Annotated in this window: 98 protein-coding genes and 1 pseudogene (2 of these 99 cut by a window edge); 59 read left to right on the plus strand and 40 right to left on the minus strand. The window is 73.0% G+C overall.

The genetic code is table 11. The features are described 5' to 3' along the window. The 6 genes from ACH01S_RS04940 to ACH01S_RS04965 form a co-directional block, all read left to right on the plus strand. Positions 1-704 carry the 3' portion of an XRE family transcriptional regulator gene (locus tag ACH01S_RS04940; RefSeq protein WP_067885835.1) on the plus strand. The gene continues 733 nt to the left of window position 1, outside the view, so 704 of the gene's 1,437 nt are visible here — the last part of the coding sequence; its start codon lies off the left edge, out of view; its stop codon occupies positions 702-704. Between the two features lie 150 nt (positions 705-854). Next, entirely contained in the window at positions 855-1,838 is a 984-nt protein-coding gene (locus ACH01S_RS04945) for a glucosyl-3-phosphoglycerate synthase (protein ID WP_067885837.1), read from the plus strand. Between the two features lie 78 nt (positions 1,839-1,916). Next, positions 1,917-3,149 (plus strand): acyl-CoA dehydrogenase family protein, encoded by a 1,233-nt coding sequence (locus ACH01S_RS04950; RefSeq protein WP_067885839.1) that lies wholly within the window; start codon positions 1,917-1,919, stop codon positions 3,147-3,149. A 315-nt stretch (positions 3,150-3,464) separates the two neighbouring features. Beyond that, positions 3,465-4,148 (plus strand): hypothetical protein, encoded by a 684-nt coding sequence (locus ACH01S_RS04955; RefSeq protein WP_148344682.1) that lies wholly within the window; start codon positions 3,465-3,467, stop codon positions 4,146-4,148. A 341-nt stretch (positions 4,149-4,489) separates the two neighbouring features. After that, a complete protein-coding gene (locus ACH01S_RS04960; protein ID WP_067885841.1) occupies positions 4,490-5,287 on the plus strand; it encodes a COG4280 domain-containing protein in 798 nt (265 codons plus the stop codon). Continuing rightward, a complete protein-coding gene (locus tag ACH01S_RS04965; RefSeq protein ID WP_067885842.1) occupies positions 5,284-5,505 on the plus strand; it encodes a hypothetical protein in 222 nt (73 codons plus the stop codon). The genes ACH01S_RS04960 and ACH01S_RS04965 overlap by 4 nt, the downstream gene beginning before the upstream one ends. 21 nt (positions 5,506-5,526) lie before the next feature. Here the strand turns inward: ACH01S_RS04965 and ACH01S_RS04970 are convergent, their stop codons facing one another. Continuing rightward, the gene (locus ACH01S_RS04970) at positions 5,527-6,111 is read right to left on the minus strand and encodes a Chromate resistance protein ChrB (protein WP_067885843.1); all 585 of its coding nucleotides are present in this window, start codon (positions 6,109-6,111) and stop codon (positions 5,527-5,529) included. 297 nt (positions 6,112-6,408) lie between these two features. On the opposite strand from ACH01S_RS04970, the gene ACH01S_RS04975 reads away from it, so the two are divergent. Continuing rightward, on the plus strand, positions 6,409-7,131 hold the full coding sequence (locus ACH01S_RS04975) for a VIT1/CCC1 transporter family protein (RefSeq protein ID WP_067885844.1): 723 nt from the start codon (positions 6,409-6,411) through the stop codon (positions 7,129-7,131). A gap of 71 nt (positions 7,132-7,202) precedes the next feature. Here ACH01S_RS04975 and ACH01S_RS04980 read toward each other — a convergent pair whose 3' ends face one another. From ACH01S_RS04980 to ACH01S_RS05010, 7 genes are read right to left on the minus strand one after another with little or no spacing between them, the layout of a single operon-like run. Next, the gene (locus ACH01S_RS04980) at positions 7,203-7,889 is read right to left on the minus strand and encodes an IucA/IucC family C-terminal-domain containing protein (RefSeq protein ID WP_067885849.1); all 687 of its coding nucleotides are present in this window, start codon (positions 7,887-7,889) and stop codon (positions 7,203-7,205) included. Continuing rightward, positions 7,886-9,907, minus strand: a complete 2,022-nt coding sequence (locus ACH01S_RS04985) for an iron ABC transporter permease (RefSeq protein ID WP_169809207.1) — start codon at positions 9,905-9,907, stop codon at positions 7,886-7,888. The genes ACH01S_RS04980 and ACH01S_RS04985 overlap by 4 nt, the downstream gene beginning before the upstream one ends. Beyond that, positions 9,904-10,899 carry an ABC transporter substrate-binding protein gene (locus ACH01S_RS04990; RefSeq protein ID WP_067885853.1) on the minus strand — a complete coding sequence of 332 codons (996 nt, stop codon included), beginning with the start codon at positions 10,897-10,899 and terminating at the stop codon, positions 9,904-9,906. The genes ACH01S_RS04985 and ACH01S_RS04990 overlap by 4 nt, the downstream gene beginning before the upstream one ends. Beyond that, a complete protein-coding gene (locus ACH01S_RS04995; protein ID WP_067885855.1) occupies positions 10,896-11,729 on the minus strand; it encodes an ABC transporter ATP-binding protein in 834 nt (277 codons plus the stop codon). The genes ACH01S_RS04990 and ACH01S_RS04995 overlap by 4 nt, the downstream gene beginning before the upstream one ends. Further along, positions 11,714-12,610: an alpha/beta hydrolase family protein gene (locus ACH01S_RS05000; RefSeq protein WP_067885857.1), complete on the minus strand. Its 897-nt coding sequence runs from the start codon at positions 12,608-12,610 to the stop codon at positions 11,714-11,716. Before ACH01S_RS05000 ends, ACH01S_RS04995 begins: the two co-directional genes overlap by 16 nt. Before the next feature lie 25 nt (positions 12,611-12,635). Further along, a complete protein-coding gene (locus tag ACH01S_RS05005) occupies positions 12,636-13,727 on the minus strand; it encodes a C45 family autoproteolytic acyltransferase/hydrolase (RefSeq protein WP_067885860.1) in 1,092 nt (363 codons plus the stop codon). Beyond that, the gene (locus ACH01S_RS05010; protein WP_067885861.1) at positions 13,702-14,628 is read right to left on the minus strand and encodes a carbon-nitrogen hydrolase family protein; all 927 of its coding nucleotides are present in this window, start codon (positions 14,626-14,628) and stop codon (positions 13,702-13,704) included. The genes ACH01S_RS05005 and ACH01S_RS05010 overlap by 26 nt, the downstream gene beginning before the upstream one ends. Before the next feature lie 163 nt (positions 14,629-14,791). Between ACH01S_RS05010 and ACH01S_RS05015 the strand changes: the two genes are divergently transcribed. Beyond that, entirely contained in the window at positions 14,792-15,403 is a 612-nt protein-coding gene (locus ACH01S_RS05015; protein ID WP_067885862.1) for a TetR/AcrR family transcriptional regulator, read from the plus strand. A gap of 4 nt (positions 15,404-15,407) precedes the next feature. Further along, positions 15,408-15,785, plus strand: a complete 378-nt coding sequence (locus ACH01S_RS05020) for a hypothetical protein (RefSeq protein ID WP_067885867.1) — start codon at positions 15,408-15,410, stop codon at positions 15,783-15,785. A 53-nt stretch (positions 15,786-15,838) separates the two neighbouring features. Here the strand turns inward: ACH01S_RS05020 and ACH01S_RS05025 are convergent, their stop codons facing one another. Further along, positions 15,839-16,756, minus strand: a complete 918-nt coding sequence (locus ACH01S_RS05025) for an NADP-dependent oxidoreductase (protein ID WP_067886499.1) — start codon at positions 16,754-16,756, stop codon at positions 15,839-15,841. Between the two features lie 222 nt (positions 16,757-16,978). Then, positions 16,979-17,599 (minus strand): hypothetical protein, encoded by a 621-nt coding sequence (locus ACH01S_RS05030; RefSeq protein ID WP_067885869.1) that lies wholly within the window; start codon positions 17,597-17,599, stop codon positions 16,979-16,981. Between the two features lie 318 nt (positions 17,600-17,917). Between ACH01S_RS05030 and ACH01S_RS05035 the strand changes: the two genes are divergently transcribed. From ACH01S_RS05035 to ACH01S_RS05045, 3 genes are all read left to right on the plus strand, one after another. Next, positions 17,918-20,728: an AfsR/SARP family transcriptional regulator gene (locus tag ACH01S_RS05035; protein WP_083980333.1), complete on the plus strand. Its 2,811-nt coding sequence runs from the start codon at positions 17,918-17,920 to the stop codon at positions 20,726-20,728. Between the two features lie 332 nt (positions 20,729-21,060). After that, a complete protein-coding gene (locus tag ACH01S_RS05040) occupies positions 21,061-22,785 on the plus strand; it encodes a sensor histidine kinase (protein WP_218010144.1) in 1,725 nt (574 codons plus the stop codon). Positions 22,786-22,878: 93 nt separating this feature from the next. After that, positions 22,879-23,259, plus strand: a complete 381-nt coding sequence (locus tag ACH01S_RS05045; RefSeq protein ID WP_083980335.1) for a response regulator — start codon at positions 22,879-22,881, stop codon at positions 23,257-23,259. On the opposite strand, the gene ACH01S_RS05050 is transcribed toward ACH01S_RS05045, so the two are convergent. Continuing rightward, positions 23,237-23,890 (minus strand): response regulator, encoded by a 654-nt coding sequence (locus ACH01S_RS05050; RefSeq protein ID WP_067885875.1) that lies wholly within the window; start codon positions 23,888-23,890, stop codon positions 23,237-23,239. The two genes, ACH01S_RS05045 and ACH01S_RS05050, sit on opposite strands and share 23 nt — an antisense overlap. 278 nt (positions 23,891-24,168) lie before the next feature. Here ACH01S_RS05050 and ACH01S_RS05055 point away from each other — a divergent pair, with 278 nt between their 5' ends. The 4 genes from ACH01S_RS05055 (at position 24,169) to ACH01S_RS05070 (ending at position 28,777) form a co-directional block, all read left to right on the plus strand. Further along, positions 24,169-25,200: an SGNH/GDSL hydrolase family protein gene (locus ACH01S_RS05055; RefSeq protein WP_067885877.1), complete on the plus strand. Its 1,032-nt coding sequence runs from the start codon at positions 24,169-24,171 to the stop codon at positions 25,198-25,200. Positions 25,201-25,388: 188 nt separating this feature from the next. After that, positions 25,389-27,221 (plus strand): carbamoyltransferase family protein, encoded by a 1,833-nt coding sequence (locus ACH01S_RS05060; protein WP_246237112.1) that lies wholly within the window; start codon positions 25,389-25,391, stop codon positions 27,219-27,221. Between the two features lie 30 nt (positions 27,222-27,251). Next, positions 27,252-27,446 (plus strand): hypothetical protein, encoded by a 195-nt coding sequence (locus ACH01S_RS05065; RefSeq protein WP_067885880.1) that lies wholly within the window; start codon positions 27,252-27,254, stop codon positions 27,444-27,446. A gap of 89 nt (positions 27,447-27,535) precedes the next feature. Continuing rightward, complete coding sequence (locus ACH01S_RS05070) at positions 27,536-28,777, plus strand: cytochrome P450 family protein (protein WP_067885881.1); 1,242 nt, start codon at positions 27,536-27,538, stop codon at positions 28,775-28,777. Positions 28,778-28,867: 90 nt separating this feature from the next. On the opposite strand, the gene ACH01S_RS05075 is transcribed toward ACH01S_RS05070, so the two are convergent. The 5 genes from ACH01S_RS05075 to ACH01S_RS05095 form a co-directional block, all read right to left on the minus strand. Further along, positions 28,868-30,196 (minus strand): FAD-dependent oxidoreductase, encoded by a 1,329-nt coding sequence (locus tag ACH01S_RS05075; RefSeq protein ID WP_067885882.1) that lies wholly within the window; start codon positions 30,194-30,196, stop codon positions 28,868-28,870. Further along, positions 30,193-31,236 carry a spirocyclase AveC family protein gene (locus tag ACH01S_RS05080; protein WP_067885883.1) on the minus strand — a complete coding sequence of 348 codons (1,044 nt, stop codon included), beginning with the start codon at positions 31,234-31,236 and terminating at the stop codon, positions 30,193-30,195. Before ACH01S_RS05080 ends, ACH01S_RS05075 begins: the two co-directional genes overlap by 4 nt. Then, a complete protein-coding gene (locus tag ACH01S_RS05085; protein ID WP_083980337.1) occupies positions 31,208-36,559 on the minus strand; it encodes a type I polyketide synthase in 5,352 nt (1,783 codons plus the stop codon). The genes ACH01S_RS05080 and ACH01S_RS05085 overlap by 29 nt, the downstream gene beginning before the upstream one ends. A 31-nt stretch (positions 36,560-36,590) precedes the next feature. Further along, positions 36,591-36,815 (minus strand): DUF5988 family protein, encoded by a 225-nt coding sequence (locus ACH01S_RS05090; protein WP_067885886.1) that lies wholly within the window; start codon positions 36,813-36,815, stop codon positions 36,591-36,593. 220 nt (positions 36,816-37,035) lie between these two features. Continuing rightward, on the minus strand, positions 37,036-38,361 hold the full coding sequence (locus tag ACH01S_RS05095) for an NsdA family TPR-like regulatory protein (RefSeq protein WP_083980338.1): 1,326 nt from the start codon (positions 38,359-38,361) through the stop codon (positions 37,036-37,038). Between the two features lie 273 nt (positions 38,362-38,634). On the opposite strand from ACH01S_RS05095, the gene ACH01S_RS05100 reads away from it, so the two are divergent. The 4 genes from ACH01S_RS05100 (at position 38,635) to ACH01S_RS05115 (ending at position 40,966) form a co-directional block, all read left to right on the plus strand. Then, complete coding sequence (locus tag ACH01S_RS05100) at positions 38,635-38,901, plus strand: hypothetical protein (RefSeq protein WP_067885890.1); 267 nt, start codon at positions 38,635-38,637, stop codon at positions 38,899-38,901. Between the two features lie 105 nt (positions 38,902-39,006). After that, on the plus strand, positions 39,007-39,579 hold the full coding sequence (locus ACH01S_RS05105) for a TerD family protein (protein WP_067885899.1): 573 nt from the start codon (positions 39,007-39,009) through the stop codon (positions 39,577-39,579). 137 nt (positions 39,580-39,716) lie between these two features. Beyond that, the gene (locus ACH01S_RS05110; protein WP_067885901.1) at positions 39,717-40,079 is read left to right on the plus strand and encodes a BlaI/MecI/CopY family transcriptional regulator; all 363 of its coding nucleotides are present in this window, start codon (positions 39,717-39,719) and stop codon (positions 40,077-40,079) included. Next, positions 40,076-40,966: a M56 family metallopeptidase gene (locus ACH01S_RS05115; protein WP_067885904.1), complete on the plus strand. Its 891-nt coding sequence runs from the start codon at positions 40,076-40,078 to the stop codon at positions 40,964-40,966. Before ACH01S_RS05110 ends, ACH01S_RS05115 begins: the two co-directional genes overlap by 4 nt. Positions 40,967-40,984: 18 nt before the next feature. Here the strand turns inward: ACH01S_RS05115 and ACH01S_RS05120 are convergent, their stop codons facing one another. Beyond that, a complete protein-coding gene (locus ACH01S_RS05120) occupies positions 40,985-41,440 on the minus strand; it encodes a tellurite resistance TerB family protein (RefSeq protein WP_067885906.1) in 456 nt (151 codons plus the stop codon). 221 nt (positions 41,441-41,661) lie between these two features. Between ACH01S_RS05120 and ACH01S_RS05125 the strand changes: the two genes are divergently transcribed. Beyond that, a complete protein-coding gene (locus ACH01S_RS05125) occupies positions 41,662-42,237 on the plus strand; it encodes a TerD family protein (RefSeq protein ID WP_067885908.1) in 576 nt (191 codons plus the stop codon). Positions 42,238-42,487: 250 nt separating this feature from the next. Beyond that, on the plus strand, positions 42,488-43,714 hold the full coding sequence (locus ACH01S_RS45720; protein ID WP_255220075.1) for an FAD-dependent oxidoreductase: 1,227 nt from the start codon (positions 42,488-42,490) through the stop codon (positions 43,712-43,714). Between the two features lie 164 nt (positions 43,715-43,878). Here ACH01S_RS45720 and ACH01S_RS46720 read toward each other — a convergent pair. Continuing rightward, positions 43,879-46,785: pseudogene (locus tag ACH01S_RS46720) on the minus strand (protein kinase domain-containing protein); the annotation flags it as partial. A 736-nt stretch (positions 46,786-47,521) separates the two neighbouring features. On the opposite strand from ACH01S_RS46720, the gene ACH01S_RS05140 reads away from it, so the two are divergent. Next, the gene (locus tag ACH01S_RS05140; protein WP_067885914.1) at positions 47,522-48,118 is read left to right on the plus strand and encodes a fascin domain-containing protein; all 597 of its coding nucleotides are present in this window, start codon (positions 47,522-47,524) and stop codon (positions 48,116-48,118) included. A gap of 130 nt (positions 48,119-48,248) precedes the next feature. On the opposite strand, the gene ACH01S_RS05145 is transcribed toward ACH01S_RS05140, so the two are convergent. The 4 genes from ACH01S_RS05145 to ACH01S_RS05160 form a co-directional block, all read right to left on the minus strand. Next, on the minus strand, positions 48,249-48,845 hold the full coding sequence (locus ACH01S_RS05145) for a TetR/AcrR family transcriptional regulator (protein ID WP_067885916.1): 597 nt from the start codon (positions 48,843-48,845) through the stop codon (positions 48,249-48,251). Between the two features lie 34 nt (positions 48,846-48,879). Further along, positions 48,880-49,989, minus strand: coding sequence for an aromatic ring-hydroxylating oxygenase subunit alpha (locus tag ACH01S_RS05150; RefSeq protein ID WP_067885917.1), 1,110 nt, complete (start codon positions 49,987-49,989; stop codon positions 48,880-48,882). 109 nt (positions 49,990-50,098) lie between these two features. Then, positions 50,099-50,902 (minus strand): SDR family NAD(P)-dependent oxidoreductase, encoded by an 804-nt coding sequence (locus ACH01S_RS05155; RefSeq protein WP_067885919.1) that lies wholly within the window; start codon positions 50,900-50,902, stop codon positions 50,099-50,101. A gap of 32 nt (positions 50,903-50,934) precedes the next feature. Beyond that, positions 50,935-51,987, minus strand: coding sequence for an RNA polymerase subunit sigma-70 (locus ACH01S_RS05160; protein ID WP_067885921.1), 1,053 nt, complete (start codon positions 51,985-51,987; stop codon positions 50,935-50,937). Positions 51,988-52,064: 77 nt separating this feature from the next. Between ACH01S_RS05160 and ACH01S_RS46725 the strand changes: the two genes are divergently transcribed. The 3 genes from ACH01S_RS46725 (at position 52,065) to ACH01S_RS05170 (ending at position 54,771) form a co-directional block, all read left to right on the plus strand. Next, complete coding sequence (locus ACH01S_RS46725; protein WP_218010145.1) at positions 52,065-52,226, plus strand: FAD-dependent oxidoreductase; 162 nt, start codon at positions 52,065-52,067, stop codon at positions 52,224-52,226. 185 nt (positions 52,227-52,411) lie between these two features. Next, positions 52,412-53,923: a DUF5990 family protein gene (locus ACH01S_RS41860; protein ID WP_083980341.1), complete on the plus strand. Its 1,512-nt coding sequence runs from the start codon at positions 52,412-52,414 to the stop codon at positions 53,921-53,923. Positions 53,924-54,087: 164 nt separating this feature from the next. After that, on the plus strand, positions 54,088-54,771 hold the full coding sequence (locus ACH01S_RS05170; RefSeq protein WP_218010146.1) for an agmatine deiminase family protein: 684 nt from the start codon (positions 54,088-54,090) through the stop codon (positions 54,769-54,771). Here the strand turns inward: ACH01S_RS05170 and ACH01S_RS05175 are convergent. The 6 genes from ACH01S_RS05175 to ACH01S_RS44295 are packed head-to-tail and all read right to left on the minus strand — an operon-like array spanning position 54,742 to position 60,404. Next, on the minus strand, positions 54,742-56,523 hold the full coding sequence (locus ACH01S_RS05175; RefSeq protein ID WP_067885925.1) for a CocE/NonD family hydrolase: 1,782 nt from the start codon (positions 56,521-56,523) through the stop codon (positions 54,742-54,744). The two genes, ACH01S_RS05170 and ACH01S_RS05175, sit on opposite strands and share 30 nt — an antisense overlap. Next, the gene (locus ACH01S_RS05180) at positions 56,520-57,044 is read right to left on the minus strand and encodes a RidA family protein (protein WP_067885927.1); all 525 of its coding nucleotides are present in this window, start codon (positions 57,042-57,044) and stop codon (positions 56,520-56,522) included. Before ACH01S_RS05180 ends, ACH01S_RS05175 begins: the two co-directional genes overlap by 4 nt. Before the next feature lie 32 nt (positions 57,045-57,076). Then, positions 57,077-58,045 (minus strand): cyclase family protein, encoded by a 969-nt coding sequence (locus ACH01S_RS05185; RefSeq protein ID WP_067885929.1) that lies wholly within the window; start codon positions 58,043-58,045, stop codon positions 57,077-57,079. 54 nt (positions 58,046-58,099) lie between these two features. After that, positions 58,100-58,744 carry a bifunctional 4-hydroxy-2-oxoglutarate aldolase/2-dehydro-3-deoxy-phosphogluconate aldolase gene (locus ACH01S_RS05190; protein WP_067885931.1) on the minus strand — a complete coding sequence of 215 codons (645 nt, stop codon included), beginning with the start codon at positions 58,742-58,744 and terminating at the stop codon, positions 58,100-58,102. A gap of 26 nt (positions 58,745-58,770) precedes the next feature. Beyond that, positions 58,771-59,718, minus strand: a complete 948-nt coding sequence (locus ACH01S_RS05195) for an NAD-dependent epimerase/dehydratase family protein (protein WP_067885933.1) — start codon at positions 59,716-59,718, stop codon at positions 58,771-58,773. Beyond that, positions 59,715-60,404 carry a GntR family transcriptional regulator gene (locus tag ACH01S_RS44295; RefSeq protein WP_169809209.1) on the minus strand — a complete coding sequence of 230 codons (690 nt, stop codon included), beginning with the start codon at positions 60,402-60,404 and terminating at the stop codon, positions 59,715-59,717. The genes ACH01S_RS05195 and ACH01S_RS44295 overlap by 4 nt, the downstream gene beginning before the upstream one ends. Positions 60,405-60,617: 213 nt before the next feature. On the opposite strand from ACH01S_RS44295, the gene ACH01S_RS05205 reads away from it, so the two are divergent. The 6 genes from ACH01S_RS05205 (at position 60,618) to ACH01S_RS05230 (ending at position 67,347) form a co-directional block, all read left to right on the plus strand. Then, positions 60,618-61,646, plus strand: a complete 1,029-nt coding sequence (locus ACH01S_RS05205) for an ABC transporter substrate-binding protein (protein WP_067885935.1) — start codon at positions 60,618-60,620, stop codon at positions 61,644-61,646. 9 nt (positions 61,647-61,655) lie between these two features. Continuing rightward, positions 61,656-62,432 (plus strand): ABC transporter permease, encoded by a 777-nt coding sequence (locus ACH01S_RS05210; protein ID WP_067886506.1) that lies wholly within the window; start codon positions 61,656-61,658, stop codon positions 62,430-62,432. A gap of 3 nt (positions 62,433-62,435) precedes the next feature. Next, on the plus strand, positions 62,436-63,200 hold the full coding sequence (locus ACH01S_RS05215) for an ABC transporter ATP-binding protein (protein WP_067885937.1): 765 nt from the start codon (positions 62,436-62,438) through the stop codon (positions 63,198-63,200). Positions 63,201-63,303: 103 nt separating this feature from the next. Further along, a complete protein-coding gene (locus tag ACH01S_RS05220; protein WP_169809210.1) occupies positions 63,304-64,455 on the plus strand; it encodes a mandelate racemase/muconate lactonizing enzyme family protein in 1,152 nt (383 codons plus the stop codon). Beyond that, positions 64,445-65,884 (plus strand): aldehyde dehydrogenase family protein, encoded by a 1,440-nt coding sequence (locus ACH01S_RS05225; protein WP_067885941.1) that lies wholly within the window; start codon positions 64,445-64,447, stop codon positions 65,882-65,884. The genes ACH01S_RS05220 and ACH01S_RS05225 overlap by 11 nt, the downstream gene beginning before the upstream one ends. 74 nt (positions 65,885-65,958) lie before the next feature. Beyond that, entirely contained in the window at positions 65,959-67,347 is a 1,389-nt protein-coding gene (locus tag ACH01S_RS05230) for a sensor histidine kinase (protein ID WP_067885943.1), read from the plus strand. Between the two features lie 10 nt (positions 67,348-67,357). On the opposite strand, the gene ACH01S_RS05235 is transcribed toward ACH01S_RS05230, so the two are convergent. Together ACH01S_RS05235 and ACH01S_RS05240 are read right to left on the minus strand one after the other, a co-directional pair. Next, positions 67,358-69,052 (minus strand): sialidase family protein, encoded by a 1,695-nt coding sequence (locus ACH01S_RS05235; RefSeq protein WP_067885945.1) that lies wholly within the window; start codon positions 69,050-69,052, stop codon positions 67,358-67,360. Between the two features lie 78 nt (positions 69,053-69,130). After that, positions 69,131-69,910: a FadR/GntR family transcriptional regulator gene (locus tag ACH01S_RS05240; protein ID WP_067885946.1), complete on the minus strand. Its 780-nt coding sequence runs from the start codon at positions 69,908-69,910 to the stop codon at positions 69,131-69,133. Between the two features lie 176 nt (positions 69,911-70,086). On the opposite strand from ACH01S_RS05240, the gene ACH01S_RS05245 reads away from it, so the two are divergent. From ACH01S_RS05245 to ACH01S_RS05305, 13 genes are all read left to right on the plus strand, one after another. Then, positions 70,087-71,682, plus strand: coding sequence for an ABC transporter substrate-binding protein (locus tag ACH01S_RS05245; protein ID WP_067885948.1), 1,596 nt, complete (start codon positions 70,087-70,089; stop codon positions 71,680-71,682). Positions 71,683-71,707: 25 nt separating this feature from the next. Beyond that, on the plus strand, positions 71,708-72,667 hold the full coding sequence (locus ACH01S_RS05250; protein ID WP_067885950.1) for an ABC transporter permease: 960 nt from the start codon (positions 71,708-71,710) through the stop codon (positions 72,665-72,667). Continuing rightward, the gene (locus ACH01S_RS05255) at positions 72,664-74,628 is read left to right on the plus strand and encodes a dipeptide/oligopeptide/nickel ABC transporter permease/ATP-binding protein (protein WP_067885952.1); all 1,965 of its coding nucleotides are present in this window, start codon (positions 72,664-72,666) and stop codon (positions 74,626-74,628) included. Before ACH01S_RS05250 ends, ACH01S_RS05255 begins: the two co-directional genes overlap by 4 nt. Continuing rightward, positions 74,625-75,641 (plus strand): oligopeptide/dipeptide ABC transporter ATP-binding protein, encoded by a 1,017-nt coding sequence (locus tag ACH01S_RS05260; protein ID WP_246237114.1) that lies wholly within the window; start codon positions 74,625-74,627, stop codon positions 75,639-75,641. The genes ACH01S_RS05255 and ACH01S_RS05260 overlap by 4 nt, the downstream gene beginning before the upstream one ends. After that, positions 75,638-76,576 (plus strand): dihydrodipicolinate synthase family protein, encoded by a 939-nt coding sequence (locus tag ACH01S_RS05265; protein WP_067885954.1) that lies wholly within the window; start codon positions 75,638-75,640, stop codon positions 76,574-76,576. Before ACH01S_RS05260 ends, ACH01S_RS05265 begins: the two co-directional genes overlap by 4 nt. After that, positions 76,573-77,424 (plus strand): ROK family protein, encoded by an 852-nt coding sequence (locus ACH01S_RS05270; protein ID WP_067885956.1) that lies wholly within the window; start codon positions 76,573-76,575, stop codon positions 77,422-77,424. The genes ACH01S_RS05265 and ACH01S_RS05270 overlap by 4 nt, the downstream gene beginning before the upstream one ends. Next, positions 77,421-78,149, plus strand: coding sequence for a putative N-acetylmannosamine-6-phosphate 2-epimerase (locus tag ACH01S_RS05275; RefSeq protein ID WP_067885958.1), 729 nt, complete (start codon positions 77,421-77,423; stop codon positions 78,147-78,149). The genes ACH01S_RS05270 and ACH01S_RS05275 overlap by 4 nt, the downstream gene beginning before the upstream one ends. 218 nt (positions 78,150-78,367) lie before the next feature. Further along, positions 78,368-79,546, plus strand: coding sequence for a Gfo/Idh/MocA family protein (locus ACH01S_RS05280; RefSeq protein WP_067885960.1), 1,179 nt, complete (start codon positions 78,368-78,370; stop codon positions 79,544-79,546). A 6-nt stretch (positions 79,547-79,552) separates the two neighbouring features. Continuing rightward, a complete protein-coding gene (locus ACH01S_RS05285) occupies positions 79,553-80,698 on the plus strand; it encodes a dihydrodipicolinate synthase family protein (RefSeq protein WP_067885962.1) in 1,146 nt (381 codons plus the stop codon). Further along, complete coding sequence (locus ACH01S_RS05290; RefSeq protein WP_067885964.1) at positions 80,698-81,519, plus strand: sugar phosphate isomerase/epimerase family protein; 822 nt, start codon at positions 80,698-80,700, stop codon at positions 81,517-81,519. The genes ACH01S_RS05285 and ACH01S_RS05290 overlap by 1 nt, the downstream gene beginning before the upstream one ends. A 22-nt stretch (positions 81,520-81,541) precedes the next feature. Further along, positions 81,542-82,456, plus strand: coding sequence for an ROK family protein (locus ACH01S_RS05295; protein WP_067885966.1), 915 nt, complete (start codon positions 81,542-81,544; stop codon positions 82,454-82,456). Positions 82,457-82,610: 154 nt separating this feature from the next. Continuing rightward, positions 82,611-85,787 carry a chondroitinase family polysaccharide lyase gene (locus tag ACH01S_RS05300; protein ID WP_083980347.1) on the plus strand — a complete coding sequence of 1,059 codons (3,177 nt, stop codon included), beginning with the start codon at positions 82,611-82,613 and terminating at the stop codon, positions 85,785-85,787. Positions 85,788-85,858: 71 nt separating this feature from the next. Next, positions 85,859-87,286 (plus strand): glycosyl hydrolase family 28-related protein, encoded by a 1,428-nt coding sequence (locus tag ACH01S_RS05305; RefSeq protein ID WP_067885970.1) that lies wholly within the window; start codon positions 85,859-85,861, stop codon positions 87,284-87,286. A 13-nt stretch (positions 87,287-87,299) separates the two neighbouring features. On the opposite strand, the gene ACH01S_RS05310 is transcribed toward ACH01S_RS05305, so the two are convergent. Then, positions 87,300-88,109, minus strand: coding sequence for a sugar phosphate isomerase/epimerase family protein (locus tag ACH01S_RS05310; RefSeq protein WP_067885971.1), 810 nt, complete (start codon positions 88,107-88,109; stop codon positions 87,300-87,302). Between the two features lie 141 nt (positions 88,110-88,250). On the opposite strand from ACH01S_RS05310, the gene ACH01S_RS05315 reads away from it, so the two are divergent. The 6 genes from ACH01S_RS05315 to ACH01S_RS05340 are packed head-to-tail and all read left to right on the plus strand — an operon-like array spanning position 88,251 to position 94,951. Continuing rightward, a complete protein-coding gene (locus ACH01S_RS05315; protein ID WP_067885973.1) occupies positions 88,251-89,567 on the plus strand; it encodes an ABC transporter substrate-binding protein in 1,317 nt (438 codons plus the stop codon). Next, a complete protein-coding gene (locus tag ACH01S_RS05320; protein WP_067885975.1) occupies positions 89,567-90,505 on the plus strand; it encodes a carbohydrate ABC transporter permease in 939 nt (312 codons plus the stop codon). Before ACH01S_RS05315 ends, ACH01S_RS05320 begins: the two co-directional genes overlap by 1 nt. Before the next feature lie 11 nt (positions 90,506-90,516). Beyond that, positions 90,517-91,362, plus strand: coding sequence for a carbohydrate ABC transporter permease (locus ACH01S_RS05325; RefSeq protein ID WP_083980349.1), 846 nt, complete (start codon positions 90,517-90,519; stop codon positions 91,360-91,362). Positions 91,363-91,410: 48 nt separating this feature from the next. Then, on the plus strand, positions 91,411-92,517 hold the full coding sequence (locus ACH01S_RS05330; RefSeq protein ID WP_067885977.1) for a GntR family transcriptional regulator: 1,107 nt from the start codon (positions 91,411-91,413) through the stop codon (positions 92,515-92,517). Continuing rightward, positions 92,514-93,551 (plus strand): Gfo/Idh/MocA family protein, encoded by a 1,038-nt coding sequence (locus ACH01S_RS05335; RefSeq protein WP_067885978.1) that lies wholly within the window; start codon positions 92,514-92,516, stop codon positions 93,549-93,551. The genes ACH01S_RS05330 and ACH01S_RS05335 overlap by 4 nt, the downstream gene beginning before the upstream one ends. Then, positions 93,506-94,951 carry a sulfatase family protein gene (locus ACH01S_RS05340; RefSeq protein WP_067885979.1) on the plus strand — a complete coding sequence of 482 codons (1,446 nt, stop codon included), beginning with the start codon at positions 93,506-93,508 and terminating at the stop codon, positions 94,949-94,951. The genes ACH01S_RS05335 and ACH01S_RS05340 overlap by 46 nt, the downstream gene beginning before the upstream one ends. A 49-nt stretch (positions 94,952-95,000) precedes the next feature. On the opposite strand, the gene ACH01S_RS05345 is transcribed toward ACH01S_RS05340, so the two are convergent. The 8 genes from ACH01S_RS05345 to ACH01S_RS05380 form a co-directional block, all read right to left on the minus strand. Further along, complete coding sequence (locus ACH01S_RS05345) at positions 95,001-96,470, minus strand: sulfatase family protein (RefSeq protein ID WP_067885980.1); 1,470 nt, start codon at positions 96,468-96,470, stop codon at positions 95,001-95,003. A 76-nt stretch (positions 96,471-96,546) separates the two neighbouring features. Then, positions 96,547-97,698 (minus strand): ROK family protein, encoded by a 1,152-nt coding sequence (locus ACH01S_RS05350; RefSeq protein WP_067885981.1) that lies wholly within the window; start codon positions 97,696-97,698, stop codon positions 96,547-96,549. Between the two features lie 32 nt (positions 97,699-97,730). Next, a complete protein-coding gene (locus tag ACH01S_RS05355) occupies positions 97,731-98,447 on the minus strand; it encodes a hypothetical protein (protein WP_148344686.1) in 717 nt (238 codons plus the stop codon). A 231-nt stretch (positions 98,448-98,678) separates the two neighbouring features. Next, complete coding sequence (locus ACH01S_RS05360) at positions 98,679-100,811, minus strand: MGH1-like glycoside hydrolase domain-containing protein (protein WP_067885983.1); 2,133 nt, start codon at positions 100,809-100,811, stop codon at positions 98,679-98,681. Between the two features lie 2 nt (positions 100,812-100,813). Continuing rightward, a complete protein-coding gene (locus ACH01S_RS05365) occupies positions 100,814-102,829 on the minus strand; it encodes a beta-galactosidase (protein WP_067885984.1) in 2,016 nt (671 codons plus the stop codon). Then, a complete protein-coding gene (locus ACH01S_RS05370; RefSeq protein ID WP_218010148.1) occupies positions 102,826-103,671 on the minus strand; it encodes a carbohydrate ABC transporter permease in 846 nt (281 codons plus the stop codon). The genes ACH01S_RS05365 and ACH01S_RS05370 overlap by 4 nt, the downstream gene beginning before the upstream one ends. After that, a complete protein-coding gene (locus ACH01S_RS05375; protein ID WP_218010149.1) occupies positions 103,668-104,603 on the minus strand; it encodes a carbohydrate ABC transporter permease in 936 nt (311 codons plus the stop codon). The genes ACH01S_RS05370 and ACH01S_RS05375 overlap by 4 nt, the downstream gene beginning before the upstream one ends. Positions 104,604-104,619: 16 nt before the next feature. Continuing rightward, the gene (locus ACH01S_RS05380) at positions 104,620-105,984 is read right to left on the minus strand and encodes an ABC transporter substrate-binding protein (protein WP_067885985.1); all 1,365 of its coding nucleotides are present in this window, start codon (positions 105,982-105,984) and stop codon (positions 104,620-104,622) included. 102 nt (positions 105,985-106,086) lie between these two features. Between ACH01S_RS05380 and gcvPA the strand changes: the two genes are divergently transcribed. The 7 genes from gcvPA (at position 106,087) to ACH01S_RS05415 (ending at position 112,547) form a co-directional block, all read left to right on the plus strand. Beyond that, complete coding sequence (gene gcvPA, locus ACH01S_RS05385; protein WP_067885986.1) at positions 106,087-107,451, plus strand: aminomethyl-transferring glycine dehydrogenase subunit GcvPA; 1,365 nt, start codon at positions 106,087-106,089, stop codon at positions 107,449-107,451. Further along, complete coding sequence (gcvPB, locus tag ACH01S_RS05390; protein WP_174564857.1) at positions 107,448-109,022, plus strand: aminomethyl-transferring glycine dehydrogenase subunit GcvPB; 1,575 nt, start codon at positions 107,448-107,450, stop codon at positions 109,020-109,022. Before gcvPA ends, gcvPB begins: the two co-directional genes overlap by 4 nt. Before the next feature lie 7 nt (positions 109,023-109,029). Continuing rightward, complete coding sequence (locus tag ACH01S_RS05395) at positions 109,030-110,133, plus strand: ATP-NAD kinase family protein (RefSeq protein ID WP_067885987.1); 1,104 nt, start codon at positions 109,030-109,032, stop codon at positions 110,131-110,133. Between the two features lie 24 nt (positions 110,134-110,157). Next, a complete protein-coding gene (locus ACH01S_RS05400) occupies positions 110,158-110,922 on the plus strand; it encodes an SDR family NAD(P)-dependent oxidoreductase (protein ID WP_067885988.1) in 765 nt (254 codons plus the stop codon). Between the two features lie 40 nt (positions 110,923-110,962). Continuing rightward, a complete protein-coding gene (locus tag ACH01S_RS05405; protein WP_083980351.1) occupies positions 110,963-111,604 on the plus strand; it encodes a GntR family transcriptional regulator in 642 nt (213 codons plus the stop codon). 74 nt (positions 111,605-111,678) lie between these two features. Beyond that, positions 111,679-112,008 (plus strand): TraR/DksA family transcriptional regulator, encoded by a 330-nt coding sequence (locus ACH01S_RS05410; protein WP_067885989.1) that lies wholly within the window; start codon positions 111,679-111,681, stop codon positions 112,006-112,008. A 68-nt stretch (positions 112,009-112,076) separates the two neighbouring features. Then, positions 112,077-112,547 (plus strand): YfbM family protein, encoded by a 471-nt coding sequence (locus tag ACH01S_RS05415; RefSeq protein ID WP_067885990.1) that lies wholly within the window; start codon positions 112,077-112,079, stop codon positions 112,545-112,547. A gap of 31 nt (positions 112,548-112,578) precedes the next feature. Here the strand turns inward: ACH01S_RS05415 and ACH01S_RS05420 are convergent, their stop codons facing one another. Then, on the minus strand, positions 112,579-113,811 hold the full coding sequence (locus ACH01S_RS05420) for an acetyl-CoA hydrolase/transferase family protein (protein ID WP_067885992.1): 1,233 nt from the start codon (positions 113,809-113,811) through the stop codon (positions 112,579-112,581). 173 nt (positions 113,812-113,984) lie between these two features. Here ACH01S_RS05420 and ACH01S_RS05425 point away from each other — a divergent pair, with 173 nt between their 5' ends. Then, a protein-coding gene (locus tag ACH01S_RS05425) for a phosphoketolase family protein (RefSeq protein WP_067885994.1) crosses the window boundary here: on the plus strand, positions 113,985-114,512 show its 5' portion. 1,836 nt of this gene lie beyond the right edge of the window; only the first 528 of its 2,364 coding nucleotides appear in the window; its start codon is at positions 113,985-113,987; its stop codon lies beyond the right edge, outside the window.

Genomic DNA, 114,512 nt, shown 5'->3' on the forward strand with positions numbered 1-114,512 from the left:
TCGCCGACTTCCTGCGGCAGCGCGTCGAGGCGAACTACTTCGGCGCCGCGATCCTGCTGCCGGAGCGGAGCGTCGTCCCTTACCTGGAGGAGGCCAAGGCCGCGCGCGAGCTGTCGGTCGAGGACCTCGCCGACGTCTTCTCCGTCTCCTACGAGATGGCCGCGCACCGCTTCACCAACATGGCGACGCACCACCTCGGCCTGCAGCTCCACTTCACGAAGAACGACGAGAACGGCACCATCTACAAGGCGTACGCCAACGACGGCCTGAACTTCCCGCAGGACGAGGACGGCGCGATCGAGGGCCAGCGGATGTGCCGCGAATGGGCCGGGCGCCACGTCTTCGGCGCCGCCGACCGCTTCTCGGTCTACTACCAGTACACCGACACCCCGCAGGGGACGTACTGGTGCCTGTCCCACATCGACCCCAGCCACGAGCGCGACTTCGCGATCACGCTCGGCGTCCGGTTCGAGGACTCGCGCTGGTTCCGCGGCCGGGAGACGACCCGGCGGCGCCGGTCGTCCTGCCCGGACGGCGACTGCTGCCAGCGCCCCCCGAAGGAGCTGTCGGACCGCTGGGAGGGCATGGCCTGGCCGTCCGCCCGCGCGCACTCGCACGTGCTGTCCGTCCTGCCGCCGGGGGCGTTCCCGGGCGTGGACGAGTCGGACGTCTACGAGTTCCTCGACCGGCACGCCGCCGAGTGACCTGACCCGCCGGGCCGCCGCGCGGGATTCCCGGCCGGGGGTGAATGATCTGGGAGGGCCCGGCGTTCCATTACGTGAGGGCCCGCCGGGACATCCGGCCCGGACGCCCGCCCCGAAGCTCGCAGGGAAGCTCGCACGGAGGGAGAGCGCGTGCTGCCTGAGGTCGCCGCATGGTCGGCCCGCCGCACCAGCACGGCGGAGGACTGGCCGCCGCGCCTGCTGCTCGCCGCCAAGGGCGGCGCCCGGATCAGCGTCGTCCTGCCCGCGCGGGACGAGGAGGCCACGGTCGGCGCGATCGTCGCCGCGATCCGGACCGACCTGGTCGAGCGGATCCCGCTGGTGGACGAGATCGTCGTGGTCGACTCCCGCTCCGCCGACCGGACCGCCGCCGTGGCCGCCGCCGCGGGCGCCGACGTGGTCGCCCAGGACGCCGTCCTGCCGGGGCGGGGCCGCATGTCCGGCAAGGGCGAGGCGCTGTGGAAGTCGCTCGCCGCGACGTCCGGCGACCTGATCGTCTTCATCGACGCCGACCTGCGCGAGTTCAGCTCGTCCTACGTGACGGGGCTGCTCGGGCCGCTGCTGACCGACCCGGCCGTCGGGTACGTCAAGGGCTGCTACGACCGTCCGCTCGTGGACGGCGAGCGGCGCGTCGAGGGCGGCGGCGGGCGCGTCACCGAGCTCGTCGCCCGCCCCCTGATCAACCTGCACTGGCCGCGGCTCGCCGGGGTGATGCAGCCGCTCGGCGGCGAGTACGCCGGGCGCCGCGCCCTGCTGGAGCGGCTCCCGTTCGTCACCGGCTACGGCGTCGAGCTCGGCCTGCTGCTGGACGTCTACCAGGACTCCGGCCTCGACGCGATCGCGCAGGTCGACCTCGGCCGCCGCGTCCACGCGCACCAGTCGACCGAGGCGCTCGGCGCGATGTCCGGGCAGATCATGCTGACCGCCTGGTCGCGGCTGGAGCGGCACGGCCGGATGATGCCGCTCGAAGCCCCCGCCACGGCGCTCACCCGCTTCCGCCGGGGCCCGGACGGATACGACGCCGCGACGACCGACGTCGCCGTGGGGGAGCGCCCCCCGATGATCGAGGTGCCGGAGTACGCCGCCGCGCGCTCGATCTCGCCCGGCCGCCGCTAGCGCCGCTGTGTCACCACCGGTAACCGCGATCGGTGCTACCGTTGGTAACACAGATATTGGAGGAAGGGTCGAATAGCCATGACGAGCGCCGCGCCGACGCCGCCGTTCTCGCTGGAGCCGAGCGAGGACGTCCGCGAGGTCAGGGACTGGGTCCACGAGTTCGCCAGGGACGTCATCCGCCCCGCCGCGCAGGAGTGGGACGAACGCGAGGAGACCCCCTGGCCGCTGATCCAGGAGGCGTCCAAGGTCGGCGTCTACTCCCTCGACTTCTTCGCCACCCAGTGGCTGGAGCCGACCGGGCTCGGCATCCCCGTGGCGTTCGAGGAGCTGTTCTGGGGCGACGCGGGGATCGGGCTGTCCATCGTCGGGACCGGGCTCGCCGCCGCGTCCGTCGCCGCCGTCGGGACCGACGAGCAGATCGCCGAGTGGGTGCCGCAGATGTTCGGCACCCCGGACGACGTCCGCCTCGGCGCGTTCTGCGCCTCCGAGCCCGACGCGGGCAGCGACGTCGGCGCCATCCGCACCCGCGCCGTCTACGACGAGGCCAAGGACGAGTGGGTCCTGAACGGCACCAAGACGTGGGCGACGAACGGCGGGATCGCGTCCGTCCACATCGTCGTCGCGTCCGTCCACCCCGACCTCGGGAGCAGGGGGCAGGCGAGCTTCATCGTCCCGCCGAACACCCCCGGCCTGCGGCAGGGCCAGAAGTTCAAGAAGCACGGGATCCGCGCGTCCCACACCGCCGAGGTCATCCTGGACGACGTGCGCGTCCCCGGCGGCAACATCGTCGGCGGCAAGGACAGGTTCGACGAGCGGATCGCGCGGGCCCGGGAGGGCAAGAGCTCCAAGGGCCAGGCCGCCCTGAAGACGTTCGAGACGACCCGCCCGTCCGTCGGTGCGATGGCCCTCGGCATCGGCCGCGCCGCCTACGACTACGCCCTCCAGTACGCGCGCGAGCGCGAGCAGTTCGGCCGCAAGATCGGCGACTTCCAGGCCGTCGCGTTCAAGCTCGCGGACATGAAGTGCCGCCTGGACGCCGCCCGCCTCATGGTCTGGCGCGCCGCCTGGATGGCCCGCACCGGCAAGGACTTCGCCAACGCCGAGGGCTCCATGGCCAAGCTGATGGCGAGCGAGATGGCCGTCAACGTCACCGAGGAGGCCATCCAGATCCTCGGCGGCAACGGCTACACCCGCGACTACCCGGTGGAGCGCATGCACCGCGACGCCAAGATCTTCACCATCTTCGAAGGCACCTCGGAGATCCAGCGCCTCGTCATCGGCCGCACCCTGACCGGCCTCCCCGTCCGGTAGCAGCTCACCTGGGAGAGAGCGAGCCGCTCGTCCAGCACGGCACCCGGTGGGAGTGGCGGAGCTTGCGCGCGGTGGGGCCGCCTCGGATCGGCGGCCACGACGTCCGCGTGTGTTCCGGCGAGGCGGTGCGGGGTAGGGGGACAAGGTTCGTTCACCTGCACAGACGATCGATTTGAAGCGATCGTGGGGGCCGCACCGGGATCGACCGACCGTGTGCGGGAGACGGAGGGGACGGTGGCACAGGATTGGGCTCGCTTCTTGTTCGACGTCCCGCCCCTCGAGGACGTCGGAGTAGCAGGGGGCGGAGAGCTTTGGATGGTCGATGCCGACGGCACGCTCTGGACGCACGACCCCCAAAGCGGACAGCCCTCTGAGCAGGTCGACAGCCCGGGCCGGTTGACTCGGGTCGCGGTGGGGGGCGGTGCCGTGTGGTGCGTCGAGGACGATGGCGCGCTCTGGAGCTACCGGCCCAGTGCGGGATCATGGACGAAGGCGACCCCACACCGCGAGTCGGACGGGGGCGCCTTCGAGCTTTCGGCCATCGACGTCGCGGGCGACTTCTTCCGTGCGTGGGTCGTCGAAGACAAGGGCAGCGGTGCCGGGTGGTTCTGGAGCACCGCCGACGGAGTCACCTTCACCTTCGGGGACGCGTTCGGGTTCAAGCGCATCTCGGTCGGCCAGTCACCCGGCGCCGCACTCGGCGACGTATGGCTCGTCGACCTGCTCGACCGCGTCGTCGGGTTCGAATACACGGCCGGAGACGTCCAAACCGGTTTCGACACGAACGCCAGGCAGATGGCCGACGTCGCGGCGGCGTTCAACGGCGATGTCTGGCTGGTCGGCATCGACGGGTCCGCGTGGAAGACGAGCGATCGCGGCAACACGTTCCTCAAGACCGGTGACGGGTTCGTCGCGATCACCGCCGACTGGACTCCGTGGGCGCTGAAAGCCGACGGAACCCTGTGGGGCTGGTTCGAGGAACCCCCCGACCCTCACTGAGACCCGCTCCTCGCTGGGGGATCTGGGGTCACCACGCCGGGGCCGCGAAGCCGCTGGTCCGCTGTGGTTCTTGTAGCCCATGACGCCCACGGGCAGGCGTTCGTGACCGTGCCCTCGTCCGCCGGTGGCGGTGCCGGACCGGCGGTGGACGAGGAGTGGCGAGCGATGTAACGTGCATCTCGATGAAACATTTGTTTCATCGTAACGGACGGCACTCATCGTGGACCTCAGCACTTGGGCGGTGGCATGGCGGTGTTCTGCAGGACGTGCGGCTGGTCGGACGGCCACCCGCTGACCGGAGGGCGCGCCGTCGCGGCGAGCCGACGACGGGCGGCGGCCCGGTGAGCGCTGCGGTCTGGAGCGTCGTCGCGGCCTCGTTCGCCGCCTGCTTCGTGGAGGCGGTGGAGGCGGCCACCATCGTGATGGCGATGGGATTCACCCGAAGCTGGCGTTCGGCCCTGCTCGGAACGGCCGCCGCGCTGGGCGTGCTGGCGGTCGTGACGGCGGTCCTGGGGCTGGGCTTCGGGGACTGGGTTCCCGAGTCCGGGCTCCAACTGGTGGTCGGGACCCTCATGCTGATCTTCGGGCTGCAGTGGCTGCGCAAGGCCGTCCTGCGCTCGTCCGGCCGCAAGAAGATCCATGACGAGGAGGAGATCTACCGGGAAGAGGTCGAGGCGGCGCTCGCGGCCGGTCACGGCGCCGGACGCATCGACACGTTCTCGTTCATGGTGTCCTTCAAGGGCGTCTTCCTCGAAGGCGTCGAGGTGGTGTTCATCGTCATCACGTTCGGCGTCAACGCCCACAACGTGCCGGGTGCGGCCGCCGGGGCCGGCGCGGCCCTGCTCGTCGTGCTCGCCGTCGCGGCGGCGATCGGACGCCCGCTGTCGATGATCAACGAGAACCTGCTGAAGTACGGGGTCGGCCTGCTGCTCGCCTCGTTCGGAACGTACTGGGTGGGGGAGGGCAGCGGGACTTTCCGGGACGGCAGGGAGAGCCTCGAATGGCCGGGCGGCGACCTGGCGATCCTCGGGCTGCTGGGCGTGTGGTTCCTGACCTGCTACACGCTCGCACGCCTGCTGCGTGTCCCCGCCGTGGGCGGCTCGGTCCTGGCGCCCGGCTCGACGGGGGAGGCACGATGAGGTTCGTTCGAGCCTTCGGGCGGTTCTGGTACGACCTCGTGATCGGCGACGACTGGAAGATCGCCGCCGCGGTGGTCGTCGCGCTCGCCGCGCTGGCGGCGGCGGTGCGGTTCGAGGTGCTCGGCGATACGGCGTCGGCGCTGCTGGTCGGCCTGGCCTTCGTGGCCGCCTTCGTGGTCAGCGTGGCGATCGACGCCCGCGCGCACCATGACCGGTGAGCGCGGGCCGGTGACCGGACGTCACGGCGGGTCGGTGACCGTCCGCTCGTAGACGTCGGTTTCGAACTCTTCGAGGAGTCGCTCGCAGTCGGAGACCCTGGCGCGGGCGGCCTCGCGGCCGTCCGCCGACATCCAGTCGCGCTCCTCGACCCGGGCGAGCCACCGGCGGAGCTTCTCCAGGTCCTGGCGGATCTCCTCGGCCTCCTCGAAGGTGTAGTTCTCCCGGAAGCGCTCGAACTCGATCTCCTTGAAGAACTTCGTCTCGCACTCCTCGATGATCTCCGCGTACTCCTTCGACGACTGGCCGCGGAAGCCCTCGACGAACTGCTCGCGCACGTCGGGCTCCACGTCCCGCAGCACGAGGAAGATGCTCGATCCGCCGAGTTCGTCGATGCGGTCGCGGGTCTGGCGGAGCCGGTCGCGCAGGCCGCCCCGGTCGGGCAGGACGCAGACCGCCTGCTGGACGTACAGCCCGCCCAGCCGCTTCAGCTCACGCCAGACCGCCACCCTGGCGCGCGACGAGCCGCTCGGCACGCGATAGATCAGCATCAGCCACGACTCGCCGCTCGGATCGTCGGCGGCGGGCACGCCGGGTTCGTCGGACACGCCCTCAGGGTAACGGCAGTGATCCCGCGCCGGTCCGGCGCGCCGCCGCTCCCAGCGGCGCCGCGCGCGGTTCGACCGAGGAAATCGCGCAAGCGTCGAATCGGATCTGGCGATGTTCTCTCTTTGCCCCGTGGGCCCATTGTTGGGCGTCAAGGAATGATCTTTGGAAGCGACGGTATCGCCAGGTCAAGTTAGCCTTGCCTTTGTTGGGCATCGGCTCAGGATAGGCATTCCTTCGTTGCGAGTCCGGTGTGATTTCTATATTTTCGACTCAGCTTCTATTGAGCGGAGGAATTCATGGCGATCGACGTTGCCGTGCCCTATACGCCCGAGCATCATCACGGTCACCGCGATGTCACCGGGGGCTGGCTGCGGCCCGCCGTGTTCGGGGCGATGGACGGTCTCGTCTCCAACTTCGCCCTGATCGCCGGTGTCGTGGGGGCGTCGGGGACGGGCCGCGCGGCCGTGCTCGCCGGGGTCGCCGGGCTGGTCGCCGGCGCCTGCTCGATGGCGGCCGGGGAGTACACGTCGGTGAGGTCGCAGACGGAGTTGATGCGCGCGGAGATCGCGGTGGAGCGGCGCGAGCTCGGCCGCAATCCGGACGGCGAGCGGGACGAGTTGGCGGCCCTGTACCACACCCGCGGACTGGACGCGGACCTCGCGCGCCAGGTGGCCGAGAGCCTGTCGGCCGACCCTGAGCAGGCCTTGCGCGTCCACGTCCGGGAGGAGTTGGGGGTCGATCCCGACGACCTGCCCTCCCCGTTCATCGCCGCTGGGTCGTCGTTCTGCGCGTTCGCCCTCGGCGCGCTGGTGCCGATCGCGCCGTTCCTGTTCGGGGCGTCGGGCCTGGTGGTGCCGCTCGTGGTGAGCCTGCTCTCGCTGCTCGGGTTCGGCGCGGCGGTGGCGCGGATGACGGCGCGGCCCTGGTGGCTGGGCGGTGCGCGGCAGCTCGTCCTCGGAGTCGCCGCCGCCGTCGTCACGTTCGGCGTCGGCAGTCTGCTGAACGTCACGATCTCCTAGCCGGAAGCTCTCAAAGGTGCCTGGTGGGCGGCGACGCCCACCAGGCACCTTTGTTCGACGGCGCCATTTCTTCAGGAACGCCCGGAACCCCGCCCCGGCAGGTTGCAGTCGTCGCAGCGCTCCCCTCCCGGCACCCGGATGTAAAGGCAGCACGCGTGCCGCTGAAAGGTGAGCCGGCCGTCCTCGACGGCCAGCGTCCCCCGGCCTTCGAGCGGTGAGCCGGGCAGGCCGTGGAAGGCGCGCGCGAGCGCCCGCACCCGTTCCGGGTCCGCGATCCGCTCGGTCTCGACCCAGCCGCTCGCGACGGCCGCGGCGGCGTTGCTCCACAGCCAGCCGAGCCCGGCGCCGAGACGCCGCCGGAGCGTGGCCACCAGCGGGCGGCAGTGCTGCTCGACGAGCTGCTCGTGCAGGCGCGCGACCAACTCCCGGTCACTTCCGCCGGCGGGCGTGGCCACCCGCAGCAGGACCGCCCGGGGACGCCCGCCGTCGAACGTCATCAGCAGGTTCCCCGGGGTCAGCGCGGGCGCCCGCCCGTCCCGCGCGAGTGCCGCCGTCCCCGCGCAGGCCAGTCGCGACAGGTAGCCCTTGAGCAGGAACGAGGCGCCGAGCAGCGGGTCGTCGGTGCCGTGCCCGCGACCCGCCGCCGCGGCCAGCCGGTCCAGCGCCGGGCCCCCTTCGATGATCTCGCGGACGGGCACGGCGCCGGCGCAGTTGCCCGCCATGACCGGTTCCGTGGCGAACCAGGGGTCCAGGGTCATCGCCGGGTCCTCCACAGCAGCCAGATGAAGAACGGCGTGCCGACCAGGGCCGTGATGACGCCGGAGGGAATCTCCTTCGGCGACAGCGCCGTGCGCCCCACGAGGTCCGCGGCCACGACGACCAGCGCGCCGATCAGCGCCGCGAGGGGGAGCAGCCGCCGCGTCCGGCCGCCGCCCAGCAGCCGGGCGATGTGCGGCGCCACGAGGCCGACGAAGGCCATCGCGCCGACCACCGCCACGGCCGTGGCCGCCAGCGCGACCGCGAGGGCGAGCAGCCCGAGCCGGACGCGCTCCAGCCGCATGCCGAGGCCCCGCATCGCGGCGTCCCCCAGCGGGAACAAGTCGAGCTGGCGGCCGCCGACCCAGGCCAGCGGCACCAGGACCGCGATCCACGGCAGCAGGTGCAGCAGGTCGGCCCACGACCGCGCGTAGGTGCTGCCCGTGAGCCAGACGAGCGCCTGGCTGAGCTGGAGCTGCGAGTCGATCACGATGAGGCTGACGATGCCCGTCCCGGCCGCGGAGAACCCGACGCCGACGAGCGCCAGCCGCGCCGGCGCGACCCCGCCGGACTGCCACGCGCAGGCGTAGGCCACGGCGAACAGCAGCACCCCGCCGGTGAAGGCCGCCACCGGCAGCAGCGCGATCGGCAGCGCCGGGAACACCAGCAGCACGCCCAGCGCGCCGATCGTCGCGCCCGGCATCACGCCGACGAGCGCGGGCTCCCCGAGCGGGTTGCGCAGCACCCCCTGGAGGATCACGCCGCTCGCGGCCAGCGCCGCGCCCGCCGCCAGCGCCACCAGCGTGCGCGGCGCCCGCATGTGCCACAGGACGAAGTCGCTCAGCTCCGACAGCGGCGTGTCTCCGATCAGCAGGGACGCCGTGACCACGGCGGCGAGCGCGGCCGCCGCCAGCGTGACGGTGGCCCCGTACCGGAGGGCGGGCCGCCGCGAGCGGGTGCGGTCCGCCGTCGCCGACTCGTCGATCTGGCCGCCGACCGAGCGGCGCGCCAGCCAGACGAGGAACGGCAGCCCGAGGACGGCCGTCACCACCCCCGCGGGGACCTCCTGCACGTTGCTGCCGAACAGCCGCGCGATGTCGTCGGACGCGAGCACGATCACCGCGCCCCACAGCGCCGAGGCGGGCAGCAGCAGGACGTGCCGGCGCAGCCCGCTCAGCCGGGCGATGTGCGGCGCCATCAGCCCGACGAACCCGATCGGGCCGGCGAGGCTCACCGCGATCGAGCCGAGCGCGACGGCCGCGACCCACGACACCACGCGGATCAGCCCGACGCGCTGGCCGAGCGAGCGCGCGGTCGTGTCGCCGAGCGCGAGGACGTCCAGCGGCCTGGACAGCCCGAGCGCGAGCACCACCCCGGCCACGGTCAGCGGGCCGGTGAGCCGGACGTCGTCCCAGCCGTCCTGGACGATCGTGCCCTGCCCCCAGAAGAACAGCCCGGCGGTCTCGACGTCGTGCAGCAGTTGCAGCCCGCCCGACGCCGCCGCCAGCATCAGCGTCACGGCCACGCCCGACAGCGCGAGCCGCAGCGGCGTCGGGCGCACGCTGGCGGCTACGGTGTAGACCAGCGCCGAGGTCGCGAGCCCGCCCGCCAGCGCGATCGCGATCGTCGGCACCCCGGGCAGGCTCGGCAGGTACAGCGCCGCGAGGACCGCGGCGAGGAACGCCCCGGCGTTCACGCCCAGGATGTCGGGCGACCCGAGCGGGTTGCGGGTGACGGACTGGAACAGCGCGCCGGACACGCCGAGCCCCGCCCCGACGACGAGGGCCGCGGCCACGCGCGGCAGCCGGACCTGCCGGACGAGGACGTCCTCCCCGCCTCCGTCCGGCGCGAACACGGCGCCGAGCACGGCGTGGACGGACAGCCCGGACGCGCCCTCGACGAGGTTCCAGACGGCCGCGGCGGCCAGCAGCGCCAGCCCGAGGCCGAACAGGAGGGCGGGCTTCGGGACGGCGAGACGCCCGGTGCCGGCGACACGGCCCGGGGCGGGTGCCACGCTCACCGCGCGAGCCCGTCCGCCACCTGGGCGGCGAGGCGCTCGGCGCTGAGCGGCCCCCCGTAGAACCACGTGTCGGGGCGCAGCTTGTGGACCGCGCCGTCCTTGACGAACGGCAGCGACGCCCACGCGGCGTTCGCGGAGATCTTCCCGGCGATCACGTCGTCGTCCGGCTGCACCTGGTAGAAGAACGCGGTGCCGGCGGGCGCCTTCGCCAGGCCCTCGACGCCGACCTGGTTGAACCCGTAGCGGTCGAACGTGCCGGTGTAGCCCGGCTTGAGGCCGACCTTGGCGGCGACGCCCCCGGGCCACGAGTCGCCGAGGAAGATCCACAGCAGCGGCGCGCCCTGGTCGGTGAAGCCCTGCGCCAGCAGGTAGGGCGTCCCGGCCTTGCCGGCCGTCTGGATCCGCTTCGCCGCCTCGGCGAACGTCCGGTCCATGTGCGTGAGGACCGTCTCGCTCTGCGCGTCGTGCCCGGTCGCCTTGCCGAGGTCGCGGACCGTCCGGCTCATCCTCGCGAGCGGTTCCTCCGGGTCGGACGCCTTGTCCTTGTACTGCGAGTGGAGGGTCGTCGGGGCGATCTGGGAGAGCTTCGAGTAGATGCTCTTGTGGCGTTCGAGGTCGCCCACGATCAGATCGGGGCGCAGCGAGGCGATCGCCTCCAGATTCGGCTCCTGGCGCGTTCCAAGGTCACGTGTCTTGGCGAGCGCCTCGCTCCGCACGCCGACGTATTTCCGGTACTGCTCGATGTCGGTCGCGCCGACCGGCACGACGCCGATCGCGAGGAGCTCCTCGGTGAACTCCCACTCCAGCGACGCGACGCGGACCGCGGGCCGGTCCAGCTTCGTCGTGCCGGCCGCGTGCCGGATCGTCACCGGACCGCCCGCCGCGGCCGCCCCCGGCCGCACGCCCGATTCGTCGTCGCCGCAGCCCGCCAGGGCTAGCGACAGGGTCAGGGCCGTACAGGCGCCGATCGTGCGCCATGGTGTCGGGTTCATTTCGACGGAGCCTCCTCCAGGACGGCGGCCGTGGGGATGACGGGAATGCAGAGCGGCGCCGTGGACACCGGGTGCTTGAGGATGTGGGCGTCCAACTCGAAGACGGCCTTGACGTTCTCCGGGGTCATGACGAGCCGGGGGGCGCCCTGCGCCACGACGGAGCCGCGCCGCAGCATGATCAGGTGGTCGCTGAACTCGGCGGCCTGGTTGAGGTCGTGCAGCACCATGCAGACCGTCAGGCCGTGCCGCCGGTTCAGCTCCCGGACGAGCGACAGCGTCTCGAACTGGTAGCGGACGTCGAGGAACGTCGTCGGCTCGTCGAGCAGCAGCACCGACGTCCGCTGGGCGAGCGCCATCGCGATCCACGCGCGCTGCCGCTCCCCGCCGGAGAGGGAGTCGACGGCGCGCTCGGCCAGCCGGGTCAGTCCCGTCGCGCCGAGGGCCCACTCGACGGCCCGGCGGTCCTCCCGCGACGCCGAGCCGAGCAGGCCCTGATGCGGGTAGCGCCCGTACCCGACGATCTCCCGGACGGTCACCGACGCGGGGATCGCGACCGTCTGCGGCAGCAGGGCCATCTGCCGGGCGATCTCCCGGGTGGGCTGGTGGGCGATGTCGCGCCCGTTGAGGTGGACGGACCCGTCGGCGGGCTTGAGAATCCTCGCCAGGGTGTTGAGCGCGGTGCTCTTCCCCGAGCCGTTCGGCCCGACCAGGGTCGTCACCGCGCCCGCGTGGATCGCGATGTCGAGCCCGTCGATGACGCGCGAACCGTCGTACTCGACGGCGAGGCCGCGGCCTTCGAGCGCGTGCCCGGTCTTCACGCCCCGGTCCATGCCGCCTCCTCCGGGGTCTTCCGGTGGGCCGCGAGCACCTCGCCGAAGAACTCCTTCACCGGTTCCAGCACCTGGAACCCGTCGTGGACCGCGCCCTCGACGAGGTCGAAGCGCGGGGCGGCGCCGTGCGCCGCGAAGCTGTCGCGCAGGGACCGCAGGCGTTCCGGGCGAGTGCGGCCGGTGTCGTTGATGCCCTCCCGCCACATGGAGTCGCCGGGGTCGAGCGTGATCTCCCACTCGTCGAGATCCCGGTCGCCGACCACCATCTGCACGGGCACCTGGCAGACGGCCCCGATGTCGACCTCCTGGCCGAACTCGTGTTCCACGCCCCCGATGCCGCTCCACCAGGGGCGGTCCGGGTCGAGGAGGGTGACGACGCCCGGAGCGCCGATCGACGCGCCGAGCAGCCGCCGCGGGTGCAGGTAGAGGAACCGGTGCGTGAAGTGGCCGCCGCCGGAGAACCCGTGCAGAAGGAAGCGGTCGCCGTCGACGCGGTAGAGGTCGCGCACCTCGTCGACGATCCCGAGCAGGATGTGGTCGAACCGGATGCCCTTGTAGCGCACCCAGTGGTAGTTGTACAGGTCGCGCTGTCCCGGGATGCCCGCGGGCAGCAGCGGGGAGAGCACGATGCAGTCGTTCTCCTCGCCCCAGGCGGCGAACTGGTCGCGGTAGCCGAGGACGTCGCGCTCGGTGCCGTGCAGCACGACGGCGAGCGGATGGGCGCGGTCGCCGTCGCGCTCGTACGAGGACGGGATGTAGGCGCACCACGAGCACCGCTGGTCGACGCGCGCGGAGAAGATCGCCGTGTGCCCGAAGTGGTAGTGCGTGAGACGTACCCGATCCTCCCGGGGGTTCGTCACGGTGCGCTTGGGATCGGCCATGCGTCCCTACCTTCCTGCTCGCTGCTCATTTGGCGAAGGCGTAGGTGCGGTATGCGGAGTGCGACGGAGGGCCCGGCGCGATGTGCATCCGTCCGGCCGACGGTTCGGCGATGACGGACGCGACGGTGCTGAGGTGGGGGTCGGGCCGTTCGCCCGGCAGGCGCGAGAGCGCGTGCGGCAGCGAACGGTCGCGGGCGACCGCGATGAGCCGGTCGAGGTCGAGGCGGCCGCGGTCCCGGTCGAGCAGCTCCCGGAGCCGCTTCAGGCGGGTCCGGGAGTTCTCCAGGTCGTCGGGCGTGGCGGCCTCGGCGTCGGTGAGGGCGTCGGCGATGTAGTGGTTGGTGTGGGCCAGGATCCCGCCGTCCGGCTCCAGGCACGCGTCGCGCTCGACGGTGTTCTCGAAGCTGACGGCGCGGCGGGCGGAGTCCAACATGATCAGGTTGCGGGACGACGCGCGCGGGATCGTCCGCAACAGCGCCGTCGCGGCCGGGACGTCGCGCTGCCCGAGCGCCGCGCGGGAGAGCAGGTAGCGGGGGAAGCCGCGCCGCCAGCCGTCGCACGACAGGAAGTTGGCGAACACGCCGAGCCCCCGGTCGTTGATCCCGACGTAGGAGACCTGCCCCGCCGGGGTGTACTGCAGGACGGCGGGCACCCCGGGGGCGTGCAGCTCCAGCACGACGCCGAGACCCCGGTAGTCGTTCGGCAGGTCGATGTTCTGCGCGATGAACGACCCGTCCCCGGCCGTCGCCCCGGCCGTCGCCACGAACGTCGAGCACTCCGAGGCGGGCCGGCGCCGCTCGAACAGGTCCGCCACCTCGGCCCGGAGCTGCAGGAGGTACGCGTCCTCCAGCCCGATCCCCGCGCCTTCGGCGACGCCCGTAATCTCCTCGTGGAGTCCGGGCGCGTGCCGCCGCACGTGGGGGGCGTACTCGACCGCGGCCCCGGCGGCGTCCGCGGGATCCACGCCGAGGCCCGCCATCCGCGCCCGGGCCCGCGCGAGGTGCTCGACGACGAGGTCGCGGCACTCCTCGCCGTGCGCGCGGCCGAGGTCGCGGTGGCCGCCGCGGAACCGGTGCCGGGGCGGCGCGGGGTCAGCGGCGGGCGAGTCCGTCGCCATCGCGGTCCACCCCCTCGACCGGCCCGGGCGTCCACGCGCCGCCGTCGCCCGGGGGCGGGACGAAGCGCCCGCCGTAGGCGGGCAGCGGGATGTCCGGGCCCCGGCGGGACAGCTGTTCCCACAGGCGGTTCAGCCCGTAGGCGCCGTGGCGGCGCACGCGCGTCACCGCGTCGAGGTCGAGCACGTCGGTGATCACGACGTCGGACGAGCCCGTCTCGACGCGGACGGTGCCCTCGGGGTCCACGATCACGCTCCGTCCGACCCCGGCGGGGGCGCTGCCGTTGAGGTTGACCACGTAGAACTGGTTCGCGATCGCGTTGGCGCGGCTGAGCACGATCTCGGCCTCGCGGTCGACCGTCGAGGTCAGCGTCGGCTGGATGACCACCTCGGCCCCCATCCACGCCAGCTGGCGGCCGACCTCGGGGAACGCGCCGTCGTAGCAGATGGCGAGCCCGATCCGGGCGAGCCCGGGGATGTCGAAGCAGCTGAACGTCCGCCCCGGCCGGGAGAGCTCGACGGGCTGCCACGGGAAGATCTTCCGGTAGGCGGCCACCAGCTCGCCGCCGGGGCTGAACGCCAGCGCCGTGTTGTGGACGCCGCCCCCGTCCGCCCGCTCGTAGACCGTTCCAGGCACGAGCCAGAGGCCGGTCTCGCGCGCCAGCGAGCCGAGCCGCCGCGTCAACGGGCCCGGCACGTCCACGGCGGAGCCCAGCACCGCCTCCTCGCTCTCCTCCAGCAGCGGAGGAGGCGCCGACAGGTACTGCTCCGGCGCCACGACGAGCTGGACGCCCGGCCACGTCCTGCGAATCTGCCGGACGCGCGCCGCGAAGCGTTCGAGCGTCGCCGTCGGGTCGCCCGGTTCGGGAGCGGCTTGAAGTGCCGCCACGGAGAGCGGTCTCATCGGCCCCGACCTCTCGCCGGTATCAGGTCCTGCACGTGCCGCACCGCGGGCCCCCTCGTTCGGAGTTCTTTGAACGCATAAACAAACATGGCCGCGATCCCGGCGTCAAGATGCTGCTAGCTGGAAGTTTGCTAGGACCTGAGTTCTTTGCAACCATGTTCATATGGGGCGACCGAAGAACCAACGTGCCCGCCGCCGGCAGATCGCCGACGCGGCGCGGCGCATCATGCTGACGCACGGCTCGGACGGGCTCCGGATACGCCAGATCGCGGGCGAGGCCGGCCTGTCGGCCGGCTCGATCCTGTACTACTTCCCCGACATGGACGATCTCGTGATCGCCGTCTACGAGCACGCGGTCGAGCGCTTCTCGACGCGCAGGCGGGAGGCGGCCGTGGGCATCACCGACCCCTCGGAGCGCCTCGCCGCCTTCATAGAGCGGGGCCTCGCCACCGGTCCCGACGACGAGGAGGTGTACCTGCTCCACGTCGCGATCGGCGCCTTCGACCGCAACCCGGCGATCAAGATCCTCGATCGCGTGCTGTTCGACCGGCAGGTCGCCGTCTACGAGGCGGTCCTGGAGGCCGGTGAGGCGTCCGGCGCGTTCACGCTGGCGGGCACGAGCCAGGAGGTGGCCCGGACGCTGGTCGCGCTGGAGGACTCCCTCAACTCCCACATCGTCACCGGCAACCCGGCGATCACCCGCGACGTCGCGCTGGGCCTCGTCACCGGATACGCCCGGCTGGCCACCGGCGTGTCACTGCGCTCGGTGACGTGACGCCATGGCGCTTCTCGTGACGTTCGGGATCCTGCAGCTGACCGCCGGAGTCCTCAGCGGCTGGCTCATGGTCGCCCAGGGCGACGCCGTGTGGACGCGGCGGTTGCGGATCCGCGCGGCCGCGCGGATCCGCCAGGGCCATATCGACCTTCTGATGATGGGCACGCTGCTCGTCGCGATCGGCGTCGCGGTCCCCGGTCCCCAGCCCGTGGCGGAGGCGGCGATCGCCTGCGCCTCGTGGGTGGGCCCCCTGCTGTTCTTCCCGCTCGCCTGGAAGCCCGAGCTGGGCAGGCGGCGGTGGTACGGCGTCCTCGACAGGCTGGGCTTCGTCGCCCTCACCATCGGGTTCCTGCTGCTCGCCGCCGACGTCCTCACCCGGTAAGCGGATGCGCCGCTACCGGACCCCTGGTAGACGCCCGTGTCGTCTTGGTGCGTTCAGGGGTGGAGGACGATCTTGCCGTGGGCGTGGCGCCGTTCCAGCTCGCGGAACGCGTCCCGGACCTGCTCCAGGGGGTAGACGCGATGGATCGGCACGTGCAGGTCTCCGCGGGCGGCGAGCCGGGCCAGTTCGCCGAGCACGACCGCGCACGCCGCCGCGCCTTCCCCGTCCGTCCGCGCACCGACCCTGGCGGCGGCCCCCCAGTCGCTGATGGTGTTGATCCGCTTCGGCGGCACGCCCAGCTCGACGGCCAGATCCACGTAGCCGTCGCCGAAGGTGTCGATGAACGCGTCGACCGTCCCGCCGGAGGCCTCCCGGATCCGCTCGGCCACGCCGTCCCCGTACTCGACCGGGACGACGCCGCGCTCCTCCAGCCAGGCGTGGTTCCGCCTGCTCGCCAAGCCGATCACCGTGGCGCCGCGGCGCCGCGCGAGCTGCACGGCGAGGGAGCCGACACCGCCCGCCGCGCCGGACACCACGACCGTGTCGCCCGGTCCCGGGTCGACCGCGAACACGGTGGCGTAGGCGGTCGTCCCGGCCACGTACAGCGACCCGGCCACGTCCCAGGACAGCCCGTCCGGCCGCGGGGTCAGGTTCACGTCGTCGACCACGACGAACTCGGCGTGGCTCGCCCGGCGGTGGGTGAAGCCGAGGACCTCGTCGCCCACCGCGAGGCCGCGCACGTGCGGCCCGGTCCGCGCCACGACACCGGCGAGATCGCTGCCCTGCCCGGACGGGAACGTCGCCGGCCACCGCTCGTGCAGCGCGCCGGTGCGGATATGGGCCTCGCCGGGCTGGATACCGGCCGCGCGGACCTCGACCAGCACCTGCCCGGGACCGGGCTCCGGACGCTCGACCTCCTCCACCCGCAGCACGTCGATCCCGCCGTACTCGCCGAACCGCACAGCCTTCATCGTGATCACCCCTCCTCGTCGCCGGACACCGGCTCGACGGCCGCGCTTCGGAGACCGCACCTTGACCATGCCCCCGTTTCCGATGGTCAGGAACGGAGCGTTCTCCCTAGGATCGGCAGTCCGAGTGTGCGTCCGAGGAACCCCGGTGACGAACGCATGCTCCGCGACCGGTCCAATTCATTGCCGCCGGAGTAGGCGCTGCGTGCCCATTGTCCGGACGGCTCAGCCGAGTTCTTTGTAGAGGAGCTGGGTCAATCCGTCGGGATTGGTGATGATCTGGCTTTTTGTCACTGTGCCCGCGTCCCATGCCTGCATGGCTTCCAGGCGGATGGTGGTGGGCCCGTCGACGTCGATGAAGGCGCGGCCGCTGGCGGTGGTGCCGTAATCGCGGCTGACGGCGGGTGAGTGGTCGGCGCTGGTGACGACCAGGAGATTGCTTTCCTTGACCGGGACTCCGGCGGTGACGTTGAACACCCGGGAGATGATCCAGGCGCGAGTGGAACGGTTCCGCGCGGTGCCGAACTGGCCGCGGACTTGTTGGGTCACCTCGTACGTCCCTCGTTTTCTCAGAGTGACGGTGGTGTGGGAGACAGGAGTCCATTGGCGGGTGGTGGTCGTCAGCGCGGTCGTGTGGCCGATCGCCCTGCCGTGGTCCGGCGCGGCGGCGGTCTTCTCGGACGCGGCCTGCCTGCTGTCGGTGGCGGGGCCGATCAGCGAGGCCAGCGGCGCGGTGATGACGGGCATGAGGGCCAGTCCGCACAGGATGGCCACCGTTTCCAGTGCCGATCTGTCGCCGTAGGCAAGTCGGCCGCCGGGAGCGGCGTGGCTGTCGTGGACGGTCATCGCGCCGTCAGTCCGCGGCCGGGTACATGGGTGGGAGCTGCTGGGGCCTTTCCATGCGAGAAGCTTGGCGGGCGCCGTCCATGTCCCGTCCATGCCCGGTCCATGGCAGTTAGGGGGCAGGACGACTAATGGCTCGGCGCGGCATCTGCGAAGACGTCAGAAAGGATGGACGATATTATGCAACGAAATGAGCTCTCCAAAAGAAAGGTTCTTCGCATTCATTCGACTGCCGTGAAACACGCAGTATTGTGTTCGAGGTCAGTGTGGAGTTGGGCGGCGATCGACCTTGCCTGCCACGATGCCGAGGGTTGATGTCGTATGGCTGGAGAATTCAGGATCCTGGGCCCGCTGGAGATCTGGACCGGCGGGGAGCCGCTGCGCCTGAGCGGTGCCGGGCAGCGGAAGGTGCTGGCCGCATTGTTACTGTCAGCAGGTCATGTGGTGCCGCTGAGCCATTTGGTGGATGTGGTCTGGCCGGAGGAGCCGCCTCCCACCGCGGAGAAACGCGTCCGCAATCTGGTGTCCGAGCTGCGAAGGCTGCTCGCCGACGGGGGCCTGGCGGGTCCGGTGGCGGCGGGCGCCGGGTACCGGCTGGACGTCGGGGAGGGCGAACTCGACGCCGCCGTGTTCGACGGACGGGTGAGGCGGGCCCGCCGGCATGCCGCCGACGGGCAGCCGGCGGAGGCCGTCGCCGAGTTCCGCGCGGCCCTGAGCCTGTGGCGGGGGCCGATGCTCGCGGGGCTGGACTGCCCGGCGCTTCAGCCGCAGGTGACCAGTTGGGAGGAGCGGCGCACGGCGGCGCTGGAGGAGGACATCGAGCTGGAACTGGACCTCGGACGGCACCACGGCGTGATCAGCGAGCTGAGCGAGCAGGTGGCCGCGCACCCGCTCCGGGAACGGTTGGCCGGGCAGCTGATGCTGGCATTGCACCGGGCCGGTCGGCGGCCGGAGGCGCTGCGGGTCTTCCACGACACCCGCGAGACGCTGGCCGAGGAACTCGGCCTGGACCCCGGCGACCAGTTACAGCGACTGCACCAGCGGATCCTTGCCGACGACCCCGGCCTCGCGGCGTCGCCACCGGATCGGCGCGGGCGCGTCCACCAGCTGCCCCGCGACCTCGCCGACTTCACCGGCCGCGCCACCGAACTGAACCGGCTCGTCTCCGCCCTGCCTGCGGAGGGGGAACCGGCCACCGCGGTGGTGATCAACTCCATCGACGGGATGGCGGGGATCGGCAAGACCGCCCTCGCGGTGCACGCCGCGCACCGGCTGGCCGACCGCTACCCCGACGCGCAGCTGTTCGTCGACCTGCGCGCGCACACCGCCGCGGACGAGCCCGGCACCGCGGCCGCCGCCTTGGAGACGCTCCTGCGGGCGATGGGCGTGCCGGGGGAGCGGATCCCCGACGAGCTGCATCAACGGGCCGGGCTGTGGCGGGACGAACTGTCCGGCCGCAAGGCCCTGATCGTCCTCGACAACGCCACCAGCGCCGAACAGGTGAGGCCGCTGCTGCCCGGCGACCCCGACAGCCTGGTGCTGATCACCAGCCGCCGCCGGCTCACCGATCTGGAGGCCGCCCGCACGCTGTCCCTGGAGGTCTTGCCGCCCGCCGACGCCGCCGCGCTGTTCACCCGGATCGCCGACGACGCGCGCGCCGTCACCGAACCGCAGGCCCTGGAGGAGGTGGTGAGGCTCTGCGGCCTGCTGCCGCTGGCGGTCCGGATCGCCGCCGCCCGGCTGCGCGCCCGCCCCACCTGGACCCTCGCCCACCTGGCCGAACGCCTGGGCGACCAGCGGCGGCGGCTGGGCGAGCTGGCCGCGGGCGACCGCAGCGTCGCCGCCGCGTTCGCCCTCTCCTACGAGCAGCTCACGCCCGTCCAGCAGCGGCTGTTCCGGCTGCTGAGCCTGCACCCGGGCCCCGATTTCGACGCTCACACCGCCGCCAGCGTCGCCGACATCCCGCTCCAGGAGGCCGACCGGCTCCTGGAGGACCTGCTGGACGTGCACCTCCTGCAACAGCGCGCCGCTGGCCGGTACCGCTTCCACGACCTGCTGCACACCTACGCCGCCCACCTCGCCCGTGAAGAGGACACCGAGACCGACCGCCGCGCCGTCCTCGACCGTCTTCTCGACCACTACCTCGCGTCCGCCCGGAACCTCTACCGGCTGCTGCGCAACGGCTGCAACCTCGCCGACGCGATGGCGGCCACCCGCTCGGCGGGGGTCGCGTTCGCCGACCCCGCCGAGGGACAGACCTGGGTGCTGAACGAACTCGACGGCATCCTCGGAGTCCTCCGCGGCGCCGCCGCCGACCCCGGCGCGCCGATCGCCGTCGCCGCGGACCTGCTGCTCGCCCTCGACCCCCTCGGCGACGTCGCGTTCCTGTGGCCGCGGCTCAACGGCCCCGCCGCCGAGATCGCCGACGCCGCGGAGGCGCGCGGCGAGTTCCCCGCCGAAGCCCGGGCCCGTTACATGCTCGGCGGCGGGCTCTGGCAGGTCGACAGGCTGGACGGGGGCGAGGCGCAGATCCGCCGCGGCATCCGCGCCGCCCACGACGGCGGCGACGAGGCGATCCTCGACCGGCTGCTCAACGTGTCCGCCCTGCTCGCCTTCCACCGGCACGACCATGAGGAGGCGCTCGCGACCTTCCAGGAGAGCCTGGCGATCAGCAGGCGCTCCGGCGACTGGTGGTCGCAGCTGGAGGTGCTGAACAACGTCGCCGCCCTCTACATCATCGGGCTCGGGCGCCCCCTGGAGGCGCTGCCGTGGCTGGAGCGCGGGCTGGCGCTGGCGGACCGGGTCGGGGGACGGCCGTCCGCCTGGCAGTACCTGATGGTCAACCGCGGCCGGGCGAAGCGGGCGCTCGGCCGACTGGACGAGGCCGTCGAGGACTTCCGCGCCGCGCTCACCGCCAGCCGCGCGCTCGCCTCCCCCTTCCAGGAGGCGATGGCCCTGCAGGAACTGATGGTGACGACGCGGCGGCTCGGACGCTTGGAGGAGGCCCTCGAACACGCCGAGGCGAGCCTCGCCATCTGGCGGCGACTCGGCCAGGAGGCCAGGCAGGCCGAGGTCGGGGCCGAACAGGAGACGATCCATGCCGAGCTGAACGGGACGCGTCCATTGGCTTGACCCAGGCGCGGACGCGGAAGGCCGCCGGGTCGGGGCAGGACGGGCGTCACCGGGCGGGCGCGAAACCTTCGTCGGGGAAGCGGCGGTGGCCACATGTGGCTGTTCGGTCCGTGCCGTTTCCGGTCGGGGCGGCGATGCCGGTCACCGATCCGGTCCGGTCGTCGTGCCCGTCCGCGGCCGCTGGTCAGCCGGGCGGCACCGGGACGGAGCGGAACCCGCGGACCAAGGCCGCCGGTCCGGGTGGACGACCGAAGGGCATGGCCGAATCGACCCCGGAAGAATCTCCCAGGTCGCCGCTACCTTCAGCCCTTGTATCGAGTTATCGTCCGTTCGTGAGCCCGTCAGACGCGGGATCGGGCGTCGGCCATTCCCCTGCCGCGCGGACAGACCATGATCCGCAGGACTCGGCTCAGCTGCTCCGGCTCGTCCGCGAGCAGACCGCGCTCCGGCACGTGGCCACCCGGGTCGCCCGCGGCGCCCGGCCGGACGAGGTGTTCATGGCGGTCGCCGACGAACTCGGCAGGCTGATCGGCGCCGACGCGGTGTTCGTCTCCCGCGTCGACCAGACCGCCCGGCAGCGGGGTGAGGCGGCGGGGTACAGCACGGTCGTGGGGTCCTACGGCGGGGTCGAGGACGAGGTGCCGGTCGGCTTCCGGATCAGGCTGCATCCCTGGACGGCCACCGCGGAGGCCCTCCGTACCGGCCGTCCGGTACGGATCACCGGTGCGGAGCTGGCGGCGAGCCCGCTCGGCGCGCTCGTCGGCAGGCTCGGGATGAGGGCCGTGGTGGCCACCCCCATCGAAGTCGGCGGGCGCCAGTGGGGCGTGACGGTGGCGACCACCGTGCGGGACGACTTCCCGCCCGGCACCGAGTCGCGGATGGCCGACTTCGTCGGGCTCGCCGCCACGGCCATCGCCAACGCCCAGACGGAGCAGAACCTGCGGGAGCTGGCCGACACGCAGGCGTCGCTGCGCCGCCTCGCCATGCTGGTCGCGCGGGGCGAACCGCCCGACGTGGTGTTCGCGGCCGTGACCAAGGAGGTGTTGCGGTACTTCGGGAACGGCACCGCCAGGATGATCAGGTACGAGCCGGACGGGACCGCGACGCTCGTCGCCAACGAGGGCACGACCGGTCCGCGTGTGCGGGTCGGCGAACCCCATCGGGACTACCCGGCGGTCGGGCTGACCGCGACCGTGCTGCGCACCGGCCAGGCCGCCCGCGTGAACGACTACGACGACGTCTCCGGAGGGGAGCTCCATCCGGGGGAGGGCCACCGGTCGGCCGTCGCGATGCCGATCCACGTCAACGCCCGGTTGTGGGGGCTGATCACGGTCGTCTCCGGGCAGGGGCCGCTCCCGCCCGACACCGACCAGCGGATGACCAAGTTCACCGACCTCGTCGCGACGGCGATCGCGAACGCGCAGAGCCGCGCCGAACTGATGACCTCGCGGGCCCGGATCGTCGCGGCGGCGGACGAGGCCCGCCGCCGGATCGAGCGCGACCTGCACGACGGCGCGCAGCAGCGCCTGCTGGCGCTGGCGCTGCGCCTGCGTTCGGCGGAGGGCTTCGCCGGGAGCGGCGAGATCCGTGCCGAGATCGCGGACGTGGCCGCGCAACTGGTCGAGGTGCTCGACGACCTGAGGGAGATCTCCCGCGGCATCCATCCGTCGATCCTGACCGAGTCGGGGCTGCGCCCGGCCCTGCGCGCGCTCGGCCGCCGGTCCGCCGTGCCGGTGCACATGGACGTGCGGATCGATGACCGGCTCCCCGAACCGGTCGAGGTGGGCGCCTACTACGTCGTCTCGGAGACGCTCGCCAACGCCGCCAAGTACGCCGAGGCGTCCGCCGTCGAGGTGGACGCGGAGGTGTCCGAAGGCGTGCTCCGGTTGCGGGTGCGCGACGACGGCGTCGGCGGCGCGGACCCGGACCGGGGCTCGGGGCTCGTGGGGCTGCGGGACCGTACGGAGGCGCTGGGCGGGACGTTCGCCGTCCACAGCCCGGCGGGGCGCGGTACGACGGTGACATGCGAGTTCCCGCTCACGGGACCCGACCGGTGACGCGGTCCCGCCGACGACCGGTTTTCTCCCGCATAGGCCAGGTGTACAACTAGCGGGAATGCGAGCGGCCCGCCGTACTAGAAACATGGAATCATGCTGCGCTGCCTCATCATCGACGACAGTCCGCAATTCCTCGACATCGCGCGGATACTGCTCGAACGCCAGGGAATCGCGGTGGTCGGCACGGCCATGACCGGGGCCGACGGGCTGCGCCAGGCGGCGGACCTGCGGCCGGACGTGACGCTGGTGGACATCACCCTCGGCGACGAGAGCGGCCTCGAACTGACCGAGCGCCTCGTGTCCGAGGGCAGCGTGCCGCCGTCGTCGATGATCCTGATCTCCACGCACGCCGAAGAGGACTACGCCGAGCTGGTCGAGGCGAGCCCGGCGGCCGGGTTCCTGCCGAAGACGACCTTGTCGGCGCAGGCCATCCGGGACCTGCTCGACGACGTCAGCAGGCCTCCAGGAAGGTGAGCACGGCGAGCACGCGGCGGTGGTCGTCGTCGGTCTCCGGCAGGGCCAGCTTGGCGAGGATGCTGCGGACGTGCTTCTCCACCGTCCCCTCGGTCACCCACAGCCGGCGCGCGATCCCGACGTTGGAGCGCCCCTCCGCCATGAGGGCCAGGACCTCGCGTTCCCGCGTGCTCAGGTGGCCCAGCGGGTCGTGCCGCCGCCGCGCCGAGACCAGCTCCTGGATCAGGCCGGGATCGACGACCGAGCCGCCGCCGGCGATGCGCGCCAACGCGTCGAGGAGCTCGGCCACGTCGGCGATCCGGCTCTTGAGCAGGTAGCCGATCGCGTGGCCGCTGGCGATCAGCTCCATCGCGTGGTCGACCTCGGCGTGCGCGGACAGCATCAGGATCGCGGTCTCGGGCCGCTCCCGGCGGATCACCTGCGCCGCGTCCAGCCCTTCCGTGCTGTTGGTCGGCGGCATCCGGATGTCGGCGACGACCATGTCGGGCGCGGTCTCGCGGACCAGTGACAGCAGCCGCGGCCCGTCGCCCGCCTCGCCCACGACCTCGAAGCCGGACCGCTGCAGGAGGCTGGCCAGCCCGGCGCGCAGCAGGACGTCGTCTTCCGCCAGGACCACTCGAACACCGCTCATGGCCTCGCCAGTAGCGCAGTCATGCTAAGCATTATCACCCACTTCCAGCACCGGGCATTTATGTACTTCATTTGGGTCTGACAAAAGTGATGGTCGGCGGTCAGATGTGATGTGGCGGCGGACCCTGAAGCTAGCCGGTAGACGCGCATTACCGCTGTCGGGCAGTCGAAACGGAGGGTAGTGCCGATGATTTCGGGGGCGCCGGCGCCGAACCTTGACGGGGTGGGCCACCGCGGACCTCCACCGGGTGACGTGGACTTCGGAGAGCAGGACCCGTTGTGAAGACCTTGGATCGTTTGGTTCCGTTCTTCTCGCAGTACGAGGATTTCGCGTTCGTCGACATCCGCTGGCTGCCTTATGTCGTCTTCTTCAATCGCGGCGATTACGTTTCACCGGCCCTCAACACCGATTCCGCCGGGTTCCGTGTGTCCCATGGCCCCGAAGGGCCGCGGTCGCTGCAGGACGCGCCTCCGGACGGCGAGGTCAGCGTGCTGCTCGGCTCCTCGCTCGCCTTCGGGCTGGGGGCGAGCGCCGACGAGCGCACCATCGCGTCGCTGCTCGGCCGGGAGCCGGGCGGCCCGACATGGCTGAACCTCGCGTCCCCCGCGTTCACCTCCACCCAGGAGGCCGTGCTGTTCCTCCTTCATCGCCACCAGTTGCCCGCCGTCCGGGACGTGGTCGTCCTCTCGGGAGTCAACAACCTGGTCGTGGCGGGCCTGCCGGAGGCGGACTCGAACTACGGGCAGTTCTTCTGGTCCGGGGACTTCATGCGGAAGATGGGCGTCCCCGAGCAGGAGGAGCCGCAGTGGACTCTCGGGCGGCTGGGCGCGGCGACGCGAAGGATCCGGCAGCGCCGGAAGGCCCCGGACGGAGCGGCCGCGCCCCGGATCCTGAGTCTGGAGGAGCGCGTGGACCTCGCCGTCCGCACCACCGTCCGGGACCTGGCACGGGTGTGCGAACTCGCCGCGCCCACGGGAGCGCGCGTCCACTTCGTGCTCCAGCCCACGCTGGCCTGGTGCGGTAAGCGCCTCAGCCCGGAGGAGACGGCTCTCATCGAGGAGAACGACCGGGAGCGCAAGCATATGTGGGACCTGTTCAACGAGGTTCTGAACGGGCCGGTGTATCCGTCGTACGGCAAGCGGCTGGAAAGGGCCTGCGACGAACTCCGCGTCCCGTTCGTGGACGCCAACCGCGCCCTCGCCTCGTCTTCGGCCATCGACGACTGGCTGTTCGTGGACCCGGTCCATCTCAACGACGAGGGGAATCGCGTCGTCACGGAAATTCTGGAAGCCGAACTCGACATCTCCTGAAGTCATGCGCGACGAGCGTCAGGGTGGCCGATGAAATCCTCTCGAGGCGTCTTGCGGCGGGTCGCCGCGTTCTTCCGGCGCCGCAAGAAGCGTGAGCACGACAGGTCGATCTATCCGATGTACTGAAGGGAGGTCGCGGTGGGCGTCATCGCGGACCCGCGGGGGCCTCGCACTCCAGGGGCGCGGAGATGCGTCCGGTGACCGCCCCGGTTCTCGGCATCTCCGCCTTCTACCATGACAGCGCCGCCGCGCTGGTGGTCGGCGACGACATCGTGGCCGCGGCCCAGGAGGAGCGGTTCAGCAGGCGCCGCCACGATCCGTCGTTCCCGGCGCGGGCCGTCCGGTACTGCCTGGACGAGGCCGGGATCAAACTCGGCGACGTGGAGACGGTCGCCTACTACGAGGATCCGGCCCTGAAACTCAGGCGGGCCCTGTGGACCTTCGCCGGGGTCGCGCCGCGCGGGGGAAGGGCGTTCCGCCGGGCGTTCCCGGGATGGCTGAGCGGGAAGGCGCGGCCGCTGGCGACGGTCGCCCACCGGTTGAGGGATCTCGACCTCGGCCCCGTCCCCCCGATCCGGTGCTTCAGGCACCACGAGTCCCACGCCGCGTCGGCCTTCCTGCCGAGCCCCTTCGAGAGCGCGGCGATCCTCTGCGTCGACGGCGTGGGGGAGTGGGCCACCACCACGATCTGGCGGGGGGAGGGCCGCGGCGTGGAACCGGTCGCGGAGCTGCGCTTCCCGCACTCGCTGGGCCTGCTCTACTCGGCGTTCACCTACTTCTGCGGCTTCAAGGTCGACTCCGGCGAGTACAAGCTGATGGGCCTCGCCCCCTACGGCAGGCCGACGTACGCCCCGCTGATCCGCGAGCGGCTCATCGACGTCAAGCCGGACGGCTCGTTCCGGCTCGACACCCGGTTCTTCGAGTTCCTGTACGGGGAGGTGATGACCGGGCGGCGGTTCGAGGAGCTGTTCGGCGGCCCGCGGCGGCGGCCCGAGGGCCCGCTGACCGAGCGCGAGTTCGACCTCGCCGCGTCCGCGCAGCAGGTCACCGACGAGGTGATGCTCAAGCTGGCGGCCACCGCGTGCGGGCTCACCGGCGAGCGGCGGCTGTGCATGGCGGGCGGGGTGGCCCTGAACTGCGTGGCCAACGGCCGGATCGTGGCCGGGCCCGACGTCGACGAACTGTGGGTGCAGCCCGCCGCCGGCGACGCGGGCGGCTCGCTCGGAGCGGCGCTGCTGGCGGCGCGGGGGAGCCGGGCGCACGTCCGGCGCGGCTCGGACGCCATGCGCGGGGCACGTCTCGGCCCGGGCTACGACGACCGGCGGATCCAGGAGTTCCTGGAGGCGAACGACCTCCCCCACACGCGGCTGAGCCCCGCCGAGCTGTCGCGCCGGACGGCGGCCGAGCTCGCCGACGGCAAGGTCGTCGGCTGGTTCCAGGGCCGCATGGAGTTCGGGCCCCGGGCGCTCGGCGGCCGGTCGGTCCTCGGCGACGCGCGGAACCCGGCGATGCAGTCGGCGCTGAACCAGAAGATCAAATTCCGCGAGTCGTTCCGGCCCTTCGCCCCGGTCGTGCTCGCCGAGGACGCCCACGAGTACTTCCGCCTCCGCCAGCCGAGCCCCTACATGCTGCTGGTGGCGCCGGTCGCGGAGCGGCAGCGCCGCCCGGCGCGCGGCCGCCCGGGCGGCGGGCTCGAACTGCTGCGGATACAGCGTTCGACGATCCCGGCCGTCACCCACGTGGACTTCTCCGCGCGGGTCCAGACCCTCACGCGCGACCACGATCCCGCGCTGCACCGGCTGCTCGGCGACTTCAAGGCCCGCACGGGATGCTCCGTGCTGGTGAACACGTCGTTCAACGTGCGCGGCGAGCCGATCGTCGCCACCCCGCAGGACGCGTACCGGTGCTTCATGCGCACCGACATCGACCTGCTCGCGATGGGCTCCTTCCTCCTCGACAAGAGCGAGCAGCCGGAATGGACCGAGGACGGCGACTGGCGGGAGCGGATTCCGCTCGACTGACGAGACCCGATCGACGAAGAGGGCGGTTCGATGGCAGCGATCACCCGTGCCGGCGTCGCGGTGCTGGCGGTGCTGGTCTACTACCTGGTGGTCGTGCCGGTCGGACTGGCCGTCCGGCTGGTCCGCGATCCGCTGCGCCGGCGGCCCGACCCCGCCGCGGACAGCTACTGGACGTACCCCGACCGGGCGCCTCGACGGCGCCCTCCGGACTCCGAACCCAGATGACGCACCGGCGCGCGGCCCCCCCCGTCAAGATCGCGGCGGAGTCCTGCACGTTCGACGCATGTTCCGCACCCGTCCCGAGGAGCTTCTCCATGACCAGCCGACCGCCCTTCACCATCGATCCCGCGGGCGCCGACCTCGTCGGCGAGGCCGCCCGGCTCCGCGAGGCCGGCGACGTCGTCAGGGTCGAACTGCCCGGCGGGATCCCCGCCTGGGTCGTCACCCGGCACGACCTGCTGCGGCGGGTCCTGCTCGATCCCAAGGTCAGCAAGGACGCCCGGCGGCACTGGCGGCTGTGGCCGGAGGTCGCCACCCGGCCCGAGTGGGCCTGGATCAACGTGGTGGTCGGCGGGCGCACCATGCTGAACGCCTACGGGGCCGAGCACCGGCGGTTACGCCGGCTGCTGTCCCCGAGCTTCACCAACCACCGGACCAAGGAGATGCAGCCGATCGTCGACCGGATCACCGCCGGGCTGCTCGACGACCTCGCCGCGCTGCCGCCGGGGCGGGTCGTGGACCTGCGCGCCGCCTACGCCCAACCCCTGCCGCTCGGGGTGATCTGCGAGCGGTTCGGCGTGCCGGAGGAGATGCGGCTGGACTTCGCCCGGCTCGTGTCCGCGGTCCTGGACACCAGCATCGCCTCCCCCGAGGAGTCCGCCGTGGCCGTCGTCGAGGTCTACAAGATGATCGACGACCTGATCGCCCGCAAGCGCGAGCACCCGGCCGACGACCTCACCACGCAGCTGATCGAGGCCCGCGAGGGCGACGACCGGCTGTCGCGGGACGAGCTCCGGGACACCCTCCTGATGATCATCTCGGGTGGCCAGGAGACCACCGTCAGCCTGATCGTCAACTCGGTGCATTCCCTGCTCACCCACCCCGACCAGTTGCGGCGGGTCCGCGCGGGCGACCTGTCCTGGGAAGCCGTCATCGAGGAGACGCTGCGAGTGAACCCCTCGGCCGCCAACATCCCGCTGCGGTTCGCGGTGGAGCCCCTCGACCTGGAGGGCGTGCGCGTCCCGGCGGGCGACGCCATCCTCGCCACCTACCTCGTCGCCGGGCACGACCCGCACCAGCACGGCGAGGACGCCGCCGAGTTCGACGCCGGCCGCGAGCAGCGGGAGAACCTGGCCTTCGGCATCGGCGCGCACCACTGCATCGGCGAGCCGCTGGCCTGGCAGGAGGCGCTCACCGCGCTGCCCGCGCTCTTCGAGCGCTTCCCCGACCTCCGGCTGGCCGCCGACACCGCCGAGCTGGGGCAGCTCCCCACCTTCATGCTCCAGGGCTGGAGCGAGCTTCCCGTCCGGCTGACCGCGCCGCCGCTGGACGGCTGACCCGCGGGACCGCCCGCGAGCCCCACGCCCCACCGCCTCGGCGTGGGAAGAGCGTCGGCCGTGGTCTCCAGGGCCGCGGCCGACGCTCCTTCAGCGGGGCCTCGCGTGACGCCGCAGCAGCCGTTCGAGGTTGCGGGGACGGAACAGGGGCGCGGGCCCGCTGAGCATGTTGGTGACGCGCGCCAGGTCGCGGAACATCGCGGGGTCGTCGACGGCGAGATCCTGGCACGTGGTCAGGTACCGGTGCGCGGCGGTGACCAGCGGGGTCGTCTCCGACCATGCCCGGTCGGCCAGGGACGACATCAGCCACGGCCAGGAGGTGATCCGTCCCGCGCGGCGCTGGAACACCCGGGAGAACCCGGTCAGGTCGGCGTCCGAGGGTCGGCCGAGCAGCTCGCCGAGCGCCCGGGCCTCCAGCGCCGCGACGGTCATCCCCTGCGCGTACAGGGGATTGAACGTGCAGGCGGCGTCGCCCAGCACGACGAGGCCGTCCGGCCAGGGCCGGACCCGGTGGTAGTGGCGGCGGACGGCCGTCGACCGCGCGTAGCGGACCACCCCGGACACCGGGCGCAGCGGCGCGACGACGGCGGCGATGTCGCTGCGCAGCGACTTCATGAAGCGGTCGAAGCCGTCCTCGTCTGCCGGAGGGTGGTCGCCGGCCGCGCCCTGGAGGGTGACGAGCAGCAGGTCGCCCTCGACGCGGAGGGCGAAGCAGCCGCGCGGGAGGCGGGGGGCGTGGGGGATCTCGAACAGCGCCCGCCAGCCCGGCCCCGCCTCCGGCTCGGCGCGGTAGCCCCGGGTGGCGTAGCCGACCCCGGCGTCCACGGACGTCTCCTCGGGGGCGGGCACGCCGATGGCCGCCAGCCAGCCGGGCAGCCGGGACGTGCGCCCGGACGCGTCGGCGACCAGGGAGGCGGGGAGCGTCGCGGCCCCGCCGCCGCGCCGGGTCAACCGGACGCCGGTGACCCGTCGCGCGTCCCCCACCAGCCCGGTGACGGTGCGGCCCTCCACGACACGGACGCCGTCGGTCGCCTGCACGCGGTCCCGCAGGACGGTCTCCAGAAGCGGCCGGCTGACCGGCTGGATGGTCACGTCCGACGGGGTCGCCGTGAGGAGCCCGCCCGGCCAGAGGTGCTCGGCCTGCGCGCAGAAGTCGGCGGGCGGCGCCCCCGCCGCCGCCAACTGCGAGCTGAGCCCCGGGAACAGCTCGTTGAGCACCCGCAGGCCCCGCGCCGCGAGCGCGTGACCGTGTCGGCCCTGCGGCACGCCGGCCCGCGGGCGGGGCTCGGCCGGCAGCCGGTCCCGCTCGACGACGGTGACCTCGGTGAAGGCGCGGCTCAGCGCCCGTGCGGCGGCGAGGCCGGCGATCCCCGCGCCGATCACGACGGCGTGCCCGCCGCGGCGCCGCACGGGGCTCATGCCGGTGGGCGCCCGTACCAGGGCGGCAGGTCGATCGGATGGCTGACCAGGGACGCCAGGAAGACCACGAGCTGGAGGGAGAGCATGCAGGCGTTGGCGAACCCGACGCCCGCCAGCAGCCGGACCCACGGCCGGATCCGGCGCGGCAGGCTCAGCGAGCCCTCCAGGAGCCAGACCTCCCGTCCCGGCCCGGCGTACAGGACCATGACCACCACGGGCATGACCGCGCAGAACGTCATGATGGCCGGTGAGTACAGCGGGAGCTGGTACCACTCGCCCCCGAAGAGGGTGAAGTGGGGCAGGTCGCGGGAGTAGCCGTAGCCGCCGAAGCGCATGTACGCGTGTTCCAGGACGATGTCGATCGGGAACATGGCGGCGGCGGTGAGCCAGCAGACGCGGGCACGGCTCCAGCCCGGTCGCCGGGTCCTCAGCCCGTGGGCGATGCCCATGCCGATCCAGATCCAGATCACCACCCACGGGTAACCGAGGTTCTCCAGCAGGCTCTGGGCCTGCGGGGTGGGGCCGTCCCACCCCGGCATGTAGGGGCCCCACGTCGGATAGCTGATCCCGTAGAGGTTGTCGCTCGCGGTCTGATGGATCGCGCCCGAGTACGGGTCGCTCCAGAAGGACAGGAAGTAGCCGGTGAACAGGGCGGTGGACAGGGTGATCCGCCCGGCCGCCCGGGACCCCCGCCAGCACACCGCGGCCATCACCGCGCACACCGCGATCGCGATGACCTGGAGCACCTGCGTGCTGACCTTCAGGTAGGCGGGCATGGGGCCGTCGAAGTCGTACCCGTGCAGGTTGCCGTCGGCGGCCCACCGCACGGCCACCCACGCCTGGAAGAGGACGCAGGCCGTCCCGAACGCGGCCCACAGCACCGGCGGGCGCCGGACCGGCGCGAGCAGGGCCGGCACCGGCCGGGCGGCGGCGCCCGGCCGGTGCGCGCGCGTGCGGCGCTCGCCGCCGCTACGCGGGGAGGGCTCGCCGCTACGCGGGGAGGGCTCGCCGCTACGCGGGGAGGACGTCGGCTGCCGCATCGGGCGTCCGCCTTCCGGTGGCCGGCTCGGAGAAGCCCATCTGCCCGCCGATCCAGTCGGCCAGCCCGGCCGCGCTCGGCTTGACCCAGATCACCCCCGGCTTGATGGTGATCTTCAGGGTGCTCTGGAGCCGCTGCTGGAGCTGGACGGCGGCCAGGGAGTCGACGCCGAGCAGGACCAGGCTGGTGTCGGGGGAGATGTGGCGGCTGGTCCCGCCGAGGATGGCGCGGACGCAGTCGATGATGTGGCCTTCCAGGATCCTGCGCCGCTGGGCGGGGCTCCGCGCGTCGTGCAGTTCGGCCAGCACCGCGGACGGCCCGTCGTTCTGGGCGGGCCGTCCGCTCAGGAGGTCGCGTAGGAGGGACGAGGTGGCCAGCGCGGGGTAGGCGGCGGTCCATTGGGCCGCGTCGATCGGCGAGTAGGCGATCTGGCGGTGCCCGTCGGCGAGGATGCGTTCCAGGGCCTCGACGCCGTCGGCCGGTGAGATCGTCACGTGCCCCTGGCGGCCCAGGTGCTGGCCCCGGCCGACCTCCGCCCACGCGCCCCAGTGGATCCCGGTCGCGGGCAGGCCGTGGCTCAGCCGGTGGCCGACGAGGTCGTCCAGGAACGCGTTGGCGGCCGCGTAGGCGGCCTGGCCGGGCGAGCCCAGCAGGGAGGCGACGGAGGAGTAGACGACGAAGAAGTCCAGGTCGTGGTCGAGGGTCGCTTGGTGCAGGGCCCACGCGCCCTCGGCCTTGCCGCGCCAGACCCGGTCGATGAGCGGGGCGTCGAGGGTGGCGAGGGTCGCGTCCTCGACCACTCCGGCGGCGTGCAGCACGCCGCGCAGCGCGACGTCCTCGCCGGTCGCGGTGCGCAGGGCCCGGCCGAGGACGCCGGGGTCGGCGACGTCGCCGAGGACCACGGCGATGTCGGAGCCGGTGAGGGTGCGCAGGTACTCCAGCCGTTCCACGGCGTGCTCGGACGGCGCGGACCGGCCGCAGACCACCACCCGCCGCGCGCCCCGCTCGGCCAGCCAGCCGACCGTGACCAGGCCGAGCCCGCCGAGACCGCCCGTCACGACGTAGGCGGCGTCGGGGCGCACCCGCCGCCGCGGCGCCGCCGCGGTCGCGCCGGGGCCGGGCCTCACCCGGACCTGGTGCCGGACCCCGTGCGACCAGGTGACCTCGGTGATGGGCAGGTCGGCGGCGCGCAGGTCGGCGAGCACCGCGTCCAGCGGCGTGCCGCCGGACAGCTCGACGATGCTCGGCGCCAGCTCGGGATGCTCGAACGCGGCGGCGCGCCAGAGCCCGCGCAGCCCCGCCGCCGACATCGCCGGCGGCATCGCCCCCGGCGTCGGCGCGTCGCCGGTGCGGAGCGCGAGCCACAGGCGCGGCGGCGCGTCCCGTCCGGCCGACCGCTGGACGACGGTGACCGCGCGCTTCAGCTCCTCGCGTGCGGCGGCGGCGGGGTCGCCGTCCCCGTGGGCCGCGCCGACGGCCAGCACGACCGTGGTGCGGGACGACCGGGGGTCCTGGTCTGCTTCGTCGAGCGCCTCGTCGAGCCGCTGCGGTGTCAGCGCCTCGTCCGGGCCGTGGGCGAGGACCCGGCAGCCCGCCGATCCCTCGGCGAGCAGCGTCCCGAGCCGCCGCGTCCACGGGGTCCCCTCGGGTGCGATGACCAGGTAGCGGGACGCGGCCGCCCGCTCGGCGTCGGCCGGCTCCGCCGCCGGTTCGGGCACCCGCTCCAGGTGGGCGAGGCGGGAGTTGAACCGCTCCTGCGGCGGGGTGATGTTGAGCAGCCGCAGCCCGCGCACCTCGGCGACCACGGTGCCGTCCAGGGCGATCAGCTGCCCCGAGGCGGTGCACGCCAGGTCGTCGGCGGTGTCGAGCCGCACGCTCGCCGTGCGGGCGTGCGCGGTCGGCCCGTACACCCGCAGCTCGGCGGCGCCGCCGACGACGACCGGGCCGGGGCTGGTCGCGTAGTTGACGATCCACGCGCCGACCACGGTCTGCACGACCTCGTCGGCCAGCGCCGGATGCAGGACCATCATCCAGGCCGACACCCGGCCGGCGTCCGCGATGCGCACCGAGGAGACCGCGCGGTCCTCCTCCGGATGCACCTGGATCCGCTCGATCGCGGCGAAGGCCGGGCCGTGGATCACGTTGTGCCGCTCGCGGACGTGCGCGTACAGCTGCTCGGGCACCGAGTCGCGCCACTCGGGGGTGGTCAGGGCGGCGGGATCGAGCGCCTTGGCCCGCGTGTGCCGGGGCAGCGGGCGCACCGTGGCGCGGGCGTGCACGATGAGCGCGCCGTCCCGCCCCTGCGAGACGACCTCGGCGGCGGCCTCGCGCCCCTCGCTCCGCAACCGGGTGGTGACCAGCGGCTCGGGCTCCAGCGGGAGCGGCTTCTCGATGCTCAGCTCGCTCAGCGACAGCCGCACGGTCCCGAAGACCTCCGCGCCCGCGGCCAGCATCATCTCGGCGTAGGCGGTGCCGGGCAGCACGGCGACTCCGGCCACCTGGTGGTCGTCCAGCCAGGGCAGGCGGCGCGGGCTGATCGGCGTCTGCCACAGGTGCCGCCCGGGCGACTGCGGGTCGTGGACGTGCCCGCCGAGCAGCGGGTGCTCGCTGGCCGCGGGCAGGTTCGGGGCGACGAGCCGGTACGGTTCCCGCTCCCCGCCGAGCCGCAGCCGCCGCCACGCCGTGCCGGGGACGTCCACCGGCGGCGCCTGGCCGTGGCGGACGCTCCAGTCGACGGCGTGCCCGGCGCAGTGAACGGCGGCCAGGTTGGCGAGGAAGGCGTCCTGGTCCTCCTCGCCCCGGCGCAGGCTGCCCACCGCAAGCGCGTCCTCCACGTCGTGGCGGCGCGCGGTGTCGGCGACCGGGCGGACCGACATCGGGTGCGGGCCGCACTCGATGAACAGCCGGTGCCCGTCGGCCATCGCGGCGGCGATCGCCTCGTGGAAGCGGACGGTGCGGCGCTGGTTGCGCACCCAGTACCCGGCGTCCAGCGGTCCGGGCCGGCGCGGGTCGTCCGCGGCGGTCGAGTAGAAGGCGAGCCGGGGCTCGCGCGGGGTCACCGTGGACGCCGCCTCGTGCAGGCGGTCCAAGATGGGGTCCATCTGGGGGGAGTGGGAGGCGACGTCGACGTCCACCATGCGCGCGACGGCGCCGTCCGCCTGCCAGCGCTCCACCAGCGCGGCGACCTGCTCGGCGTCACCGGACACCACCGTCGCCTCGGGCGAGGTGAGCACGCCCACCGCCACGCCGTCCGCGCCGGCCGCCTCGATGTCGGCCTGGACGCGGTCGGCGCCGAGCATGACCGAGGCCATCGCCCCGCCCGCCGTCTCGGCCAGCAGGGTCGCCCGGCGGCAGATCACCGCCACCCCGTCGGCGAGGTCGAGCCCGCCGGCCACGACGGCCGCGGCGACCTCGCCGAGGGACTGGCCGATCACCGCCGCCGGCTCCACGCCCCACGACCGCCACAGCCGGGCCAGCGCGACCTGGACGCCGAAGAGCACCGGCTGGATGCGGTCCACGCCGACGAGCAGCTCGGGCTCGTCGAGCATCCGCCGCAGCGAGAACCCCGACTCGGCGGCCATGAGGGGTTCGATCTCGTCGACGGCGGCGGCGAACTCCGGTTCCGACTCCAGGAGCCCCTGGCACATCCCCGCCCATTGCGTGCCCTGACCGGGGAAGACGAACACCGGTCCGCGGTGCCCGGCGGGCAGCGTGACCGTGCCGTCGACCACCCCGTCCGGCGCGGAGCCCGCCGCGAAGGCCCGTGCCCGCGCCACCAGCTCGCCGCGGTCGCGGGCGACGATCGCGGCGCGGTGCGCGGCGTGCGAGCGGTGCGCGGCGAGGGTGCGGGCGACGTCGTCCAGGTCGGTGCCGGCGCCCTCGCCGTCGACCCACTCGGCCAGCCGCCCCGCCGCCAGCGCCACCGACTCCGGCGCGACGCCGGAGAGCGCGAACAGCCGCGGCCGCGCGTCCGCCGGGCCCGCCGCGCGCGGTCCGGACCCGCGCGCCGCGCCGGAACGCGCGGACGCCACCGGCGCGGACTCCAGGATGATGTGGGCGTTGGTGCCGGTCACGCCGTAGGAGCACACGGCCGCCAGCCGCGATCCGCCCTCCACCGGCCACGGGGTCACCTTGGTGGGCACGAACAGCCGCGAGTCCTCGTCGACCGCGATGGCCGGGTTCCAGTCGAGGAAGTTCGCGTTGGGCGGGATGAGGCCGCGCCGCATGGACTCGACCGCCTTGATGGTGCCCGCGAGCCCCGACACCGGTTCGGAGTGCCCGATGTTGGTCTTGATGGAGCCGAGCGCGCAGCGGCCGGTTCCGCGCCCGTACACCGCGTTGATGGACGCGTACTCGACGGGGTCGCCGACCGGCGTCCCCGCGCCGTGCGCCTCGACCAGGCCGACCCGGCCCGGGTCGATCCCGGCGCGCGTCGCCGCCGCGCGGTACAGGGCCTGCTGCATCTCGGTGGACGGGGCCGTGAGCCGGGTGGCCTGGCCGTCGTTGTTGACCACGCCGCCGCGGATCACCGCCAGCACCCGGTCGCCGTCGCGGCGGGCGTCCGAGAGCCGCTTGAGCAGCAGCATCGCCGCGCCCTCGCCGCGCACGTAGCCGTCGGCGCGGCCGTCGAAGGCGAAGGACTCGCCGCGCTGCGACGTCAGCAGCGAGGCTTCGAGGTGGTGCGTCTGCGGCGACAGCATCAGCATCACCGCGCCCGCCAGCGCCGTGTCGCACTCGCCGAGCGTGAGGGCCCCGCAGGCGGTGTCGACGCTCACGAGGCCCGACGAGCACATCGTGTTCAGCGCCATCACCGGGCCCCGCAGGTCCATGCTGAACGCCAGCAGCCCCACGAGGGTGCCGGGGAAGTTGCCGAACAGGTACATGCTGTTCTGCGCGTCCTCGATCGGACGGGCCTCGCGGAACAGGTTGTCGGGCGTGTAGGCGCCGACGTAGACGCCGGTGCGGGACCCGCGCAGCCGGTCCAGGGGCACACCGGCGTGCTCCACCGCCTCCCGCGCCACCTCCATCAGCACCCGGAACTGCGGGTCGACCCACCGCTGCTCGGCGGGCGCGACGTTGAGCGCCTCGGGGTCCCAGGCCCACACGTCCCCGTCCAGGAAGCAGCCGCGCCCGTACCGCACGGCCTCGTCGGGATTCTGGAACGCCATCAGCCGCTCGGCGTCCCACCGGTCGGCGGGGACCGGCCCCATCTCCTGGCGGCCCGCCGCCGCCAGCTCCCACAGTCCCGCGGGCGTCTCCACTTTCCCGGGGAAACGGCAGCCCATTCCGATGATCGCGATGGGCGCCGATTGCGAGGTTGACATCTTGGTCTCCCTGATTGTGCTGACCGGGCCCTTATTCGGCGACGTAGGTCCGGTGCGACCAGTGGTAGATCTGGAACTCGCCGTCCTCGATGCGGACAACCCGCCGGGTCTGGAAGAAATGTTCGGTGCAGTGTCCGCGCGACACTTTCACCGTCGGCTCCCCGGCCGGAATCCGGCGGCGGCGGTCGGCTGCGGAAAAGGTGTCGGGGCCGCCCTCGAGCAGCACGTCAACGAGGGGTTTCGTGCTGTGCTCCACCGTTCCTCTCCACTCCCTTTCGACTTCTCCGCGGTGCTGGAGAAGTGCCTGAGCGACGCACAAGAGGTGACGCTAACCCAAAATTGGCGACAGCGGTCCCATGCGGTGTCGGAAAGTCGTGAAGTGATTTAAAGATCTTGACGCGAATTCAGGCGCGGCGGACCGCCGTCGGCGGTCGAGCGCGGCGCCGCCGGAAACGCCGCCCACCGAAATAGAAGGGTCACGCGGCCAGGCGGGGGAGCCGTTGCTGAATGGACCGGGCTCTGGTCAGCAGGGCGTCGGCCGCCGGATTTCCCCGGTAAGGCCGGATTCTGGACTGCAGGAGCGCGAGCGCGGTACGGGCCCGTCCGGAACTGATGGCCGGATACTCGTCCAGGAAGCGGTGCCAGGTGGTGATCGCCTCATCCAGGTGGCCGACGCGCAGGCGGAGATCGGCGATATGCGCCAGGATGAGGGCCCGATTGTGCCGTTCAGTGGCCGGACGGCGGCGCACGGACAGTTCCAGCTGCCCGATGGCCTGCGGCACTTCCCCCAGCAGGGCCAGCATCAGGCCCCGTTGGCAGGCCAGCGCCGCCGCGGGCCCGCCGCGGGCCGTGCTCTCGTTCGCGCGCGCCCGCCCCAGGCAGGACTGCGCCGACCTCATGTCGAGCACCGCGCCGTCGCGGTCGCCGGTCGCCGCGCGCGCCACCGCCCGCTGGCCGAGCAGGGCCGCGAGGTCCGCGGCGGGCATGTCCGCGGTGGCCGTGTCGACGGCGACCCGGGCCAGCCGGAGCGCGTGCCGGTAATGCCCGAGGGCCACCGCCTGGGTGCTCATCGCCCGCAGCACCAGGGCCCGGGGACCGGCGTCCTCCGCCCCGGCCGCCAGGCGCAGGGCGACGCGGTAGTACTGCTGGCCGAACCCGTGGAGTTCGTCGTCGCAGCACATCAGCCCGCACAGGTGGATCAACCGGGTCGCGACCGGCAGCAACTCCGCGCGGGTCTCGGGAGGCGCCGCGTGCAGCGCCGGGGCCATGGTGTCGGCCAGGTAGAGGCCGAGCGCGGGACGGACATGGCCGACGCCCCCGGCGGCGCTCGCGTCGGTGAACAGCCGCAGCATCTCCGCCGCGGACTCGACGTCGGCGCGCCTGACGCGCACGAACTCCCCCAGCGGGTCCGCCGCCGGGACCCGCCCTCCCGCGCCCGTCGTCGGCACCACCGACTCGGCCAGCCGGTACACGCGAAAGGCGGAGGTGCCGAAGGCGCGCGGATCGGTCGCGGCGGCGGCCAGCGTGACCAGCCGCCTGAGCGGACTCTCCGCGCGCTGCCCGATCTCGGCGGAGGTCTCGCCGAAGCCCGCCTCGGCCATCGTGACCGGTCGGCTGAGCCGTCGGGAGAGCGCTTCGGACACGACGTGGGGCACGGGCCGCCGGGGAGTCATGCCGGAGATCCACTGCCCGACCGAGGACCGGGAGTAGGCGAGCCGGAGGCCGGCCTCGCGGCCGACCGCGTTCACCGCCTCGGCGAGGTTCTGGCCGTTCCAGTCCGCCTCTTTGATCAGTACCTGCAAACGATCGTTCTGCACCCTGTGTGAGCCCACCGAAATCCTCCGGAGACGCTGCCGCTTCTCCCCTAGGGGCCTACGATCGGCCCGCGGCACCCGGCCCGTCGTCAAGGCGAGTGCCCAATCCTCCTACCGCCTAGCGGTAACCGGAGGGATCCGGCTAGCGGTAAACGAGCCTGATCAGGGCGCACGGAGCGCCCCGGTTGAGTGTCGGTCCGGGCGCGAGCGGTGGGAGAGGGCGGCGGCCTGGCCTCGGGTGCGGCAGCCGATCTTGACGGTGTGCTCGGACAGCACGAGGCGCGCGGCGATCTCGGCGTCGCCCAGGCGTCGCCGATGCGCAGGACGTCGCGTTCGCGAGGGGTAAGGCGTTCGTGCGGGCCGCGGAGTCCGACCCCCGGTGCCGGGCGCGGGTCGGCGGCACGGACCCACGGCGGGGGCGTCCGGCGCGGCCCGGCCGCCACCGGCGGCGTCATCACCGCCGCCGGGCTCGTCCGTTCGCTTCAGATGGGCGCGCTGGTCGTCTGGCTGGACGACCGCGCCTGGTGACCCGCTCGGCGGCGGAGCCGCGACAAGCAGCCTGCTACAAGTGTAGTTTGAATGCGGTCCGCCGTTCCGGTAGGGCCGGTCGGTCGCGGTGAGAGGAGCCAGGTCGTGGCGGTGTCGATGGTGAAGGGGCAGCGGGTCTCGCTGGAGAAGCCGGGCGGGACGCTGGCCATGGTCCGGATGGGGCTGGGTTGGGACGCGGTCAAGAAGAAGGGCGTGTTCGGCAGGCAGCGCGAGCAGGACATCGACCTGGACGCCTCCTGCGTGCTGCTCGCCGACGGCGGGATCGCCGACGTCGTCTACTTCGGCAAGCTGACCAGCGACGACGGCTCGGTCCGCCACACCGGCGACAACCTCACCGGCGCCGGGGACGGCGACGACGAGTCGGTGCTGGTGGACCTGGCCCGCGTGCCGGTGCACGTGACGTCGCTGGTGTTCACGGTGAGCTCGTTCAGCGGCCAGTCCTTCGAGCAGGTCGAGAACGCCTTCTGCCGACTCGTCGACGAGAGCACTGGCGAGGAGCTGGCCCGGTACACCCTCACCGGGGGAGGGCCGCACACCACGATGGTGATGGCACGCGTCTATCGCCAGGGGACGGGGTGGAAGATGGCCGCGATCGGTGAACCCGGCCAGGGCCGCACCCTGCAGGACATGCTGCCCGCGATCGCCTCCTACGCTTAGCCTGGCGACGACGCGCGGGGGGACTCTGTGAGCGCTGATGGACTGACCGCGCTGGAGGACGCCCGCGCGTACGTCGTCCTGGCCTTCGCGCCGATCGGGGCGGAACCGGACGTCCTCCGCACGAAGGGGTGAGGCCGTTGTCGCGCAGACCGCTGGGGCAGTTGGAGGCGGAGGTGCTGGCGGCGCTCGCCGGGCTCGGCGGCTCGGCCAGCACGGCCGAACTGGTGGCGCGGCTCGACGGCGACCCCGCGTACACGACGGTGAACACGATCCTTCACCGGTTGTGCGAGAAGGCACTCATCTCCCGAACCCGGGCCGGGCGCCATTACCGGTACCGGCTCGCCGTCGACGAGTCGGAGCTCGTGGCGGGCCGGATGCGCGCGCACCTGCGGCACGCCAGCGATCCGGTGAGCGTGCTGAACCGGTTCGTCCGAACGCTCAGCAGCGAGGAGGCGCGCCAGTTGCGCGAGTTGCTCGACGACCCGGGAGAGCGCGGGTGAACTGGTTCACCGTCGTGCCGCTGGCCATCATGCTGGTGCTGAGCACCGTGCTCGGCCGGGTCCCCTTACCGCTGCACCCGTCCTGGTCTGCGCGGCTGCTCGCGACGACGGCCGCGACGACCGCGGTGGCCGCGCTCGGCACCGGGATCTTCGTGTCGATCAACTACGGGGCCTCGCTGGCGCCGGCCGCCGCCGCGCACGTCCCCGAATGGGCCTTGTTCGGAGACGACAGCCCGGTCCCGGACGCGGTCGGGATTCCGGCGGTGCTGCTGTCGGCCGCGGGTGTATGGGTCGCCGGTGGGACGGCCGTCGGCTGGGCGTCCGAGCTGCGGAGCGCGCGGGAGCAGGCGCGGCGGCCGCTGGAGACCGACGTCCCGATCGCCGTCGCGGTGCCGGGCCGCCACGGCGGGGTGCTGCTGTCGCGGGGGATGCTGCGCGCGTTCACGGCCGCCGAACTCCACGTGGTGTTCCAGCACGAGACGTCCCACCTGCGGCACCGGCACCACCGCTACACCGCGTCCGGGACCCTGCTCGCGGCGCTGCTGCCGCCGCTGCGCCCGCTGGACGCGCGGCTGCGCCTCGCGGTGGAGCGCTGGGCGGACGAGGACGCCGCCGAGGCGGTCGGCGACCGCGCCTTCGTCGCCCGCACGATCGCCAAGGCCGCCCTCGCCCATCCGCTCACCGGACCACCGGCCGCCGCGTTCGCCGACTCCGGGGTCGTCCAGCGCGTCGAGGCGCTCCTGGACCGGCCCCCGGACCGCAACCCGGTGACCGGCCCGCTGCTGTGCATGGGCAACGGCGTCGTCACCGGCTCGCTGACCGCCGCGACCCTGCAACTCGACCACATCGCCGCGTCCTGCCTGCTGCCGCTGCTCGCCGTGCGGTGACCGGACGCGCCGCGCCGGTCAGAGCTCGAACTCGGCGGGGTCCAGGCCGACCGCGTAGCACGCCTCGCGCACGACGGCCTTCTCCTGGTCGTCGAAGTGGCCGTCCGCGCCGCCGATCACGATGCCGATCTGGATGACGGCGCGCGCCTCGGCGGGCTTCTTCTTCGTCTTGCCGATGTCCTGCAGCACCGACACCTTGCCGAAGTCGAAGTCGGCGGTCAGCTTGGAGACGTAGTCGTTGAAGCGGCGCTGCAGGTCGTCCGCCGGGAAGTTCTGCAGCACCTCGTTGGACGCGATCAGCGACGCGGTCCGCTGCCGCTCGGCCGGGTCGACGCTCCCGTCGGCGGCGGCGACCAGCGCGCACATCGCCATGCTCGCGTCCCGGAACGCACCGCTTTTCAGATCGTTCTTCTTGCTCAGAAGCTGCGACTGCATCGTCTGCGTCGACTCGCGCAGCTTGTCCCAGAAAGGCATCGGATCCTCCGCTCGTTGTCGGTCTCTGCCGCCTCACCCAACCGCCACAACTGTAGTAGGTGGCGCTCCGCTGCCGGGCATCGTCCTCCCGTAGCGTCGCAGGCACTCCGGCCCCGCGCGGCCGTGGCTTGACTCTCGACGCCCGGACTTTCCCGGATCGGCCGCCTGACCGCCGAGCTTTTCTGCTACAAATGTAGTAGATATCCGCGAGAGGAGACTACATGGGCGTCAGCCTGTCCAAGGGCGGCAACGTCTCGCTGACCAAAGAGGCGCCTGGCCTGACGGCGATCACGGTGGGGCTCGGCTGGGACGTGCGCACGACCACCGGCACCGACTTCGACCTGGACGCCAGCGCGCTCCTGTTGAACGAGGGAGGCCAGGTCCCCTCGGACCAGCACTTCGTGTTCTTCAACAACCTGCGCAGTCCCGACGGGTCGGTCGAGCACACCGGCGACAACACCACCGGGGAGGGCGAGGGCGACGACGAGCAGATCAAGGTGAACCTGGCCTCGGTCCCGGCCGACGTCGCCCGCATCACCTTCCCGGTCTCGATCCACGACGCCGACGCCCGCGGGCAGAACTTCGGCCAGGTCCGCAACGCCTTCATCCGCGTCGTCAACCAGGCCGACGGCTCCGAACTGGCGCGCTACGACCTCACCGAGGACGCCTCGACCGAGACGGCCATGGTGTTCGGCGAGCTGTACCGCAGCGGCGCCGAATGGAAGTTCCGCGCCATCGGCCAGGGATACGCCTCCGGCCTGGCCGGGGTGGCCAAGGACTTCGGCGTCAACGTCTGACGGCCTGATCGTGGACGGGGACCGCCGCGCCGTCCCCGTCCACGGTCGTGTCACCTGGCGCCGGATTCCCCCATGCCCTTGAGGCTAATCCGTCGGCCGTTCGTGCAGGAGGCCGCTCTGCCAGCAGTGTCAGGGCGCGGCGGCGGGATCGGTGGGCTGACCGCCGCCGCGGCCGCTCAAGGGCCGCGGCTGGACGGTCGGCGTCCTCGGACGGGCCTCCACGCTGGAGCCGGTCGGGTCGGGCCTCGGCGTGACGCCAAACGCGCTGCGGGCCCTGGACACCCTCGGCGTCGGCGACCGGGTCCGCGAGCTCGCGGCGTTCGTCGGCGACGGCGGGCTGCGGCGGCCGGGCGGTGGCTGGCTGAGCCGCACCAGCGCCGAGGCCGCCGCCCGGCGGTTCGGCGACCCGACCGTCGTCGTGCTGCGCGCCGCCCTGGTGGACCTGCTCCAAGGGCTCCTCGACCCGGCGGAGATCCGCCTGGGCGTCACCGTCGAGTCGGCCTCTCTTGACGGGACGGTGGCCACCTCGCAAGGCGAGGACGGCGCGGACCTGATCGTCGCCGCCGACGGCATCGGTTCCCGCGTGCGGTCCGCCCTGTTCCCCGGTCACCCCGGGCCGCGCTACACGGGCCTGACGGCCTGGTCGTCGGGCTCAACCCGATCGCCGGAGGCCAGGTCTACTGCTACGCCACCGCCCCCCGCCGCGCCGGGGACGAACGCGCCGGACGAGAAGGCGGAACTGCTGCGCCTCTTCGGCGACTGGCACGACCCGATCCCCGACCTGCTGCGCCGGGCCGACCCCGCGCGGATCCTGCGCAACGACGTCTGCTCCATGCCGCGCCCGCTCCCCGCCCTGCACAGCGGCCGGGTCGTCCTGCTGGGGGACGCGGCCCACCCCATGACGCCCAATCTCGGCCAGGGCGCGTGGCAGGCGATCGAAGACGGTGTGACACTCGCACACGAGGTCACGAAGGGCGTCGGGCCCGCCGGGTACACCGCCGCCAGGCTGGCGCGCACCTCGGCCATGATGAGGAGGTCCCGCCGGATCGGCCGTCTCACCCAGATAAGGAGTCCGCTGGGGACCGCCCTCCGCGACGCGAGCATGTGGACCGCCGGTCACCTGGGCCAGAACCTCGTCCTACGCCAAGCCGACCCCATCTTCAACTGGACCCCGCCGAACGTGTCCGGCTACGAGCCGCTTGGCCGCGGGCGCCGGTACGGGGCTATGCGCCAGTCGATCTCCCATGCGCGCAGGGGACCGTGGGCGGCCCAGGCGAAGGCTCGTCGGCCGTCGTCGCTGAAGGCGACGTTCGCGCGGGTGCTCGCGTGGGTGATCAGGGTGTGGTTGCGCCAGCCGTTGCTCAGGTCCCACAAGGCGAGCTCGCCGTCGCCGGCCGAGGTGAGGGCGAACCTGCCCTCGGCCTCCAGGGCCATGTCGACGAGGTTCTCGGTCGAGGTGATCTCCGGGCGGCGGTGACCGGATTCCAGGTCCCAGACGCACAGGGCGCCGCTGAAGCGGGACGCCACCGCGTGCCGGTCGTCATCGGTGAGCGCTATCGCGGTCACTTGGGGTTTGTGCGCGTACGCGTACGGCGCGAGCGTGGCGACGCAGCGTCCCGCGTCATCGAGGTCCCAGACCTTGAGGTAGCCGCCGGCGGTTCCGGACACGGCCACGCGCTCGGTGCGGCTCAGGCAGACCGCGGAGACTTCTTCCTGGTGTCCGCCGAGGCGCATGACCTCGGTTCCGGACGAGGCTTCCCACACGCGAACGGTCTGCCCGCCAGCGGTCAGCACGTACTTTCCGGTGCGGCCGACCGCGACCGTGTTCCGCCACGAAGAGTACCCGCCGCCGGGTACGAGGCCGCGCCGCTCCAGGGTCGAGAGCGACCACAGTTGCAACTGGTTGCCGGTGCCGGAGGCCAGGGCGAGGTCTCCGGCGACCGCTTTCCAGGTCGGGCCATGGCGAGCGGGATTGTGGGTCTCGACGGTGCCGGTGGAGCAGTTCCAGATCAGTACGGTGCCGTCGTGCAGGCTGCAGACCGTGGTGGTCCCGTCTGGGCTCACCACGAGGGACTTGGGAGCCGTCGCGAGTTGCGGTGGCAGGTCAACGGGCCACACACCCTGGACGCGACCGCGGACGCACTGCTGGGCGAGCTCGTTCCAGGCGTCCAGGACGAGCCTGGACCGCTGGTGGCCCGGCGTGAGGCGCGCCTGGACCAGCAGGTCGTGCGCCTCGAAGAAGTTCCCCTGACCGAGTTCCTTCCGGCCTGCGCGAATGAGGCGGTCGACCTTGGCGTCGGTCACGGTCAGCTCACGGTGAGCGCGCGGCCGGCAGATGTGGAAAGGCGCCCTATAGGACGCGCGGGAGAACCCGCGGGGGATCGACCACACCCAGATCGCGGTGCGCGCGGATTTCGCCGAGCCCGCGTAGACGGCGTGGCCGCCGTTCGCGCTGAGCCGACCGGTGCGGACGTCGGCCGCCTCCATGTCACCGAGGGGGCACAGGCGAGACCGGCCACTGCGCAGATCCCAGAGCCGCACGTCGGAGTGCCGTCCGATCGTCAGGGCGAGGCGGGCGTCCCGGCTGAGCGAGACGGAGGAGAGGCGGGCGACGGGGGCGCGCAGCGTGCGCAGGCATCTGCGTTCCTCGACGTCCCAGAGCCGCAGCGTGCCTTGTTCGTCGGCCGACAACGCGTGGCGTCCGTCCGGGGTGATGTCGATGGCCACCACTCGGCCGGTGTGGCCCTCCAGGGCGGCGACATGGTCGCGGTCGTGCACCTGGACGGTGCCGCCGCCCCCGCCGCCGACCAGGATCCGGCCTCCAGCGAGCGCGACGGCCCGGGCGCCGCGGATCGCCGCCGCGGCGTGGCCGAGCTCCCGGGCGGACCTGTCGCCGAGGTCCCAGAGTTTGACGGTGCCGTCCGCGCCGATCGAAACCCCGCGCGATTCCCGGCTGTCGTACAGCACTCTCCACACGCCCTTGTGGCGCCCCTTCAGGGCGCGTGCGTCCTGCCGGTCGCCTTGCAGATCCCACCACCGGACCTTCCGGTCCCCGCGGGAGGCGCACAGCACGTAACGTCCGTCGGTGCTCAGGGCCACCGAGGCGGCGCCTCCCTCGCCCGCCTTGAGAGTGCGTACGCACTCACGGCGCTTGAGGTCCCAGACTTGAACGCTCTGGCGGTAGCCGCCGGTCACCGCGACGGAGGCGTCGGCTGCCACGTCGAGCATCGTGACCCCGCCGGTCTTGCCGGTGATGACGTCGAGGTGTTCCCAACCGTCCGAGCCCGAGGTCTCCTTGCGGAGCCGCGCCAGTTCCGCGGCGCCCCGGGAGTCCTTGTCCGCGGCCTCGCGCAGCAGCGGCCACGCCGTGGCGGCGTCGGCGCGTTCCAGGTGGATATGCCCGAGGAGCATCTTGGCCTGGGCCGGATCGTCGGCGTTGTCGACGGCCGCCGCCATCCGCTCGATCAGCGCCCCGTCGGTCAGCCGGTCGGCGCGCCAGGCCAGCAGACCGGCGTTGTAGATCGCCCCCGCGTGCTGGGGTTCGACCGCCCGCGCCTGCTCGAAGCAGCGGAGGGCCTCGTCCTCCCGCTTGAGGTCCAGCAGCGACAGCGCACGGTTGTTCAACTCGTCCGCCCGCAGCGAGGCGGCCTCGGGCTCCGGGCGCGGGTACTGATCGCCGATGGCCTCCCGGTAGCAGGCGGCGAGCCGCCGGGCGACCTCGCCCGCCCGAGGACGCCGGTCCGGGTCAGCGCGCAGGCATTCGGCGAGCAGTCCGGTGACACTCGTCGGCATCGCCGCGCGCCCGCCGCCCGGCCGCATCCCGGCCAAGACCCCGCGCGCCGCCGCTCCCGTGGCCCAGGTGACCTCGCCGGTGATCATCTCCAGCACGCTGACCGCGAGGCTGAACACGTCGCTGCGGCGGCCCACCCGCCGTCCCGCCGCCTGCTCCGGGGACGCGTACGCCGGAGTCAGCCCGCCCGCACTGACCAGGACGCTTGGATCGGGCCCCGCCCCGACAGCCCCGACCGCGCCGCCGGGGAGGCCCTTGGCCAGCCCGAAATCGGTGACCTTGGCCGTGCCGTCCGGGTCCATCAGCACGTTGGCGGGCTTGACGTCCTGGTGGGTCAGCCGCCGCCGATGCGCGTGCTCCAGCCCCCAGGCGAGCTGGATCGCCACGTCCAGGACCCGCGCCGTCGCCGCCCGGCCGCCGCCCCGGTAGAGGCGCCCGTCCCGGATCCAGTCGCGAAGGCTCCCGCCCGGCACGTACTCGGCGAAGATCCGGGGAACCCCGTCGATCGTGCGGACGTAGTGGCAGACGCACACGTGCGGGTGCATCCCCAGCCCCACCCACGTCTCGGCCTCGGCCGAGAACGCGCGCCGGTCGGCGTCGGCGCCGACCAGTTCGACGCGCGGGCTCTTGACCGCCAGGTCCAGGTCCCAGCCCAGGTGACGGACGCGGTGCACCACGCCCATCCCGCCCGCGCCCAGCAGCCCCTTGACCTCATACAGGCCGAGAAGCCGTTCGCCCACCCGCCATTCCCCGTGCATGGATCCCCCCGCCTCCACTCTCCCGCGAACAGGCCGTTACCGACAGTGAGACTCAACGAACCCACGGTCGGTTCAACGGGACGAGCGCAGCGGGTCTCGGCCTGGCGAGGAAGACCGCCCGGTCACGTCGTACCAGCGAACTGGCGCAGCACCATTTCGACGGCGGCTGGCGAACGGTCGAACTGGGCAGAGGCGGTCCGATCTTCCCGTTCGCGCCCGCGGTCGCGACCGACGGACGCTCGCGTATCGACGTCTTCTACCGTGGACACTCTTTGCCAGCGGATATGGGACGGACGCTGGAGCGCGGAGATCGACCTCGGGTTCGGCCCGGTCAAATGGTGCTCTCGCGCGGCCCCCGCCTTCTCGACGTGTTCTATTTCCTCGGCATCGCCGGGGGGACGGCGCACCGGAGCTACTACTGACCGGTAGACCAGTCTCCTCCGAGCGCTTTCGACGAGCGGCTCCGTTGTTCTCCGAGGCCCGGTAGGGGCATGGCCTTCGTCAATGGCGCCTGACATCCTCGTCCGGGGGTGGCCGGGACGTCCGGCGGGGTGACCGGGCCGCCGCGGAAGCGGCGCAGGCCCGCGTGCCAGACGCGGGCCGCCAACCGGACAGGTGGGCCGTAACCGGTCAAAGTGCCCACGACCGGCCTTGTGACGGCAAACAGCGCGCGTTCATACTCGCGGCACGACCCGGGCTCCCATTCAGAACCGGGATACGTGAAAGGAATCCACGCATGCGTCGTTCATTCGTCGTGGTCACACTTGCTCTCGCGACCGTCTTCGCCCTCACCGCCACACCGGCGACGGCGGCGCCCTCGCGGCCCGCCGCGCCCTCCGGGTGGGTCCGCGTTACCTCAGCCAACCAGGCGAGTCTGCTGCACGGCCGCAGCGTCCAGGAGGCGTTAGCCGGAACCACCATCTACTCCACCGCCAACAACCGGTACGTGTCGGCCGAACTCGGCTACACCGGCGGCGACCAGGGGATGCTGCGGGCCCGCGCGACGGCCGTCGGCCCGTGGGAGCAGTACAGCTTCTACGCGTCCGGTTCCACGGTGACGATCACGTCCAACGCCAACGGCCGGTATGTGTCCGCCGAGCTGGGTTACACCGGCGGCGACCAGGGGATGCTGCGGGCCCGGGCGACCGCGGTCGGCCCGTGGGAGCGGTTCAACCTGTTCCACAACCAGAGCACCGGCAGGTGGGCGCTGCAGTCCCAGGCCAACGACCGGTACGTGTCGGCCGAGCTGGGCTACACCGGTGGCGATCAAGGGATGCTGCGGGCCCGCGCGACGGCGATAGGCCCGTGGGAGGAGTACGTGCTCAACGGCTGAGGCCGCTGCGCGCGACAACGCGAAATCGGTGCCGACGGGGCTGACGCACCGGCGGCACCGAAACACGCCTGCCTTCGCTGCGTGACCCGTTGGCCCTCACTCGCCTCACCAATTGTCGGCTGGGGGTGAATCAGGCCTGGAAAAGGCGATCGAGATAGGTGTCGAGGGCGGCGACGGCGGCGTCCGGCGGCAGGCTCTGGGGCCCGGCGTGGGAATGCAGGGCCAGCCCGTCGACGAACGCCCACAGGGCCGTCGCCTCCGCCTTCGGGTCCGCATTGCCGCTGATCTCCTCGCTCGCCTGCGCGGCCTCGATCGCCTCGGTCAAGTGGGCGCGCACCTCGTCGTGGACGGCGACCTGGACGTCCCGCAGCCGCGCGCTGTCCACGGCGCGCCCGCAGAAGGCCAGGTAGACGCGCAGTTCCGCGCCGCGCTCGGCGTCGAGGGGGAGGAATTCCAGCAGGCAGTCGCGCAGCGTGTCGCGGACGGTGCCGTCGCGGTCCATGGCGCGTGCCACGCGTTCGCGCGTCCGCTCGCAGATCCGCTGGAAGGTGAACAGCAGAAGCTCGTCCTTGCCGGAGAAGTAGTAGCCGACGAGGCCCACCGACACGCCCGCCTCCTTGGCGGCGTGGGCGAAGGTCACCTTCTCCATGCCGTCCGCCGCGACGATCCGCCGCACCGCGTCGGCCATCTGGCGGCGGCGTTCGTCGTGGTCGGCGACGCGGGGCATGGGCATCTCCCAGGGCACTGATCGTCCGGGACGGCTAGGCCTGCCCGCTCACCGGTTCGGCCGCCGCGGCCGGCGAGGCCAGCGCTCGGGACAGGTATCGGTGGAACTGCCAGAGGGGGCGCTCCAGATGGGAGAACCGCCCGCCGGACGTGGTCGCCGAGCCGAGCCCGCGCTGGACTCCGCGGATCATCACCAGATCCTCCGTCTGCACCTGATCATAGACGTCGCGGTAGGCGGCCAGGGTCTCCGCGTAGTCGGGGGCGCTCCGCGCCCCGGGCGGGACGAGGACCGTGATCTGCGCGTCGTGCGTCGTCGGGCCCGTCGGCAGCCATCTGAACCAGGCGGCGTGGTCGGGCATGACGGTGAGCACGAGCAGTGGGAAGACCCCGATGACGAGCAGGCCGGACCGCTGTTCGGCGCTCAGCCCCGGCACGGGCGGGAACAGGGTGGGCACCACGCCGTGCCCGTCCTCCTCTCCGGCCGAGGCGTCCCTGCCGACCGGATTGAACATCGAGAACCAGGCGCCGTCGCAGTCGTCCACCCGCGTCGCCTGGCCAGGCAGCATGGGCTGCAGGCTCTCCGCGTGCGTCCCGATGTGGTGGTAGCTCTCCGATCCGTTCTCGACGGCGACCTTCCAGTTCGCCTCCACGCCGGTCCAGGTCAGCGTCTCGGCGGCGAGCCAGTCGGAGAGCCCGTAGGCGCGCAGCCGCTCGGTGGGACCGGCCAGGCGCGGCGCGAGCGGCCCCGCGTCGCGGTCCAGGTTGACCATGATGAAGCCGTTCCAGACCTCCAGCGCGAACGCGGGAAGGCGGCACGCGGCGCGATCGAAGTCCACCTTGTGCATCAGCGGCGCGCCGGTGAGCTGCCCGGCGTACCGGCCGTCCAGCCGGTAGGTCCAGGTGTGGTACGGGCAGGTCAGCCGCGGCAGGTTGCCCTGCCGCGGCGCCTGCTCCTCGGGCAGCACGTCCATGAAGCGGTGCCTGCACACGCGTGACAGCGCGTGCAGCGCGCCGGCCTCGTCCCGGGTGATGACCAGCGCCTCGCCGAAGAGGTCGACGGCCAGGTAGTCGCCCGGCTCGGGCACCTGGTCCACGCGCGCGACGAGGGCGGCCTCGCCGTTCCCCGGCCGGTCGTTTATCTGCATACCTCCCGTGTGGGTCGCCCACGTACGCAAAATAACTGTACAGACACTCAGTTATTTGCCAAGGGCACCGCCGGACCGCCCGGCGCGGAGTCGGGGCGGGCGGTGCGTGCTAGTCGACGACGGCGCCCGCGGTCAGATTGGCGACGGTGCCGGTCAGGCCCGCGGCCCGGTCGGACGCCAGGAAGGCGGCGGCGTCGGCCACCTGCCGCACCGTCAGCGGACCGGGCAGCGGGCCGCCCGCGCCGACCTCCTCCAGAAGCCGCTCGAACGGCACGCCGAGCCGCTCGGCGGCGCGTTCCCACACGTCCCGGGTGTGGGAGCCGAGGCGCTCCGCGGTCTCGGGGATGCCGTTGAGCCGCAGGCCCACGACGCGGATGCCGGACGGCCCGAGCTCCATCGCCAGTTGCCGGCACATGGCCTCGATAGCCGCGCCCGCCATCCCGAAGGATCCGGACAGCGCGACCGGCACGCGGGCCATCGGCGGCGACACCGACATGATCACCCCGCCCCGCGCGTCGAGCATGCGGCGCGCCGCCGCCCGCGCGGTCGCGAAGTTGGTCCGCAGGTAGGCCGTGATCGGGTCGAGGAACTCCGGCACCGACATGCTCACCAGCGGGAGGCCCTGGTCGCCGACGTCGATCCCGACGGTGTTGACGCAGATGTCGACGGGACCGGTCCGGTCGACCGCCCGGGCCATGTGCCGCTCGACCGCCTCCTCGTCGAGCGCGTCGACCCGCTCGGCGTGGGCGGTCGAGCCCTCGGCGGCGATCCGCGCGGCGACCGCGTCCAGTTTGGCCTGGGTGCGTCCGGCCACATGGACCGTCGCGCCGTGGTGGGCGAAGGCGCGGGCGACGGCTCCGCCGACCGCTCCGCCGCCGCCGTAGACGATGGCGTTCTTGCCGTTGAGCAGCATCGGATCCTCCTATGGGTGGGTGGTGCGAACGGTCACAGGGCGTCGGGCAGGCCGAAGGCCGCGAAGACCTTGGAGCCGAACACCGTGACCTCGGCGACGAGGCCGTCCCGGACGTCCAGGACGGCCAGGGCGAAGGCGCGGAAGTCCGACGCGCCGGGCGCGCTGACGTAGGTGGCGACGGCCGGTCCGAGGTTCGCCCGGGTGGGAACGAGGCGCAGGTCCTGGGCGCCGGGACCGTGCAGGATGGGCGCCCACGCCCGGACGATCGCCTCGCGCCCCTCGTACCAGACCGGTTCGGCGCCCGTGTGCCCGCCGGATCCGCCCTGGTGGCCGACCCTGGCGTCCTCGCGCAGCACCGACGCGACGGCGTCGTCGTCGGCACGTCGCAGAGCGTCCATGTACCGCTCGACGGCGGCCCGCTCCCGGTCTCCGGCGCCGGGCGACGGCCCCCAGTCCAGCCGGTGCTCCGGCAGGTGCGTCCGCATGGTCAGGCGTGCGCGCTGGAGCCCGCTGTTGACGGACGCGACGCTCGCCCCCAGCAGTTCCGCGGTCTCCTTGGCCGACCAGCCGAGGACGTCCCGCATGATCAGCGTCGCGCGCTGGCGGGGCGTCAGGTACTGGACGGCTGCGAGGAACGCCAGCTCGATGGTCTCCTTGGCGAAGTACACCGCGTCCGGCTCGGCCTGGCCTGACGGGATCTCCTCCAGCAGCCGGTCCGGATACGGCTGCAGCCACGGCACGGCTGCGGGCGGCGGCGGCCCGCTCCGCTGGTTCTGCGACGCCCGGTCCCGGGACGACCCCGCCAGGCGCGGCCGTGGGTGCCGCGCCAGGAAGTCGAGGCAGGCGTTGGTCGCGATCCTGTAGAGCCAGGCACGGAATTGGCTTCCGCCTCGAAACCCTTCACGGCTCTGCCATGCGCGCAGGAACGTCTCCTGCACGAGGTCCTGGGCTTCGTCGAAGGAGCCCAGCATCCGGTAGCAGTGCACGTGCAGTTCTCGCTGGTGGCGCTCGACCAGACCGGCGAACGCCCTCTCGTCGCCCGCCGTGGCGCGGGCGACGGCCTCGGTCTGCGCGCGTTCGTCCATGATCGTCCTTCCGTGTCCGTGCTCTGCTCTATACGACTCCGAAAGGACGCGTCGCTCATCGCGCGCATCGTAATCATTTGGTCACTTATGGTCAGGTATCCAGCTCAACCCTCACCTGCGCGCCGCACGGACGCGTCCACTGGGCGGGGGCCGACCTTTCTCCGCTGTTTCCCAACCAGATGGAAGGCGCCCTCTGCTCCGGCGAAAACGTCGCCGCCGAAATCATCGCGGAAGTGTGAGAATCCGTCCTGAATCATCGTCGTGGACGGAGAACGTCTCGTATAGCCTTGGGAGCAGGCGCGGGAGGGCGCCGCCGGGTCCGCGGGCAGGACTGAGTCCACCTCCGATCCTCCAGGCAAGGCCGCGAAGACGACGATCTCTTCCGAGCCCCGGCCGCGGACCACGGGGCGACGAGGGAGACGTCATGCGCGACCTGCCCGCGCGTCCCGATCTGGACCAGCTGCGCCACCAGGCCAAAGACCTGCTGCGCGACGCCCGGAAGGGCGATCCGGAGGCGGCGGCGCGGATCCGCTCCGTGTCGGACCGGACCGACCTGTCCTCGGCCCAGCTCGCGCTCGCCCGCGACTACGGCTTCGCGAGCTGGACGAGGCTGAAGCTCGAAGTCGAGCGCCGGGCCATTCTCGACGACCGGGACCTGTCCCGGCTGACGAGGCTCCTGGCGGAGCACCCGGAAATGGCCACCGGCAACCTCCAGCGGTGGGCCGACAACGCCTGCGAAGAGCCGCTCGGCTACGTCACGATGTTGCGCTTCAACCGCGACCGGCTCGGCCTGCCCGGCGAACTGCCCGGGACCGGCGCCGTCGCCCGGGCCCTGATCGAGGCGGGCGCGCCGGTCGGCGGCCGTCCCGGCGACCGGGAGACACCGCTGATCACCGCCGCCAGCTACGGCGACGCCGAGGTCGCGAGCGTGCTGATCGAAGCCGGCGCCGACCTTGAGGCCGTGGCGGCGCCCGACGCCGGAGGCGTCCCCGGCGGGACGGCCCTGCTCCACGCGGTGGTCTTCGGCATGACCGAGGTCGTGGACGTCCTGATCGCCGCGGGCGCCCGCGTCGACAGCCTGGAGACCGCCGCCGCGGCGGGCGACGTCGCGGGCTGGCCGCTGGACCGCTGCACGCCGCAGAGCCGGCTCCGCGCGCTGGTGTTCGCCGCCGACCACCAGCGGCTGGACGTCATCGACCGGCTCGTCGCCGCGGGGACGCCCGTCAACGAACCGGACGCCGAGTGGGGGCGGCTGCCCCTCCACACCGCAGCGGGCCACGGCAGGGCCGCGGCCGTGCGGCGGCTCCTCGGCCACGGCGCGGACCCCGACTTGCGCGATCCGGTGCATCGGCGCACCGCCCTGGAGGAATGCGAACGGCCCGGCCGCAGCCCTGCGCACGAGGAGGTCGCCGCCCTCCTCCGGCCGGTGACCGGACGCGGCGGCCGCCGCCCGGCGCGCGCGGAACCGACCGGGATCCAGATCCGCATCGAGGCGCGGGACCTGCCCGGACGCAGCTTCGGACCGTCCGCGAACGCGCCCGAGTACCGCAATGTCCACGTCGGCGTCGCGCGGCGGGCGCGCCGCGACGAGATCCTGGATCCGCATCCGGGCGACGCGGGCGCGGCCGCCTGGACCCTGGAGGCCATCGCGACACCCGTCCAGGCGGGCTTCGACGTCAAGGGCCCTTACATCCAGGGCGCGCCGGGCGAGCGGTTCATCCACCTCTCCTGGGGCGCGGTGGACGGCACCGGCGCCTTCACCGTGTTCCGCCGGGCGAAGCTGATGCTGGACGCCGTCGACTCCGCCACCCTCGACGCCGCCCGCCGCCACGGGCGCCTCACCGCCCGGCTCGCCCTCACCGGCGCCGATGGCGGGCCGGTGTGCGGCGCGGTCCGGCCGCCCCTGATCGAATGGTCCGCCGACCAAGCCGGATAGCCGCCGCCCGCAGGTGTTCTGAGGAGTGCTCATGGACATGTCACGACGGCGGACGCTGCGGGGGGGCGCTCACCGCGCTCGCCGGGATGCTCGGCGCCTGCCGCGCGGGGCGAGCCCGTCGCCCCGGCGCGGGGCCGGTCGCAGGCTCCCCGGGCGGGTGGCGCATGCCCTGCGAAACACATCCGCACCGGCTGACCTACATGGCGTGGCCCACCCGGCGGATCTGGGGGCCGTACACGGCCGGAGTCCGCGGAGACATCGCCGGGATCGACCTCGGCTTCAACGGTTGGGGCGGCAAGCAGGTCCACGACCGTGACGGACGGGTCGCGCGGCGGATACTCGCCGGTGAGGGCATCGAGCGGATCCCGGCCCCGATCGTCGGTGAGGGCGGCGCCGTCGAGGTCGACGGCCAGGGCACCCTGATGGCGACGGAGAGTTCACTCGTCAACGCCAACCGCAATCCCGGCAAGTCGCGCGGGGACATCGAAGCCGCGCTGAAGACCCTCTTCGGGGTGACCACCGTGCTCTGGGTGAAGGGCATCAAGGGAAAGGACATCACCGACTGCCACATCGACGCCTTGGCGCGTTTCTCCGAGCCGGGGGTCGTGGTAATGAGCACTCCCGACGAAAAGGCTCCCTGGGCCAAGATCTATGAGCAGGCCCACGGCGTCCTGAGTGAGGCCCTCGACGGCAGGGGAAGGCGCCTGGAGATCGTGGAATTGCCCGGGCCGGTGGACATCGGCTGGCGCGGCCCGGGCCGTGCGGTCGTTCAGGTGGCCGTTGACGCGCTCGGCGAAGGCGGAGGCGGCATCCATTGTTCAACCCAACAAATGCCCAAGCCGACCTGACGCGGATGGACGAGCCGGTAGGTGCAGCACCGACGGGTGTCGTTCGTCGTGGAAGACCGTCTGGTGGGCGACCGCGTATTCCCAAGGCTGTGCGGACGCCTGCGCGGAGCCGGTGTTGCGGTTGGGATCCTTGGCCGGAAAGTCACTGCTGGTGACCTGGAGACGGATCCGGTGGCCTTCGCTGAACCGCCAGGACGTCGGGTTCATGGCGATGCGGAATTCCGTGACGGTGCCGGCGGTGAGCGGTTCCGGGTCGGCGAGCGACCGGCGGAAACGGGCGCGCAGCGCGCCTTGGCTGATGTTCACCGCGCGTCCTTCGGGGTCCACGTCGACGAGCCGGACGATCCAGTCGGTGTCCACCGCCGTGGACGCGGCGTAGAGGGTGACCGAGGGCGTTCCGGTGCATTCGACGTCCTCGGTGAGCGGGACGGAGGTGTACACCAGCACGTCGTTGCGGACTTCGACGGCGGCCTGGCACGCCTGGCCCATGGGGGAGACGGCGCTATTGCAGCAGGAGTTTCCTCCAGCGCTGGGCACCGGGTTGCTCGGGTCGCAGATGTAGACGTCGGCGGGGGATTCCCGCTCTGGGGGAGCGGCGCGCAACCGCCCGTCGCCCGATCGCGAATTCGCCTGCCCCCGGGAGTCCAGATAGAGCGGGGTCGTCGCCTGGTGCGGCGGCCAGGCGGCCGACGTCCTCCAGCGATTGGAACCCATGACGAAATAGCCGACCTCTGGATCGTCGCCGGGCGCGTCGTTTCGCCCCGCGCCGCGCGGCGGTTTCAGCCACCGGTCGAACCACGCGGCCTGTGCGCCGTCCACGCGATTCCGGAAGCTCTCTCCCAGCGCGGGCCCCGTGGCCTCCGGAGCCCATGGCATGTGGATCCACGGGCCCATGATCAGCCGCTGCTCCCCGGCGGCGCCCGCTCCGGCCCGCCGGGCGAGTTCCGTGTAGTTGCGTACGGTGCCGGCGGCGAAGACGTCGTACCAGCCGCCGATGTGCAGGCACGGCACGGTGATCCGGTCGTAGCGTTCGGGCAGTCCTATCGAGGCCCAGTAGTCATCGCGTCGATCGTGTTTCAGCCATTCGAAGAAATACGGTGCGATGCCGGTTTCTCGCAGGAGGCGGAACCGGTCCAGCGGGCGCTCACGGAAAAGCCCGGGGAAGTCGTCGCTCTGCGCGTGGAGCCGGGCGGCGGCCTCCCAGTCGCGGGCGTGGACGGCGTCCTGCACGGCGAGCATCTGCACGGTCCACGACAGGACGAACGCGAGGTTCAGCACGCCGCCCTCGTACATCCAGCCGTCGAAGTAGTCACCGGCGGTGAATGCGGGGACGCAGCATTTGAGCGCCGGGGGCTTCTCCGCGGCGGCGAGGAGCTGGGTGGCCCCGGCATAGGAGAACCCGTACATTCCGACCGAGCCGTTGCTCTCCGGCAGCGTGGACGCCCACTCGACGGTGTCGTAGCCGTCATGGGCCTCCTGGCGGATCGGGTCGAACCGTCCGTCGGAGGCGTGGCGCCCGCGGCAGTCCTGGATGACGACGACGTAACCCCGGGCGGCGTACCAGGACGGATGCTGATAGGCGAACGACTGCGCCACGGCCTTGTTGTAGGGGACCCGCATGAGCAGCACCGGGTAGTCGCCGGGCTCCGCCGGACGGTAGACGTCCGAGCGCAGGACGGTGCCGTCGCGCATGGCCGCGGGCACGTCGCGGGAGACCCGGACGCCGTGGGCGAACACGCTGACGCCGGTCATCGCGCCCGCTGAGAGGTCGCGGCGGAATCCGGGACGGCGCGGCAGGCGGCCAGGAGCTCTATCTCGACGCAGATGCCGAACGGCAGTTCCGCCACTCCGACCGCGCTGCGGGCGTGCCGCCCGCGTTCGCCGAGGAGTTCGTGGAGGACGGACGAGGCGCGGTCGATGACGGCGCTCTGCCGCGTGAATCCCGGGGCACTGCGGACGAACGCGGTGAGCTTGACGAGGCGTTCGATCGATTCGACGCCGCCGACGGCCGCGCACGCGGCGGTCAGCGCGTTCACCGCCGCGACGGCCGCGGCCTCCTGCGCCTGCTCGACCGTCACGTCCCCGCCGACGTAGCCGCTGTGGAGGCGCTGACCGCGGAGCATGGGCCCGACGCCGGAGGTGTAGACGGTGCCGCGGTGGACGACCGCGGGGCGGTAGCTTCCCTTGGGCTCGGGCGGGCTCGGCAGTTCGACTCCCTGCGCCGCGGCCCGCCGCCTCAGCAGTTCGGTGGTCAACGGTGGTTCGGTGGACATGACGCCTCGTTCGCTGGTCGATCCGGTCACGGCTAGAGCATCGCCACGGCGTTGGCCGGTGAACCGACGCCGCCGCGCAGGTACAGCGGGGCGCTGACGAGCAGGAAGTCGAAGGCGCCCCGCGCCCGGCAGCGTTCGCGCAACTCCCGTAGCTCCCACAGCTCGCCGATCGCCATTCCCAGATGGCCTATGAGGCTGGAGTGCAGGAACCCGAACGGCCGCGCCTCGGGCCCGCGGTCCGGCGGCCACGCCTCGACGCCGAGCGAGTCGCTCGCCACGGCCGTCACTCCGCCGTCCCACAGGAAGCGGGCCACGTCCTCGGTGTGGGCCAGCCCGGCGGCCGTCACCTCGGGCCCGGCCTGCGAGACCGCCGCGCGCGCGGCGCCGTCGAGTCCGAGGTACCAGTCGAGGAACCCGGTGTAGAGCACCAGGATGTCGCCGGGTCTGAGGGTGGTCCCCTGCGCCTCCAGCGCCGCCTGGACGTCCTCGTGCGACATCTCGATCGGCTCGCCGGGGCCGTAGCGGTCATGCCGCCGCCGCATGGCGGTCTCCATGTCCACGAGGACGCCGCGTCCGGCGATCCCGCGGCGGGCCCACACGTCGACGCCGTTGACCTCGCCGCTCAGCTGCTGCTCCAGCGTCGTCCCGCCGAAGAACACGCCGGGCTCGGCGCCGATGTGGTTCAGCGCGTCCCATTGGGAGCTGACCTGCGGGTACAGCGCGTCCACGCGGTCGTCCAGGACCAGCCCCTCGCGCTTGACCTCCACCGCGTGCTCCAGGCGCGCGCGCCCGAACAGCGGCGGGTCGATGACGTCCAGGGGCGCGTTCAGGCTGACCAGCTCACCGGTCCGCACCGAGTCCAGCGCCCGCCGCCGGATCTCGTCGGTGATCAGGCCGAGCGCCCCGACTCCGGCGCACCGCGGGAGGTCCCAGGCATGCCGGCCTCCGTAGGGCGACAGCGGGAGCTCGTCGTAGCGGGGGACGGCGCGCTGGGTGCTCATGAGTCAGCTCCGATCGGTCCGTGGATGAGGTCGGGCAGGTGTGCGGGACCAGGGTCAGGAGGCCGCGCTCTCGCCGTGGGCGACGGCGAGGTACCGGGCGGCCTGCCGCTTGAACGCGGCCCAGTCGTGCTTTTCCAGGTGGTCGCCGCCCAAGAGCTTGTGCCCGACACCGACCGACACGGCGCCGGCCTGGAGGAACTCGTGGGCCATGGGGGCGTCGACACCGCCGGTCACGAGGAACGGGACGTCCGGGAGCGGCTCGCGCACCATCCTGAAGTAGTCGACTCCGGCGGAGGCCGCGGGGAAGAGCTTCACCAGGTCGGCGCCGTGTTCGCGCGCGCAGACCGCCTCGGTGGGCGTGTACGCGCCGGGAACGGCCAGCATGCCGTTCGCCTTGGCCGCCGCGATCACGGGTCCGCTGGTGACCGGCGAGATCGCCATGCGCGCGCCCGCCTCGCGGACGCGCGCGACGTCCTCGACCGAACGGACCGTTCCCGCGCCGATCAGCGCCACGTCCTCGAAGGCCGCGGCCAGCAGGCGGATCGCGGTGAGCGCGTCCGGGGTCGTCAGCGACACCTCGAACGCGCGGTACCCCACCGCGACGAGGTGCTCGGCGGCGGTGGCGATGTCCTCGGGGGAGGGGCCGCGGAAGATCACGACCATGGTGGGCACCGGCGAGCGGCCGGTCTCGGGCTTCATGCGCTGGGTCTCCCTCGGGACGGGTGTCAGGCGGTGCTCGCGGACAGGGTGGCCACGTAGTCGTACACGGAGCGGGCGAGGTCGAACTCCGGGACGAACCCGGCGCGGCGGATCCTGCCGTCGTCGACCGGCGGCACGTTCAGCCGGGGCGCGGCGCCCGCCACGCGGACGGGCGCTCCGGGCACCGCCCGCAGGACGGCTTCGCGCACCTGGCGCACCGAGGCCCGGTAGCCGTTGACGAGGACGACCGGGCCGAGGTCCCGCCCGGTCAGCCAGGCGACGGCCCGTCCGGCGTCGCGGACGTAGAGGAGGTCCCAGGGTTCGTCGGAGTCCGGCACGGTCGCCTCGCGTCCGTGGGCCGCGGCGTCGGCCAGGTCGCCCAGGCAGGACTGCACTCCCCGGTAGCGCAGCCCCGGACCCCAGACGAGGGTGGGGCGGACGGCCGTCGCCCGCACGCCGTGGGCCGTCCGGTAGGTGCGGACCAGCTGCTCGCCGAGCACCTTCGTGGCGGCGTACACCGAGCCCGGGGCGAGCAGGGCGTCCTCGGAGACGCCGGTCGCCGCGTAGCGGTCGGTCGGGCCGTAGACCGTCGTCGAGGAGAGCCACACGACCCTGGTCCCGGGCCGCCGGGCGGCGATCTCCAGGACGTGGAGGAGGCCCCGCACGTTCACCTCGACGGCGGCGGGCGGGTTCTGCTCGGCGGCCTTCGCCAGCCCCAGCCCGCCGTGGGAGTAGGAGGCGAGGACGACGATCGCGTCGGCGCCGGCGTCGGCCACCGCCTCCTCCAGCGCGCCCCGGTCGGTCACCGATCCTTCGTACCGGCCGTAGCGGTGCGCCCCGCGGGGCCTGGGCGGGGGAGTCGACCCGGGCCGGTCGAAGACGTGGACCGAGGCGCCGCCGGCGGCGAGCGCCTCGGCCGTGTGCCGGCCGAGGAACCCGTCCCCGCCGACGATCAGCACGTTGCCGGACGTCACGCCGTACCGCCGGCCTCTCGCGCGCCGGTCTCCCCGTGGCGGCTGGCCAGGCTGTGCCGGATCCGCGAGATGTGCGCCCTGGCGACCGCCTCGGCCGTCTCGGGCGGCCCCTGGCGGATGGCGGCGTAGATGGCCTGGTGCTCCAGGAGCGCCTGCTGGTGCCAGCTCGTGTCGGCCGCCATCATCGCGAGGGCGACCATGTCCTGGACGCGTTCGAGCGAGGCCCGCAGGTGCTCGTTGCGCGCCGCCGCGCGGATCCGCGCGTGGAACTCCATGTCGAGCGCGACGTGCCGGTCGTGGGCATCGGCGTGCAACGCGCGGGAGTGCTCTTCGAGCAGCGCCCCCATCTCGGTGATCTCCTGCTCGGTGGCGCGCTCGCAGGCCAGGCGCGCGGCCATGCCCTCAAGGGCCTCCCGCAGTTCGTAGAGGCTCAGCACGCTGGACACGTCCAGGGCTGCCACCACGGCGCCGCGGTGGACCTCCTCGGTGGCGAGGCCCGCCTGCACGAGCCGCTGGACGGCCTCGCGCACCGGGCTGCGGCTGAACCCCAGATCCTCGGCCAGGCTCGGGACGCTGAGCCGGGTCCCCGCGGTCAGCTCGCGGTTCAAGATGGCGGCTCGCAGCCGTTCGTAGACGTCGTCGGCCGTCCTTGACCGGCGGGGCATGCTGTCCAGCTCGTTCGTCACCTGCCGCGCTCCTTCCAGGCCGGTCCCACCCGGGCCGGTGATCGCAATATTACATGCAAACCAAGCCTGTTTGGCCAGTCGCGGTACGTGGCGATAGCTGTGACCTGGGAATACGGAGAAGTTAAATAATGAGGTCGCTCTGTTTACATGTAACATGCAATCCGATACGGTCGGCCGACCTGGAAGACACCTCGACCGTGAGTGAGGCCCGAGATGATCAAGAGTGGTGTTCTGCGCGCCCGGAGGCTGCTCGCCGTCGTCACCGCCGCAGCGCTGGCCGTGACGGGCTGCGCCGCGGACGGTCCGCCCGGATCCGGCGCCGCCGGCAAGGACCTGACCCAGGTCCGCGTCGCGTTCAACCCCGGAACGGCGACCCGACTGTACGCGGCGCTCGCGCATGGTCTGTTCGAGAAGCACGGGCTGGACGTCAAGCTCGTGCAGTTCGAGAACGGGGCCGCGACGAACGCCGCGTTCGCCTCGGGCGGCGTGGACGTCGGCTACAGCGGCATCCCCGGCATCCTGGCCAGCCGCCTGTCCAGCGACACCCGCGTCTTCATGGTGGACAACGACGGCGCGGACGCCGGGGGACTGGTGGTCACCAAGAAATCGGGCATCTCGGGGATCGAGGACCTGCGCGGCAAGAAGATCGGCACCGTGATCGGCACGACGGCCTGGATGGCGCTGATCAGCGCGCTCAAGGCCAAGGGCATCGACCCGTCCGAGGTCAAGATCGAGAACGTCGGGCCGACCGCGTGGATCCCGGCGTTCAACAAGGGGAACGTGGACGGCGTCTGGGGCTGGGCGCCGCTGATCTTCCAGATGGACGACTCCGGCGGCGAGATCGTGGCGACCGACTCCGCCTACCTGCGCAACCCGCTGCTGTGGCAGGTGCGCGGCAAGTTCCTCGGCGAGCACCCGAAGGCGGTCAGCTCGTTCGTGGCCGCCTACGACGAGGCGTCGGCGTTCGTCGGGAAGGGCGACAAGGAGTTCCTGGCCCGCATGCAGAAGATGACCGGCGCCGACGAGCCGCTCGTGAAGCGGACGGTCGAGGCGTTGAAGCCGGTGGAGGTCAAGGAGACGGCGAGCGAGGGCTCGCCGTACTCGATGACCAGCCCGAAGGGGCTGGAGGCGATCATCGGCTCCTGGGCGGACGTGCTGGTCCAGCACAAGATCCTCCAGAAGCGCCCCGAGCTCGCGGGACTGGTCGACCCGGCCCCCATCAAGCAGTACCTGGGCGAGTAGGTGCCGGACATGAGCAGAATCCTGATGCCGCGGCGCGTGCCGCTCGGCCTCGTCGGACTCCTGGGCCTCCTCGGGCTGTGGGTGGTCGCCGTCGAGGGCGGCCTGGTGGACGAGAAGTGGCTGCCCGGACCGGGCGCCCTCGCCGCGCACACCTGGTCGCTGATCACCGACGGCTACCGCGGCACGCCGCTGGCGACGCACGTGCTGGTGAGCATCCGCCGCACCGCGATCGGCTTCCTGCTGGCCGTGCTCACCGGCGTGCCGATCGGGCTGGCCATGGGCCGCTACTGCCCGGTCGGCGCCCTGCTGGGCCCCGTGTTCGCGCTGCTGCGGCCGATCCCGCCGATCGCGTTCATCCCGCTGGCCGTGCTCTACCTCGGCCTGGGCGAGTCGTCGAAGATCCTGCTGATCTTCCTGGCGCCGTTCATGTTCATCGTGCTCAACGCCGAGGCGGGCGTGCGGTCGGTGTCCGCGTCGTGGATCCGGGCCGGGCAGATGCTCGGGTTCTCCCGGCGCCAGATGTTCACGCGCGTGATCCTGCCGGGCTCCCTGCCCAGCATCATGGTCGGAGTCCGCACCGGAGCCGCCGTCTCGTGGGCCCTCGTCGTCGCCGCGGAACTGATCTCGGCCCAGGAGGGGCTCGGGTACATGGTCGCCTCGGCCGGCAACTTCTTCGACCTCAAGACCGTGTACGCGGGGATCTTCCTGATCGGCATCATCGGCTTCCTGCTGGACATCGCCGCCCGGCAGGCCGAGAAACGACTCCTGCACTGGCAGGGGAGGTAGGGCATGACCGTGACGCATGAGGACGCGCTGGTGCTCCGCGACGTCCGCAAGTCCTACGGGGACTTCACCGCGCTGACGGGCGTGTCGCTGGCGGTGCGCCGGTCCGAGATCGTGTGCCTGGTCGGCCCGAGCGGCTGCGGCAAGAGCACGCTGCTGAACATCATCGCGGGCTTCGAGAAGGCCACCGGCGGCGACGTCCTGATCGGCGACCGGCCGATCACCGGCCCCGGCCCCGACCGCGCCGTGGTGTTCCAGCAGGACGCCCTGTTCCCCTGGCTGAGGGTCTTCGAGAACGTCACCGCGGGCGCGCGGGCGCGCAGGACGCCCGGTTACGAGGCACGCGCGGCCGAGCTGCTGCGGCAGGTCCGGCTGGACGGCTTCCGCCGCAGTTACCCCTACCAGCTGTCGGGCGGCATGCGGCAGCGGGCGTCGATCGCCCGCGCGCTGATGAGCGACTCCAAGGTCCTCCTGATGGACGAGCCCTTCGGCGCCCTCGACGCCCAGACCCGCGGCGAGATGCAGGGGCTGCTCCAGGAGATCTGGGCGAGCCACCGGCCGACGATCGTCTTCATCACCCACGACATCGAAGAGGCACTCGTGGTCGGCGACCGCGTCGTCGTCATGGGGGCCGCGCCCGGCCGGATCCTGGAGACGCTCGACGTCGGCTTCCCGCGGCCCCGCTCGCTGGAGCTCACGACGCGACCGGACTTCAACGAGATGAAACGCCGGATCCTGCGCCTGCTGCACCCGGAGATCTACGCCTCCTGAGCCGGACGGCGACCCCGCGGCCGGTGCGACGCGGCGGTCGGCGGCACGGCCGCCCGCCGCCACCGGTCGGGGGATCCCGATGAATTGGAGAAGGGAACAGCCGGTGAGTTCACTGACCGCCGAGCGACTGCGAGTGACGGTCCTGTCGGCCGCGCTCGACGACGAGGTGCGGATGTCGTTCTCAAGCCTGCGCTCGCGCCGGACCTGCATCGTCGAAGTCGAGGCCGGCGGCCTGGTCGGCGTCGGCGAGAGCTGGATCAACTATCCCGACTGGGGATACCGCGAGCGCGTGGCGACGCTGTGCGAGGGCATCGCCCCCCACCTCCTCGGCACGGACGTCTCCGATCCGGTCGCGGTGCAGGAGAGGCTGACCGCCGCGACGCTGTCCATCGGCCGCCAGTGGGGCGCCCTCGGTCCCATCTGGCAGGCGGTCAGCGGCGTGGACCTGGCGCTGTGGGATCTTCGGGGCAAGGCCGAGGGCAAACCCGTCGCCGCCCTGCTCGCGCCCGCCCCGGCGAGGACGTCGGCGCCCGCCTACGCCAGCGGCATCGGCCCCGACCGGGTGGACCACTGGTGCAAGATCGCCCTCGCCGACGGGTTCGCGGCGGCGAAGGTCAAGCTGGGCTTCGGAGCGGAGCGGGACCGGGCGACCCTGCGGACCGCGTCGGCGGTCCTCGGCGCGGACGTCGGCCTGCTCGCCGACGTCAACCAGGGCTGGACGGTCGACGAGGCGTGCGAGATGGCCCCGGACCTGCGCGCCCACCAGGTGAGATGGCTGGAGGAGCCCATCGCCGGCAACCGGCTGGAGGACCTTGAGGAGCTGGCGGACCGGACCGGCCTGCCCCTCGCCACCGGCGAGAACACCTACGGCCTGGCGCAACTGCTGCGCTACACCGCCTCCCCGGCCGTTGGCACGATCCAACCGGACCTGGCCAAGTGCGGCGGGATCACCATCGCCTCCCGTGTCGCGGCCCGCGCCGCCGAGACCGGCACGGCGCTCGCCCCGCACTGCTACGGCTCCGCGGTCGGCATCGCGGCGAGCCTCCACCTGGCCGCGGCCTTCCCGGACGTCGGCCCCGTCGAACTGGACGTCCGCGACAACCCGTTCCGCACCGAGCTCATCTCCCCGGCCCTCCGCCTGGACGGAGGCAGGCTGGACATCCCGACCGGGCCCGGACTGGGCTTCGACCTCGACCGCGACACCGTGACCCGATACCGGATCCACCAGGAGGAGCGCACCCGCCATGACCTCTGACCCGACCGCCCTGCTTCCCCGGGCCGGGGGCGCCTGCGCCGCCGCCGTCGTGGCGGGGACGCCCCGCGGCGGCATCGTCCACGACGTCCCGGACCCCGCGACCGGGGACCGCTACGACCGGGTCGGGTGGGCCTCGCCGGGCGACGCGCACGACGCCGTCGAGGCGGCCCGGGCCGCCTTCGCGGGGTGGGCGGGCGCCCGGCCGCGACTTCGCGCGCGGGCGCTGCGCGCCGTCGCCGCCGACATCCGCGACCACGCCGACGCCCTCGCCGTCCTCATCACGCGCGAGACCGGCAAGCGGGTCGCGGAGGCGCGGGCGGAGGCGATGTTCTCGGCCGAGTACTTCGACTGGTTCGCCGACGCCGCGACCACACCCGCCGGGACCCACCTGCTGAAGGACGACAAGAGGTACCTCGTCGCGAGCCGACCGGTCGGAGTGGTCGCCGCGGTCACGCCGTGGAACTTCCCGCTGTCCATCCCCGCCCGCAAGGTCGCCGCCGCGCTCGCGGCCGGCTGCCCCGTCGTGCTGAAGCCGTCCGAACTCGCGCCGCTGTCGGCCGCCGCCCTGCTGGCGCTCATCGAGCGGCACACGCCCGCCGGTCTCGTGAACCTCGTCAACGGCGACGGAGAGGAGCTCATCGGCCCCCTGGTCGACCACCCGGACATCGCGGCGATCACCTTCACCGGGTCCACGCGCGTCGGCACGCTGGTGGCGCGGCGGGCGATGAGGACCATGACGCGCGTCACCATGGAACTGGGCGGGACGGCCCCCTTCATCATCGACGCGGACGCCGACGTCGACCTCGCGCTCGACGTCCTCCTCGTGGCCAAGTTCAGGAACAACGGGGCCTCCTGCATCGCGGCCAACAACGTCTACATCCACCACGACCTCTACGACGAAGTCCTCTCAGCGCTCGCGGGACGTATCTCGTCGCTCAGGGTGGGAGCGCCCGACGACGACTCCACCGATGTCGGGCCGCTCCTGCGCCGCGAACACGCCGATCGGCTCCACTCGCTCGTCGCCGAGGCCGAGCGGCGGGGATGCCGGACGTGGCGCGCCGAGACTCCGGACCGGGGCTGGTACTTCCCGCCCACCCTGGTCGCCGCCTCGCCCCGGATCTCCCTGTGGTCGGAGGAGATCTTCGGGCCCGTGTGCGCCGTGCGTCCCTTCCGGCTCCTCGACGACGTCGTCCGCGAAGTGAACTCCCGGGGCGCCGGCCTGGCCGCCTACATCGTGTCCGCCGACACCGAGCGGAGCCTCACGACCGCCGCGCGCCTCAAGGCCGGGATCGTGGGGATCAACAACGGGGCACCGAACACGCCCGAAGTCCCGTTCGGCGGCGTCGGCCTCTCCGGCACCGGCAGCGAAGGCGGCCTGGAGGGGATGCGCGAGTTCCTGGAGCCGCAGACGGTCGCGCTGGCCCGGTGACGGACGGACGATTAGCGCTGTGGCCTTCGGGAACGGAAGGACGGCAGGGAACCGGGAGGTGATCGGGGGGCACGTTGTCGCGTCCGTCGATCCGGGTGCGGGACACGGCCGTCGCCGCGCTCGTGGCGGTCGTGGTGCTCACGGTGCTGGCGGTGGGATTCGACCTGGCGCTTCGGGACCGGGAGCACGACTACCTGCTGAGCGAGGTCCGCGTGCGGACCCAGCGCGTGACCGCCGACCTGCGCCAGGGGACGCTGCGGAACCCGATTCCCGTGGAGCGCGGGGATCCCACGCTGATCCAGGTCGTCGACGCCGACCGGCGGGTCGTCAACGCGACCCCCACGGTGGCCGGGCGCCCGCCGCTGAGTTCCGTGGTCCCGCCGCCGACGGCGCGGCTGCAGCACTTCGTCACCTGCTCGGTGCCCGGTGAGGGATGCCTGGCGATGCAGGTCGTCCGGGTCACGGCCGCGTCCCGGACGATGGTCGTCTACGGTGCCCGGCCCGTCCCGGCCCTGCTGATCGGCCGGCGCCTGGAGTGGATCCTGGCCGCCTTCGTCGTGGCCGTGTCGGCCCTAATCGCCTGGGCGACCTGGCGCGTCGTGGGCGGCACGCTGCGCCCGGTCGAGCAGATCCGGGCCCGGTTCGGCGAGATCACCGGCAGCGACCTGTCCATGCGGGTGCCCGAGCCGCCGGGGGACGACGAGATCGCCCGGCTGGCGCGCACCGCGAACTCGGCCCTGGAACGGCTGGAGCAGTCCGGACGTCGGCAGCGCCAGTTCACCACCGACGCCGCGCACGAACTGCGCACCCCGCTGGCCGGGTTGCGCGTCAGCCTTGAGGAACTGGTCATGAACTGCGACTCCCCGGAGACCACCGTCCCCGCGCGGGAGGCCCTCGCCGCCGCCGGACGGCTGGAGACGCTCGTGCGGGATCTGCTGTTCCTCACCCAGATCGGGGCCGACCCGGTCGACCGCGAACCGCTCGACCTCAGCTCCCTGGCCGCCGCCGAGATCCGCGCGCGGCGGACTCCGGGGCGCGGCGCGACCGGTGGGCCCCCGTCCGAGGTCCCGATCCGTGCCGAGTTGAGCGGCGGAGTGCGGGTCCTGGGCGAACTCGGGATGCTCAGCCGCCTGCTGAACAACCTGCTGGACAACGCCCAGCGCTACGCCGCCACCGCCGTCACGGTCACCCTCGCCGCGCGGGGCGGCGACGCGGTGCTGACGGTCGCCGACGACGGCCCCGGCATCCCTCCGGCCGACCGGGAGCGGGTCTTCGGCCGCTTCGTCCGGCTCGACACCGCGCGCGACCGCGAGGCCGGCGGCACGGGCCTCGGCCTGGCGATCGCGCGCGACATCGCCGCACTGCACCGGGGAACCCTGGAGATCGGGGACGGCGCTCAAGGAGCCGAGTTCACGCTGCGGATCCCTCTCGCCCCCGAACGATCCGACGACGGTGAACGGTGACGCGGCCGGTTCAGGAGCCGAGCCAGGGGAGGGTGAAGCGGGTGAAGACGATGCCGCCGGTGCCGCCGATCTCGTAGAGGTCGCCGATGGAGCCGTCGGCGAGCACGGCCATCGTGGAGTAGCCGGCGGCGCCCGGCTTGAGCAGGGCGTGGCGGGGCCAGCTCGCGCCGTCGTCCGAGCTGAGGCGGACGGTGAGGTCGGTCCGCGAAGCCGCCGCGTTGTTGCTGTGCAGGGCGGCGGCCGTCAGCGGTGGGGCCCCCGCGTCCGGCGGCAGGTAGGAGATCTCGTCGCCGTTGCAGCGCGGGTCGATCAGGCCGCTGTTCCAGGACGCCCCGAAGGGCGCGGTCACGTCCGCGGCGGTGGCGTACCAGCGGTTCCCGTCGGTGTCGGAGCGCATGTTCTGGGCGATCCGCCCGGTGGAGCGCTGCACGGCCTTGCTCTCGTTCACGCCGGACCCGGCGGTCGTCCCGTTGCGCCATGTCGCGCCGTGGTCGTCGGAGTAGATGTTGGACGCGTGCGAGACGCCGCCGTCCCGGAACACGATCGGCTGGACGAGGCGCCCGGACGCGAGCTGGATCCCGTGCCCGGACGAGGCGAACATGCCCGCCCACTCCGGCCTGCGGACCTGGGGGTTGAGGTCCACCGGGGCGCTCCACGTCGCGCCGTCGTCGGTGGAGGCGATGTAGCGGATGTGGGTGTTGGTGGTGGAGGTCTCCGACGTGTCGCCGGGCGTGGAGCCGAAGTAGCCGACACCGGGCCCGGGCGAGTAGGTGAAGAAGCAGAAGATCGTTCCGGTCACGCGGTCGACCAGCAGGCTCGGATCGCCGTACCCCTCGGACGCGGTGGGCGCCTTCGCGATGATCCTCGGGCGGCTGAAGGTCGCGCCTCCGTCGGTGCTGCGGGCCATCGCGATCCGGATGTCGTTGGTGCCGCCGCCGAGGTCGTAGCTGCCGTCGACGCGTGCGTCCATCGCGGCGATCACGGCGCCGCCGTTGCCCACGGCGAGCGCCGGGATGCGGACGGACTTCGCGGCCTTGCCCAGCCCGTCGATCACGGTGGACGTGGTCAGGACGGTCTGCGCGTTCATCCCCGGCCTCCCGGCGCCGAGCCCGCAGCCGGACCTCCCGGCGAGGGTGCGCCGCCAGGACCCGGCGGAGACCTGGAGCGTGTAGGGGGTGCCGTCCGGGACCGTCCAGGAGAGGCCGTCGTGGCCGGACCCCGCGGGAACGGCCACGTTCCAGGACGAGCCGGAGCGTCCGGGCCAGGTGACGGTGAAGTCGCGGGACGCGGGCGAGCGGTTGTCCAGGACGAGGCGCAACCGGTGCCGGGCGCCGCAGTCCATGGCGGTGCGGGCGCTCAGCGCGTCCGAGCAGTCGAGGACGCCGGAGTCGGTCTGGTCGAAGCCCCGCGGAGTCGTCGTCCGGAAGGTGTAGGCGGTCCCGGACGGCCGGGTGAAGTGGAAGTGGGCGCTGTCGCCCGGCGCGACCTCGGCGGTCCAGGCGCCGACGCCGGGCCAGGTCAGGGTGAACGCGGTGGGGGAGGAGGACCGGTTGGTCACGGTCTCCTGGATGCGGCTGGACGTGCAGTCGGTCGTCACGACGGCGGACTCCCCGGCGGCGGCGTGTGCCGGGACGGCGAGGGCGGTCGGCGCGACGGTGGTGACCCCCGCCACGAGGACGGCGCGGGTTCTGGAGGACGGGCGCATGGCCTCACTCCTTGGGGTAGGACATGGGATGTAGGATGTCCCTCGATGGAGTGAAGCTAGGCCCGGCGGCGGGGACCGTCAAGCCCGGGTCTCGCCCCCGGCGGCTCCGACCGCGCTGTCGTCGCGGGCGCTGTCGTCGCGGGCCTGGTCGAGGCGGGCGCGGATGCCGCGGAAGTGCGCGGCCATCGCGGTGGCGGCGCGCTCGCGGTCGCCCGCGCGCAGCGCCTCGTAGATGTCGCGGTGCCGCTCGGCGACGTCGGCCGCCTCCTGCTCCACCGGCGCGAGGTCGTGCTGGAGCGTCCGGTACACGTCCCAGAACGCGCCGAGGAGCTGGTTGACGATCGGGTTGGCGAGCGGCCGGTAGAGCAGTTCGTGGAAGAGCCGGTCGGTCTCCGGGGTGACGAACCCGGCGGCGGCCTCCTCCTCCATCCGCCGCATGGCCTCGTCCAGCGCCGGCCCGCCGGCGGCGAGGCCGCGGTCGATGACCTGCTCGACGAGGCCGCGTTCGAGCACCTCGCGGACGTCCACGAGGTGCGCGAGGTCGTCGCGGCCCTGCCGCTTGGAGATCCGGGCGTGGAAGGTCAGCTCGTCGACCAGCGCGCCGAGCGACATGGTGCCGACGTACATGCCGAAGCCGTGCCTGATCTCCACGATCCCGACGGCCTGCAGGGCCTTCAGCGCCTCGCGCAGCGAGTTGCGGCTGACGTCGAGCTCGTCCACCAGCTCGAACTCGGTGGGCATCGGATCGCCCACCGCGAGGCCGCGCTCCAGGATCAGCTGCTTGACCCGCTGCTGCACCTCCTCGGTGCGGCTGCTGCGGCCGCGCGCCGCACGGCCCCGCGTCCGAGCTGCGGTCATCGGCTCTCGCTCCATCCCCGGGGGACTCCTCGTCGCATCGATCGGGGTCCGGCACTTGACCTCGCCGGCACCGCGGCCTACGGTACACCGACACACGACGTTGGATGTCCTACCTCCCCTGCCACCTGCGGATCCGACTACCCTGCCAGCCACCTTCGCACTCCCCGGGAGACGACGTGACCGATCTCCAGCCCGGCCGCGGCCCGACCCGCCGCGACCTCCTGCGCTACACCGGTCTGCTCGGCGCGGCGGCGACGATCAGCGCCGGCCTGGCCGCGTGCGGCGGCCCGTCCTCCACCGGCTCCGGCGGCTCCGGCGGCGCCAAGGACACGATCCAGGCCGCCCTCGCCTACGCCCTGTCCGGCGGCTTCGACCCGATGACGGCCTCCAGCGCGGTCGCCGTGGCGGCCAACCTCCACGTCCTGGAGGCGCTCGTCGACCTCGACCCGATCACCCGGCGGCCCTACAACGCGCTCGCCAAGGCCGCGCCCGAGAAGGTGGACGGCACCACCTACCGGGTCGCGATCCGGGACGGCGCCGCGTTCCACGACGGCTCCCCGGTCACCGCCGACGACGTCGTGTTCAGCTTCGAGCGCGTCCTGGACCCGGGCAACGCCTCGCTGTTCGTCCAGTTCCTGCCGTTCCTGGACGGAGTGAGGAAGGTCGACGCGAACACGGTCGAGTTCAAGCTCAAGTACCCGTTCGCGCTGTTCGGCGAGCGGCTGTCCGTTGTGCGGATCGTGCCGAAGAAGATCGTCGAGGCCGACCGCAAGAGGTTCGACGCGCTGCCGGTCGGCTCCGGCCCGTACAAGCTGGTCTCGGCGAACGCCACCGACGGCCTGGCGTTCGCGAGGTCGGCCGGCTACAACGGCCCGCGCCCGGCGAAGGCCGCGAAGATGACGTGGCTGCTGCTGGCCGAGCCGTCCACGCGCGTCACGGCGCTCCAGTCGGGACGGGTGCAGGCGATCGAGGCCGTCCCGTACCTGAACGCCGAGGCGCTGTCGAAGGCCGCCGCCGTCGAGTCGGTGCAGAGCTTCGGGCTGCTGTTCCTCATGTTCAACTGCAAGGCGAAGCCGTTCGACGACGTGCGCGTCCGGCAGGCGCTGCACTACGCGCTCGACACCGACAAGCTGATCAGGACGGCGCTGCTCGGCAACGCGGCCGCGGCGACGAGCTTCCTGCCCGCCGGGCACCCCGACTACGTCCGGGCGTCCACCGTCTACGGCTACGATCCCGGCAAGGCGCGCGAACTGCTGTCGGACGCGGGCGTGAGCGGCCTCAAGGTCGAGCTCGTCACCACCGACACCGACTTCGTCAAGGACTGCGCGCCGCTGATCAAGCAGAGCTGGGACGCGGTCGGCGTCGCCACCATGCTCAACGTCGGCCAGTCCGGCGGGCAGTACTCCAACCGCGTGGACACCGGCAAGTACCAGGTCATGGCGGCGCCGGGCGACCCGTCGGTGTTCGGCAACGACTGCGACCTGCTGATGCGCTGGTTCTACGTCGGCACCTGGCCCGAGCACCGCAGCTACAGCTCCGGCACCGCGCAGGCCAGGAGGGTCGTCGGGCTGCTGGACGAGGCGGCCCGCGAACCCGACGCGGCCGCCCGCAGGGAGCTGTGGCGGCAGGCCATCGACATCGTCGCCGAGCAGGCCGCGCTCTACCCGATCTTCCACCGCAGGCTCGTCACCGGCTGGAAGCGGGACGCGCTGCCCGGCTTCCGGCCCATGTCCACGACCGGCCTGTCCTTCCTGGACGTCGGCCGCCGCTGACGCCGCCCGCAGAACGGACGCCGCGATGGCCCAGATCCTGCGCATGACGGCGGGACGCCTGCTGACCCTCGTGCCGATGGTGCTGGGGATCACCCTGTTCGTCTTCGCCATGCTGCGCTTCTCACCGAACGACCCCGCCTACAACGCCCTCGGCGAGGGCGCGACGCCGCGGGCGCGGCACGCCTACGCGGCCGAGCACGGGCTGACCGACCCGCTGCCGGTCCGCTACGTCCGGTTCCTCGGCGACCTGGCGCACGGCGACCTCGGCGTCACCGCCCCGCCGAGCCGGTCCGTCACGGACGCGATCGGGACGGCGTTCCCGCTCACGCTCCAGCTCACCGTCCTCGCCGTGCTGCTCGGCGCGGTGTTCGCGCTGGTCCTCGGCGTCACCGCGGCCCTGTTCCGGGACCGCTGGCCGGACCACGCGATCCGGGTGCTGTCCATGGCGGGGGTCGCGATGCCGTCGTTCTGGCTCGGCATCCTGCTGATCCAGCAGTTCGCGCTCCGGCTCGGCTGGTTCCCGACCGGCGGGTACGTCAACCCGGCCGACTCGCTCGGCGGCTGGCTGCGCAGTCTCGCCCTGCCCGCGGTCGCGGTCGCGTTCCCGGTCGGGTCGCTGCTCGCGCGGGTGGTGCGCACCGCGATGGTCGAGGAGCTCGACCGCGACTACGTGCGCACGGCGGTCGGCGGCGGGCTGCCGCGCGTGGTCGTGGTCGGCCGCAACGTGCTGCGGAACGCGCTGATCACGCCGCTGACCGTGCTCGGCCTGCAGATCGGCTACCTGCTGAGCGGCGCCGTCGTGGTCGAGGCGATCTTCGGGCTGCCCGGCCTCGGCACGCTGATCATGCAGGGCGTGACGGCCGGCGACCCGGCCCTCGTGCAGGGCGTCGTGCTCGGGATCGCGCTGACGTTCCTCGTGGTCAACCTGCTGGTGGACGTCCTCTACCTGTTCGCTAACCCGCGGCTGAGGGGAGCGACCCGATGACCGTGCCCCCGGCCCACGCGGTCCGCGCCGTCCGCGCGCTGCGGCCCGCGTCCCGGATCGCGCTGGGCGCGCTGCTGGTGATCGTCCTCGCCGCCCTCGCCGCCCCGCTGATCGCCCGGCACGACCCGCTCGCCACCGGCCTCGCCTCCCGGCCGCCGTCCGGCGAGCACTGGTTCGGCACCGACCGGGTGGGCCGGGACGTGTTCGCCCGCGTCCTGTACGGGGCGCGCTGGTCCCTCGCGATCGGCCTCGGCGCGACGCTGCTCGCGCTCGCCGCCGGGGCGCTGCTCGGCGCGCTCGCCGCGACCGCCCACCGCGTCGTGGACGAGGTCGTCATGCGGTGCCTCGACGTCGTCATGGCGTTCCCGGCGGTCGCGCTCGCCGCCGTCCTCGTCACCGCGTTCGGCACGAGCCTGCCCGTGCTGATCTGCACGATCGCGTTCCTGTACGTCCCGCAGATCGCGCGGGTGGTGCGGGCCAACGTCCTGTCGCAGTACGGCGAGGACTACGTCGCGGCGGAGCGCGTCATCGGCGCGGGCGCCTGGCACATCCTGCGCCGGCACGTCGTGGTGAACTGCGCGGCGCCGATCCTCGTGTTCTGCACGATCGTCGTCGCCAACGCCATCGTGTTCGAGGCGAGCCTGTCGTTCATCGGCGCGGGCGTGCAGGACCCGGACCCGTCGTGGGGCAGCGTCATCGCCTACGGCAAGTCGCTGGTGCTGGCGGGCGGCTGGTGGGCCACATTCTTCCCCGGCTTGTTCATCCTGGTCACGGTGCTGGTGCTGAACGTCCTCTCCGAGGGCGTGTCGGACGTCTGGGCGGCGCCCGCGGCACGGCCCGGCGCCGAGCCCGCCGCGCTGCCCGATGCGACGCCCGGCGGGCCTCCCGCGCCCGCCGCGCCGCCGCCCGCCGCCGCCGGCCTGCGGGAGGCGGGACGTCGGCTCGCCGCACGGGCCCGCCCCCTCCCGGACGGCGAGCCGCTGCTCCGCGTCGAAAACCTCGCCATCGGCTTCCCGGACCGCTACGGCGACCTCGACGTCGTCGACGGCGTGTCGCTGGACGTCCGCCCCGGCGAGGTCGTCGGGCTGGTCGGCGAGAGCGGCTGCGGCAAGAGCCTCACCAGCCTGGCGATCATGGGACTGGAGCCGCGCGGCGCCCGGATCGGCGGACGGCTCCTGTTCGACGGCCGCGACCTGCGCGCCCTGCCCGCCCGGGAGCGCCGCCGGCTGCTCGGCCACGACATGGCGATGATCTACCAGGACGCGCTGTCCTCGCTGAACCCGGCGATGACGATCCGCGCCCAGCTCCGCCAGCTCACCCGGCGCGGCGGCACCCGCACCCCCGCCGAGCTGCTCGGCCTCGTCGGCCTCGACCCGGCCCGGACGCTGCGCAGCTACCCGCACGAGCTGTCCGGCGGGCAGCGGCAGCGGGTCCTGATCGCGATGGCGCTGTCCCGCGACCCGCGGCTGGTCGTCGCCGACGAGCCGACCACCGCGCTCGACGTCACCGTCCAGGCGGCGGTCATGCGGCTGCTGCTCCGGCTGCGCGCCGAGCTCGGCTTCGCGCTGATCCTCGTCTCGCACGACCTCGCGCTCGTCGCCGACGTCACCGACCGGGTGGTGGTGATGTACGGCGGGCAGGTCGCCGAGGCGGGCGTCACCGCCGAGCTGGTGGCCTCGTCCCGGCACCACTACGCGCGGGGGCTGCTCGGCGCGGTGCTGTCGCTGGAGGCCGCGGGCGGGCGCCCCGAGCAGATCCCGGGCGTGGTGCCGTCGCCGGAGCGCTTCCCGGCGGGCTGCCGGTTCGCCGACCGCTGCCCGGCGGCGACGCGGCGGTGCCTGACGACGCGGCCCGAGCCGTCCGGCGACCCGCACCGGCACGCGTTCGCCTGCCACCACCCGGCGGGCGAACCCGCGGGCCCGCCCGGCCAGGTCCCGGCGAAGGCGGGAGGACCTCGGTGAACGCGCCCGTGATGGAACTGCGCGACGTGCACGTCCGGCTGCCCGTCCGCGGCGGGAACCCGTTCCGCCGGGCCGCCGTGCACGCGCTGACCGGCGTCGACCTCGCCGTCGCGCGCGGGGAGACGGTCGGCGTCGTCGGCGAGTCCGGCTGCGGCAAGTCCACGCTCGCGAAGGTGCTGGTCGGGCTCACCCGCCCGACGTCCGGGACGGTCCTGTTCGAGGGCGCCGACGTCGGCGCGCTCCGCCGCCGCGACCGCGCCGCCCGGCTCGGCGCGGCCGTCGGGATGGTCTTCCAGGACCCGGCGACCGCGCTCAACCGGCGGCTGCCGGTCCGCGCGATCCTGCGCGACCCGCTCGACGTGCACCGCCGCGGCACGCCCGCGGAGCGGGACGCGCGCGTCCGCGAGCTGATGTCGCTCGTCGGGCTGGCGCCGGGGCTCGCCGCCGCGCCGCCGGGCCGGCTGTCGGGCGGCCAGCGGCAGCGCGTCGCGATCGCCCGCGCGCTGGCGCTGGACCCCGCGCTGCTCGTCGCGGACGAGCCGACCTCGGCGCTCGACGTGTCCGTCCGGGCGCAGATCCTCAACCTGCTGCTCGACCTGAAGGACCGGCTCGGCCTCGCGATGGTGTTCGTCTCGCACGACATCCAGACGGTCCGCCGCGTGTCCGACCGGGTCGCCACCATGTACCTCGGCCGGATCGTCGAGGAGGCCCCGGCCGGCACGATCGCGCGCGGCGGGACCCGCCACCCCTACACCCGGGCGCTGCTGTCCGCGACGCCGAGCCTGCTCGACCCGATGGAGGCGATCAGGCTGGACGGGCCCGTCCCGTCGGCGGTGCGCCCGCCCTCGGGCTGCCCGTTCCGCACCCGCTGCTGGCGCGCCGCCGCCGACTGCGCGCGCGCCATGCCCGGCTTCACGCCCGGACCCGACGACGGGCACCGGTACCGGTGCGCGCACCCGGTCACCGGCCCGTCCGACCTCACGCCGTCCACCGCTTCCGAGGAGATTCCGTGACAGCCGCTCCCACCGTCCCGCTCGCCGGGGTCGTCCCGCCCGTCTGCACGCCGCTGACCCCGGACCTGCGGGTGGACGTCCGCTCCCTCGAACGGCTCGTCGACCACCTCGTCGGCGCGGGCGTGGACGGGCTGTTCGTGCTCGGCTCCACCGGCGAGGCGGCGTTCCTGCCGGACGGGCACCGCCGCACCGTCCTGGAGACCGTCGTCAAGCACGTCGCCGGGGAGGTGCCCGTGCTCGGCGGCGCCATCGACATGACCACCCTGCGGGTGATCGAGCACGCCCGGGTCGCGGCGGACGTCGGCTGCGACGCGGTGGTCGCGACCGCCCCGTTCTACGCCCGCACCCACCCGGCCGAGGTCGAGGCGCATCTGCGCCGCGTCGCGGAAGCCGTCCAGGTGCCGCTGTACGCCTACGACCTGCCGGTCTCGGTGCACTCCAAGCTGGACTCCGGGACGCTGCTGCGGCTCGCGGCCGAGGGCGTGCTCGCCGGAGTGAAGGACTCCAGCGGCGACGACGGCGGCCTGCGGGCCCTCACCGTCGCGCTCCGCGACGCCGGAACGTCCGGCTTCAGCGTCCTGACCGGGGCGGAGTTGACCGTCGACGCGGCGTTCGCGATGGGCGTGGACGGCGTCGTGCCGGGGCTCGGCAACGTCGACCCGTCCGGCTACGTCCGGCTGTACCGGCACTGCCGGGACGGGCGCTGGGCCGAGGCCCGCGCCGAGCAGGAGCGGCTGCTGCGGCTGTTCGGCATCGTCGAGGCGGGCGCGCCCGGCCGGATGGGGCGCGGCTCGTCCGCGCTCGGCGCGTTCAAGGCGGCGCTGCACCTGCTCGGCGTGATCGACCGCCCGGTGACGGCGCCGCCGCAGGTGCCGCTCGACGCGGCGGAGACCGAGCGGGTCCGGGCCGGTCTCGCCGCCGCCGGGCTGCTGTGACCCCCGGCGGGCCGGGCCTGTACGCGGCGCTCGACATCGGCGGGACGAAGATCGCCGCAGGGCTGGTAGACGGCGCCGGGACCGTCCGGCGGCGCGCCCGGGTGCCGACGCCCGGCGGGGGAGGGGCCGCCGTGCTCGCGGCGGCGGCCCGGCTGCTGGACGGCCTCGGCGGCGCGGACGTCCGCGCCCTCGGCGTCGGCGCGCCCGGCGTCGTGGACCCGGCCAGCGGACGCGTCGTGTCCGCCACCGGCGTCCTGCCCGGCTGGGCCGGGACGCCGGTACGGCGGATCCTCGCCGACCGGACGGGGCTGCCCGTCACGGTCGTCAACGACGTCCGCGCCATGGCCGTCGGCGAGGCGAGGCGCGGCGCGGCGGGCGGGTACCGCCGCGTCCTGCACGTCTCGGTCGGGACGGGCGTCGGCGGCGCGCTGACCACCGCCGGGCACCCCGAGCACGGCTCGCACGGCACCGCCGGGGAGATCGCGCACCTGCTCGTCCCCGAACGGGGGCCGGTGCCGTGCGGCTGCGGCCGCCGCGACCACCTGGAGGCCGTCGTCTCCGGCCCCGCCATCGCGGCCGCCGGCGACGCGCCGCACGCCGGGACCGTGCTGGGCCGCGCCCTCGCCGGGCTCCTCGCCGTCCTGGACCCGGACGCCGTCGTGATCGGCGGGGGCGTCGCCCGAATCGGCCCGCCGTTCCTGGACGCGGTCGCCGCCGCGTTCGGCGCCGAGGCGCTGGCGCCGCTGCGCGCGACGCCGATCCTCCCGTCCCGCCTCGGCGCCGACGCCCCGCTCGTCGGCGCCGCCCTCCTCGCCATGTCCGGAACGTCGGAAGGGAGCGCCCGATGAGCCCCGAGTCCTTCGCCGCGGCCGTCGCCGGGCGGCTGATCGTGTCCTGCCAGGCGCCGGCGGGGCATCCGCTGCGCGACACCGCCGCCCTCGTCCGGATGGCCCGCGCCGCCGCCGAGGGGGGCGCCGCCGCGATCCGCTGCGGCGGGGTCGGCGGGGCCGCGGACGTGGCCGCCGTCGCCGCCGCCGTGGACGTCCCCGTCATCGGCCTGACCAAGGACGGAGCGGACGGGGTGTTCATCACGCCCACCGCCGCGGCGGCCCGCTCCGTCGCCGCGGCCGGAGCCGCGGTCGTCGCTGCCGACGCCACGTCCCGTCCGCGCCCGGACGGACGTCCGCTCGGCGAGTCCGTCGAGGCCGTGCACGAGGCCGGAGCCCTGTTCATGGCGGACGTGTCGACCCTGGCGGAGGGCGTCGCGGCCGCCGAGGCGGGAGCCGACGCCGTGGCCACCACGCTCGCCGGATACACCGTGCCGGGACCGCCGCCCGAGGACCCCGACCTCGGGCTCGTCCGCGCGCTCCGCCGGGCCCTGCCCGGCGCGCTGATCGTCGCCGAGGGCCGCTACCACTCGCCCGCGGCGGCGGCCGCCGCGATCGAGGCGGGCGCGACCTGCGTCGTCGTCGGCGCCGCCATCACCGACCCCCGCTGGATCACGGCGCGCTTCGCCGCCGCCGTCCATGGTCGCGAACGCGCGCTCGGCCGGTCCGGCGGCCCGCTCCGGTAAAAGAACGCGCGGCCGCGGCGGAAACGCCGGGTCATCACGAATTCCTCTCTTGACCGCCGTGACATGCGGTTCTTAATCTCGCCAGGAGAGCAGCGAAGTCGCTTTTTCGCGTTTCCCGGAAAAGGGCTTTCAGCGCGCGAGTCGCCACACGATCCAGGCGCCGCATTTCCCGGAACAAGCGGCCGGGTCGCGGGCCGAGGAGCCTTGGAAGGAACGGGATGGCACGCAGGTCGATCGGGGTCGTCATGAACGGCGTCACCGGCCGGATGGGATACCGCCAGCATCTGCTCCGCTCGATCCTCGCGATCAGGGAGCAGGGCGGGATCCGCACCGCGGGCGGCGACGTGCTCTGGCCCGAGCCCGTGCTCGTCGGCCGCGACGAGGGCAAACTGCGCGACCTCGCCGAGCGGCACGGCCTCGCCGAGCGGCACGGGCTCCGGCCCTGGACGACCGACCTGGCCGAGGCGCTGGCGCGCCCGGAGACCGAGGTCTACTTCGACGCGCAGGTCACCCCGGCGCGGGCGGCGGCGATCCGCGCGGCGCTGGCCGCGGGCAAGCACGTCTACACCGAGAAGCCGCTCGCCGAGGACCTGGCGGACGCGCTGGCCCTGGCGCGGCTCGCGGACGAGGCGGGGGTGAAGCACGGCGTCGTCCAGGACAAGCTGTTCCTGCCGGGCCTGCTGAAGCTGAGACGGCTGGTGGAGGGCGGCTTCTTCGGCCGCATCCTGTCGGTGCGCGGCGAGTTCGGATACTGGGTCTTCGAGGGCGACTGGCAGGAGGCGCAGCGGCCGAGCTGGAACTACCGGGCCGAGGACGGCGGCGGCATCATCCTCGACATGTTCTGCCACTGGCGGTACGTGCTGGACGGCGTGGTCGCGCCGGTGCGGTCCCTCCAGGTGCTGGGCGCGACGCACATCCCCGAGCGGGTGGACGAGCACGGCAGGCCCTACAAGGCCACCGCCGACGACGCCGCGTACGGGATCTTCGAGCTGGACGGCGGGATCGTCGCGCAGATCAACTCGTCCTGGACGACCCGCGTGTTCCGCGACGAGCTGGTCGAGTTCCAGGTGGACGGGACGGAGGGCTCGGCCGTGGCGGGGCTGCGGCGGTGCCGCGTCCAGCACCGGTCGATGACGCCGAAGCCGGTGTGGAACCCCGACCTGCCCGCGACCGACGACTTCCGCGCCGACTGGCACGAGATCTCCGACAACGCCGAATTCGAGAACGGGTTCAAGACGCAGTGGGAGATGTTCCTGCGGCACGTCGCCGAGGACGCGCCGTTCCCCTGGGACTTCTACGCGGGCGCGCGCGGCGTCCAGTTCGCCGAGCTCGGCCTGCGGGCGTGGCGCGAGGGGCGCCGCCTCGACGTCCCCGACCTGGTCCGATCGAAGGAGTGAGCCGGAATGAAGATCGGGCTGCCGGCGCCGGACGGAACCCTGGTCCCCTACGCGATGGGCGAACCGCGAATCCATCCGCCCCCCGGGGCACCGAGCGTTTCGCGGGTCGCCTACGCCGCCGCCCACGTGGTCGCCGACCCCGACGGCGACCCGCCCGGCTCCTCGCTGGACTGGGACGCGACGCTGGCGTTCCGCCGCCACCTCTGGTCGTACGGGCTCGGCGTGGCGGAGGCGATGGACACCGCGCAGCGCGGCATGGGCCTGGACTGGGCGACGACCCGCTCGCTGATCGAGCGGAGCGGCGGGGAGGCGCGGGCGGTGGGCGGGCGGATCGTCTGCGGAGCGGGCACCGACCACCTCCCGCCCGGCCCGGTCTCGCTGGGCGCGATCGCCGCCGCGTACGAGGAGCAGCTCGCGGTGGTCGAGTCGGCGGGCGCGGTCCCGGTGCTGATGGCGAGCCGTCACCTGGCCGCCGCGGCACGCGGCCCGGACGACTACGCGGCGGTGTACGGACGGCTGCTGGCCCAGGTCGAGCGGCCCGTGGTGCTCCACTGGCTCGGGCCGATGTTCGACCCGGCGCTGGACGGCTACTGGGGCTCGGCCGATCCCGGCACCGCCGCCGGCGCGCTGCTCGCCCTGATCGAAGAGCACGCGCCCCGGATCGACGGGGTGAAGATCTCCCTGCTGGACGCGGAACGCGAGATCGCCTTCCGGAACCGGCTGCCGTCCGGCGTCCGCCTCTACACCGGCGACGACTTCAACTATCCCGAGCTGATCAGGGGCGACGCCGACGGGCACAGCGACGCGCTGCTCGGCGTCTTCGACCCGATCGCGCCCGCGGCCGCGGCGGCGCTGCGGGCGTTGGACGACGGCGACACCGCGTCCTACGAGGAGATCCTCGCGCCGACCGTGCCGCTCGCCCGGCACCTGTTCGAAGCGCCCACCTACTACTACAAGACCGGCGTGGTGTTCCTGGCCTGGCTGACCGGACGGCAGCGGCATTTCCGCATGGTCGGCGGGCTGGAGAACGCGCGGCCCGTCCCGCACATGGTGCGCCTCTTCCAGCTCGCCGACGCCGCCGGCCTCTTCCCCGACCCCGGTCTCGCCGCGCGGCGGATGAGCGCGTGGCTGACCGTCCAGGGAGCCGCCTGATGAGGCCCGGCCTCGACCAGAGGAGGTTCAGCCTCAACCAGTGGACGACGCGGCACTGGCCCCTCCCGGAACTGGCGGCGGGCTGCGCGGCGGCGGGCGTGACGGGTGTCGGGCTGTGGCGGGAGCCCGTCGCCGAGTACGGCCCGGCGCGCACCGGGAAGCTCATGAGCGACCACGGCCTGACCGTCACCTCGCTGTGCCGGGGCGGCTTCTTCCAGCGGCCGGGCGCCTTGGACGACAACCGCCGCGCCGTGGAGATGGCCGCCGAGCTGGGCGCGCCGGTGCTGTGCCTGGTGAGCGGGGGACTGCCGGACGGGTCCCGCGACCTCGACGGCGCCCGCGCGCGGGCCGCCGACGTCCTGGCCGAGCTCGCGCCGTACGCGGGCGAGCGCGGCGTCCGGCTCGCGATCGAGCCGCTGCACCCGATGTTCTGCTCCGACCGGTGCGTGGTCTCCACCCTCGCCCAGGCCCTCGACCTCGCGGCGCCGTTCCCCTCCTCCCAGGTCGGCGTGGTGGTCGACACCTACCACCTGTGGTGGGACCCGGACGTCTGGACGGGCATCGCCCGCGCGGGGGCCCGGGGGCGTGTGGCGCTGTTCCAGGTCGCCGACTGGGTCACGCCGCTGCCCGAGGGCGTCCTCACCGGGCGCGGCATGCTCGGCGACGGGTGCGTCGAGCTGCGCCGGTTCCGCCGGGCCGTGGACGCCGCCGGGTACACCGGGCCCGTCGAGGCGGAGATCTTCAACGCGGAGCTGTGGGCGATGCCGGGGCCGTCCGCGCTGGAGCTCACGCTGTCGCGCTTCGCCCAGCACGTCGCATGACGCGGGACGCGGCGGTGCCCGCGTGAGCGCGCCGGCGGGCTGCGTCATCGGGCTCGACGTCGGCGGTACGCGCATCAAGGCGGGGATCGTCGGCCCGGAGCACCGCGTGTTGCTCGACCGGACGCGTGCCACGGGTGCGGCCGACGGCGGCGACGCGGTCGCCGCGCGAATCCTGGACCTCGTCACCGGCCTCGCCGAGGAGGCGTCCGCTGCTGGGCTGGACGTGGCCGCCGCCGGACTCGCGCTGCCCGGGATCGTCGACGAGTCCACCGGCCGGGTGATCGTCTCCGCCAACCTCGGCTGGCGCGACCGCGACCTCGCCGCGTCCCTCGCCGCGCGCACGGACCTGCCGGTCGTGATCGGCCACGACGTCCGCGCCGGCGGCCTGGCCGAAGCGGTCCTCGGGGCCGGAAGGCGGCACCGCGACCTGCTGTTCCTCCCGATCGGAACGGGCATCGCGGGCGCCATGATCCTGGACCGCCGCCCCTACGCGGGCGGCGGCTACGCCGGTGAGATCGGTCATGTGCGCGTCCGCCCCGAGGGGCGGCCGTGCCCGTGCGGCGGCCGCGGCTGCCTGGAGGCGTACGCCTCGGCCGCCGCCATCGCGCGCGCGTACGCGGCCCGCACCGGCGCGGCGGCGACCGCCGACCGGGTCGCCGGGCGGGCGGCGGCGGGCGACCCGGTCGCGGCCGCGGTCTGGCGGGACGCGATCGAGGCGCTGGCCACCGCGCTGAGCGCCTATGTCACGATCTGCGCGCCCGAACTGATCATCATCGGCGGCGGCCTGGCCGAGAGCGGAGAGTCGCTGCTGGAGCCGCTGCGCGCCGCCCTGGCCGCCCGGCTGAGCTTTCAGCGCGAGCCGCGGATCGTCCGCGCGGCGCTCGGCGACCGCGCCGGACTTCTGGGCGCGGCCCTGCTCGCCCGCCGGGCCCGGTAAAGCGGGACCGGGCGGGCGTTCCGCCTCCCGCGGAGTGTTTTCCAGCGAACCGCGATTAAGGATTCGCAATCACCGCCGAATAATTCTTGAATCATATCTTCTCCGCCGGATCTGATGCTGAATCGCGAGAGCCACCGGTTTCAGGAGAATCGCCATGACCGATGAACCGCGTCCCATCACGCGCAGGACGGTGCTGGGCTGGGCGGCATTGGGTGCCGCGGGCATGTCAATTCCGTTTCGGCCGCGGGCCGCGTCGGCGGAGTCGGCCGGGACGGGGCTGGAGGAGCGGGCGCTGGCGCTGAAGCCGCCGGTGCTCCTCTTCGAGACGGCCGTGCCGCCGCAGCTGCAAGCGGGGAAGGGCTCGCTCGTGTCGGTGAGCGACACCGCGGTCATGGCGGGGGAGCGGTCGCTGCGCTGGGACTACGAGTCGGGCTCGGCGATCACCGTCCGCTCCGATCTCGGGTACGTGCCGAGCGCGTACCGCCCGGGGGACGACCAGGCGTTCATGGGCACGGTCGCCGCCTTCTCCGTCTGGATCTACAACCCGTCGCCGCTGGACGACGTCATGCGGTTCGAGTTCGGCCGGGGCGCGAACGGGGCCGACGCCTGGTTCGACTTCCATCTGGGCTTCTCCGGCTGGCGCACCGCCTGGGTCCGCTACGGCCAGGACATGTCGGGCCGTCCTCGCGCGGGGATGGACACGGTCCGCATCGTCGCGCCGAAGCGCGTCCCCCAGGGCACGCTGTTCCTCGACCAGATGATCCTCAACAGCGCGATCCGCCCCGACCATCCCACCGGGGACGCGCAGGTGCCCCAGGTCAACCGGGAGGTCGTCCGAGCCGACAACGCCCACTGGCTGGCGCTCCTGCACTTCGACGAGCTGCTGAAGGCCAACCGCCCGCCGACCCCGGCGCCGACCGCGGCGGAGTCGGACTCGCTGCGCCGGGTCATCGGAGGCTACGAGGACTACCTCGCCGCCCCGATGCGCGTGGACGACTCGACCGTCGCCGGCTTCGAGAGCAAGCTCGCGGAATTCGGGATCCCCGCCAAGGACGCGCCGCGGGGGACCGGCCGACCCGTCTTCACCCATCAGACCCAGATCTACCCGGAGGCCCTCGCCGCCGAGCTGACCGCCCACGTCAACGCCGTCCAGCTGCGCGACTGCACCGACCTCATGCAGAAGATCGCGCGGGCCCGCGCCTCGGCCGGTCCGGACCTGCGCCGCCCGCTCGGCGAGCAGTATCTGCGGCTCGTCATCCACCTGCGGGACCGCGGCTGGGCGCACGGCAGTGGCCAGGGGACCGTGCACCACCTCGGGTACGCCATCCGCGGCTACTACGACTCGGCCTACCTGATGCGCGAGACGCTCGCCGAGGCCGGGCTGCTCGACGACGTCCGCACCGACCTGGCCTGGCTCGCGGGCCTCGGCCGGATCTTCTCCGACTGGCGCGACGCCTCGCCCTACAGCGGGATCATGGACATCCTCAACACCACCGTCCGGGGCATGCTGGCGGCGATCCTGCTGATGGACGCCGACGCCGAGCGGGTCGCCTACCTGAAGGCCCTGAAGAGCTGGCTCGACCACGCGCTCACCAGCTCACCGGGGATCGAGAACGGGCTGAAGCCCGACGGCACCGCCTTCCACCACATGGGCTTCTACCCCGACTACGCGCGGGACGGGTTCACGGGCCTCGCGCCCATCGTGACCGTCCTGAGCCGCACGGCCTTCGCCCCCTCGACCGCGGCGCACGAGAACCTGAAGCGGGCGGTCCTGGCGATGCGGCTCTACGCCAACCGGGACAATTGGCCGCTCAGCATCAGCGGCCGGCATCCGACCGGGAAGACGTCGCTGTCGATCGCCTCCTTCCAGTGGCTGGCGCAGGCCGGCACGCCCGACGGCTCCGCCGAGATCGACCCGCGGCTCGGCGCCGCGTTCCTGCGCCTGCTCCCGGCCCGTCCGTCCACGGCTCAGCAGCAGGCGGCCGCGCGTGTGAAGGCCGCGGGCGTCAGCGCCGAGCCCGCCCCGCAGGGCGGCTGGGCCCTCAACTACGCCGCCCTCGCCCTGCACCGCCGCGACGACTGGCTGGTCGCCGTGCGCGGCCACAACCGCTACCTGTGGGGCACCGAGATCTACCCGCTCAGCAACGTGTACGGCCGCTACACCACCTACGGCCAGATCCAGGTGCTCGGCCGCGGCGATCCGGTCAACAACCTCGACAGCGGGTTCAGCGAGCAGGGCTGGGACTGGAACCGGTGGCCGGGGACGACGACCGTCCGCCTGCCCTTGGACGCCCTGGAGGCGGACCTGTCCGGGACGATCGAGGAGATGCTGCTGTCGGACTCGCGGTTCTGCGGCGCCCACACCATCGACGGCCGGCACGCGATGTTCGCCATGGACCTGCACGGGCATCCGAAGTACGACGCCACGCACCGCGCGCGCAAGTCGGTCTTCATGTTCGACGACCGCGTCGTCGCGCTCGGCACCGGCATTCACAACGCCGACCGCGGGCACGAGACGGAGACGACCCTCTTCCAGGCCCACCTGGCCGACGTCTCCGCCGCGACCGTCGTCGGCGGGGCCGAGCCGATCACGAGCTTCCCCTACAGCCGCCCGGTGTCCCGCCTCGACGGGCCGACGTGGCTGCTCGACCACGTCGGCAACGGCTACTACCTGGCCGGCGGCCAGTCGCTCGGCCTGACCCGCTCCACCCAGGCGTCCCGCGACCAGAGCGGCGCCGCCGAGACCAGCGGCGACTTCGCGACCGCGTGGCTCGGGCACGGGTCCGCGCCGCGGGCGGAAGGGTACGAGTACGCCGTCATCGTCGGCGCCTCGGCGCAGGGGATGGCGGACTTCGCCGACCGGATGCGGGACGCGGCCGCCGCCCCGTACCGGGTGCTGCGGCGGGACGGCGCCGCGCACGTGGTGTGGGACCGCGCGACCGGCATCACCGGGTACGCGCTGTTCGAGCCCGCCGACACGGTGGGCGTGCGGCCGGTCGCCGCCGTGGACACGCCCTGCATGGTGCTGCTGCGCCCGGCGGGCGACGCGCTCGTCCTGTCCGTCACCGATCCCGACCTGCGCCTGTACGAGGGCCGCGACCCCGACCAGTACGACCGGCGCGGCCGGTTCGTCGGCGGCGTCAGCCCGTTCGCGGTGTCGTGGCGGGACCACCCGAGCCGGCCGCACACCCTGCGGATCACCTTGGCGGGCAGCTGGCGGGTCGCCGAGGCGGACGGTCCGGCGCGGGCCGCGACGACCGGCGAGTGGACGGTCGTCGCGGTGCGGACCCGTGATGGCCGACCGGTGCAGATGCGGCTGGATCCCGCCTGAAACCGAGAACAGGAACCGCGATGAGAACTCAGGAAAGACGTTCACCGGGTAACGCGACATCCACGACGCGGATGGGGCTGCTCGCCTCTCCCGCCGCGGCCGTGCTGCTGTGCGGCGTCCTCGGCGCCGCCGCTCCGAGCGCCATGGCCGCCCAGCAGCGACCGGCGGCCGCCCTCGACACCTGCTCCGTGCTCGTCAACGCCGTCACCGACGCCGGCGCAAGCGGCGACGGGCAGACCGACGACACTGACGGCATCCAGCGGGCGATCACGATGGCGCACAGCGGCGGGGCGTGCGTCTACCTGCCGGCCGGGATGTACCGCGTCACCCGCGACCTGGACTGGACCAGTCCCGCGTCCATCGTCGGCGATCCCGGATCGGCCGCCGTCCTCTACAGCCCGGACAACAAGGCGCTCGTCGACACCGTCTACCAGAACCGGTGGGACCGGGCCCCGCTGATCGACAATGTCGTGTTCGACGGGTTGCGCATCGAACTCACCGGCCCGTACAAGAGCGGGCTGGTCGTCAAGCGGAGCGTCTTCGTCAACCGAATCGCCCCGGGGGAGACGCCCACCGGCGGGGGCAGCAACGAATTCACCACGGCCCAGGTGGCCGTCAAACTCAACGCTCTGCGGAACCCGCAGGTATCGGATTCGGTCTTCCTGTCCAACCGGCCCGTGGACGGAGGAACCCCCGTTTACACCTACCGGACCGTCAACGCGACGTTCTCCGGCAATCTCATCGGCGCCGACCTTTCTTCCCTGGCGTGGCTGAGCCAATGGCCCGGTTCGCGGTCGTGGACCCAGCCGCCCGCGTCGCGACTGGCTCAGCTCCGCGGGCTCTCCGGACTGCCGAGCGCGCTCGGACACTTCCAACGCGGGGGCGCCTTCCAACTCGACCAGGGCCTCACCGTCGCCGACAACATCGTCAACCGGGATCCCCGCAGCCAGGCCAAGAGCGACCACGCGCTCTACGCGTGGGGCTTCGACCACCTGACCGCCAAGGGCAACTGGCTGCGGGGCTGGCCGCAGGCCGCCTCCGGAGGGCTGAAGGTCCGCAACGGGACCACCGCCACGATCGCGGGCAACTACCTCGACGGCACCGCGATCCTGCTCTACACCTACTCCGCGACGAACGTTCCGCAGCTCTTCCAGGACGTCGTGGTCTGCGGCAACGTCTACGACGTCCGGCACGTGACCCCCGCCGCCGGGCACAGCGGCATCCAGTACTGGCGCAACTTCGCGGGCACCGGCGTGGAGTGGTCGATCGCCGTCTTCGACAACAGGTTCGTCGACCCCGCCGCCGGGCAGCCGGTCCGTCCCGACATCTCCCAGTCCGCGGGCGACCCCGACGCCTTCAGCGCCTACGGGAACGCCTATCCCGACGGTTCTCCGGTACCGGTGGTCGGCATGCGGGCCGCCGCGCCCACCGCCGAGCAGCAGGCCCGGTGCGCGGGAGCCGTCCCGCCCGACCTGCGGGTGCCCGACTACACCGGCTGACGGAGGTTCTCTCCTAAGCCCGGCCCATGAGCCGCGCCAGCCGGTCGCGGGCGGCCGGCAGGAGATCGGGGAGCGGGGCGGCCTCGGGATACCAGGCCGCCTCGTACTCCCAGCTGACCCAGCCGCGGTAGCCGCTCCGCGCGAGCAGCCGGCCGATCTCCCGGAGGGGGAGGACCCCCGTGCCGAGCTGGACGGGGGCGCGGGACGGGGAGGCGTCCTTCACCTGAACGTAGGCCAGCCGGTCGCCGAGCGCGGCGAGCGTGGCCTCCGGCCGTTCGCCCGACAGGTACGGGTGCATCACGTCCCAGATCGCGCCGACGCCGGGACTCGCGGCGATGAGCGCCGCGACGTCCCGGCCGCGCGGGTGGGAGTCGTGCGTCTCGACCAGGATGCGGACATCGTGGGCACGGGCCTCGGCGGCGACCGCGCGGAGCCGCGCCGCCGCCCGCCGGACGGCCCCGCCCCCGGGGAAGGCGGCGCCGCCCCCGGGGAAGACGCGCAGGTGCGCCGCCCCGATGTCGGCGGCCAGCTCCAGATGCCTGCGGACCGCGTCGATCACCGGCGCGTCCGGGCCGGGCGCGGCGATCTTGAGGTAGGACGCCAGGGACAGCGCGGCGACGCCCGCGTCCCGGAACGCCTCCGCCGCCCGCCGCCGCCGGGCGGCGGGCATCGAGACCTCGACGGGTTCGCCCTCCGCGCACCGGAGTTCGAGCCCCGCGTACCCGGTCCGCGCGGCCAGCGCGAGCACCTCGGGGAGCGGCATGCCGGGGACGCCGAGGGTGGCGAAGGCGTAGGCCACCGATGAATCAGCGATCTTTGCCATCGGATTCCTCACCTGCAATCGGCGGGATACGGAGAGTAAAGCCAGCTCAAATAATATTCATCCCTAATTCATCGTGTTGACTGCTAGATGTCCATTCTTTCAAGATACCGGCATCGGTTCCACATCTAGGAGTGATGTCCGATGTACGGATCTCTCCCCCAGCGGCTGAGTCACCGCGTCGCCGGCGGCGCCCTCGCCGTGGCCCTGGCCCTCGGTCTCGCGGCGTGCTCCGGCGCCGAGGACGGGGATTCGAAGTCCCTCGTCTACTGGTCGATGTGGAAGCAGGGTGAGCCGCAGGCCAAGGTCCTGTCCGCCGCGATCGACTCCTTCACCGAGGAGACCGGCGTCAAGGTCAAGGTCGAGTGGAAGGGACGCGAGGTCGCCAAGCAGCTCGCGCCCACGCTCAACACCCGGAACGTTCCAGCCGACCTCATCGACTCGGCGGACCGGTTCGTCAAGTCCACGTTCGTCGCCACCGGGCAGGGGCTGGACCTCGGCCCGGTCTACCGGCGGCCGGTGCCCGGCGAGGCGGGCAAGACCGTCGGGGACGTCGTCGACCCCCGGTACCGCCGGTACGCCACCGAGAACGGCAAGACCTGGCTGGTGCCGTACGAGGTGCTGGCCACCCAGGTCTGGTACGACGGCAAGGCGCTCAAGGACGTAGCCGCCGCGCCGCCGCGCACCTGGGACGCCTTCGTCGCGCTGCTGGACAAGCGCAAGGCCGCGCGCGGCGGCGGGCCGCTGGCCCTCGACGGCGACGTCGCCGACTACCCGGCCTACTGGACCTACCAGGCGGTGCTCGCCGACCTCGGCCCGGGCGCGTTCGCGGCGGCCGCGACCGACCGGACCGGCGCGAAGATGGACGCCCCGGCGTTCCTGGCCGCCGTCCAGAAGATCGAGCGACTGGTCAAGGGCGGCTACTTCGCGTCCGGCTACAACGGCAGCAAGTTCCCGGCCATGCAGCAGAAATGGGCCACCGGCGGCGCCGACTTCCTGCTGATGGGCAACTGGGCGCCGCGCGAGACGCTGACCTCGGCGAGCGAGGACTTCGAGTACCGGTCCTTCCCGTTCCCGGCCGGGGCGGCCGGGAAGCAGGTCCAGTCGGTCTCGCTGATCGGGTTCGGCATCCCGCGGAACGCCGAGCACGCCGAGTCGGCCCAGAAGTTCATCGCCTACTTCATGAACAAGCAGCGGCTGGCGAAGATCTCGACGGACGCGCACAACCTCACCTCGCGCGCCGACATCCCCGTGCCGACCGTGCAGGCGGACGTGAAGAAGGCACTGGACGAGACCGAGACCGTGCCCGACCTCGACGGCGTGAAGATGAACCAGTCCGGCTGGTACACCAAGGTCTTCCAGCCGATCAACACGGAACTCGTCACCGGGAAGATCTCCGCGGCGCGGTTCGTCGCCAAGCTCAAGGGCGCGACGGTCGACTACTGGAAGCTCAACGGCTGATGGCCACCACCGCCGTCCGCGAGGCCCGGCCCGCGCCCGCGGGCGCGGCCGCCCGGGCCACCCCGCTCGACCGCCGCCGCAGGCGCCTGTTCTGGCCGTTCGTCGCGCCCGCGCTGCTGCTGTACGTGGCGTTCTACATCGTGCCGACGCTGGTGACCGCGTGGATCAGCCTCAACACCTGGGCGGGCGCGGGACCGATGACGTTCGCCGGGGTCGACAACTACCGGCGGCTGATGCTGGACCCGGTCTTCCACGACGCCTTCACCAACACGCTGACCATCCTGTTCGTCGTCGGCGGCGCGACCTTCGGGCTGAGCTTCGTGATGACGATCATCCTGCGGGACATGGCCGGGCGGAAGTCGGTCCGGGCGATCATCTTCTTCCCGAACATCGTCTCCGGGATCGTGCTGTCCATCCTGTGGGGGTTCCTCTTCCAGGCCGACGGCGTGGTCAACACGGCGCTGCGCGGCGGCGGCCTCTCCCACCCGCCGAACTGGCTGGGCGCGCACCTGTTCACCGTCATCATGATCGGTCTGGTGTGGGCGCAGACGGGGTTCTTCACCACGATCCTCATGGCGGCGGTCGACCGCATCCCGAAGGAGCTGTACGAGGTCTGCGACCTGGAGGGCGCCTCGGCGCTCCAGCGGTTCCGCTACGTCACGCTCCCGCTGATGTGGGACGTGGTCGGCGTGTGCGCGGTGCTGTGGAGCATCCACGCGATCAAGCTCTTCGAGTTCATCTACGCCTTCGCCGGCGCGGCCGGGCAGCTCCCGCCGACCAACGTGTGGAACACCGCCGTCTACGCCTACGCCGAGGCGTTCAGCGGCGTGCCCCGGTACGGCTCCGCCGCCGCGACCGGCATGGTCATGCTCGCCCTCGTGGGCGTCCTGGTGGTGCTGCTGCGCCGCCTGTTCCGCCGCGAGCGCGTCCAGTACTGAGAGGAGTGCGCGTGCCTTCGACCCGTGGCGCACCACGGCCGGCCAAGCACCTCGGCGCGGCGTTCGCCTGGCTGTTCGCCCTGTTCAGCGTGGCCGTCGCCGTCTGGATGGTGCTGAATTCGCTGAAGTCCACCAAGGCGGTCTTCAGCGACCCCTGGGGAGTGCCGACCCACCCGCGGTGGGACAACTACTCGCGCGCCTGGCACGCCAGCGACTTCGGCGTCGCCACCCTCAACACGGTGATGGTCGTGTGCGGGACGGCCGTGGCGACGATCGCGCTGGCCGCGCCCGCCGCCTACGCGCTCAGCCGGCTCCTGAACAGGTGGAGCGGGGGGCTGACCGTGTTCTTCGCCCTCGGGCTCGGGATTCCGGCGCAGGTGATGATCCTCCCGCTGTACGTGATGATGAACCGGCTGTATCTGGTGGACAGCCTGACCGGGCTGTGGATCCTGTACGTCGCGACGTCCATGCCGTTCACCGTCTTCTTCCTCACCGGATTCTTCGGGTCGCTGCCGAAGGAACTGGAGGAGGCCGCGGCGATCGACGGCGCCTCGCCGAACCGCACGTTCTGGCAGATCATGCTGCCGCTCGCGCGCAGCGGCGTCGTCACCGCGCTGATCCTCAACATCATCCAGCACTGGGGCGAGACGCTGTTCGCGCTGATCTTCCTGCAGAGCGAGCACAAGGCCACCCTGTCGATCGCACTGCTCGGATTCCTGCAGCGCATGCAGTACAACGGCGCCGACTGGGGCGGGCTGTTCGCCGGAGTCTGCACCGTGGTGCTGCCGCTCCTCGTCTGCTACGTCTGGCTCGGTCGGCGGATCATCGAAGGCATGACGCTCGGGTCGCTGAAATGAGGTCCCAGCCGAAATGAGGTCCGAGCCGAGATGAGCGCGGAGAAGGAAATGAGCGCAGAGAACACGGCGTCGGGAAGGGAACTGAAGTTCCGCAGGATGGCGCGGCAGTTGCGCACCGAGATCCGCTCCGGCGCGTGGGTCGCGGGCGCGAAACTGCCGACCGAGCAGGAACTCGCCCGGCTCCACAACGTCAGCCTCACCACCGTCCGCCGCGCGTTGGAGGACCTCGCCGAGGAGGGGCTGGTCGTCCGGCGCCAGGGCGCGGGCACCTTCGTGGCGGGGCAGCAGCCCCCGGTCCGCGGGGACGGCTCGGTGGTCGGGGTGATCGTCCCGGACACGACGCTGTACTACCCGAAGGTCCTGAAGGGCATCGAGGAGACGCTCGCGGCGGCGGGGGCGCGGCTGATGCTGGCGTGCGCGCACTACAACCCGTCCGAGGAGGAGACGGCGCTGCAGCGGATGCTGGACTCCGGCGTGCACGGCCTGCTGGTCGTCCCCACCCTCGTCGGGTCGCCCGACCCGGCGGCGACGGTCCGCCGGTTGGCCGCGCTGCCGGTGCCGACGGTGCTGATCGAACGGGGGCTGGACGACGGCGACGACGAGGCCGACCACGTCCGCACCGACCACCGCGCGGGCGGGTACTCCGCGGTGCGCCACCTCGCCGCGCTCGGGCACACCCGAATCGCGCTGCTCACCCGGTCGGAGAACCCGACCCACGGGCCCGTCACCCGCGGTTTCCAGGACGCGATGGCCGACCCGCGGCTGACCGCGGTCACGCCGTTCTCCGCGCCGATGCGCGCGTGGAACCCGCAGGTCGCCGACGACAACGTGCGGCGCCTCGCCGAGGAGGGCGCCACCGCCGTGGTGTGCTTCGGCGACAAGGAGGCGCTGTTCGTGGTCTCCGCCGCGCGGCGCCTGGGACTCGCCGTCCCCGGCGACCTCGCGATCGTCGCCTACGACGACGAGATAGCGGAGATGGCGGAGATCCCCCTCACCGCGGTGTCCCCGCCCAAGCGGGCGCTCGGCCGCCGCGCGGCCGAACTCGTCCTGCAGCGCATGCGCGAACCCGACCTGCCGGTGCACCAGATCCGGCTGCGTCCGGGAATCGTCGTCCGCCAGTCCTGCGGCGCCGCCCTGAAGGAGAACCGTTCGTGACAGAACTCCGTTTGGGGCTGGTCGGGGCGGGCGCCGTCGGGGCTTTGCACGTGGAGGCCGCGCAGCGCGTGCCCGGCGTCCGGGTGGCCTCGGTCTGCGACCTGGACCCGGTCGCGGCGCGGCGGCTGGCGGCGCCGCTGGACGCGCGGGCCTACACCGACCACCGGGACCTGATCGCCTCCGGCGGCGTCGACGCCGTGCTGGTCAACACCCCGCACGCGGTGCACACCGCCATCGTGTGCGACGCCGCCGCCGCGGGACTGCACGTCCTGGTCGAAAAGCCCATGGCCACGTCGCTGGCCGACTGCGACGCGATGATCGCCGCCTGCGCCGAGGCGCGGGTGCGGCTGGCCGTCGGCCACGTCCAGCGCTTCCTCCCCGACAAGGCGGCGGCCAAGGCCGCGCTGGACGCGGGGGAGATCGGCGAACCGGTGCTGGTCTCCGACCGCCGCGGCTCGGACTACCGCGCAGGCTCCCGCCCCTCCTGGTTCCTGGACCCGCGTGTCGCGGGCGGCGGGGTCTTCATCAACATCGGCGCCCACTGCGTGGACCGGCTGCTGTGGCTGACGGGCCGCCGGGTCGAGCAGGTCGACGGCAGGCTGAAGAACACTCCGATCGAGACCGACGTCCTGGTGCGGCTGGACCTCACCGGCGGGCTGACCGCGCACATCGCGGTCACGAGCACGGGACCGGCGGCGCCGCACGACGAGATGACCGTCGTCGGGGAGACCGGCACGCTGAGCATCTCGCCGCACACCGGCACGGCCCTCCACAAGGACGGCACGACGGCCTGGCTGCACCGGCCGGGACCCGAGGACATCCCGGCGGCCTTCGCCGCCCAGCTCGCCGACTTCGCCGCCGCCGTGGCCGAGGACCGGGAGCCCGCGGTCGGCGGCCCGCACGGGCGGCGCGTCCTCGAGATCATCCTCGCGACGTACTCCTCCGCCCGGCGGCGCGGACCCGTCCAGGTATCCGGAAGGAGGCCCCCTTGGCCAGCCGCGACCCATCCCGCCCCAACGTCCTGCTCATCCTGAGCGACGACCAGGGCCCCTGGGCGCTGGGCTGCGCGGGCAACGACGAGGTCCGCACGCCGCACCTCGACGCGCTGGCCGCGTCCGGCGTCCGGCTGGCGCGGTTCTTCTGCGTCTCGCCCGTGTGCTCCCCGGCCCGCGCCTCGCTGTTCACCGGGGAGATCCCGTCGCAGCACGGCGTGCACGACTGGATCAGCCGCCGGCACACCGGCCGCGACGGCCGGGACTTCGTGGCCGGACGGCGGCTGTTCACCGACGATCTGCACGAGGCCGGCTACCGGCTCGGCATGATCGGCAAGTGGCACCTCGGGGCCAACGACCGTCCGCGGCCGGGGTTCACGCGGTGGCTGGCGCATGAGAGCGGCGGCGGGCCGTACCGCGGCGCCGTGCTCTACGACCAGGGCGAGCGCGTCCAGGCGTCCGGATACCTGACCGACGTGCTCACCGCGCAGGCCCGCGCGTTCCTGGCGGACGAGGCGGGCAGAGAGGAACCCTTCTACCTCTCGCTGCACTACACCGCGCCGCACAAACCATGGAAAGGGCACCATCCGCGACGGTTCGAGGCGCTGTACGACGACTGCGCCTTCGACTCCTGCCCGCAGGGGCCGCCGCATCCGTGGCAGCCGGTGGACCGGGACGGGACGCCGGTCGGCGGCGAGCCCGACGCGCGCGCCGCGCTGGTCGGCTACTTCGCCGCGGTCTCGGCCATGGACGAGGGCATCGGCCAGGTGATGGCGACCCTGTCGGAACTGGGCCTGACCGGCTCCACATTGGTCTTCTTCAGCAGCGACAACGGATTCAACTGCGGGCACCACGGCATCTGGGGAAAGGGCAACGGCACGTTCCCGCAGAACATGTACGACAGTTCCGTGATGGTCCCGGCGATCGTCAGCCAGCCGGGGCGCGTCCCCGGCGGCCGGGTGAGCGAGGCGCTCCTGTCCGCCTACGACGTCCGCCCGACTCTGCTGGAGCTTCTCGGCCTGCCCGCCGACGCCGACGCCGGCCACCGTCCCGGCCGGTCGTTCACCGACGTCCTCGCCGGATCGGAGGCGGCCGGCCGGTCACCCGTGGTCGTCTACGACGAGTACGGTCCCGTGCGGATGATCAGGACGGACGCCTGGAAGTACGTCCACCGGTATCCGCACGGCCCGCACGAGCTCTACGACCTGGCGGCCGATCCCGGCGAGGCGCGGAACCTGATCGGCGAGCCGGAGGCGGCCGGGATCCGCGTGGAACTGGCCCGGCGGCTGGACGCCTGGTTCAGCCGGTACGTGATCCCCGGCGTCGACGGCAGCCGCCTGCCCGTCAACGGGAACGGGCAGCTGGCGCCGGTCCGCCCGGGAACCGGCCTGGACGCCTTCGAACCGCCGTCCGATCCCGTGCGCGGGAGCGACACGACGTGACCGGGCGGACCGGCCCGCCGCCCGGCCGTCCGCGGCGCCGCGCGGCGGCTCAGCCGACCTCGTCCGCGACGCCGTCCACGTCGGGCGCGCGGCCCGCGCCGATGTCGGACATGTAGCTCATCCAGGAGTAGGCCGGGTCGCCCCGGCGCAGCAGCTCCCGGTAGAGCCGGACGGTCATGTCCCGGCGCACGGACGCGTACGCCGGGACCGCGTAGAGGTTGCGCAGCTCGTGCGGGTCGGCCTCCAGGTCGTACAGCTCGTTGACGCTCTCCGGGTTGAACACCAGCTTGTGCCGGCGGTCCCGGATCATCCGCTGCGAGTACGGGAAGTGGTGGCCGTGGAACTCGGCCACCACCTCCGGACGCGGGTCGTCCGCGCCGCCGACGAGCGGCAGGAGGCTCCGCCCGTCGCACGGGTCGCCCGGCGGCAGCCCGGCGAGGTCCAGGATCGTCGCGTGCAGGTCGATCAGCGTCGCGAACTCGTCCACCACCCGGGGCGGCGCGCCCGGCACCCGGACGAGCCCGGGAATGCGGTAGATGTCCTCGTACATCGCCGGGCCCTTGTCGTTGAGGCGGTGGGCGCCGGTGAACTCGCCGTGGTCGGCGGTGAACACCACCGCGGTCTCGTCCCAGAGGCCGTGCTCGCGCAGCCGGTCCAGGATCCGCCCGGCCTGCTGGTCGATCATCGTGACGTAGCCCCAGTAGACCGCGATGAGCTTGCGCCAGGCGTCGGCGCCGAAATGGTCGGCCGACCAGTACTCGGCGTACCGGCGCTGGACGTCGGGCTTGCCGGCGAAGGTCTCGGCCATCGACGGCGGCAGCGGCACGTCCGCCGGGTCGTACAGGTCGTAGTAGGCGTCGGGCAGGAGGTAGGGCAGATGCGGGCCGTACCAGCTGCACGTCAGCGCGAAACGGCGGCCCTCGGCTGCGTACCGGTCGAGCAGCTCGATCGTCCGGTCGGCGAGGAACGCCTCGACGGTGGCCTCGGCGGGTTGCTCCAGCCGTCCGGCGATCAGGTGCCCGCGTCCCGAGCCGTTCGGCGCCGTGCCGAAGACGGCGTCCCGCACCTTGAACGGCGGATGCCCGTTCTCTTTGAGCCACCCCTGGTAGGACGGGTGGTGGAACGGGTTCAGCGCGCCGGGCAGGTGCTCGCCGTCCATGCCGTAGTACTCCGGGCCGCGCTCGCGGCCGATGTGCCACTTGCCGACGTACCCCACGTTGTAACCGGCGTTGAGCAGGGGTTCGGCGAGGTTGGGGAAGCCGTCGTCGATCTCGTCCTTGGCGCCGCCGTTGCGTTCGGGGTTGTTCAGCAGGCCGTGCCGGAACGGGTAGGTGCCGGTGAACAGCGACGCACGGGCCGGTGTGCAGATCGCGGTCGGCGTGTAGAGCCGGTCGAACCTGGCGCCCTCCGCCGCGATCCCGTCCAGCGCCGGTGTCCGGGCCACGGGGTTGCCGTAGCAGCCCAGCGTGTCGACCCGGTGCTGGTCGGTCATGAGGAACAGGACGTTGCGAGGGGGCATGACGCTCTCCGTTCATTAATTCCTGAGGGTTGACGGAAATCGGGGACCCTTTGTGCGGTGCGCCGAAGCGGGCAGGTCAGCGGAGCCGAGGCGGGGGCATCGCGTCCCGGTCGGTCAGCACCAGCGCGATGGCGCCCATCGCCGCGGCGGCGGGCCCGAGATCCGCCGGGACGACGTCCACCGCCCGCCGCGTGCCGGGCAGCGCGAGTTCGGAGATCGCCGACCTGATCGGGTCGAGGACCAGACCGCCGAGCAGGGCGAGGTCGCCGCCCACGACGACGCGCTCCGGGTCCAATTGGACGACGGCGCCCGCCAGCACCGTGCCCAGCGTGCGGGCGGCCTCGACGACGACGTCCGTGACGGCCGGCACGCGGGACCGCGCCGCGTCCAGCAGGTCGTCCGTCCCGGTCAGCCGGACGCCCCTCGCCGCGATCGCGTCCAGCAGGGCCGGGACGCCGATCCGCCCCTCCAGGCAGCCGCGCCCGCCGCAGTGGCAGCGCGGCCCCGCCGGGTCGACCGACACGTGGCCGAGTTCGCCGGACGCGCCGTGCGCCCCGCGCAGCAGCCGCCCGCCGGCGACGAAGCCGCCGCCGACGCCCACCGACCAGCGCGCGTACACGAGGTCCCCGGCCGAGCGGGCCGCGCCCCAGACCCGTTCGGCGAGCGCGGCGAGCCTGGCGTTGTTGTCGGCCTCGACCCGCACGCCGAAGGCGGCCTCCAGGCGCTCGACGGCGCGGCGCCGGCGGCCGGGCGCGTCCAGCACGCCGACCAGCCCGACGCCGACCGCCTCCAGGGCGGCCAGCCCGACGCCCTTGTCCTCGCACGTCTTGCGGAGGAGCGCGATGGCGAGATCGGCCCGCTCGTCCTCGTCCGCGTCGGCCGTGTCGTCCGACGCGGCGGCGACGATCTCGCGCGCCACGTTGGCGACCGCCACCCGGACCCGGCGGCGCCCGAGGTCGATCCCGACGAGCAGCCCGGCGTCCGGGTTGAGCGACACCAGCGTCGGCGGCCTCCCGCGCTGCCGCGGCCCGTACTCCGCGGGCCCCGACTCGACCACGACGCGGCGCTCCATCAGGTCGGAGATGATCGCGAAGAGCGTCGTCCGGGAGAGCCCGGTGTCGCGCATCAGCCGCGCCCGGCTCCGCGGCCCCTCCGCCCGCAGCACGGCGAGCACCGCCTCTTCGTGCGTCCGCCGCAACCGCCGCAGCGCGTCAGCCCGCTCCTCCATGCCGGAAGCATGAGCCGCCCGGACGATTAATGTCAATGCTCCGGACGAAACCAGGGGTCGTCCCCGAAGGCCCCGGCGAGTCGCTCGCGGACGGTGTCCCGGACCTCCGCCCTGGCAAGGCGGACGATCGGCTCCCAGCAGTGCTGTCTGACCGCCGCGTGGCGCGAGGCGTCCGGACACATCAGCACCGCGATGACCCGGATGGGCCAGAGGAGCCGTTGCACGTCTCCGGCCGCCAGCAACGTCGCGAGGCTCCCGGCACCCGACGCCGCGACGACGCTCGCGAGCACATACCGCCAGGACCACTGGACCGCGGATCCGATCGCGCCCGCGTCGCGCAGCGCGTCGGGCAGGGCCTGCTCATCCCGCTGCTGGAGAATATCCTCCAACCTGCGAAAGATCCGGCCCCGGATCTGTTCGTACTCCGCGAGCGTGCGCGCCATCTGCGCGAGCAATTCGCACCAGAAATGCGTTCGCCGGGCCCATTGCTGAAACTCGTCCATGAGTCGCGGGCCGAGATGTTCGGCGACCCGGCGCAGGACCAATCCTTGCGCCGGTTCGTCCGGGGCGTCCTCGAATGACAGCGCCTGCGCCGTCCTCGCGCAATCGAGGAGCCCGCGGTCACGATGCAACCAGTGGACGACATCCGCCTTCGCGCAGCCGATCGCCGCCTGGCGGCGGCTGAGCCCCGCCGCCTTCGCGTCCTTCGAGGCCCAGTCGCTTTCTCGCTCCTTCACATGCGCCAGCACGTCCTCAAGAGACCCGTCCGCAATTCTGAACGCCCCCTGGCAGCCGTGCCTCGCGCCGCCGCATGTGCATACACAACCGGGGAGTCTGGCCTCCGCGCAGCTCCGGTTGTGGGTCATGCGCTCCTCCGGAATTTCGGCAGGAGAACGCATCATCCAAGCCAGTGAGCGCGTATGTAAATCCTCGGTCGGTAAGACATGCCTGCATCTCGCGCGGCCCGTCTGGGCTGCCGGTCAGGTGAGGGCCAGGAGGAGGGCCGCGGACCAACTGAAGTTGGTCGAGTTCAGCGGCGCGCCCGTCAGCGGATTGTAGTTCTCCATGATCGGGCCGTCGCCGAGCAGACCGGACGCCGAGTCGAGCAGGCGGTCGGCGAGTGCGGTGGCGTCGTCCTCGTAGCCGTACCTTTGCAGGCCCTTCAGGGAGAAGTACGCCTGATCGAGCCAGACGGGTCCGCGCCAGTATTTCTCCGGTGCGAAGAAGGGCGAACTCGCCGACACGGTCGGGAACGGCGTGCGGGTCGCGAATTCCTCCGGGGCGGTCAGCGTGGCGCGGACGGCGGCCGCCTGCGACCGGGTCGCGACGCCCGCCCACAGCGGGATCGCGCCCTCGATGCCCCGGCCCCGGCCGGTGAGGCGGCGTCCTGAGGCCAGGTCGGTGTCGTAGAAGAAGCCGGTCGCCGGGTCGTACATCGTCCGCTGGACGGCGGCGGCCAGTTCGCGCGCTCGCGCGGACAGGCGGCCGGACGCCGCGCGGTCGCCCAGGCGCTCCGCGATCGCCGCCAGGTACCCCTTCTCGGCGGCGAGGTAGGAATTGAGGTCGACCGACTCCTGGGTCAGCGAGTAGCCGACGACGCGTCCGGCGGTGTCGCGGTTCTCCACGACCGCGGCGCCGAGCGCGGCGTCGAACCGAGGGGCGTTGTCCATGCCGCTCTCCCACGCGGCGGCCTGGCGGCGGGCCTCCGGGCCGTCGTTGGCGGGGTCGACGGTCGCGCCGTACTCGGCCAGGCTGTCGCCGTCGTGGTCCCTGTTGCGGTACCACCAGCCGTGGTACGCGACGAGCTTCGGATACATCTCCCGCAGGAACCGGACGTCCCCGGTTCGCCGGTACACCTCCCATACCGCCCAGGCGGCCAGCGGCGGCTTGCTGTTGCGCTCGTTCCAGTTGCCGCCGCCGCGCGAGGGGTCGTTGTAGAAGACGACGTCCGGGACCATGCCCGCGTCCTGCGGCCGGGTCGGCGAGTCCGGCGCGACCTGGTGGTCGAACATCGACCTGATCTGCGCCTCGGCGAGCGCGGGGTCGAAGGCGGCGACGCCGACCGCCTGCTTCCAGGTGTCCCAGGCCCACAGCCCGCCGGCGAACCACTTGTAGGAGATGGACGGGGTGATGCCGTCGTGCCCGAGCCGCCCCGCGGGGCCGCGCCAGTTGGTGACGAGGGTCTCGAGCGCCTTGACCGCGAGGCGCCGGCGGTCCGCGGGCACGCCCTGGGTGACGGCGGCGACGTAGCGGCGCCAGCGCGCGTCCGTCCTGCGGATGGCCGCGCCCGGCCGTCGCAGGAGGTCGCGGACGACCGGGGCCTCGCGCCGGCGTTCCGCGGCGGTGAAGGTGTAGGTCTCGGTCCAGGTGAGGTCGGACGAACGGCGCGGCGCCACGATGAGCGGGCGTGCCGAGTCGGTCTGGTAGGAGTCGCCGGTGACGGTCGTCCGGACGGGCCCGTCGTGCGCGACCTCGAACCGCTCGGTGCCGTCGGTGAGGTAGTCCCACACCTCGCGGACGCGCGCGAAGCCGACGGCGACGCCGCGCGGAGTGGCCCGCAGGGACGGCGCGCTCCTCATCGGCTCGCCGTCCGGACGCAGCAGCGACCCGCTCCAGCCGACCTGGAGCGTCCGGGGGCGGTCCCCGGTGTTGGCGACGGAGGCGCGCACGAGCGCCGTCCGCCCGGACGCGAACCGCAGCTCCAGCGTGAGCCGCAGGCCGGGCAGCTCATAGGTCTGCCGCAGCCGCCCCGGCAGCGCGGTGAACCGCGCGCCGCGCAACTCGATGTCGCGGCCGTCCTCGCGCAGGCGGACGCGGCTGAACGCCTGGCTGAGCCACCACGGGTACTCCTGCGCGATGTAGAGCGGTCCGGAGAACCCGCCGTAGGCGTGCGTGTCGCCCGGTCGCGGCAGCGCGTAGGCGTGCCACGCGCCGCGGTCGGCGAACACGTTGACCTCGTTGACCTCAGCGGGCAGCGCCCGGGTGGGGACGCCGTGCAGGTCGAGCACGTCCGCGTACCCGCCGGGACCGGGGTCGGCCGGCGCGGGGGCGGCGGTGAGCAGCAGGGCTGAGCCGAGCCCCAGCCCGGCCAGCGCGCGCGGTGGTCGTCGCATGATCACCTCTCGGGGTGGTCGTGGCGGGCGGTTCTGAGCACCGCCGCCCCGAGCGGGGCCAGCCGCAGCGCGCCCCGCACGGCGGCGCCGCTCAGCAGGTCGACGCCGTCCGGGACCGGCGCTTCCGCCTCGTCGGCGCGGTGGTTGAGCAGGAAGAGGTAGGAGGCGCCGGGCCCGTCGCGGCGGGTGGCCTCGACCCCGGCCGGGACGTCCAGCACCGGGCGGACGCCCGCGTCGGCGAAGGCCTCCTCCAGTACGAGGCCGACGCGCTCGCCCAGGTGGCAGCCGACGTACCAGGCCCGCCCGGCGCCGTGGGCGTTGCGGGTGACCGCCGGACGACCGGCGAGCGGCCCACCGCCGTAGACGGCGGCGGGCTCGGCGGCGCGCGCTTCCAGCAGTTCGCTCCAGAGCGTCGCCGGGACGACGCGGGACCCGAACGCCACGTCCACGGAAGCGCCGTCGGGGACCGGCCAGTACTCGTCGACGACGACGCCGAGCGCGTCCCGCAGCGGCGCGAGGCCCCCGCCCGGGTGCACGTGGTCGTGCTCGTCGACCACGCCGCTGAAGAATCCGCAGACGAGCCGTCCTCCGCCCGCGACGTACGAGGTGAGCCACGCGGCGGTCGCGTCGCTCGCCAGGTACAGGTTGGGGAGCAGGACGAGCCGGTACCGCCCGAGGTCGGCGCCCGGGCGGACGAAGTCGACGGCCACGTTGCGCGCGTGCGCGGCCCCGTACCACGACAGCACGAGCTCCTTGAGCCTGAGCCGGGACGACGGATGCTCGTCCAGCTCCAGCGCCCACCAGGAGTCCCAGTCCAGGACGACCGCGACGTCGGCGGCGAGCCGGGCCCCCGCGACCTCGGCCAGCCGGGCGAGGTCGCGGCCGAGGGCGACGGTGCGCGCCCACTGCGGCGACCCCGTCCCGCGGTGGGGGAGCAGCGCGCTGTGGAACTTCTCCGCACCGGCCCGCGACGCCCGCCACTGGAAGTGCAGGACGCCGTCGGCGCCGCGCGCCACCGCCTGCAGGGACCACAGCCGCGACAGCGCGGGCGGCTTCGGGACGTTGACCGGGCGCCAGCTCACCGCCGACGGCGCCTGCTCCATCAGCAGCCAGGGCCGCCCGCCCTTCAGGGAGCGCATCAGGTCGTAGGCCATCGCGGCGCCGACGTGCGCCGCCGGGTCGGCGGGGTCGGGGTAGGCGTCGTCGGACACGACGTCTTCGCGCGCCGCCCAGGCCCAGTAGTCCAGCGGCTTGAACATCGACATGAAGTTGGTCGTGACCGGGATGCCTCCGCCGGCCTCGTCGAGGACCGCCTTCTCGGCCAGGTAGCAGGCGAGCAGCGCGGCGGAGCAGAATCGCCGCCAGTCGAGCGACTGGGTCGGGTTGAGGGGTCCGGGCGCGGTGCGCGGCGGTTCGATCTCGTCCCACCGGCCGTAGCGCTGGGACCAGGACTCGGTGGCCCAGGCGCGGTTCAACGCGGCGAGGTCGCCGTACCTCTCTCTCAGCCAGCCGCGGAAGTCGGCGGCCGACTCGGCGCAGAAGCACTCCGCCACGTGGTCGCCGTACTCGTTGTGGACGTGCCACAGCACGACCGCCGGATGGTCCCGGTAGCGCTCGGCGATCCTGCGCGCCAGCCGCGCCGCCGCGGCCCGGTAGACGGGCGAGGACGGGCAGTAGTGCTGGCGCGAGCCGAACTCCAGGCGGACCCCGTCCGCGGTCACCGGCAGCGTCTCGGGGTGGGCGCGCACCAGCCAGGCGGGCGGCGAGGCGGTCGCGGTGGCGAGGTCGGCGGCGATCCCGTGCGCGTCGAGCAGGTCCAGCAGCCGGTCGAGCCAGCCGAAGTCGAAGGCGTCCGGCCCCGGTTGCAGCCGCGCCCAGGAGAACACCCCGACGGTGACCAGGTTGACCCCGGCCTCCTTCATCAGCCTGACGTCGTCCGCCCAGACGTCCTCGGGCCACTGCTCGGGGTTGTAGTCGCCGCCGTACAGCAGCCCCGGCACCCGCGTGAGTCCGTTCATCCCTTGACGGCACCTCCGAGCAGCCCGGAGACGAACTGCTTCTGGAAGAGGAAGAAGACGAGCATGAGCGGCAGCGTCGCGAGGAACGAGCCGAGGACCAGTCCGGCGTAGTCGACGTGGCTCTGCCCGATCAGGGTGTACAGCGCGACCGGGGCGGTGTACTTCTCCTCGGTGTTGAGCACGAGCAGCGGCCACAGGAACGCGTTCCACTGCGTCATGAACGTGAAGACGACGAGCGCGCCGAACTGCGGCCGGACCCCCGGCAGCACGATGCGGTAGAAGACCCGCAGGTCGCCGGCGCCGTCCAGGCGCGCCGACTCGATCAGTTCGTCCGGGAAGCCGAGGAACGCCTGCCGCATCAGGAAGACGCCGAACGAGTTGGCGAGGAACGGCAGGATCACCGCCTGGTAGGAGTCGATCCAGCCCAGGCTCGCCATCATCTGGAACAGCGGGACGAGCAGCACCTGGAACGGGATCATCATCGTCGCCAGCACCGCGCCGAGCAGCAGGCGCCGCCCGCGGAACCGGTACTTCGCGAGCGCGTACCCGCACATCGCGGAGATGAGCGAGCTGAGCGCGGTGTAGACGACGGCGATCGCGACGCTGTTCAGCATCACCCGGCCGAAACCGATGGACTCCTGAAGGTCCGCGAGGTTGTGCGCGATCCGGCCGCCCGGGACGAGCGGCGGCGGCGAGGCGAACAGGTCGGAGTCGTCGGAGGTGGCGGCCACCGCCATCCAGTAGAACGGCGCCGCGCTGATCACCGCGCCGATCACGAGCAGCGCGGCGGCGACGCCCCGGCCGAAGCGGCGGGGGCCCGGCCGTCTGATCGCTCGGTTCACCGGGTCGCGTCCTTCCCGAGGAGGCGGAACTGCGCGTAGGAGACCAGCCCGATGATCACGACGATCGCCCAGGCGATGGCGGCGGCGTAGCCGAAGTCGAGCTGCTCGAAGCCGACCTTGTAGAGGTAGAGGACGGGCGTCATCGTCGCGTCGCCGGGCCCGCCGCCGGTCAGCACGTAGTTCTCGTCGAAGAGCTGAAGCGTTCCGATCGTCGAGGTCACCGCGCAGAACAGGATGACGGGGCGCAGCTGCGGCAGGATCACCCGCGTGAACGCGGTGACCGGCCCGGCGCCGTCGATGGCCGCCGCCTCGTACTGCTCCCGGCCGATCGCCTGCAGCCCGGCCAGCAGGATCACGGCGTTGTAGCCCGTCCACCGCCAGGTGATCGAGCCGATCAGGGCCAGCCGCGCCCAGCCGGGGCTGTTCAGCCAGTCGGCCTCTGGCAGGCCCGCCGCGCCGAGCAGCTGGTTGACCATGCCGCCGTCGGTCTTCAGCAGGACGCGGAACACGACGGAGTAGGCGACGAGCGTCGTGACGGCGGGCAGGAAGTAGGCGATCCGGAGCGTCGCGCGGAACCGCAGCCACGACTGGTTCAGCCCGTGGGCGAGCGCCAGCGCCAGCACGATCATGGTCGGGACCTGCACGAGGAGGATCAGCCCGGCGTTGCGGAGCGAGGCCCAGAAGACCGGGTCGTCCAGCATCCGCCGGTACTGCGCCAGGCCCACCCAGGTCGTCGTCCCGTCGCGGTCGGCGGTGAAGCTCTGGTAGAGCCCGGCCAGCAGCGGATAGGCGAAGAAGAACCCGAACAGGACCGTCGCCGGGCCCGCGAAGACCCAGGGCGTGCAGCGGCGCCACCACCGGCGCGTGCCCGCGGGACGGGGACCGTCCGGCACGGCGGGCGGTGCGCTCTCGGCCGTCGTCGCGTTCGCCACGTCGAGGACCGGGGCGTTACCCGGCGATCGGGCGGCCGGTGGCGGCGGCGATCTGCCGGGCGGCCGAGCCCAGGGCCGCCTTGGGATCCTTGCCGTGCAGCAGGATCCCGGAGATGGCGCGGTTGACGATGTCCCTCGCCTTCGGCCCGTCCTTGGTGTCCTCGACGGGGGGCACGGCGTCCGCGAGGTCGGCGAAGACCTTGAAGACGGGTTCGCCGCCGTAGTAGGGCTGCGGCGCGGTGATGAACGGGTCCTGCAGCGCGGGCAGGTAGGCGGGGAAGAGCCCCTCGTTGGTCAGCATGGAGACCTGGTTCGCGGCGTCGGCGAGGACGAACTCGACGAACGCCCACGCCGCCGACGCGTTCGCGCTGCGGCCGCTGACCGCGAGGGTCGAGCCGCCGTCGTTGGACGTCCTCACCCCGCCGGGGTCGAACGCGGGCAGCGGGACGACGCCGAACTTGCCCTTGAGTTCCTTCATCTCGTCGGTGAGCGTGCCCGACCACCACACGGCGTAGGGCGTGGTGGCGACCTTGCCCGCCTTGGTGGCGGCGATCAGGCCGTCCCAGCCCGTCTCGAAGGCGATGAGGTCCTTGTCGGCGAGCGTCTTGAGTAACGTCGCGGCGCGGACGGCCTGCCGGTCGGCGACGACGATCTCGCCGTTCCGGACGTAGCGCTGCCCCTGCTGCTGGAGGAGCATCGGGAACAGGCTGTCCTCCTGGGGGTCCATGACGAGCAGCTTCTTGCCGGTCGCGGACTTGATCCGCTCCCCGGCGCGGACGTAGTCGTCCCAGGTCGCGAGGGAGTTCGGGGCGATCCCCGCCGACTCGAACATGTCGGTGCGGTAGTAGAGGGCGCACGGCCCGGCGTCCCAGGGGAGCGCGAAGACCCTGCCGTTCTCGTCGGTGACGTCCTTCCAGGCGGCGGGCGCGAACCGCGTCCTGTGCCGGGCGGCGAGGGAGGTCAGGTCGTACAGGCCGCCGGGGAAGACGCCGATGTAGCCGGGCAGCCTGCTGCCTTCGACGGTGAGGACGTCGGGCAGGCCCTTCCCCGACTTGAGGCCGACGGTGATCTTGTCGTAGGCGTTGTCGTAGCCGATGTCGACGACCTCGACCCGCGCCGCCGGGTGCCGCCGCTCGAAGGACGGCGCCAGCCGCTTGAGTGCCTTGGCCGCGACGTCCCACGACCAGACGCCGACCGTGCCCTTGACCGCGGCCGACCCGCCCGCCGTCAGCGTCGGGCCCGCCTTCTTGACGCCGCCCCCGGTGGCGCAGCCGGCGGCCGCGAGGAGCGCCGAGGCGGCTCCGGCGGCTCCGGCGGTCAGGATGGTCCGGCGTCCGACGCGCGGTCCGCCCGGCGCGGTCCGCTCGGGGCTCGTCGCCATCTTGCCTCCCAGGCTCGGTCGGGATAATGCTGTATACAGCACACTGCATCATGTGTTTTCGTCAAGAGGCCGGGTGCGAAAGCCACGAAAGCGAGGGAGCGCGTGGGCGTTCACCCGTACATCCCGAACGCCGTGCCGGAGGTCAGGCGGCAGATGCTCGCGGCCGCGGGCGCGTCGAGCGTCGAGGACTTCTACGCCGACGTGCCCGAGAGCATCCGGCTCGGCCGCCCCCTGGACCTGCCTCCTCCGCTGCGGTCGGAGGCCGAGCTCGTCCGGCACGTCGGCGGGATGCTCGCCGCGAACACCAGCGCCTCCGACGCGCTGAGCTTCCTGGGCGCCGGCTGCTACCGGCACCACGTCCCGGCCGTGGTCGACGAAGTGGTGGACCGCAGCGAGTTCCTCACCGCGTACGCGGGCGAGCCGTATGAGGACCACGGCCGCTTCCAGGCGCTCTGGGAGTACCAGTCGCTGATGGGCGAACTGCTGGAGATGGACGTCGTGACCGTCCCCGTCTACGACGGCCACCAGGCGGCCGCCACCGCGCTGCGGATGGCCGGGCGGATCACCGGCGCCCGGCGGCTGGTCCTCGCCACCGCCGCCGACCCGGACAGGCTCTCGAAGATCGAGGACTACGTCCGGCCCGTCCACGACGTGGCGGTCGTGCCGGTGGACCCGCGCACCGGGCTCGCCGACGTCGCGGCGGTGCGCGCGGAACTGGCGTCCGGCGACGTCGCGGCCGTGTTCGCGGAGGCGCCCTCGGCCTCCGGGATCATCGACCCGGCGCTCCCGTCGCTGGCCGGGCTCGCGCACGACGCGGGCGCCTTGTACGTCGTCGGCTGCAACCCGATCTCGCTCGGTGTGGTCGCACCGCCGTCGGCCTACGGCGCGGACATCGTCTGCGGCGACATCCAGCCGCTCGGGCTGCACATGAGCTACGGCGGGCTCAACGGCGGCTTCATCGCCACCGGCGACGAGGAGAGGTTCGTCGCGGAGTTCCCATCACGGCTGTTCGGGCTCGCGCCCACCGTCGTCGACGGCGAGTACGGCTTCGGGGACGTGGCCTACGAGCGCACCTCCTTCGCCGTCCGCGAGGAGGGCCGGGAATGGGTCGGCACCGCCGCCGCGCTCAACGGCATCGCCGCCGGCGTCTATCTCGCCCTGATGGGCCCGCGGGGGATGCGGGAGATCGGCGAGACGATCATGGCGAACACCCGGTACGCGCTGCGCGGGCTCGCCGAGGTGCCCGGCGTCGAGGCGCCGTACGCGGACGCGCCGCACTTCGCCGACTTCACCCTCGCCTTCACCGGCTCCCGCACCGCCGCCGAGGTCGGCGACGCGCTGCTCGCGCGCGGCATCTTCGGCGGCAAGGTCCTGTCCCGCACCGAGGCCCTCTACTGCGTCACCGAAGTGCACACCAAGGCCGACATCGACCGGCTGGCCGGCGCCCTGGAGGAGATCGCCCAGTGAAGCCCACCGGCCTCCCCGCCACGCCGGCCGCCGCGAGGATCGGCCCCAAGCCGCCGCTGCGCCGCTTCCACCAGGCCCGCTGGGACGAGCCGCTGCTGTTCGAGCTGGGCGGCCCCGGCGAGCGCGGCGTGCTGGTGCCCGCCCCGGACGTCCCGCCGGACGACACCCTCCCGGACGCGCTCCGCCGCGCCGTCCCGCCCGCCCTCCCGGAACTCTCGCAGCCGCAGGTGCTCCGGCACTACCTGCGGCTGTCGCAGGAGAACCTCGGCGTCGACCTCAACGTCGACGTCGGCCAGGGCACCTGCACCATGAAGTACAGCCCCAAGGTCAACGACCGGTTCGTCCGCGACCCGAAGGTCGCGGAGCTGCACCCGCTGCAGGACGAGCGGACCGTGCAGGGCGTCCTGGAGATCATGTACCGGCTGGAGGGCCTGCTGCGCGAGATCTCCGGCATGGACCGCTTCTCGCTCCAGCCCGGCGCCGGATCGGCGGCGATCTACGCCAACGTGTCGATGATCCGCGCCTACTTCGCCGCCCGCGGCGAGGCCGTGCGGCGCGACGAGGTCATCACCACGATCTTCTCCCACCCGTCCAACGCCGCCTGCGCGAAGACCGCCGGGTACAAGGTCGTCACCCTGTACCCCGACGCCGACGGCTATCCCGACATCGAGGCGCTCAAGGAGGCCGTCGGGCCGCGCACCGCCGCGCTGCTCATCACCAACCCCGAGGACACCGGGCTGTTCAACCCGCGGATCGAGGAGTTCGTCCGGATCGTCCACGACGCGGGCGGGCTGTGCGCCTACGACCAGGCCAACGCCAACGGCATCCTCGGCATCACCCGGGCCCGGGACGCGGGCTTCGACCTGTGCCACTTCAACCTGCACAAGACGTTCTCGACCCCGCACGCGTGCGGCGGTCCGGCGGCGGGCGCGTGCGGCGTGACCGAGGAGCTCGCCCCGTACCTGCCGACGCCGACCGTCGAGTTCGACGGCGAGCGCTACCGCCTGGACCACGACCGGCCCGCCTCCATCGGGAAGATCCGTCCGTTCTACGGCGTGGTCCCGAACCTGGTGCGCGCCTACGCCTGGATCATGTCCCTCGGCGGGGAGGGGCTGCGCGAGGCCGCCGAGACCGCGGTCCTCAACAACAACTACCTGATGGCGAAGGTGCTGGAGATCCGCGGCGCGTCCGCGCCCTACGCGGCGGGCAGGCCGCGGATCGAGCAGGTCCGCTACAGCTGGGCGCGGCTCGCCGAGGAGACCGGCGTGCACAGCGAGGACCTCGGCCGCCGCGCGGCCGACTTCGGCACCCACTACTGGACGAGCCACCACCCGTTCATCGTCCCGGAGCCGATGACGCTGGAGCCGACCGAGTCCTACTCCAAGGCCGACCTGGACGAGTACGCCGCGATCCTCGCCGAGGTGGCCCGCGAGGCCTACGAGGAGCCGGAGACCGTGCGGACGGCGCCGCACCGCTCGACCGTCCACCGCACCCGCGCGGACGTCCTGGAGGACCCGGCCACCTGGGCGGTCACCTGGCGTGCCTACCGCCGCAAGATCCTCGGCGAATGAGGCGGCGATGAGGCTCGGGCTGGTGGTGAACCCGGTCGCCGGGCTCGGCGGCCGGGTCGGGCTCAAGGGCAGCGACGGCGCGGACGTCCAGGCCAGGGCCCGCGCCCTCGGCGCGACGCCCCGGGCGGGCAAGCGCGCCGCGCTCGCGCTGGCGGAGGTGCGCTCCCGGCTCGGCGGCGCCGTCACCGTCCGGACGGCCGCCGGATCCATGGGCGCGGAGGCCGTGGCCGCCGCCGGGCTGACGCCCGAGATCCGCTACGAGCCCGGTTCGCCGACGACGCCGTCCGACACCCGGCGCGCCGCCGCGGCGCTCGCGCCGCGGGTCGACCTGCTGCTGTTCGCCGGCGGGGACGGGACCGCGCGCGACGTCCTGGACGCGGTCGGGCTCTCGGTTGCGGTGCTCGGCGTCCCGACCGGCGTGAAGATGCACTCGGCCGTGTTCGGCGTGGGCCCGCGCGCCGCGGGGGAGGCGGCGGCGCTGACGGCGTCCGGAACCGTGCCGCTCCGCGAGGCCGAGGTGATGGACCTGGACGAGGACGCCGTCCGCGCCGGCCGGGTCTCCGCCCGGCTGTACGGCCACCTGCGGGTCCCGGACGTCCCGGTGCGCGTCCAGCAGCGGAAGACCGGCGGCACGGTCGCCGACCCCGCGTCGGTCTCCGGCATCGCGGCCGACCTCGCCGCGCGCGCCGCCGGGCCCGGCCCGCTGGTCCTCGGCCCCGGCGGCACCACCCGCGCGATCGCCGCCGCGCTCGGCGCCGACGTCCCCGTCATGGGCGTCAACGTGCTGGCCGGCGGCCGGGTCGCCGCCCGCGACGTGTCCGCCGCCGAGCTGGAGGCGCTGGTCCGGGCGTCGCCGGCGTGGATCGCCGTGGCGCCGATCGGCGGGCAGGGGTTCCTGCTCGGCCGGGGCAACCAGCAGATCTCCCCGGCCGTGCTGCGCGCGGCGGGCCGCGACCGGCTGGTCGCCGTGGCGACCGAGGCCAAGCTCGCCGCGCTGGGCGGGCGCCCGCTGCTGGTCGACACCGGCGACGAGGAGCTCGACGACGAGCTGCGCGGCCACCTGCCCGTGCTGACCGGCCACGGCCGCACGGCCATGTACCCCGTCCGCTGACGCTGATCCGACGCTGGGAAGGACATGATCGTGAACTCACTGGAGGGCAGGACCGCCGTCGTCACCGGGGCGGCCGCCGGCATCGGGCGGGCCACCGCCGAGCTGCTGGCCCGCCTCGGCGCCGCGGTCGTGCTGGCCGACGTGGACGAGGCCGGCGGGCGGGTCGCGAAGGCGATCGAGGCCGCCGGCGGGCGCGCGGCGTTCGTGCGCGGCGACGTGTCCAGCGCGGCGGACTGCGCCCGGGTCGCCGCGGCCGCGCGGGACGCCTTCGGCGGCCTGGACGTCCTGTTCAACAACGCCGGCCTCATCCGCCGCTCCACCGTCTGCGAGATCAGCGAGGAGGACTGGGACCTGGTGATGGCCGTCAACGTGAAATCGATCATGCTGATGAGCCGGGCGGCGATCCCGCTGATGGCGGCCGCCGGGGGCGGCAGCATCATCAACGCGGGCTCCGGCTGGGGCGTCCGGGGCGGCGCGCGTGCCGTGTCGTACTGCGCGTCCAAGGGCGCCGTCGTCAACATGACGAGGGCGATGGCGATCGACCACGGGCCGCAGAACATCCGGGTCAACTGCGTGTGCCCGGGCGACACCGCCACCGGCATGCTGGCCGAGGAGGCCCGCCAGCTCGGCGGCTCCCTCGAGGCGTTCTACGCCGACGCCGCGGACCGGCCGCTGGGCCGGATCGGCGACCCCGTCGAGATCGCGCACATGGTGGCGTTCCTGGCCGGCGACGCGGCCTCCTTCGTGAGCGGAGCGGTGATCCCCGTCGACGGCGCCGGGACGGCCTGAACCGCGGACCCGGCCGGGGCCCCTACGAGAGGATGACAGGATGCCGATCGACCGCCGCCCGCTCCGCGAGCAGATCAAGGACGAGATCCTCGACCGGCTGGGCAAGGGCGACTTCGCGCCCGACCAGCCGATCAACGAGATGGCGCTGGCCGCCGAGCTGGGCGTGAGCCGCACCCCCCTCCGCGAGGCGCTCATCGGGCTGGAGCGCGAGGGGATCATCGTCAGCGAGCGCGGCAAGGGGTTCCGCTTCGCGCCGATGAGCCCCCGCGAGTTCGACGACCTGACCACGATCGTCGCCGCGCTGGAGTCGCTGGCGCTGGAGCTGACCGACCCCGAGTACCTGCGCTCGGTCGCGCCGCGGCTGCTGGCTGAGGCCCGCGCCTTCTCGGCGCCCGAGGCCGAGCACGAGCTGATAGAGCGCTACGACGACGCCTGGCACGACCTGCTCCTGTCCGGCTGCCCGAACGAGCGACTGATGGACCTGATCACGTCCCTCAAGCTCACCATGCACCGCTACGAGCGCGTCGTGGTGGGCGACTCCGAGGTGCTGGAGCGCTCGGCCGAGGAGCACGAGCGGATCGCCGAGCACCTGGTCTCGATGGACGTCGCCGGGGCCGTGGAGGCGCTCAAGACCAACTGGCGGAGCGGCAAGGACAGGATCATCGCCCGCCTCACCGGCTGAACGCCTCCAGTGTCGTTTCGTGGACGGGCCGGAAGAAGCGGCGGCGGCGCGGGCGTTGTCGTGGTGTGGCTACGGTGGAGGAACGCTTGGTCGCCGACCGCGCCGCGACGCTGGAGCTGGTGGCGTCGCTGAGCGCCGACTGGGACGGTGTCGTCGACGCGGCGGCGCAGGCCAACGTGGACGACGAGCACGATCCGGAGGGCGCGACCATCGCGTTCGAGCGCGCGCGGATCGAGGCGTCCCTGGCCCGGGCCCGCGAACGGCTGGCCGACATCGACGACGCGCTGGGCAGACTCGGCGACGGCACCTACGGCGTCTGCGAACGGTGCGGCGGTCCCATCGCGGTGGAACGCCTGGAGGCGCGTCCGTCCGCCCGCACCTGCTTCGCCTGCGCCAGCGGCTGACCCCCGCCCCGGTGGCCGGAGCGGTCGTGCGAAGGCCGTGTCGGACCGGGCGCGTACGATCGCGGGCCATGCTGGGAGTGCATTTCGCCATCACCGGCGAGCAGGAGCGGGCCCTGCTGGCGGGGGATGAGGACGCGGTGGCCGAACTCCTCGAAGACCTGGAGGAGAACTGGCGGGACGACGACCTCAAGGTCGACACCGACAAGGCGTGGGAGGCCGTCCATCGCTGCCTGGGGGACGGCACGCTCGACTATGAGGGCTACCCGTTCTCGCATGCCGTGCTCGGCGGCCGTCACCTGCACACGGAGTTCTACGTGGTGCATGTGTCCGTGGCCGAGGTGAGTGACGTCGCGAAAGCCCTCCGGCCCCTGGGCAAGGACTGGTTGCGGCGGCGATGCGACGCCCTGGGCCTCACCGGCTCGGACGGGCAGCACGACGCCGAGGTCTTTGACTACATCTGGACGAACTTCGCAGACGTCCAGGACTTCTATCAGCGAGCCGCCGAGGCCGGCCGCGCGGTCGTCTTCACCGCCACCTGACAGGCGGAGGCGTCCGGCAGGCTCGGGGTGGTTAGTCGAGAGGGAAGCCCAGGCGGCGGCCTTGCTCGCGTAGGTCGTCGCGGGCGGACGGGTGGGCGACCTGGTCGACGATCTGCTGGGCCTGGGAGGCGGCGTCGTGTCCCCAGATCGTGGCGGTGCCCTGCTCGCTGACGATGTAGCTGTGCTGGAAGGACGTGACGGGCCCGGCGAGCCGGGGGATGACGGTGGAGACGTCGGCGCGGGGGTGCCAGGAGGGGAGCGCGATGACGGCGTGGCCGCCGGGGGAGTGCAGGGCGCCGACGACGAAGTCGGTCTGGCCGCCGAACCCCGAGTAAACGACTCCGCGCACGCGGCTGGCGTTGGCCTGGGCGTACAGGTCGACCTGCAGGGCCGAGTTCACCGAGATCAGGCGGGGCCGGCGGGCGATGAGGCTGGGGTCGTTGGTCTTCTCGGTGCGCAGCATCCGGACGCGTTCGTTGTGGTCGACCCAGTCGTAGAGTTCGCGGCCGCCGAACGCGAACGAGGCGGTGACGGGGGTCGTGGCGTCGAGCGCGCCCGCCTTCTCCAGCGCCAGGACGCCGTCGCTGAACATCTCCGACCACACGCCGAGGCCGCGGCGGTCCAGGAGGGAGGCGAGGACCGCGTCCGGGACGGCGCCGATGCCGAGTTGCAGGGTCGCGTGCTCGGGCACCAGGTCCGCCACGCGCCGGCCGATCCGGGTCGCGGTCTCGCCGGGCGGACGCGTCGCCGGTGTGGCCAGCGGTTCGTCGCTCTCGATGGCGTGGTCGATCTCGTCGATGGGCAGGACGGCGTCGCCGTAGGTGTAGGGCATGCGCGGGTTGAGCTGGGCGATCACGAGCCCGCCGCGGGCGCGGACGGCCTCGATGGCGGCGGGCAGGATGTTGACCTCGATGCCGAGCGAGACCGTCCCGCCCTCGGGGAGCGAGGTCTGCACGACGACGACGTCGGGAGGCAGCGGGTCCTTCAGGAGGTTGGGCACCAGCGACAGGCGGGACGGGAAGTACCGCAGGTTGCGGCGGCCGCGCATGCCCGCGCCGACGAACGGGGTCTCCAGGTCGACGCCGTCCCGGTCGGGCAGGTCGCCCTGGGCGTTCAGCATGAACAGCCGGTACTCCGGGAGCGCGTCGTCGAGGACCGCGAGGATCCGGCGCGGGGTGGCGAAGTTGCCCCCGGCCACCACCCGCGGCCGTCCCGGCAGGCTCGCCAGCACCGCACGGAGCCGCCCCTCCGAGATCACCCGCATCGTTCTCCTTCACGGCCGCGCGACGGACTGTCGTCTCACAGCGAATACCCCGGGATCTTGGTGCGCAACGGACCAAGGTCCTTTGCCGGGCCCGGCCGGGTGTGACCTTCGACCCTGCCCCCGCGCCGCCGCGGCGTGGATCGTGGAGGTCAACGAGCGCATTTGGAGGAGCAGTGACGTCCACGACCGCTGACCCCGTCCACACCGGGATCGAGCTGATCGACGCGTATTGGCGGGCGGCGAACTATCTGTCGGCCGGGCAGATCTACCTGCTGGACAATCCGCTGCTGCGCGTCCCGCTGCGGCCGGAGCACATCAAACCGCGGCTGCTGGGCCATTGGGGGACCTCGCCGGGGCTCAACTTCTGCTACGCGCACCTCAACCGGGTGATCAAGAGCCGCGACCTGGACATGATCTACGTCATGGGCCCGGGGCACGGCGGCCCGGCGGCGGTCGCGAACGCGTGGCTTGAGGGGACCTACAGCGAGGTCTATCCCCGGATCTCCCAGGACGAGGCCGGAATGCGGCGGCTATTCAGACAGTTCTCTTTCCCCGGCGGAATTCCGAGCCATGTCGCGCCGGAGACGCCGGGGTCCATTCACGAGGGCGGCGAGCTCGGCTATTCGCTCGCGCACGCGTACGGCGCGGCGTTCGACAATCCGGATCTGGTGGTGGCGTGCATCGTCGGGGACGGGGAGGCC

Source organism: Actinomadura chibensis NBRC 106107, from assembly GCF_001552135.1.
Lineage (GTDB): Bacteria > Actinomycetota > Actinomycetes > Streptosporangiales > Streptosporangiaceae > Spirillospora > Spirillospora chibensis.

Coding starts and splice junctions, on each gene's coding strand:
- ACH01S_RS04950 (WP_067885839.1), top strand. CDS start 1,917: ATGACGAGCGCCGCGCCGACGCCGCCGTTCTCGCTGGAGCCGAGCGAG.
- ACH01S_RS04955 (WP_148344682.1), top strand. CDS start 3,465: ATGGTCGATGCCGACGGCACGCTCTGGACGCACGACCCCCAAAGCGGA.
- ACH01S_RS04965 (WP_067885842.1), top strand. CDS start 5,284: ATGAGGTTCGTTCGAGCCTTCGGGCGGTTCTGGTACGACCTCGTGATC.
- ACH01S_RS04975 (WP_067885844.1), top strand. CDS start 6,409: ATGGCGATCGACGTTGCCGTGCCCTATACGCCCGAGCATCATCACGGT.
- ACH01S_RS04980 (WP_067885849.1), bottom strand. CDS start 7,889: ATGACCCTGGACCCCTGGTTCGCCACGGAACCGGTCATGGCGGGCAAC.
- ACH01S_RS04990 (WP_067885853.1), bottom strand. CDS start 10,899: ATGAACCCGACACCATGGCGCACGATCGGCGCCTGTACGGCCCTGACC.
- ACH01S_RS04995 (WP_067885855.1), bottom strand. CDS start 11,729: ATGGACCGGGGCGTGAAGACCGGGCACGCGCTCGAAGGCCGCGGCCTC.
- ACH01S_RS05000 (WP_067885857.1), bottom strand. CDS start 12,610: ATGGCCGATCCCAAGCGCACCGTGACGAACCCCCGGGAGGATCGGGTA.
- ACH01S_RS05005 (WP_067885860.1), bottom strand. CDS start 13,727: ATGGCGACGGACTCGCCCGCCGCTGACCCCGCGCCGCCCCGGCACCGG.
- ACH01S_RS05010 (WP_067885861.1), bottom strand. CDS start 14,628: ATGAGACCGCTCTCCGTGGCGGCACTTCAAGCCGCTCCCGAACCGGGC.
- ACH01S_RS05015 (WP_067885862.1), top strand. CDS start 14,792: ATGGGGCGACCGAAGAACCAACGTGCCCGCCGCCGGCAGATCGCCGAC.
- ACH01S_RS05020 (WP_067885867.1), top strand. CDS start 15,408: ATGGCGCTTCTCGTGACGTTCGGGATCCTGCAGCTGACCGCCGGAGTC.
- ACH01S_RS05025 (WP_067886499.1), bottom strand. CDS start 16,756: ATGAAGGCTGTGCGGTTCGGCGAGTACGGCGGGATCGACGTGCTGCGG.
- ACH01S_RS05030 (WP_067885869.1), bottom strand. CDS start 17,599: ATGACCGTCCACGACAGCCACGCCGCTCCCGGCGGCCGACTTGCCTAC.
- ACH01S_RS05035 (WP_083980333.1), top strand. CDS start 17,918: ATGGCTGGAGAATTCAGGATCCTGGGCCCGCTGGAGATCTGGACCGGC.
- ACH01S_RS05045 (WP_083980335.1), top strand. CDS start 22,879: ATGCTGCGCTGCCTCATCATCGACGACAGTCCGCAATTCCTCGACATC.
- ACH01S_RS05050 (WP_067885875.1), bottom strand. CDS start 23,890: ATGAGCGGTGTTCGAGTGGTCCTGGCGGAAGACGACGTCCTGCTGCGC.
- ACH01S_RS05060 (WP_246237112.1), top strand. CDS start 25,389: ATGCGTCCGGTGACCGCCCCGGTTCTCGGCATCTCCGCCTTCTACCAT.
- ACH01S_RS05065 (WP_067885880.1), top strand. CDS start 27,252: ATGGCAGCGATCACCCGTGCCGGCGTCGCGGTGCTGGCGGTGCTGGTC.
- ACH01S_RS05070 (WP_067885881.1), top strand. CDS start 27,536: ATGACCAGCCGACCGCCCTTCACCATCGATCCCGCGGGCGCCGACCTC.
- ACH01S_RS05075 (WP_067885882.1), bottom strand. CDS start 30,196: ATGAGCCCCGTGCGGCGCCGCGGCGGGCACGCCGTCGTGATCGGCGCG.
- ACH01S_RS05080 (WP_067885883.1), bottom strand. CDS start 31,236: ATGCGGCAGCCGACGTCCTCCCCGCGTAGCGGCGAGCCCTCCCCGCGT.
- ACH01S_RS05085 (WP_083980337.1), bottom strand. CDS start 36,559: ATGTCAACCTCGCAATCGGCGCCCATCGCGATCATCGGAATGGGCTGC.
- ACH01S_RS05120 (WP_067885906.1), bottom strand. CDS start 41,440: ATGCCTTTCTGGGACAAGCTGCGCGAGTCGACGCAGACGATGCAGTCG.
- ACH01S_RS05125 (WP_067885908.1), top strand. CDS start 41,662: ATGGGCGTCAGCCTGTCCAAGGGCGGCAACGTCTCGCTGACCAAAGAG.
- ACH01S_RS05140 (WP_067885914.1), top strand. CDS start 47,522: ATGCGTCGTTCATTCGTCGTGGTCACACTTGCTCTCGCGACCGTCTTC.
- ACH01S_RS05145 (WP_067885916.1), bottom strand. CDS start 48,845: ATGCCCCGCGTCGCCGACCACGACGAACGCCGCCGCCAGATGGCCGAC.
- ACH01S_RS05150 (WP_067885917.1), bottom strand. CDS start 49,989: ATGCAGATAAACGACCGGCCGGGGAACGGCGAGGCCGCCCTCGTCGCG.
- ACH01S_RS05155 (WP_067885919.1), bottom strand. CDS start 50,902: ATGCTGCTCAACGGCAAGAACGCCATCGTCTACGGCGGCGGCGGAGCG.
- ACH01S_RS05160 (WP_067885921.1), bottom strand. CDS start 51,987: ATGGACGAACGCGCGCAGACCGAGGCCGTCGCCCGCGCCACGGCGGGC.
- ACH01S_RS41860 (WP_083980341.1), top strand. CDS start 52,412: ATGCGCGACCTGCCCGCGCGTCCCGATCTGGACCAGCTGCGCCACCAG.
- ACH01S_RS05170 (WP_218010146.1), top strand. CDS start 54,088: ATGCCCTGCGAAACACATCCGCACCGGCTGACCTACATGGCGTGGCCC.
- ACH01S_RS05175 (WP_067885925.1), bottom strand. CDS start 56,523: ATGACCGGCGTCAGCGTGTTCGCCCACGGCGTCCGGGTCTCCCGCGAC.
- ACH01S_RS05180 (WP_067885927.1), bottom strand. CDS start 57,044: ATGTCCACCGAACCACCGTTGACCACCGAACTGCTGAGGCGGCGGGCC.
- ACH01S_RS05185 (WP_067885929.1), bottom strand. CDS start 58,045: ATGAGCACCCAGCGCGCCGTCCCCCGCTACGACGAGCTCCCGCTGTCG.
- ACH01S_RS05190 (WP_067885931.1), bottom strand. CDS start 58,744: ATGAAGCCCGAGACCGGCCGCTCGCCGGTGCCCACCATGGTCGTGATC.
- ACH01S_RS05205 (WP_067885935.1), top strand. CDS start 60,618: ATGATCAAGAGTGGTGTTCTGCGCGCCCGGAGGCTGCTCGCCGTCGTC.
- ACH01S_RS05210 (WP_067886506.1), top strand. CDS start 61,656: ATGAGCAGAATCCTGATGCCGCGGCGCGTGCCGCTCGGCCTCGTCGGA.
- ACH01S_RS05215 (WP_067885937.1), top strand. CDS start 62,436: ATGACCGTGACGCATGAGGACGCGCTGGTGCTCCGCGACGTCCGCAAG.
- ACH01S_RS05225 (WP_067885941.1), top strand. CDS start 64,445: ATGACCTCTGACCCGACCGCCCTGCTTCCCCGGGCCGGGGGCGCCTGC.
- ACH01S_RS05235 (WP_067885945.1), bottom strand. CDS start 69,052: ATGCGCCCGTCCTCCAGAACCCGCGCCGTCCTCGTGGCGGGGGTCACC.
- ACH01S_RS05240 (WP_067885946.1), bottom strand. CDS start 69,910: ATGACCGCAGCTCGGACGCGGGGCCGTGCGGCGCGCGGCCGCAGCAGC.
- ACH01S_RS05250 (WP_067885950.1), top strand. CDS start 71,708: ATGGCCCAGATCCTGCGCATGACGGCGGGACGCCTGCTGACCCTCGTG.
- ACH01S_RS05255 (WP_067885952.1), top strand. CDS start 72,664: ATGACCGTGCCCCCGGCCCACGCGGTCCGCGCCGTCCGCGCGCTGCGG.
- ACH01S_RS05275 (WP_067885958.1), top strand. CDS start 77,421: ATGAGCCCCGAGTCCTTCGCCGCGGCCGTCGCCGGGCGGCTGATCGTG.
- ACH01S_RS05280 (WP_067885960.1), top strand. CDS start 78,368: ATGGCACGCAGGTCGATCGGGGTCGTCATGAACGGCGTCACCGGCCGG.
- ACH01S_RS05285 (WP_067885962.1), top strand. CDS start 79,553: ATGAAGATCGGGCTGCCGGCGCCGGACGGAACCCTGGTCCCCTACGCG.
- ACH01S_RS05290 (WP_067885964.1), top strand. CDS start 80,698: ATGAGGCCCGGCCTCGACCAGAGGAGGTTCAGCCTCAACCAGTGGACG.
- ACH01S_RS05300 (WP_083980347.1), top strand. CDS start 82,611: ATGACCGATGAACCGCGTCCCATCACGCGCAGGACGGTGCTGGGCTGG.
- ACH01S_RS05305 (WP_067885970.1), top strand. CDS start 85,859: ATGGGGCTGCTCGCCTCTCCCGCCGCGGCCGTGCTGCTGTGCGGCGTC.
- ACH01S_RS05310 (WP_067885971.1), bottom strand. CDS start 88,109: ATGGCAAAGATCGCTGATTCATCGGTGGCCTACGCCTTCGCCACCCTC.
- ACH01S_RS05315 (WP_067885973.1), top strand. CDS start 88,251: ATGTACGGATCTCTCCCCCAGCGGCTGAGTCACCGCGTCGCCGGCGGC.
- ACH01S_RS05320 (WP_067885975.1), top strand. CDS start 89,567: ATGGCCACCACCGCCGTCCGCGAGGCCCGGCCCGCGCCCGCGGGCGCG.
- ACH01S_RS05330 (WP_067885977.1), top strand. CDS start 91,411: ATGAGCGCAGAGAACACGGCGTCGGGAAGGGAACTGAAGTTCCGCAGG.
- ACH01S_RS05345 (WP_067885980.1), bottom strand. CDS start 96,470: ATGCCCCCTCGCAACGTCCTGTTCCTCATGACCGACCAGCACCGGGTC.
- ACH01S_RS05350 (WP_067885981.1), bottom strand. CDS start 97,698: ATGGAGGAGCGGGCTGACGCGCTGCGGCGGTTGCGGCGGACGCACGAA.
- ACH01S_RS05360 (WP_067885983.1), bottom strand. CDS start 100,811: ATGCGACGACCACCGCGCGCGCTGGCCGGGCTGGGGCTCGGCTCAGCC.
- ACH01S_RS05365 (WP_067885984.1), bottom strand. CDS start 102,829: ATGAACGGACTCACGCGGGTGCCGGGGCTGCTGTACGGCGGCGACTAC.
- ACH01S_RS05380 (WP_067885985.1), bottom strand. CDS start 105,984: ATGGCGACGAGCCCCGAGCGGACCGCGCCGGGCGGACCGCGCGTCGGA.
- ACH01S_RS05395 (WP_067885987.1), top strand. CDS start 109,030: ATGAGGCTCGGGCTGGTGGTGAACCCGGTCGCCGGGCTCGGCGGCCGG.
- ACH01S_RS05400 (WP_067885988.1), top strand. CDS start 110,158: ATGATCGTGAACTCACTGGAGGGCAGGACCGCCGTCGTCACCGGGGCG.
- ACH01S_RS05405 (WP_083980351.1), top strand. CDS start 110,963: ATGCCGATCGACCGCCGCCCGCTCCGCGAGCAGATCAAGGACGAGATC.
- ACH01S_RS05415 (WP_067885990.1), top strand. CDS start 112,077: ATGCTGGGAGTGCATTTCGCCATCACCGGCGAGCAGGAGCGGGCCCTG.
- ACH01S_RS05420 (WP_067885992.1), bottom strand. CDS start 113,811: ATGCGGGTGATCTCGGAGGGGCGGCTCCGTGCGGTGCTGGCGAGCCTG.